111 protein-coding genes, 1 tRNA gene, 2 pseudogenes and 1 riboswitch (1 of these 115 running past the window's edge) are annotated in these 112,203 nt (G+C 60.0%); of the genes and pseudogenes, 56 read left to right on the top strand and 58 right to left on the bottom strand.

Translation table 11 applies throughout. The features are described 5' to 3' along the window. A pseudogene (locus BSG20_RS14495) lies at positions 1 to 380 on the top strand (NTP transferase domain-containing protein) (it extends 1,256 nt beyond the left edge of the window). 5 nt (positions 381 to 385) lie between these two features. After that, a complete protein-coding gene (locus tag BSG20_RS14490) occupies positions 386 to 703 on the top strand; it encodes a TfoX/Sxy family protein (protein WP_024312723.1) in 318 nt (105 codons plus the stop codon). Between the two features lie 3 nt (positions 704 to 706). Here BSG20_RS14490 and BSG20_RS14485 read toward each other — a convergent pair whose 3' ends face one another. From BSG20_RS14485 to BSG20_RS14465, 5 genes are all read right to left on the bottom strand, one after another. Then, on the bottom strand, positions 707 to 1,129 hold the full coding sequence (locus BSG20_RS14485; RefSeq protein WP_072376132.1) for an NUDIX domain-containing protein: 423 nt from the start codon (positions 1,127 to 1,129) through the stop codon (positions 707 to 709). 6 nt (positions 1,130 to 1,135) lie between these two features. Continuing rightward, the gene (locus BSG20_RS14480; protein ID WP_072376134.1) at positions 1,136 to 2,623 is read right to left on the bottom strand and encodes a DEAD/DEAH box helicase; all 1,488 of its coding nucleotides are present in this window, start codon (positions 2,621 to 2,623) and stop codon (positions 1,136 to 1,138) included. 157 nt (positions 2,624 to 2,780) lie between these two features. Then, complete coding sequence (locus tag BSG20_RS14475; protein WP_072376136.1) at positions 2,781 to 4,079, bottom strand: M23 family metallopeptidase; 1,299 nt, start codon at positions 4,077 to 4,079, stop codon at positions 2,781 to 2,783. A 97-nt stretch (positions 4,080 to 4,176) separates the two neighbouring features. Then, entirely contained in the window at positions 4,177 to 5,004 is an 828-nt protein-coding gene (locus tag BSG20_RS14470; protein ID WP_072376138.1) for a ferritin-like domain-containing protein, read from the bottom strand. Beyond that, a complete protein-coding gene (locus BSG20_RS14465; protein ID WP_072376140.1) occupies positions 5,001 to 5,474 on the bottom strand; it encodes a peroxiredoxin in 474 nt (157 codons plus the stop codon). Before BSG20_RS14465 ends, BSG20_RS14470 begins: the two co-directional genes overlap by 4 nt. Positions 5,475 to 5,593: 119 nt before the next feature. On the opposite strand from BSG20_RS14465, the gene BSG20_RS14460 reads away from it, so the two are divergent. Beyond that, the gene (locus BSG20_RS14460; RefSeq protein WP_072376142.1) at positions 5,594 to 8,986 is read left to right on the top strand and encodes a YhdP family protein; all 3,393 of its coding nucleotides are present in this window, start codon (positions 5,594 to 5,596) and stop codon (positions 8,984 to 8,986) included. A 52-nt stretch (positions 8,987 to 9,038) separates the two neighbouring features. On the opposite strand, the gene tyrS is transcribed toward BSG20_RS14460, so the two are convergent. After that, a complete protein-coding gene (tyrS, locus tag BSG20_RS14455; protein WP_072376144.1) occupies positions 9,039 to 10,295 on the bottom strand; it encodes a tyrosine--tRNA ligase in 1,257 nt (418 codons plus the stop codon). A gap of 116 nt (positions 10,296 to 10,411) precedes the next feature. Between tyrS and BSG20_RS14450 the strand changes: the two genes are divergently transcribed. Both BSG20_RS14450 and BSG20_RS14445 read left to right on the top strand, forming a co-directional pair. Further along, positions 10,412 to 11,530 (top strand): anhydro-N-acetylmuramic acid kinase, encoded by a 1,119-nt coding sequence (locus BSG20_RS14450; protein ID WP_072376146.1) that lies wholly within the window; start codon positions 10,412 to 10,414, stop codon positions 11,528 to 11,530. Further along, positions 11,530 to 12,040 (top strand): annotated as a pseudogene (locus BSG20_RS14445) (GNAT family N-acetyltransferase). Before BSG20_RS14450 ends, BSG20_RS14445 begins: the two are co-directional and overlap by 1 nt. On the opposite strand, the gene BSG20_RS14440 reads toward BSG20_RS14445, so the two are convergent. After that, positions 12,037 to 12,714, bottom strand: coding sequence for an alpha/beta hydrolase (locus tag BSG20_RS14440; protein WP_018902229.1), 678 nt, complete (start codon positions 12,712 to 12,714; stop codon positions 12,037 to 12,039). The pseudogene BSG20_RS14445 and the gene BSG20_RS14440 sit on opposite strands and share 4 nt — an antisense overlap. A gap of 203 nt (positions 12,715 to 12,917) precedes the next feature. Here BSG20_RS14440 and BSG20_RS14435 point away from each other — a divergent pair, with 203 nt between their 5' ends. The 9 genes from BSG20_RS14435 to BSG20_RS14395 all read left to right on the top strand — a co-directional run bounded on the left by BSG20_RS14435 (position 12,918) and on the right by BSG20_RS14395 (position 22,020). Beyond that, positions 12,918 to 14,084: a cysteine desulfurase family protein gene (locus tag BSG20_RS14435; RefSeq protein ID WP_072376149.1), complete on the top strand. Its 1,167-nt coding sequence runs from the start codon at positions 12,918 to 12,920 to the stop codon at positions 14,082 to 14,084. Between the two features lie 143 nt (positions 14,085 to 14,227). Next, positions 14,228 to 15,697 (top strand): Fe-S cluster assembly protein SufB, encoded by a 1,470-nt coding sequence (gene sufB / locus BSG20_RS14430; protein ID WP_072376151.1) that lies wholly within the window; start codon positions 14,228 to 14,230, stop codon positions 15,695 to 15,697. A 72-nt stretch (positions 15,698 to 15,769) separates the two neighbouring features. Continuing rightward, on the top strand, positions 15,770 to 16,525 hold the full coding sequence (gene sufC / locus BSG20_RS14425; RefSeq protein ID WP_072376397.1) for a Fe-S cluster assembly ATPase SufC: 756 nt from the start codon (positions 15,770 to 15,772) through the stop codon (positions 16,523 to 16,525). 23 nt (positions 16,526 to 16,548) lie between these two features. After that, positions 16,549 to 17,823, top strand: coding sequence for a Fe-S cluster assembly protein SufD (sufD, locus tag BSG20_RS14420; RefSeq protein WP_072376153.1), 1,275 nt, complete (start codon positions 16,549 to 16,551; stop codon positions 17,821 to 17,823). Between the two features lie 12 nt (positions 17,824 to 17,835). Next, positions 17,836 to 19,077 (top strand): cysteine desulfurase, encoded by a 1,242-nt coding sequence (locus BSG20_RS14415; RefSeq protein ID WP_072376155.1) that lies wholly within the window; start codon positions 17,836 to 17,838, stop codon positions 19,075 to 19,077. Between the two features lie 11 nt (positions 19,078 to 19,088). After that, positions 19,089 to 19,469, top strand: coding sequence for an SUF system Fe-S cluster assembly protein (locus BSG20_RS14410; protein WP_072376157.1), 381 nt, complete (start codon positions 19,089 to 19,091; stop codon positions 19,467 to 19,469). Positions 19,470 to 19,604: 135 nt separating this feature from the next. After that, positions 19,605 to 19,997, top strand: a complete 393-nt coding sequence (gene sufA, locus BSG20_RS14405; RefSeq protein ID WP_072376159.1) for a Fe-S cluster assembly scaffold SufA — start codon at positions 19,605 to 19,607, stop codon at positions 19,995 to 19,997. Between the two features lie 136 nt (positions 19,998 to 20,133). After that, on the top strand, positions 20,134 to 20,751 hold the full coding sequence (locus BSG20_RS14400; RefSeq protein ID WP_072376161.1) for a LysE family translocator: 618 nt from the start codon (positions 20,134 to 20,136) through the stop codon (positions 20,749 to 20,751). A gap of 486 nt (positions 20,752 to 21,237) precedes the next feature. Next, the gene (locus tag BSG20_RS14395) at positions 21,238 to 22,020 is read left to right on the top strand and encodes an alpha/beta fold hydrolase (RefSeq protein ID WP_072376163.1); all 783 of its coding nucleotides are present in this window, start codon (positions 21,238 to 21,240) and stop codon (positions 22,018 to 22,020) included. Between the two features lie 53 nt (positions 22,021 to 22,073). On the opposite strand, the gene BSG20_RS14390 is transcribed toward BSG20_RS14395, so the two are convergent. The 5 genes from BSG20_RS14390 to BSG20_RS14370 all read right to left on the bottom strand — a co-directional run bounded on the left by BSG20_RS14390 (position 22,074) and on the right by BSG20_RS14370 (position 27,460). After that, complete coding sequence (locus BSG20_RS14390; RefSeq protein ID WP_072376165.1) at positions 22,074 to 22,343, bottom strand: DUF982 domain-containing protein; 270 nt, start codon at positions 22,341 to 22,343, stop codon at positions 22,074 to 22,076. A gap of 99 nt (positions 22,344 to 22,442) precedes the next feature. Then, positions 22,443 to 25,307 (bottom strand): aminomethyl-transferring glycine dehydrogenase, encoded by a 2,865-nt coding sequence (gene gcvP, locus BSG20_RS14385; protein WP_072376167.1) that lies wholly within the window; start codon positions 25,305 to 25,307, stop codon positions 22,443 to 22,445. Further along, entirely contained in the window at positions 25,307 to 25,669 is a 363-nt protein-coding gene (gcvH, locus tag BSG20_RS14380; RefSeq protein WP_072376169.1) for a glycine cleavage system protein GcvH, read from the bottom strand. Before gcvH ends, gcvP begins: the two co-directional genes overlap by 1 nt. 24 nt (positions 25,670 to 25,693) lie before the next feature. Beyond that, complete coding sequence (gene gcvT / locus BSG20_RS14375) at positions 25,694 to 26,830, bottom strand: glycine cleavage system aminomethyltransferase GcvT (protein WP_072376399.1); 1,137 nt, start codon at positions 26,828 to 26,830, stop codon at positions 25,694 to 25,696. Between the two features lie 154 nt (positions 26,831 to 26,984). After that, positions 26,985 to 27,076: riboswitch (glycine riboswitch) on the bottom strand. A 114-nt stretch (positions 27,077 to 27,190) separates the two neighbouring features. Next, positions 27,191 to 27,460: a hypothetical protein gene (locus tag BSG20_RS14370; protein WP_072376171.1), complete on the bottom strand. Its 270-nt coding sequence runs from the start codon at positions 27,458 to 27,460 to the stop codon at positions 27,191 to 27,193. 119 nt (positions 27,461 to 27,579) lie between these two features. On the opposite strand from BSG20_RS14370, the gene crcB reads away from it, so the two are divergent. The 7 genes from crcB to BSG20_RS14335 all read left to right on the top strand — a co-directional run bounded on the left by crcB (position 27,580) and on the right by BSG20_RS14335 (position 33,089). Then, complete coding sequence (crcB, locus tag BSG20_RS14365; RefSeq protein ID WP_072376173.1) at positions 27,580 to 27,957, top strand: fluoride efflux transporter CrcB; 378 nt, start codon at positions 27,580 to 27,582, stop codon at positions 27,955 to 27,957. Positions 27,958 to 28,047: 90 nt separating this feature from the next. Next, a complete protein-coding gene (locus BSG20_RS14360; RefSeq protein ID WP_072376175.1) occupies positions 28,048 to 29,043 on the top strand; it encodes an RluA family pseudouridine synthase in 996 nt (331 codons plus the stop codon). Continuing rightward, a complete protein-coding gene (locus tag BSG20_RS14355; protein ID WP_072376177.1) occupies positions 29,040 to 29,693 on the top strand; it encodes an HAD-IA family hydrolase in 654 nt (217 codons plus the stop codon). Before BSG20_RS14360 ends, BSG20_RS14355 begins: the two co-directional genes overlap by 4 nt. Positions 29,694 to 29,701: 8 nt before the next feature. Continuing rightward, positions 29,702 to 30,487 carry an ATP12 family chaperone protein gene (locus tag BSG20_RS14350; RefSeq protein ID WP_072376179.1) on the top strand — a complete coding sequence of 262 codons (786 nt, stop codon included), beginning with the start codon at positions 29,702 to 29,704 and terminating at the stop codon, positions 30,485 to 30,487. 69 nt (positions 30,488 to 30,556) lie between these two features. Beyond that, on the top strand, positions 30,557 to 31,012 hold the full coding sequence (locus tag BSG20_RS14345; protein ID WP_072376181.1) for a hypothetical protein: 456 nt from the start codon (positions 30,557 to 30,559) through the stop codon (positions 31,010 to 31,012). A 32-nt stretch (positions 31,013 to 31,044) separates the two neighbouring features. Continuing rightward, positions 31,045 to 32,577, top strand: coding sequence for an acyl-CoA carboxylase subunit beta (locus tag BSG20_RS14340; RefSeq protein ID WP_072376183.1), 1,533 nt, complete (start codon positions 31,045 to 31,047; stop codon positions 32,575 to 32,577). Positions 32,578 to 32,702: 125 nt separating this feature from the next. Next, positions 32,703 to 33,089, top strand: coding sequence for a DoxX family protein (locus BSG20_RS14335; protein ID WP_072376185.1), 387 nt, complete (start codon positions 32,703 to 32,705; stop codon positions 33,087 to 33,089). A gap of 44 nt (positions 33,090 to 33,133) precedes the next feature. Here BSG20_RS14335 and sugE read toward each other — a convergent pair whose 3' ends face one another. The 11 genes from sugE to BSG20_RS14280 form a co-directional block, all read right to left on the bottom strand. Beyond that, positions 33,134 to 33,448 carry a quaternary ammonium compound efflux SMR transporter SugE gene (gene sugE / locus BSG20_RS14330; RefSeq protein WP_072376187.1) on the bottom strand — a complete coding sequence of 105 codons (315 nt, stop codon included), beginning with the start codon at positions 33,446 to 33,448 and terminating at the stop codon, positions 33,134 to 33,136. A 132-nt stretch (positions 33,449 to 33,580) separates the two neighbouring features. Continuing rightward, positions 33,581 to 34,414, bottom strand: a complete 834-nt coding sequence (fghA, locus tag BSG20_RS14325; protein WP_072376189.1) for an S-formylglutathione hydrolase — start codon at positions 34,412 to 34,414, stop codon at positions 33,581 to 33,583. Next, positions 34,411 to 34,878 (bottom strand): YaiI/YqxD family protein, encoded by a 468-nt coding sequence (locus tag BSG20_RS14320; protein ID WP_072376191.1) that lies wholly within the window; start codon positions 34,876 to 34,878, stop codon positions 34,411 to 34,413. The genes fghA and BSG20_RS14320 overlap by 4 nt, the downstream gene beginning before the upstream one ends. Positions 34,879 to 34,982: 104 nt before the next feature. Beyond that, on the bottom strand, positions 34,983 to 35,561 hold the full coding sequence (gene gfa, locus BSG20_RS14315; RefSeq protein WP_072376193.1) for an S-(hydroxymethyl)glutathione synthase: 579 nt from the start codon (positions 35,559 to 35,561) through the stop codon (positions 34,983 to 34,985). A gap of 104 nt (positions 35,562 to 35,665) precedes the next feature. Beyond that, on the bottom strand, positions 35,666 to 36,793 hold the full coding sequence (locus BSG20_RS14310; RefSeq protein WP_072376195.1) for an S-(hydroxymethyl)glutathione dehydrogenase/class III alcohol dehydrogenase: 1,128 nt from the start codon (positions 36,791 to 36,793) through the stop codon (positions 35,666 to 35,668). A 134-nt stretch (positions 36,794 to 36,927) separates the two neighbouring features. Further along, positions 36,928 to 38,196 (bottom strand): zinc metalloprotease, encoded by a 1,269-nt coding sequence (locus BSG20_RS14305; RefSeq protein ID WP_072376197.1) that lies wholly within the window; start codon positions 38,194 to 38,196, stop codon positions 36,928 to 36,930. 101 nt (positions 38,197 to 38,297) lie between these two features. Continuing rightward, complete coding sequence (locus BSG20_RS14300) at positions 38,298 to 40,307, bottom strand: acetyl-CoA carboxylase biotin carboxylase subunit (RefSeq protein WP_072376199.1); 2,010 nt, start codon at positions 40,305 to 40,307, stop codon at positions 38,298 to 38,300. A gap of 84 nt (positions 40,308 to 40,391) precedes the next feature. Next, the gene (locus BSG20_RS14295; protein WP_072376201.1) at positions 40,392 to 41,099 is read right to left on the bottom strand and encodes a hypothetical protein; all 708 of its coding nucleotides are present in this window, start codon (positions 41,097 to 41,099) and stop codon (positions 40,392 to 40,394) included. Positions 41,100 to 41,196: 97 nt separating this feature from the next. Beyond that, positions 41,197 to 42,075 (bottom strand): DMT family transporter, encoded by an 879-nt coding sequence (locus BSG20_RS14290; RefSeq protein WP_072376401.1) that lies wholly within the window; start codon positions 42,073 to 42,075, stop codon positions 41,197 to 41,199. Positions 42,076 to 42,323: 248 nt separating this feature from the next. Then, positions 42,324 to 42,542, bottom strand: coding sequence for a hypothetical protein (locus BSG20_RS14285; protein WP_093041182.1), 219 nt, complete (start codon positions 42,540 to 42,542; stop codon positions 42,324 to 42,326). A 28-nt stretch (positions 42,543 to 42,570) separates the two neighbouring features. Continuing rightward, positions 42,571 to 44,508: a helix-turn-helix domain-containing protein gene (locus BSG20_RS14280; RefSeq protein WP_143147484.1), complete on the bottom strand. Its 1,938-nt coding sequence runs from the start codon at positions 44,506 to 44,508 to the stop codon at positions 42,571 to 42,573. 116 nt (positions 44,509 to 44,624) lie between these two features. Here BSG20_RS14280 and BSG20_RS14275 point away from each other — a divergent pair, with 116 nt between their 5' ends. Beyond that, entirely contained in the window at positions 44,625 to 45,848 is a 1,224-nt protein-coding gene (locus BSG20_RS14275; RefSeq protein WP_072376205.1) for an MFS transporter, read from the top strand. A 9-nt stretch (positions 45,849 to 45,857) separates the two neighbouring features. Next, complete coding sequence (locus BSG20_RS14270) at positions 45,858 to 47,249, top strand: amidohydrolase (protein ID WP_072376207.1); 1,392 nt, start codon at positions 45,858 to 45,860, stop codon at positions 47,247 to 47,249. Positions 47,250 to 47,397: 148 nt separating this feature from the next. Here the strand turns inward: BSG20_RS14270 and BSG20_RS14265 are convergent, their stop codons facing one another. From BSG20_RS14265 to BSG20_RS14220, 10 genes are all read right to left on the bottom strand, one after another. Next, entirely contained in the window at positions 47,398 to 48,282 is an 885-nt protein-coding gene (locus BSG20_RS14265) for an MBL fold metallo-hydrolase (RefSeq protein WP_072376210.1), read from the bottom strand. A 347-nt stretch (positions 48,283 to 48,629) separates the two neighbouring features. Further along, a complete protein-coding gene (locus BSG20_RS14260) occupies positions 48,630 to 49,451 on the bottom strand; it encodes an inositol monophosphatase family protein (protein ID WP_072376212.1) in 822 nt (273 codons plus the stop codon). Then, the gene (locus BSG20_RS14255) at positions 49,451 to 50,455 is read right to left on the bottom strand and encodes a LacI family DNA-binding transcriptional regulator (RefSeq protein WP_072376214.1); all 1,005 of its coding nucleotides are present in this window, start codon (positions 50,453 to 50,455) and stop codon (positions 49,451 to 49,453) included. The genes BSG20_RS14260 and BSG20_RS14255 overlap by 1 nt, the downstream gene beginning before the upstream one ends. After that, entirely contained in the window at positions 50,439 to 51,215 is a 777-nt protein-coding gene (locus tag BSG20_RS14250; protein ID WP_072376215.1) for a glycerophosphodiester phosphodiesterase, read from the bottom strand. The genes BSG20_RS14255 and BSG20_RS14250 overlap by 17 nt, the downstream gene beginning before the upstream one ends. Beyond that, positions 51,215 to 52,270 (bottom strand): ABC transporter ATP-binding protein, encoded by a 1,056-nt coding sequence (locus BSG20_RS14245; RefSeq protein WP_072376217.1) that lies wholly within the window; start codon positions 52,268 to 52,270, stop codon positions 51,215 to 51,217. The genes BSG20_RS14250 and BSG20_RS14245 overlap by 1 nt, the downstream gene beginning before the upstream one ends. Beyond that, a complete protein-coding gene (locus BSG20_RS14240; protein ID WP_072376219.1) occupies positions 52,270 to 53,112 on the bottom strand; it encodes a carbohydrate ABC transporter permease in 843 nt (280 codons plus the stop codon). Before BSG20_RS14240 ends, BSG20_RS14245 begins: the two co-directional genes overlap by 1 nt. Positions 53,113 to 53,115: 3 nt before the next feature. Continuing rightward, entirely contained in the window at positions 53,116 to 54,417 is a 1,302-nt protein-coding gene (locus BSG20_RS14235; RefSeq protein WP_072376221.1) for a carbohydrate ABC transporter permease, read from the bottom strand. Positions 54,418 to 54,474: 57 nt separating this feature from the next. Then, on the bottom strand, positions 54,475 to 55,821 hold the full coding sequence (locus BSG20_RS14230) for an extracellular solute-binding protein (RefSeq protein ID WP_072376223.1): 1,347 nt from the start codon (positions 55,819 to 55,821) through the stop codon (positions 54,475 to 54,477). Positions 55,822 to 55,919: 98 nt separating this feature from the next. Continuing rightward, entirely contained in the window at positions 55,920 to 56,492 is a 573-nt protein-coding gene (locus tag BSG20_RS38835; protein WP_072376225.1) for a biotin/lipoyl-binding protein, read from the bottom strand. A gap of 310 nt (positions 56,493 to 56,802) precedes the next feature. Continuing rightward, a tRNA-Leu gene (locus BSG20_RS14220) sits at positions 56,803 to 56,887 on the bottom strand. Between the two features lie 172 nt (positions 56,888 to 57,059). Here BSG20_RS14220 and lipB point away from each other — a divergent pair. Next, positions 57,060 to 57,779 carry a lipoyl(octanoyl) transferase LipB gene (lipB, locus tag BSG20_RS14215; RefSeq protein WP_072376227.1) on the top strand — a complete coding sequence of 240 codons (720 nt, stop codon included), beginning with the start codon at positions 57,060 to 57,062 and terminating at the stop codon, positions 57,777 to 57,779. 54 nt (positions 57,780 to 57,833) lie between these two features. Here lipB and BSG20_RS14210 read toward each other — a convergent pair whose 3' ends face one another. Both BSG20_RS14210 and BSG20_RS14205 read right to left on the bottom strand, forming a co-directional pair. Then, positions 57,834 to 58,202 (bottom strand): hypothetical protein, encoded by a 369-nt coding sequence (locus tag BSG20_RS14210; protein ID WP_072376229.1) that lies wholly within the window; start codon positions 58,200 to 58,202, stop codon positions 57,834 to 57,836. A gap of 274 nt (positions 58,203 to 58,476) precedes the next feature. Further along, positions 58,477 to 58,971: a peptide deformylase gene (locus BSG20_RS14205; RefSeq protein WP_072376402.1), complete on the bottom strand. Its 495-nt coding sequence runs from the start codon at positions 58,969 to 58,971 to the stop codon at positions 58,477 to 58,479. 167 nt (positions 58,972 to 59,138) lie between these two features. Here BSG20_RS14205 and mgtE point away from each other — a divergent pair, with 167 nt between their 5' ends. Next, positions 59,139 to 60,551 (top strand): magnesium transporter, encoded by a 1,413-nt coding sequence (mgtE, locus tag BSG20_RS14200; protein WP_024314789.1) that lies wholly within the window; start codon positions 59,139 to 59,141, stop codon positions 60,549 to 60,551. Between the two features lie 76 nt (positions 60,552 to 60,627). Further along, positions 60,628 to 61,020: a MerR family transcriptional regulator gene (locus tag BSG20_RS14195; RefSeq protein ID WP_007793852.1), complete on the top strand. Its 393-nt coding sequence runs from the start codon at positions 60,628 to 60,630 to the stop codon at positions 61,018 to 61,020. On the opposite strand, the gene BSG20_RS14190 is transcribed toward BSG20_RS14195, so the two are convergent. Beyond that, on the bottom strand, positions 61,021 to 62,007 hold the full coding sequence (locus tag BSG20_RS14190; RefSeq protein ID WP_072376231.1) for a heparan-alpha-glucosaminide N-acetyltransferase: 987 nt from the start codon (positions 62,005 to 62,007) through the stop codon (positions 61,021 to 61,023). Beyond that, the gene (locus BSG20_RS14185) at positions 62,008 to 62,772 is read right to left on the bottom strand and encodes a DUF599 domain-containing protein (RefSeq protein WP_072376404.1); all 765 of its coding nucleotides are present in this window, start codon (positions 62,770 to 62,772) and stop codon (positions 62,008 to 62,010) included. 185 nt (positions 62,773 to 62,957) lie between these two features. Between BSG20_RS14185 and BSG20_RS14180 the strand changes: the two genes are divergently transcribed. Both BSG20_RS14180 and BSG20_RS14175 read left to right on the top strand, forming a co-directional pair. Further along, complete coding sequence (locus tag BSG20_RS14180; RefSeq protein ID WP_072376233.1) at positions 62,958 to 64,364, top strand: L-serine ammonia-lyase; 1,407 nt, start codon at positions 62,958 to 62,960, stop codon at positions 64,362 to 64,364. A gap of 59 nt (positions 64,365 to 64,423) precedes the next feature. Further along, entirely contained in the window at positions 64,424 to 64,861 is a 438-nt protein-coding gene (locus BSG20_RS14175; RefSeq protein ID WP_037122045.1) for a DUF1489 family protein, read from the top strand. On the opposite strand, the gene BSG20_RS14170 is transcribed toward BSG20_RS14175, so the two are convergent. Both BSG20_RS14170 and BSG20_RS14165 read right to left on the bottom strand, forming a co-directional pair. Next, positions 64,862 to 65,140 (bottom strand): hypothetical protein, encoded by a 279-nt coding sequence (locus BSG20_RS14170; protein ID WP_072376235.1) that lies wholly within the window; start codon positions 65,138 to 65,140, stop codon positions 64,862 to 64,864. A gap of 113 nt (positions 65,141 to 65,253) precedes the next feature. After that, positions 65,254 to 66,723 (bottom strand): D-alanyl-D-alanine carboxypeptidase, encoded by a 1,470-nt coding sequence (locus tag BSG20_RS14165; RefSeq protein ID WP_177309842.1) that lies wholly within the window; start codon positions 66,721 to 66,723, stop codon positions 65,254 to 65,256. Between BSG20_RS14165 and BSG20_RS14160 the strand changes: the two genes are divergently transcribed. Then, on the top strand, positions 66,608 to 66,844 hold the full coding sequence (locus BSG20_RS14160; protein ID WP_083539921.1) for a hypothetical protein: 237 nt from the start codon (positions 66,608 to 66,610) through the stop codon (positions 66,842 to 66,844). The two genes, BSG20_RS14165 and BSG20_RS14160, sit on opposite strands and share 116 nt — an antisense overlap. Here BSG20_RS14160 and BSG20_RS14155 read toward each other — a convergent pair. The 5 genes from BSG20_RS14155 to BSG20_RS14135 all read right to left on the bottom strand — a co-directional run bounded on the left by BSG20_RS14155 (position 66,841) and on the right by BSG20_RS14135 (position 71,175). Further along, positions 66,841 to 67,593: a hypothetical protein gene (locus tag BSG20_RS14155; protein ID WP_072376239.1), complete on the bottom strand. Its 753-nt coding sequence runs from the start codon at positions 67,591 to 67,593 to the stop codon at positions 66,841 to 66,843. The two genes, BSG20_RS14160 and BSG20_RS14155, sit on opposite strands and share 4 nt — an antisense overlap. A 233-nt stretch (positions 67,594 to 67,826) precedes the next feature. Then, positions 67,827 to 68,432: a transglutaminase-like cysteine peptidase gene (locus BSG20_RS14150; protein WP_024314797.1), complete on the bottom strand. Its 606-nt coding sequence runs from the start codon at positions 68,430 to 68,432 to the stop codon at positions 67,827 to 67,829. Between the two features lie 373 nt (positions 68,433 to 68,805). Continuing rightward, complete coding sequence (gene pip, locus BSG20_RS14145) at positions 68,806 to 69,774, bottom strand: prolyl aminopeptidase (RefSeq protein WP_072376241.1); 969 nt, start codon at positions 69,772 to 69,774, stop codon at positions 68,806 to 68,808. 57 nt (positions 69,775 to 69,831) lie between these two features. Then, positions 69,832 to 70,443, bottom strand: coding sequence for a PilZ domain-containing protein (locus BSG20_RS14140; protein ID WP_072376243.1), 612 nt, complete (start codon positions 70,441 to 70,443; stop codon positions 69,832 to 69,834). A gap of 78 nt (positions 70,444 to 70,521) precedes the next feature. Further along, positions 70,522 to 71,175, bottom strand: a complete 654-nt coding sequence (locus BSG20_RS14135) for a PAS domain-containing protein (RefSeq protein WP_072376245.1) — start codon at positions 71,173 to 71,175, stop codon at positions 70,522 to 70,524. Between the two features lie 295 nt (positions 71,176 to 71,470). On the opposite strand from BSG20_RS14135, the gene BSG20_RS14130 reads away from it, so the two are divergent. Further along, positions 71,471 to 72,238: a rhomboid family intramembrane serine protease gene (locus BSG20_RS14130; RefSeq protein WP_072376247.1), complete on the top strand. Its 768-nt coding sequence runs from the start codon at positions 71,471 to 71,473 to the stop codon at positions 72,236 to 72,238. Between the two features lie 103 nt (positions 72,239 to 72,341). Continuing rightward, positions 72,342 to 72,776: a CBS domain-containing protein gene (locus tag BSG20_RS14125; protein ID WP_072376249.1), complete on the top strand. Its 435-nt coding sequence runs from the start codon at positions 72,342 to 72,344 to the stop codon at positions 72,774 to 72,776. A gap of 15 nt (positions 72,777 to 72,791) precedes the next feature. Here the strand turns inward: BSG20_RS14125 and BSG20_RS14120 are convergent, their stop codons facing one another. The 3 genes from BSG20_RS14120 to folE all read right to left on the bottom strand — a co-directional run bounded on the left by BSG20_RS14120 (position 72,792) and on the right by folE (position 74,980). After that, complete coding sequence (locus BSG20_RS14120) at positions 72,792 to 73,763, bottom strand: patatin-like phospholipase family protein (protein ID WP_072376251.1); 972 nt, start codon at positions 73,761 to 73,763, stop codon at positions 72,792 to 72,794. Between the two features lie 111 nt (positions 73,764 to 73,874). Beyond that, entirely contained in the window at positions 73,875 to 74,333 is a 459-nt protein-coding gene (hisI, locus tag BSG20_RS14115; RefSeq protein WP_072376253.1) for a phosphoribosyl-AMP cyclohydrolase, read from the bottom strand. A gap of 26 nt (positions 74,334 to 74,359) precedes the next feature. Beyond that, positions 74,360 to 74,980 (bottom strand): GTP cyclohydrolase I FolE, encoded by a 621-nt coding sequence (gene folE, locus BSG20_RS14110; RefSeq protein WP_072376255.1) that lies wholly within the window; start codon positions 74,978 to 74,980, stop codon positions 74,360 to 74,362. A gap of 307 nt (positions 74,981 to 75,287) precedes the next feature. Between folE and BSG20_RS14105 the strand changes: the two genes are divergently transcribed. The 4 genes from BSG20_RS14105 (at position 75,288) to thrS (ending at position 78,914) form a co-directional block, all read left to right on the top strand. After that, positions 75,288 to 75,734 carry an iron-sulfur cluster assembly scaffold protein gene (locus tag BSG20_RS14105; protein WP_024314806.1) on the top strand — a complete coding sequence of 149 codons (447 nt, stop codon included), beginning with the start codon at positions 75,288 to 75,290 and terminating at the stop codon, positions 75,732 to 75,734. A gap of 12 nt (positions 75,735 to 75,746) precedes the next feature. Then, positions 75,747 to 76,151, top strand: a complete 405-nt coding sequence (gene yidD / locus BSG20_RS14100; RefSeq protein ID WP_072376257.1) for a membrane protein insertion efficiency factor YidD — start codon at positions 75,747 to 75,749, stop codon at positions 76,149 to 76,151. A 130-nt stretch (positions 76,152 to 76,281) separates the two neighbouring features. Continuing rightward, positions 76,282 to 76,806 (top strand): DUF1697 domain-containing protein, encoded by a 525-nt coding sequence (locus BSG20_RS14095; RefSeq protein WP_072376259.1) that lies wholly within the window; start codon positions 76,282 to 76,284, stop codon positions 76,804 to 76,806. A gap of 122 nt (positions 76,807 to 76,928) precedes the next feature. After that, a complete protein-coding gene (thrS, locus tag BSG20_RS14090) occupies positions 76,929 to 78,914 on the top strand; it encodes a threonine--tRNA ligase (protein WP_072376261.1) in 1,986 nt (661 codons plus the stop codon). A gap of 84 nt (positions 78,915 to 78,998) precedes the next feature. On the opposite strand, the gene BSG20_RS14085 is transcribed toward thrS, so the two are convergent. Continuing rightward, positions 78,999 to 80,090, bottom strand: a complete 1,092-nt coding sequence (locus BSG20_RS14085; protein WP_072376263.1) for a hypothetical protein — start codon at positions 80,088 to 80,090, stop codon at positions 78,999 to 79,001. 113 nt (positions 80,091 to 80,203) lie between these two features. On the opposite strand from BSG20_RS14085, the gene BSG20_RS14080 reads away from it, so the two are divergent. From BSG20_RS14080 to BSG20_RS14070, 3 genes are all read left to right on the top strand, one after another. Further along, the gene (locus BSG20_RS14080) at positions 80,204 to 80,788 is read left to right on the top strand and encodes a nitroreductase family protein (RefSeq protein ID WP_072376264.1); all 585 of its coding nucleotides are present in this window, start codon (positions 80,204 to 80,206) and stop codon (positions 80,786 to 80,788) included. Continuing rightward, complete coding sequence (locus BSG20_RS14075) at positions 80,788 to 81,390, top strand: flavin reductase family protein (RefSeq protein ID WP_072376266.1); 603 nt, start codon at positions 80,788 to 80,790, stop codon at positions 81,388 to 81,390. Before BSG20_RS14080 ends, BSG20_RS14075 begins: the two co-directional genes overlap by 1 nt. Positions 81,391 to 81,469: 79 nt before the next feature. Next, a complete protein-coding gene (locus tag BSG20_RS14070) occupies positions 81,470 to 82,642 on the top strand; it encodes a DUF2336 domain-containing protein (protein WP_177309841.1) in 1,173 nt (390 codons plus the stop codon). Here BSG20_RS14070 and BSG20_RS14065 read toward each other — a convergent pair. After that, positions 82,639 to 83,049, bottom strand: coding sequence for a hypothetical protein (locus BSG20_RS14065; RefSeq protein ID WP_072376270.1), 411 nt, complete (start codon positions 83,047 to 83,049; stop codon positions 82,639 to 82,641). The two genes, BSG20_RS14070 and BSG20_RS14065, sit on opposite strands and share 4 nt — an antisense overlap. A gap of 117 nt (positions 83,050 to 83,166) precedes the next feature. Here BSG20_RS14065 and BSG20_RS14060 point away from each other — a divergent pair, with 117 nt between their 5' ends. Next, positions 83,167 to 83,625 (top strand): GNAT family N-acetyltransferase, encoded by a 459-nt coding sequence (locus BSG20_RS14060; protein WP_072376272.1) that lies wholly within the window; start codon positions 83,167 to 83,169, stop codon positions 83,623 to 83,625. On the opposite strand, the gene BSG20_RS14055 is transcribed toward BSG20_RS14060, so the two are convergent. Beyond that, positions 83,626 to 84,804, bottom strand: coding sequence for an AI-2E family transporter (locus BSG20_RS14055; RefSeq protein ID WP_072376274.1), 1,179 nt, complete (start codon positions 84,802 to 84,804; stop codon positions 83,626 to 83,628). A 204-nt stretch (positions 84,805 to 85,008) separates the two neighbouring features. Between BSG20_RS14055 and BSG20_RS14050 the strand changes: the two genes are divergently transcribed. Both BSG20_RS14050 and BSG20_RS14045 read left to right on the top strand, forming a co-directional pair. After that, positions 85,009 to 85,626 carry a GntR family transcriptional regulator gene (locus tag BSG20_RS14050; protein ID WP_072376408.1) on the top strand — a complete coding sequence of 206 codons (618 nt, stop codon included), beginning with the start codon at positions 85,009 to 85,011 and terminating at the stop codon, positions 85,624 to 85,626. Between the two features lie 4 nt (positions 85,627 to 85,630). Further along, the gene (locus BSG20_RS14045; RefSeq protein ID WP_072376276.1) at positions 85,631 to 86,086 is read left to right on the top strand and encodes an OsmC family protein; all 456 of its coding nucleotides are present in this window, start codon (positions 85,631 to 85,633) and stop codon (positions 86,084 to 86,086) included. Positions 86,087 to 86,091: 5 nt separating this feature from the next. On the opposite strand, the gene parE is transcribed toward BSG20_RS14045, so the two are convergent. Next, positions 86,092 to 88,164, bottom strand: coding sequence for a DNA topoisomerase IV subunit B (gene parE, locus BSG20_RS14040; RefSeq protein WP_072376278.1), 2,073 nt, complete (start codon positions 88,162 to 88,164; stop codon positions 86,092 to 86,094). Between the two features lie 217 nt (positions 88,165 to 88,381). Here parE and BSG20_RS14035 point away from each other — a divergent pair, with 217 nt between their 5' ends. The 6 genes from BSG20_RS14035 to BSG20_RS14010 all read left to right on the top strand — a co-directional run bounded on the left by BSG20_RS14035 (position 88,382) and on the right by BSG20_RS14010 (position 95,211). After that, positions 88,382 to 89,266, top strand: a complete 885-nt coding sequence (locus BSG20_RS14035; RefSeq protein ID WP_072376410.1) for a dienelactone hydrolase family protein — start codon at positions 88,382 to 88,384, stop codon at positions 89,264 to 89,266. Positions 89,267 to 89,460: 194 nt separating this feature from the next. Continuing rightward, the gene (gene tpiA / locus BSG20_RS14030; protein WP_072376280.1) at positions 89,461 to 90,231 is read left to right on the top strand and encodes a triose-phosphate isomerase; all 771 of its coding nucleotides are present in this window, start codon (positions 89,461 to 89,463) and stop codon (positions 90,229 to 90,231) included. Positions 90,232 to 90,338: 107 nt separating this feature from the next. Further along, on the top strand, positions 90,339 to 90,851 hold the full coding sequence (secG, locus tag BSG20_RS14025; RefSeq protein ID WP_072376282.1) for a preprotein translocase subunit SecG: 513 nt from the start codon (positions 90,339 to 90,341) through the stop codon (positions 90,849 to 90,851). A 140-nt stretch (positions 90,852 to 90,991) separates the two neighbouring features. Beyond that, positions 90,992 to 92,620, top strand: a complete 1,629-nt coding sequence (locus BSG20_RS14020) for a CTP synthase (protein ID WP_037121996.1) — start codon at positions 90,992 to 90,994, stop codon at positions 92,618 to 92,620. A gap of 219 nt (positions 92,621 to 92,839) precedes the next feature. Further along, positions 92,840 to 93,004 (top strand): SRPBCC family protein, encoded by a 165-nt coding sequence (locus BSG20_RS38625; RefSeq protein ID WP_306372232.1) that lies wholly within the window; start codon positions 92,840 to 92,842, stop codon positions 93,002 to 93,004. A gap of 368 nt (positions 93,005 to 93,372) precedes the next feature. Then, entirely contained in the window at positions 93,373 to 95,211 is a 1,839-nt protein-coding gene (locus BSG20_RS14010; protein WP_072376284.1) for an ABC transporter ATP-binding protein, read from the top strand. A gap of 43 nt (positions 95,212 to 95,254) precedes the next feature. Here BSG20_RS14010 and BSG20_RS14005 read toward each other — a convergent pair whose 3' ends face one another. Then, positions 95,255 to 96,343 (bottom strand): citrate synthase/methylcitrate synthase, encoded by a 1,089-nt coding sequence (locus BSG20_RS14005; protein ID WP_072376286.1) that lies wholly within the window; start codon positions 96,341 to 96,343, stop codon positions 95,255 to 95,257. A gap of 85 nt (positions 96,344 to 96,428) precedes the next feature. Here BSG20_RS14005 and BSG20_RS14000 point away from each other — a divergent pair, with 85 nt between their 5' ends. From BSG20_RS14000 to BSG20_RS13975, 6 genes are all read left to right on the top strand, one after another. Further along, on the top strand, positions 96,429 to 97,574 hold the full coding sequence (locus BSG20_RS14000) for a citrate synthase family protein (RefSeq protein ID WP_072376288.1): 1,146 nt from the start codon (positions 96,429 to 96,431) through the stop codon (positions 97,572 to 97,574). Positions 97,575 to 97,681: 107 nt separating this feature from the next. Further along, complete coding sequence (locus BSG20_RS13995; RefSeq protein WP_072376412.1) at positions 97,682 to 98,215, top strand: FecR domain-containing protein; 534 nt, start codon at positions 97,682 to 97,684, stop codon at positions 98,213 to 98,215. A gap of 5 nt (positions 98,216 to 98,220) precedes the next feature. Continuing rightward, positions 98,221 to 100,080 carry a CHASE2 domain-containing protein gene (locus tag BSG20_RS13990; protein ID WP_072376290.1) on the top strand — a complete coding sequence of 620 codons (1,860 nt, stop codon included), beginning with the start codon at positions 98,221 to 98,223 and terminating at the stop codon, positions 100,078 to 100,080. 98 nt (positions 100,081 to 100,178) lie between these two features. Beyond that, positions 100,179 to 102,053, top strand: a complete 1,875-nt coding sequence (locus tag BSG20_RS13985) for a DEAD/DEAH box helicase (protein ID WP_072376292.1) — start codon at positions 100,179 to 100,181, stop codon at positions 102,051 to 102,053. A 54-nt stretch (positions 102,054 to 102,107) separates the two neighbouring features. Further along, a complete protein-coding gene (locus BSG20_RS13980) occupies positions 102,108 to 102,539 on the top strand; it encodes a GNAT family N-acetyltransferase (protein WP_072376294.1) in 432 nt (143 codons plus the stop codon). Between the two features lie 19 nt (positions 102,540 to 102,558). After that, entirely contained in the window at positions 102,559 to 103,254 is a 696-nt protein-coding gene (locus BSG20_RS13975) for a class I SAM-dependent methyltransferase (protein WP_072376296.1), read from the top strand. Between the two features lie 260 nt (positions 103,255 to 103,514). On the opposite strand, the gene BSG20_RS13965 is transcribed toward BSG20_RS13975, so the two are convergent. Genes BSG20_RS13965 through BSG20_RS13945 form a run of 5 tightly spaced genes read right to left on the bottom strand, consistent with a single transcriptional unit; the run spans position 103,515 to position 108,984 of the window. Beyond that, positions 103,515 to 104,738, bottom strand: a complete 1,224-nt coding sequence (locus tag BSG20_RS13965; RefSeq protein ID WP_072376300.1) for a molybdopterin molybdotransferase MoeA — start codon at positions 104,736 to 104,738, stop codon at positions 103,515 to 103,517. Then, the gene (gene moaC / locus BSG20_RS13960) at positions 104,735 to 105,235 is read right to left on the bottom strand and encodes a cyclic pyranopterin monophosphate synthase MoaC (RefSeq protein WP_072376302.1); all 501 of its coding nucleotides are present in this window, start codon (positions 105,233 to 105,235) and stop codon (positions 104,735 to 104,737) included. Before moaC ends, BSG20_RS13965 begins: the two co-directional genes overlap by 4 nt. A 1-nt stretch (position 105,236) precedes the next feature. Further along, positions 105,237 to 106,049 carry an indole-3-glycerol phosphate synthase TrpC gene (gene trpC, locus BSG20_RS13955; protein WP_072376304.1) on the bottom strand — a complete coding sequence of 271 codons (813 nt, stop codon included), beginning with the start codon at positions 106,047 to 106,049 and terminating at the stop codon, positions 105,237 to 105,239. Between the two features lie 9 nt (positions 106,050 to 106,058). Then, positions 106,059 to 107,075: an anthranilate phosphoribosyltransferase gene (gene trpD, locus BSG20_RS13950; protein ID WP_072376306.1), complete on the bottom strand. Its 1,017-nt coding sequence runs from the start codon at positions 107,073 to 107,075 to the stop codon at positions 106,059 to 106,061. 16 nt (positions 107,076 to 107,091) lie between these two features. Next, positions 107,092 to 108,984: a peptidylprolyl isomerase gene (locus BSG20_RS13945; protein WP_072376308.1), complete on the bottom strand. Its 1,893-nt coding sequence runs from the start codon at positions 108,982 to 108,984 to the stop codon at positions 107,092 to 107,094. 217 nt (positions 108,985 to 109,201) lie between these two features. Between BSG20_RS13945 and BSG20_RS13940 the strand changes: the two genes are divergently transcribed. Then, positions 109,202 to 109,483 carry a hypothetical protein gene (locus tag BSG20_RS13940; protein WP_072376310.1) on the top strand — a complete coding sequence of 94 codons (282 nt, stop codon included), beginning with the start codon at positions 109,202 to 109,204 and terminating at the stop codon, positions 109,481 to 109,483. A gap of 69 nt (positions 109,484 to 109,552) precedes the next feature. Here BSG20_RS13940 and BSG20_RS13935 read toward each other — a convergent pair whose 3' ends face one another. Further along, a complete protein-coding gene (locus tag BSG20_RS13935) occupies positions 109,553 to 109,804 on the bottom strand; it encodes a GlsB/YeaQ/YmgE family stress response membrane protein (protein ID WP_024314835.1) in 252 nt (83 codons plus the stop codon). 824 nt (positions 109,805 to 110,628) lie between these two features. On the opposite strand from BSG20_RS13935, the gene BSG20_RS13925 reads away from it, so the two are divergent. Beyond that, a complete protein-coding gene (locus tag BSG20_RS13925; protein ID WP_024314837.1) occupies positions 110,629 to 110,835 on the top strand; it encodes a hypothetical protein in 207 nt (68 codons plus the stop codon). Between the two features lie 479 nt (positions 110,836 to 111,314). Next, the gene (locus BSG20_RS37400) at positions 111,315 to 111,740 is read left to right on the top strand and encodes a hypothetical protein (protein WP_244541334.1); all 426 of its coding nucleotides are present in this window, start codon (positions 111,315 to 111,317) and stop codon (positions 111,738 to 111,740) included. Positions 111,741 to 112,203 lie beyond the last annotated feature (463 nt).

Here is a 112,203-nt window from a genome sequence, read left to right as displayed (position 1 = left end):
ACTACGCCTCGGGCATTGCCTCGTCGCTCTCGACAGGATTTTCCGTCGAGCAAGCGCGGGATGCGGATGGTATTCTGGTCATGTTGGCCGATATGCCGGGCGTTTCCAGCGGCGATCTCGATCGACTGATCGCAGCGTTCCGGCGATCCAACGGCCAGTCGATCATCCGTGCCGTGTCGCGCGGCAAGCGCGGCAATCCCGTGATCATGCCGAAATCGCTGTTTGATGAGGTTATGAGGCTGGAGGGTGACGTCGGGGCGCGGCATATCATCGAGACATCGGGCGTGCCTGTGGTAGACATCGATATTGGCGATTCCGCACATTTGGACGTGGATACGCCGGAGGCCGTCATCGCGGCAGGCGGCATTTTGAAGGGATAAGGGCAATGGATGCGGCGGCGATCGAAGAAATGTTTCAGGGCCTTGGTCCCGTCACCATCAAGCGCATGTTTGGTGGCAAGGGCATTTACCACATGGGCCGGATCGTGGCGGTCGAAGTGCGCGGCGAGATGTTGCTGAAGGCCGACGAGCGGAGTGCATCCGAATTCGCCGCGGCTGGGGCGACACAATGGACCTATGAAGGCAAGAAGGGAAGTCCAGTGAAGATGCCGTACTGGTCGATCCCGGACGATGCCTATGATGACCCTGATGTCATGGCACGATGGGTGCGGCTTGCCTACGAGGCCGCGCTCCGGGCGGAATGATCCTTAGAGCAGTTCGTCGGCCTTCAGCCGCTCCATCGCTGCCGCCGCAAAGGCGGAAAGCGGCTGCGGGAGTTCGCAACGGCTGAACCAGCCGAAGTCCGAGAGTTTGTCCGGCTCGGTGAGCTTCGGTTCGCCGTCAAACTCGGACGCTATATAGAGCAGGGAGATCCAGTGCTGTTCGTCCGCCTTGCTGATAAGTTCGGCAGGGCCGAGAAGACTGACGCGGCCGATCGATAGGCCGGTTTCCTCTTCCGCTTCGCGTCGCGCCGCCTGATCGGCTGGCTCCATATGATCCACCTTGCCGCCCACAATACTCCAGTGGCCGGCCTCAGGGGCGCGCATGCGCTTGTAGAGCAGGATCTTGCGGTCACGCAAAATCACCAGGCCAACGCCAAGGCCCGGAAAATCGATGCCCGGCGTACCCATGGTTCGTCAGATCTTGGCGTTGGCCGTGATCAGCATGAAGGCTGGAATCTCATCGCCAAAGCCGACAGGCGTCGGGCCGTCGTCGTGGTCCCGGTACCGGCGGCGATCGCGATTGTCATCGTTTGCCGGGTAAGGACGAGCGGCGCGCGTGTTGTGTTGCGGCTTGTGTTGTTCTGCTTTGCGCTCTTGCTTCACGCTTTCGACCTTTGCTGGTGCTGCTGTTTCCATCGTCTCGACGTCATTATCTGCGACGGCGATATCAGATTTATGACCTCCACGGCCCTTGGCGCGACCACGGTCCTTGTCTCGACCCTTGCGGCGCGAGCGATTGTCGTCGCGGCTGGGTTCGGGAGGGGGCAAGGCGGAAAGGTCGCCGCTCAACCACTCAACTTTTTCGCCGATCAGCTTTTCGATCGCGTCGGCATGTTTCTGGTCGTGGCGGGTGACGATGGTGAATGCAGCGCCGGAACGGCCTGCGCGGCCGGTGCGGCCAATGCGATGCACATAATCCTCCGAATGGATCGGAACATCGAAGTTGAATACGTGGCTGACGTCAGGAATGTCGAGACCGCGGGCGGCGACATCGGAAGCCACGAGAAGCTGGAGGTTGCCATCCTTGAAGTTCTGCAGCATGGCCATGCGCGAGCGCTGATCCATGTCACCGTGCAGAGCGCCGGCAGAAAAGCCGTGACGGTCCAGAGAACGGAAGAGCTCGGAAACGTCCTTCTTGCGGTTGCAGAAGATGATCGCGTTCTTGAGATCGGTCTGCGCTTTGACGAGGTCGCGCAAAACGGCGCGCTTCTCGTAATCCTTGCCATGCGAGGCGACGAAGCGTTGCGTTACCGTCTTTGCCGTCGATGCCGGCTTGGCGACTTCGATGCGTTCCGGATTCTGCAGGAAGCGATCGGCGAGCTTCTGAATCTCAGGCGGCATGGTTGCCGAGAAGAACAGCGTCTGGCGGGTGAACGGAATGAGCTTGGCGATACGCTCGATATCGGGAATGAAACCCATGTCGAGCATGCGGTCGGCTTCGTCGATGACGAGAATCTCAACGCCGCTCATCAAGAGCTTGCCGCGCTCGAAGTGGTCGAGCAGGCGGCCGGGCGTGCAGATCAGAACATCGGCACCGCGCTCAAGCTTGCGATCCTGATCTTCGAAGGAGACGCCGCCGATTAGCAGCGCGACATTCAACCGGTGATTTTTGCCGTACTTTTCGAAATTCTCCGCGACCTGCGCAGCCAACTCGCGGGTCGGCTCGAGGATCAGCGTGCGCGGCATGCGGGCGCGGGCACGGCCCTTTTCTAGCAGCGACAGCATCGGCAAGACGAAGGACGCCGTCTTGCCCGTTCCCGTTTGCGCAATGCCACAAATATCGCGGCGTTCCAGCGCAAAGGGAATGGCGCCAGCCTGGATAGGGGTTGGCACCGTGTAGCCCGCGTCGGTGACAGCGGAAAGCACTTTTTGGCTCAAGCCAAGATCAGCAAATGTCGTCAAAGGGAAAACTGTTTCCGTTCCGGTTCGGCCGTACTCTGATTGAGTCGGCGTGATTGCATGCCGCAATGCAGCGCGACATAAGCCGAAACTGTCCTTAAGTCAAGGAATACAGGCTTTGCGACCAGTGCAGAGGTAAAGAGGTGGTTAGTACCCGTAGTTACTTCATGTAACTGGCAAGCTTCAAGCCCGCGTTCATGAAATAAATGGGGTCAACGGCACGACCATCCTGGCGGACCTCGTAGTGTAAATGCGTACCGGTGGATCGGCCCGTGCTGCCCGCAAGGCCAATCACGTCAGTGCGGTCTACCTTGTCGCCGACCGTCACGAGAATTTCCGACATATGGCCGTAGCGCGTAGAAATACCGTTGCCATGATCCACCTCGACCATGTTGCCGTAGCCACCTGTCCAGCCTGCCGCGATCACCTTGCCGGGCGCTGTCGGGCGAACCTTCTCGCCGGGCGCAAAACGGAAATCGATGCCGGAGTGCAGTGCCAGGCGCCCGAGGAACGGATCGCGCCTGTTCCCGAACGAGCTGGTGATCTCCTTGCCAATGGCCGGGTTCTGGAACGGCAACGATTCCGCCGTGCTCCGCACCGCCTCCAGGCGGGTGAGGGCATCGTCAAGCTGCGAAAGCGAGGTATCGAAATCATCCGCGCTTTCAGGCTCGACATACGGTCCACCGACTGCGCTGTCATCCTCCTTCACGCGCTCGGCCGGCACCGAAATGCGGAAACGTGTCAGGACCTTCGATATGGCATTGGCGGTTCCGCCCGCGTCGCTTGTCAATTGCGCGATGCGATTGCGCTGCTTCTGCTCGATGTCCTTCAACGACAGCGTCACCTTGGAGAAAACACGGTCGGCGCGGTCGCCAACCGTTTCATGTGCTGGCACGTCAGCGAGGGTAGCGTCGTCGGAGGCCACGTCTTCCGGTGCGTCAGCCCCCGCGAGCTGATCTTCGATTGCCTGAACTGCACCGGAAAGCGAGGCATGCTTGTCTTTTGATTCGGGAGCGTAGGACTGCACCGGTGTCGTCTCCTTGCCGCCCAGTCCAGAATTCTCGGCGCGATCGAGAAGCGAGCCCAGCTTACCGTGGCGCGAGGTAAGCGCCAGTTGCTGCTCCATCAGCTTGTCGACCTTGTCTTCGACAACTTGCTGATCGAGCAATTGACGCGACGTAACGCGGTCCACCTGGGCGCGCAAAGCGGCGATGCGGTCTTCATAGTCATGCTGCATGCGCGCCTGTCTGGCCATCGCCGCGCCGATCAGGTCGTCACGCAGCACTAGATAGGACGTCGCTAGCAGATAGCCGATCGCAAAGACGCCGACGAAACAGAAACCGAGTGCTGCCATCCACGGCTTGACAGTCAGGTGACGGATCCGGTCGCCGCTCGCTAAGATCAGTATATGCTCTTGTTTTCGCTGACCGAATACGCGGCTATGCTGTGCATGCGTCACGGAAAATCTCCCAATTGACGGCCGATGCCCCAATTGCCACGATTACGCACCATTATGGTTAATATTTACTTAGGTCAGCATGGCTGTCGCTATCGGATCAGGCGTTGCTCGTCGATATCAGCGACCGGTAGAAGGACGGCGTCAGGCCCGCTTCGGCCCGCGCGATGTCGTTGAAGGGAGGCTTCAACGGACCGCGGAAATTGGCGCGCACCAATTCGTGGAATGTCCGTGCAGGATCCCGTTTTTCCCTGGAGCAGAGGAAGCGGAACCATTTGGCGCCGATCGCAACGTGACCTTTCTCGTCGTTGTAAATGACATCAAGGACGGCTGCGCTCTCCAGATCGCCGGATTCGCGCATTTTGGCCTGCAGCGACGGCGTGACGTCGAGCCCGCGGGCCTCAAGGATGAGCGGGACGACCGCAAGCCGCGCCGTCAGGTTATTTCTCGTCGAGTGCGCCGCCTGCCACAGGCCGTCGTGCGCGGGCAGGTCACCATAGTCTGCGTCGAGGTCTCTCAGGCGGGCGCGCACCATGCGGAAATGTTTCGCCTCCTCGAAGGCTACCTGCATCCACCCGTCGAAGAAGGAGTTCGGCACTGGCTCGGTGGCGAATCGGGCAACGATATCAAGCGCTAAGTCGACAGCGTTGAGTTCGATATGGGCGATGGCATGCAGCAGCGCGATGCGCCCCTTGACCGTATGCAAGGAACGCTTTTCGACCTGCGTCGGCGCGATCAGCTCTGGCTTATCCGGACGGCCCGGCCTCTCGGGCAGCGGCGCATCAAGCGGCGAACGCAGTGACAGCGTGCGACGGAACCAACGTTTAGCAGTCTCCTGGGCAAGCGTGGTCTTCTCATCGATATCGGTTGTGCGGATGGCGTCGATCGCTCCGCCGCGCAGGGATGTGACGCTGGACCGAGACGTCATCGCGTCAGGTTCTGCACAGCGGCAAGGACGATTTCAGCGTGGCCTGCCACTTTCACCTTCTGCCAGATCGTTCCGATCGTCCCATCCTCGCGAATGAGGAAAGTCGTGCGCTCCACACCCATGAAATTGCGTCCATACATGGTCTTCTGCTTCCACACACCATAGGCTTCCAGCGTCGTCTTCTCTTCATCAGACGCCAAGATGACCGCAAGGTCGTGCTTCTTGATGAATCGGTCATGGCACTTCACGGAATCGGGAGACATTCCGATAACGCCGGCGCCAGCTTTCTCAAATTCGCCAGCAAGCGCCGTGAAGGCGAGCGATTCCGCCGTGCACCCCGTCGTGTCATCCTTGGGATAGAAGAAAAGTACCAGCGGTTTGCCGCGGAAATGACCAAGCGAGACGCGGCCTCCGCCATCACGCGGGAGATCAAAGTCGGGCGCCGAAGTGCCGATGCTGATATCCGCCATGGAGAAACCTTTCTTTTGCCGAGTTTATGGATAACAGGTGATTTGCCAGATATATATTGGACGAACGATCGTCCAGCCAGTCTGGTCCAGACCACAAATTAAAGAGTTAGGCGAGACGCATGTCGGCGATCCGCGGCGAGAAAATTACATTCCGCAAGAAAGATATCGTCGCACTGCATGAGCTTCCCTCGGCGCAGGCCGAAGATCCCATCATCGTCAGCTGCCCACCAACGCGTTCGCGCATGCGCAGAACTGCTGGCGCCACGGGCGGCTGCGTTGCCGTTATTCTGTTCGTGCTCGCGGCGATTGTCTTCACGGTGGAAAGTGGCATATTCGACGCGCCGCTTTCGCGGCAGGCGCAGGCTGCCCTCAACTCCGCTATCGGGCCGCGCTATCGGGCCGAGGTCGGCTCGACGGTCATCCGCTTTACATCGAACCTGCGCCTTGCGCTCGAGGCGCGAGATGTCAACATGATCGACGAAAAGAGCGGCCAGCACCTGTCGACGACGCATGCTATGCGCATGGCACTCGACCCGCTGCAACTCTTCCGCGGTCGAATAGCGATTGCGCAGATCGAGGCGGAAGATATCGCGCTCGATACAGCGTTACTGCCGTCAGGAAAACCGCTCAAGCTCGATGATGTCAGGATCGACGAGATCCCGGACGCGCTGGAAGCGGCGTTTGCTCAACTCGACATGATCGACAGCTTCGTGGAGCGTAGCGGAACCCGGTCGGTCAAGCTCTCGGGCATCGACATCAAGCTGGCCGATACGGCAAACGGTCCACTCTCGATCGTAATCGACAGCCTGGCCTTCTCGAGGACACGCCAGGGCGCGCTGGCGTTGGATGGCGAGGTCGCGATCAACGGCAAACCGGCAACACTCAGCGTCGTCACTGAAATGGCCAGCGGGCATACTTCGAAGTTGACAGGGCAGCTGGCTGGCGTCGATCTGGGGCCGTTCACGCTCAAGCGAAACGTCGAAGGTCAAATCCGGCAAGGCATCGATGGCTCTGGAGACTTGGCGATCTCTGCCGTTCGTACCGGCGATCAAGCTTCGCCTGCGCTCGATGCCTCGATCGAGCTGAAGCCAGGGCACTTTTATATGGACGGCGACCAGCAGGAGTTGAGCGGCGGCAGCATCAACCTTGCCTATGATTTCTCCAAGCAAACGCTCGAGATCGCCAAGTCACGCGTTCAGTTCGGCGCGACGTCGGTACCGCTCACCGGTGCCCTTATCGATCTGGACAAGATCGATGCCTCCGCAGGAAAGGGCTTCGGTATCGATCTGCTTGTGAGTGGTGGCACGGCGGCGCCAACTGGATCCGGAGAGCAACCCCTTGCCTTCGATATCCAGGCGACCGGTCGGTACCTCGTTGCCAGCCGCGAACTGCAATTCGAGAATATGCGGGTTTCGAGCCCGGCCGGCGGCCTCTTCGGCTCCTTGCATGTCCGCTTCGGAGACGTCTCACCGGAGATCAGTTTTGCCGGTCAGTCGCCGCAGCTGCAGACAACGGCAGTCAAGCAATTATGGCCGTTCTGGATGGCGTCGAAGGGCCGAGAGTGGGTTGAACGCAACCTCTTCGGGGGCACCGTCAGCGACGCTTCAATCTCCGTCTTCATTCCGTTCGGACGCTTGGACGAGGCGGTCGGAAAGGGGCTGAAACTCGACGAGAACCAGATCCGCATTGCGTTCGACATCGCTGGTACGCGGATGAACGTGGTCGGCGACATCCCGCCGATCCGCGATACGAATGCGCATTTTGATTTGAGCGGTCCGCGCGCGACGATCTCGATCAAGAGCGGGACGGCGTTCTTCCCGTCGGGACGATCGGTAAACGTCGGCGAGGGTACGTTTCTCCTTCCGTCGACCTACGACAAGCCGCTCATGGCCGAACTCAATCTTCCCATTTCCGGCGCGGCGGACGCGGTCGGCGAGTTGTTGACTTACAAGCCCATCCAGGTATTGCAGCGTGCGGGCCTCGTGCCTGAGGATCTCACGGGCAAGGTGTCGGCGAACGTGCAGGCACGCCTGGGGCTGATCTCCTCGCAAAACCCTCCGCCGGCCGAATGGAAGGCGGTGCTGCAGCTTCAGGATCTCGATATCGCCAAGCCGATTTCGGGCCGTAAAATCACGGGCCTCGATGGCGTGCTGAACGCTGATCCGAAGCAGGTGAGCCTCGACGGAAAAGGGCTGATCGACGGCATTCCCGCCGGTATCGAGCTTGTCGAGCCAACAGATAAATCTTCGGGCGTTCGGCCGCAGCAAAACATTACCGCTACGCTCAACAACGATCAGCGGGAAAAGCTGCTACCCGGCCTCAACAACATCATCGATGGGAGCATCGACGTTGAACTCAATCGCATCGATCAGGACCGGCAAGGGGTCACGATCGACCTTGGACGGGCCCGCCTATCGCTGCCATGGATCGGATGGTCTAAGGGAAGCGGTATCGGCGCCACGGCTACGTTCGAAGCGTCCGGCCCGGCCGACAATACGCAGTTGAAGAACTTCGTCCTGAAGGGCGACGGATTCGGCGCGAACGGCTCTCTCGTCATCGGCAAGGGCAACCTGGTGAAGGCGGATCTCGACAGCGTCAAACTATCTTCTCTTGACGATTTTTCCGTTTCGGTGAAGCGCAACAAGGGAGGGCTTGATGTCTCCGTATCAGGCAATAGTGCTGATGCCCGTCCGATCATCTCCAGATTGAAGGCCGGCAGCAATGGCGAAAGCGACGACGACCAGAGCGGTAGCGTATCCATACGGGCCAAGCTTGGTCGCATCGTCGGCTTCAACGATGAGAAGGTGCGGAATGTAGACATGCTTTATGTTTCGGCGGATGGCAGGCTGCAGTCACTGAATTTCACCGGTGTCACCGACAGCGGCGAGGCGTTCGTCGCCCGGACGAAGGGCAATGGCGTCATCAATATCACGAGCGGGGATGCGGGCTCCGTCTCGCGTTTCGCCGATCTCTATCAGCACATGATGGGCGGCTTGCTCAATCTGCAGATCCGCCTCGGCGCGGGCGACAGCTGGGACGGGTCGATCGACATCAGGCGCTTCTCTCTCGTCAATGAGCAGCGCCTGCACTCGATCGTTTCGACGCCGGTCGGTCAGGAGCAACGGAGCCTGAATTCGGCGGTGAAGCGGAACATCGACACCTCTGCACAGCGCTTCCAGCGCGGCTTTGCCCGGATCGTTTCGAAGAACGGCGTGATCAGCATTGAGAACGGCGTCGTGCGTGGCGACCAGGTCGGCGCGGTGTTCCAAGGCATGGTGCGCGACCAGCGCGGAATGATGGACATGACAGGCACTTTCATGCCCGCCTATGGGCTGAACCGGCTCTTCGCCGAATTGCCTCTGATCGGCATCATCCTCGGCAATGGCACGGACCGCGGCCTGATCGGCATCACGTTCAAGCTGACAGGGAAATTGGAATCGCCCGATATGATCATCAATCCGTTGTCGATCATCGCGCCCGGCGTCTTCCGAAACATCTTCGAATTCCAATAGGCACGAAAAAGCCGGCGCGAGGCCGGCTTTCCTTTTCTGACGTTGGCCGCATTTAAGCGGCGCGTCGGATCAGGATGTGCTTCTTCTTGCCGAGCGACAGCTTGATGACGCCATCGGCGGTGATCTCGCCGCTGCCGATGATCCTGCGTTCGTCACTGACTGCCTGGTCGTTGATGCGCACTGCACCGCCCTGAACGTGGCGGCGCGCCTCACCATTCGAAGCGGCAAGGCCGGCGCGGACGATCAGCGACAGCAGGCCAATACCGTCGTCCAGTTCGGCAGCCGGGACCTCGACCGAGGGAAGGTCTGCGGCGAGGCCGCCTTCCTCGAAGGTCTTGCGGGCGGTTTCGGCAGCCTGTTCGGCGGCTGCACGACCGTGCAGGATCGCGGTGACTTCCGTCGCCAGGATCTTTTTGACCTCGTTCAGTTCTGAACCGGCGATGGCCGAGAGGCGCGCAATTTCGTCCATCGGAAGCGTCGTGAACAACTTCAGGAAGCGCGGTACGTCGGCGTCTTCGGTGTTGCGCCAGTATTGCCAGAAGTCATAGACCGGCAACAAATCGGCGTTCAACCAAACCGCGCCTGATGCCGACTTGCCCATCTTGGCGCCGGAAGAGGTAGTGAGAAGCGGCGAGGTCAGCGCGTAGAGCTGCGGCGTCCCCATGCGGTGACCGAGATCAATACCATTGACGATGTTGCCCCACTGATCCGAGCCGCCCATTTGCAAGCGGCAATCGTAGCGCTTGGCCAGTTCGACAAAGTCGTAGGCCTGCAGGATCATGTAGTTGAATTCGAGGAACGACAGCGACTGCTCGCGATCAAGACGCGTCTTGACGCTGTCAAAGGACAGCATGCGGTTGACCGAGAAGTGCCGACCGACATCGCGCAGGAATTCTAGGTAGTTCAGCGAACGCAGCCATTCAGCATTGTTGATCATCAGAGCGGCGTTGGCCGGCTTGTCGTAATCGAGGTAGTTGGAGAAGCAGCGCTTGATCGAGGCGATATTTTCTTCGATCGTCTCGATCGTCATCAGCTTGCGTGCCTCCTCCTTGAAAGAGGGGTCGCCGACCATGCCAGTACCGCCGCCCATGAGCGAGATCGGACGATGTCCGGTGGCCTGCAGCCAGTGCAACATCATGATCTGGGTCAGATGGCCGACATGCAAGCTCGATGCCGTCGGGTCATAACCGATATAAGCTGTTACCGTTTCCTTGGCGAAGAGTTCGTCGAGGCCCGATTCATCGGAGATCTGATGAATGAAGCCGCGCTCTTTCAGCGTGCGGAGGAAATCGGATTTGAACTCGGACATGACCTTTTGCTCTCGGGTGCGGATTTTCGGATTGGCTATTGTTGAAGTGACGCGGCGCGTTTAGCACTGTTTTGCCGAACAGTCACCATTTGGCAGGAATCTTCCAGCGAGGGGTCATGGAGAAGGTCAGGACCGCGATCGGCTTGATGAGCGGAACATCGATGGACGGTATCGACGTGGCGCTGCTGCGCACGGATGGCCGGGCGGTCGTCGAACGCGGGCCTTTCCTCAACGTTCCCTATGATCCGGCCTTCCGTGATCGGTTGAAGCTGGCACTGGAGCAGGCGAAGACCATTACCCAACGTGAGCAACGGCGGGGCGATCTGGCCTCTATCGAGCGCGAACTGACGTTACGGCATGTAGTTGCCGTTAGGGAATTTCTGGCTGCGAATGCGCTCGATGCGGCCTCGATCGATGTCATCGGCTTTCACGGGCAGACGGTGCTGCATCGGCCGGACGAGGCGTTGACCGTGCAGATCGGCGATGGGGCACTGCTGGCGCACGAGACGGGCATTTCGGTGGCCTACGACCTCCGTGCCAACGACATGGTGCATGGCGGCCAGGGTGCACCGTTGGTTCCGGTCTATCATGCAGCACTTGCCGCCAACCTCACGAACGCGGCTTTGCCGGTCTGCTTCGTGAATATCGGCGGGATTTCCAACCTCACCTATATCGGCGCAGACGGGGTCATCGTCGGCTACGACAGTGGACCCGGCAATACGCTGATCGACCAGTGGGTCGAGACCCATGCGGGTGTGCCGTTCGATCAGGGCGGCATGATCGCTTCGGAGGGTCGGATCATCGCCGAGCTGGCCGATCGTTATTTGAACAGCCCGTTCTTTACCGCGGAGAAGCGGCGCTCGCTCGACCGCAACGACTTTCCGCCGCCGTCGGGCGCAGATGCAGAACTTGCCGATGGTGCGCGCACACTTGCCTACGTCGCTGCCGCTTCGATCATCAAGTCCGCCGGTCACCTGCCGGTGACGCCGACGCTTTACATCGTCTGCGGCGGTGGTCGCCTCAATCGCGTGCTGATGCTGGATTTGAGAGATATCGCCCGCCGCCAGGGCGGCCAAGTGATTTCTGCGGAGGCGGCTGGTTTCAACGGGGATTCAATGGAGGCGGAAGCCTGGGCCTATCTCGCGGTGAGGTCGTTGGACGGCTTGCCGTTGACGTTTCCGGGGACAACGGGCGTGCGTGCGCCGGTGAGCGGCGGTGTTGTGGTGAAGCCGTGATGCAGCCGGTCATTCTGGAGACACCGCGCCTTGTCGCGGTCATGTGGGAATCAGACGATGCGGGCCTGATCCAGGAGCTTCCCTCGACCATCGAGACGACGCAATATCTCTCGGGTGCTGCTCCGTGGTCGCGAGAAGTTACGCAACTGGTTTGGCGAGCAAGCGCGGGACGGAATTACGAAATACAAGATCCTCGGCCGCGAGGACGATCGCTTCATTGGCCGCGCGGGGTTCTCGCTTTTCGGCGCTGAGCGGCAGGAATTCGAACTCGGCTATTCGCTTCGACGGCAGGAATGGGACAAGGGCTATGCGACGGAGATTGCGGCCTGGCTGGCGGACTGGTTCTTCGCGCGGAACTTCGCGTCGCGGTTTATCGCCTTCACGCATCCGGACAATGGCGCATCCCAGCATGTCCTAACGAAAATCGGCATGCGAAGCCGCATGCCGATGATCGTTGACGGATTGTCTTGCCCGACGTTCGAATTGACCGGCGGGATGCGGTCAGCCTAGCGAATCCGCTTGGCGGCCGGTTCGGGTACCAGTTCGCCGTTCAGGCGGCGATCGAGGTAATCCTCGCATTCGCCCATCAGGGTCTCGACTTGGCCGTTAAAGAAGTGGTTGGCGCCCGGCACCGTGCGGTGCGTGATCAAGATACCCTTCTGCGTCTTCAGCTTCTCGACGAGGCCATTGACATCCTTCTCGGGTGCCACCTTGTCGGCGTCGCCGTTGATGATGAGGCCGGAGGACGGGCACGGCGCGAGGAATGAGAAGTCGTAGGTGTTCGGCTGCGGCGCGATCGACATGAAGCCTTCGATTTCGGGCCGTCGCATCAGCAGCTGCATTCCGATCCAGGAGCCGAAGGAATAACCGGCGACCCAGCAGGTCTTCGAATCAGGGTGCAGGCTCTGCACCCAGTCGAGCGCAGATGCGGCATCCGAAAGCTCGCCGGCACCATGGTCGAACTCACCCTGGCTGCGACCGATTCCCCGGAAGTTGAAGCGCAATGTCGTGAACCCGCGCTTCTGGAACATGTAGAAGAGCTGGTAGACGATCTGGTTGTTCATCGTGCCGCCGAACTGGGGGTGCGGGTGCAGAATGAGGGCAATCGGCGCGCTCTTTTCCTTGGAGGGCTGGTAGCGGCCTTCAAGGCGGCCTGCGGGGCCGTTGAAAATGACTTCGGGCATCTGTACTCCGGCGTTTATTTCTTCGCGTTCACGCTGCGCAGACTTGACGAACGTTGTCAGCTTTTCTAAAACGCAGTTTAGAACAATTCGAAACTTGCATGGCGATCCACGCATTGTGGGATGTGTCATAAGGCAAGCCCGGCCGAAATTTCAAGGAAAATGAGCCGAGCCGCCTCGCAAGGATTTTAGCAGGACGAAAGATCATGGCGCCGCCACGCCTTTATCTCGATTGGAACGCGACTTCGCCGCTGCATCCGCAGGCGCGCGCCGCTGTTCTGCGCGCCATGGATCTGTTCGGCAACCCGAACTCGGTTCACGGCGAAGGCCGTACTGTCCGCGCGGCCATTGAACGTGCGAGGCGCCAAGTGGCAACGCTTGCGGGCGCCGATCCTGCGCATGTGATCTTCACGAGCGGCGCAACCGAAGCGGCCAATATGGTCCTGACGCCCGAGTTCAGGATGGGGCGGACGCTGCTCGCGATCGGCCAACTCTACTACTCGGCCGTCGAGCATCCCGCGGTGCGCGAAGGCGGCCGGTTCCCGAAGGAACAAACGACGGAAATTCCTGTTACCGAGGCCGGTGTCGTCGATCTCGATGCGCTTGGCACTTTGCTCGCAGCTCATGACAAATCGAGTGGCTTGCCGATGGTCGCGGTCATGCTTGTTAACAACGAGACCGGCATCGTTCAGCCGATCGCCGACGTTGCGAAGATCGTGCAGGCGCATGGTGGTCTGCTTGTCGTCGATGCTGTGCAGGCAGCAGGTCGTTTGAAGCTCGATATCAACGCATTCGGCGCCGATTTCATGATCATCTCGTCGCACAAGCTCGGCGGCCCGAAAGGCACCGGTGCGCTGATCACCCGTGGCGAAGTCCTGATGCCGCGGCCGCTGATCCATGGCGGCGGCCAGGAGAAGGGTCACCGCTCAGGGACAGAGAATTCACTTGCGGTGATCGGGTTCGGCGCCGCCGCCGAAGCCGCCGTTGCGGAATTCGATCAGCGCAATGAGGCCGTTTCGGCCCTGCGTGATCGATTGGAAACCGGAATGAAAGGGGCTGCGCCTGACGTCGTCATCTACGGCGGCGCGGGTCAACGCGTCTCGAATACGACCTTTTTCACCCTTCCGGGGCTTAAGGCCGAGACGGGCCAGATCGCCTTCGATCTCGAAGGTGTGGCGCTCTCGGCAGGTTCCGCCTGCTCCTCCGGCAAGGTCGGGGAAAGCCATGTTCTGGTTGCCATGGGGCGTGACCCCAAGCTCGGTGCTTTGCGCATTTCGTTGGGCTTTGCCACGACCGAAGAGGAGATCGACAAGGCGATTTCCGTCTTTGCGAAAATAGCCGCTCGACGCAAGCCGGCCGGGGAGGTGGCGTGACCACTTCATAAATTTGCGGAAACGCAAATTTCCGCTTGCCATTCGGGCTGAAAAGTCCCTTTTGGCCACCTACATACGAGGCAAAGGATACTGCCCGAACGACAAGCTGCCGGACCTTTTCTCCGGCGAGATTGGAGAATGACATGCCCGCCGTCCAGGAAACGGTCGATCGCGTCCGCGAGATTGACGTCGATCAGTACAAATACGGTTTCGAGACCATCATCGAAATGGACAAGGCACCCAAGGGCCTGTCCGAAGACATCATCCGGTTCATTTCCGCCAAGAAGCAGGAGCCGGAATGGATGCTCGAATGGCGTCTCGAGGCCTACAAGCGCTGGCTGACCCTGGAAGAACCGACCTGGGCGCGCGTCAATTATCCGAAGATCGATTTCAACGACATCTATTACTACGCCGCGCCGAAGAGCACGCCTGGCCCGAAGTCGCTTGATGAAGTCGATCCTGAAATCCTCAAGGTTTACGAAAAGCTCGGGATTCCGCTCAAGGAGCAGGAAATACTCGCTGGCGTCGAGAAACCGCGGATTGCCGTCGATGCGGTCTTCGACTCAGTCTCCGTCGTCACGACATTCAAAGAGGAGCTGAAGAAAGCCGGCGTGATTTTCATGTCGATCTCGGAAGCGATCCGCGAGCATCCTGATCTCGTGAAGAAGTATCTCGGCACGGTTGTTCCGACGAGCGACAATTACTATGCGACGCTGAACTCGGCTGTCTTTACCGATGGCTCCTTCGTGTTCGTTCCCAAGGGCGTTCGCTGCCCGATGGAACTGTCCACCTACTTCCGCATCAACGAGAAGAACACCGGCCAGTTCGAGCGCACGCTGATCATCGCCGAGGAAGGGGCATACGTCTCTTACCTCGAAGGCTGCACCGCGCCGCAGCGCGACGAGAACCAGTTGCATGCGGCGGTGGTCGAACTCGTTGCACTCGATGACGCCGAGATCAAGTATTCGACGGTGCAGAACTGGTATCCGGGCGACTCACAGGGCAAGGGCGGCATCTACAACTTCGTCACCAAGCGCGGCGATTGCCGTGGTCACCGGTCGAAGATCTCGTGGACGCAGGTCGAAACCGGCTCGGCGATCACCTGGAAATATCCCTCCTGCATCCTGCGCGGCGATGACAGCCGCGGCGAGTTCTACTCGATCGCCGTGTCCAACGGCCATCAGCAGATCGACAGCGGCACGAAGATGATCCATCTCGGCAAGAACACCTCGAGCCGCATCGTCTCCAAGGGCATCGCTGCCGGCGTGTCGCAGAATACCTATCGCGGCCAGGTTTCGGCCCACCGCAAGGCGTCAAACGCTCGTAACTTCACGCAGTGCGACTCGCTGCTGATCGGCGACAAGTGCGGCGCACATACTGTGCCATATATCGAAGCGAAGAACTCGACGGCGCAGTTCGAGCACGAAGCAACCACCTCGAAAATCTCCGAGGACCAGCTCTTCTATTGCCTGCAGCGCGGCATCCCGACCGAAGCGGCGATCGCCCTGATCGTCAACGGCTTCGTCAAGGAAGTCCTGCAGGAACTGCCGATGGAATTCGCCGTCGAAGCGCAGAAGCTGATCAGCATCTCGCTTGAAGGCAGCGTCGGCTGACGCAACACGACATGAATGCGCGAGGGCGCGTGGAGCGCGCCTTTCTCCGATTGCTTTTTATGGGACAAGACCATGCTTGAAATTAAGAACCTGCACGCCCGCATCGCCGAAGACGGCACCGAGATCATCCGCGGCCTGAACCTGACGGTAGAGGCTGGCGAAGTTGCCGCCATCATGGGCCCGAATGGCTCTGGCAAGTCGACGCTCTCCTACATCCTGTCAGGCCGCGAAGACTACGAAGTCACCGAAGGCGACATCCTTTACAACGGCGAGAGCATCCTGGAACTCGATGCTGCCGAGCGTGCCGCCAAGGGCATCTTCCTCGCGTTCCAGTATCCAGTCGAAATTCCCGGTGTTGCCACCATGCAGTTCCTCAAAGTCGCGATGAACGAACAGCGCAAGGCACGCGGCGAAGACGAGCTGAAGACGCCTGATTTCATGCGCCTTGTCAAGGACGCTGCCGGCAAGCTGCAGATCAACACCGAAATGCTGAAGCGTCCGCTCAACGTCGGCTTCTCCGGCGGCGAGAAGAAGCGCGCCGAAATCCTGCAGATGGCGCTGCTGCAGCCGCAGCTTTGCGTTCTCGACGAAACCGACAGTGGTCTCGACATCGATGCACTGAAGATCGTTGCCGATGGCGTCAACGCGCTGCGTTCGCCGGACCGCGCTGTCATCGTCATCACCCACTACCAGCGCCTGCTCGACTATATCGTTCCGGATACGGTTCACGTTCTCTACAAGGGGCAGGTGATCAAGTCGGGCGACAAGTCACTGGCGCATGAGCTGGAAGCCAACGGCTACGCCGACATCATCGACGCGGCAGCCTGATCTGGGCGGAAAGGACGAGTCTCATGAACATGCAGACGACGAGCCACCAGACCACCGCGGAAGCGGCGCTCATCGAGGCTTTCAACAACCAGATCGGCGAATTGCCGGGCGACGGTTCGGTCATCGCCATCCGCGACAGGCTGCTTGACGACCTGAAGAAGGCCGGCCTGCCGACGCGCCGCATCGAGGCCTGGCACTATACCGACCTCAAGACACTGTTGCGCGCCATCCCGGAACAGGCAGGCGACGCCGGCTCGGAAGCCCGCGACCCGCTGGTTGAGAAATCCTCGGTTCTTTCGGTTATTCAGGGTGTGCCGGATCTGAAGGCTTCAGTCGATGGCCTCGACATTTCGGGCTACGCGGCCCAGCTTTCGAACGGCACGGCTGCCACCGGCCTCGGCGCACTCGGCAGTGACGATGCGATCGGCCGCATCAACGGCAGCTTCGTGCGGAATGGCTACGTCATTGACGTCGCCGCCGAAACTGTGCTTGAGGAACCGCTCGAGATTCAGTTCGTTCACGCTGGCGGCCAGACGCACACACGCCTGCCGGTTAGCTTCGGCGCAAATGTAAAGGCGACGGTCATCGAACGTCACCTTGCAGTGACCTCCGATGCCGCCTTCGTGTCTCACGTCAGTGACGTCACGGTTGGCGAGGGGACGGAGCTCACCTGGATCATTGTCCAGCAGCAGGGCGCCGCGGATACGCACCTCGGCCAGATCCGTGTCGATCTCGGTGCCGATGCCAAGCTGAAGCTTTTCATCATCAATGCCGGCGGTAAGCTGGTCCGCCAGGAGTTGCACATCAAGGTAACGGGCGAGGGCGCCGACCTGACGCTTCGTGGTATCAACCTGCTTGGCGCTGAAACGCATACCGACGTTACCATGGTTCTCGGCCATAACGTTCCGCATACGGGCTCCACCGACGTGATCCGCAACGTCGTCTTCGACCGTGCCAAGGGCGTCTTCCAAGGCATGATCCGTGTCGCCCCTGATGCGCAGAAGACCGACGCCAAGATGGCGTGCAACACTTTGCTAATGTCCGACGATGCTGAATTCTCGGTGAAGCCGGAACTCGAGATTTTCGCTGACGACGTTCAGTGCGGCCACGGTGCGACGGTTGCCGACATCGACTACAACCATCTTTACTACATGATGGCGCGCGGCATTCCGGAGAACAAGGCGCGCGCAATGCTCGTCAATGCCTTCGTTGCCGAGATCGTCGAAGAACTCGAAGATGAAGCCCTGGTCGAGTCGCTGGAAAGCGTCATTTCGGCCTGGCTCGAAAAACACGCCTGATCGGATAGCGCCATGGACAAGATAGTTCCGGCAACCTCATACGACGTCGAAGCCATTCGCAAGGATTTTCCGATCCTTGCGAAGGAAGTCTACGGCAAGCCGCTGGTCTATCTGGACAACGGTGCCTCCGCGCAGAAGCCGCAGGCGGTTATAGACGCGATTTCGCACGCCTATTCGAGCGAATATGCGAATGTTCACCGTGGTCTGCATTTCCTTTCGAACGCTGCGACCGACGCGTATGAAGGCGCACGCGAAAAGGTGCGGCGCTTCCTGAACGCGCCTGATGTCAACGACATCGTGTTCACGAAGTCGTCGACGGAGGCAATCAATACAGTCGCCTATGGCTGGGGCATGCCGAAGCTCGGAGAGGGCGACGAGATCGTCATCTCGATCATGGAGCATCACTCCAACATCGTGCCCTGGCATTTCATCAGAGAGCGACAGGGCGCCAAGCTGGTTTGGGTGCCTGTTGATGACGAGGGTGCCTTCCATATCGAGGATTTCGAAAAGAGCCTGACCGAGCGCACGAAGCTCGTCGCCATCACGCATATGTCGAATGCGCTCGGCACCGTGGTGCCGGTCAAGGAAATCTGCCGCATCGCGCATGAGCGTGGCATTCCGGTTCTCGTCGACGGGTCGCAGGGAGCCGTCCATATGCCTGTCGACGTACAAGACATCGATTGCGACTGGTACGTGATGACCGGCCACAAGCTCTATGGCCCGTCCGGGATCGGCGTGCTCTACGGCAAGAAGGAGCGGCTTCGCGAGATGCGGCCCTTCCAGGGCGGTGGCGAAATGATCTTCGAGGTGACGGAAGATACCGTGACCTACAATGATCCGCCGCATCGCTTCGAAGCCGGGACGCCGCCGATCGTGCAGGCGATCGGGCTCGGTTATGCGCTCGACTACATCGACAAGGTCGGCCGCGAGGCGATCGCCCGCCATGAGGCGAATCTCGCCGCCTATGCCGCAGAGCGCCTACAGGCGGTCAATTCGCTGAGGGTCTTCGGCACGGCGCCGGGCAAGGGCGGCATCTTCTCTTTCGAGCTAGCCGGTCTGCATGCGCATGACGTGTCGATGGTGATCGACCGCCAGGGTGTTGCAGTGCGCGCAGGCACGCATTGCGCCATGCCGCTCTTGAAACGCTTCGGCGTCACCTCCACATGCCGGGCGTCCTTCGGGATGTATAATACACGCGCCGAGGTCGATGCCTTGGCCGATGCGCTGGAATACGCGCGCAAGTTCTTTGCTTAAGGAGTGTCCAAATGAGCCTGGGCGAAAGCGAACAGAAGATCGACGTGCGCGAAGGCATCGTGCATTCCAGCATTCCGGCCGATGAACTAGCGCGGCTCAGCGACGATGTGATTTCGGCGCTCAAGACCGTCTACGACCCTGAGATCCCGGCCGACATCTTCGAACTCGGATTGATCTACAAGATCGATATCGAAGACGACCGTATGGTGAAGGTCATGATGACGCTAACGGCGCCCGGATGCCCGGTAGCCGGCGAGATGCCCGGCTGGGTCGAGAATGCCGTCGGCGCGGTCGAGGGTGTATCCGGCGTCGAGGTCGAAATGACCTTCGATCCGCCGTGGACGCCGGACCGCATGTCGGAAGAGGCGCAGGTCGCAGTCGGCTGGTACTAGCATGACGGCGAAATGTTGCAGACTTTTCGGACAGGCTCATACAGCAGGCTGGTATTGATCGGTTAAGCTGCTGGCACTACATTTGAATCGTGAAACGCCGGACCTTGAATCCGCGCGCGGAAGGAGTAGAAGCCGATGGGCTTTGCAATAATGAGCATGACGGAAGCTGCAGCGAACCGCGTGAAAGCGATCGTCGAAAACGCCGGACCGGAGGCCAAGGGCATTCGCGTCGGGATCAAGAAGGGCGGCTGCGCAGGGATGGAATATACCATCGACCTCGTGACCGATCCGAATGGAAAGGACGACCTGATCGAGCGCGAAGGCGCCAAGGTCTGGGTCGAACCGTCCGCGGTGCTCTACCTGCTCGGCACAGAAATGGGCTTCGAGAGCACGACGTTGCGCTCTGGCTTCACCTTCACCAATCCGAACCAGACCTCGGCCTGCGGCTGCGGTGAATCCGTCGAACTGAAGCCGGCGGATCTTGCGGCGCTCGCCGCTCAGGGCAACGCCGTCATTCCCGCGCACTGATTGTCACAATCGTTCGAATTCTCGAGAAGGCTGCCGGTTTCGGCGGCCTTTTCATTTTACCTCGTTGCGATAGCGCCTTAAGGGCACTCTTTGAAAGTCCGCGGGATTGCCCCTGCGGAAGGGAATCGACTGAACGATGCTGCTGCTGTTTGCGAAGGGCGCTCTGCTGGGTGTCATTATCACCGCGCCACTCGGGCCGATCGGAATGCTCTGTATCAAACGCACACTGGAGCGCGGCTTTCCTGCAGGTTTTTCCTGCGGCCTTGGGACAGCGGTCGGCGATGCCAGTTATGCGCTAGCAGCGGTCACCGGCATCGCTGTCTTCGAGGAGACGATGTCGGCAGCGAGACTGCCTCTGGCGATCATCGGAGGTCTATTGCTTCTCGCGCTGGGTTATCGAGGACTGACGCATGATCCGGTCCAGGCAGCCGATGTCCGGTCGGTCGGGCTCATAGGCACAACGCTTGCGACGTTTTTGCTGACGGTCTCCAATCCGGCCACGATTCTCTCATTCGGTGCGCTATTTGCCGGTTTTGGTCTGACAGAAGAGACACGGCGCTTCAGTTCGGCCGTCATCGTTGGTGGTGTCTTTAGCGGATCGCTTGCCTGGTGGTTCTTTCTGAGCGGTGCGGTCAGCCTTGCCAGGAACAAATTGCCAAGGGATTTCACAACAAAGCTCGTGCGGGGAACAAGCTACCTGTTGATCCTCTTCGGCCTCGTAGCGCTCGCTTCCGGAGGCTATTCGCTCCTTTAAATACGCCTCTGTAGCGCCACGGCTCCGGCAGATTGAAGAGTGACATAATTCGCGATATGCGTGCAGGCCTTGGGACACAATGCGAGCCATTATGACTAAACGCATTCTTGTTACCGGCGGCGCAAGGGGGGCATGGCGGCTTACCTGTCGTTGGCGCAGGAACCGTCGGTAGCGCCCGGTTGGGCCACCAAATGCCTTGCACGGGCACTCTATTCCCTTCCCTACGCCACCTATACCTATGTGTAGCGCGTGCCCGATTGACCGAGCGGTTGGTGGCGAATAGATTCATCTCTGAAACGACCACCATGCGCAAAGCACTTGTGAAGCGCCTTGTAAACTGGTCGTTTCGTAGGGTCGTACAGCGCCAGTGACGCTACTGAGGCAGCGACAGGAAAGCCAACCACGCAGATTTTCACAATCAGCTTTGTGCGGAGCCGGAGGCTTGCGCGCGCATAGCTGATTGTTCAACGCTCAGGGAAACTGATCATGATGATGAACCGACGGACTTTCTCAGCGGCACTCGTTGCAAGCGCTGCCGCTTCCCTCATCTCAACCCGTGGCATAGCCGCGCCTGCAGCGCCGGCGAAGGCGCGAAACGTCGTCCTGGCGCACGGGCTGTTTGCCGACGGCTCCTGCTGGTCGGAGGTCATTGCGCGCTTGCAGGCCGCGGGGCTCAATGCCACGGCCGTGCAGAATCCGCTGACGACGCTGCCGGAGGCCGTCGCCTCGGTGCAGCGCGTACTCGACCGGCAGGATGGTCCGACGGTTCTGGTCGGGCATTCTTTTTCCGGCATGCTGGTTACCGAAGCGGGCGTGCATCCGAGCGTATCGGCACTTGTTTATGTTGCTGCGCGTGCACCTGATGCCGGCGAAGACTACACGGCCCTTGCCAAGACATTTCCGACACCGCCAGCTTCCGCAGGCATCGTTTTTGATGGAGACGAGGGACGACTGACTGAAGCGGCGTTCCTGCGTGACTTTGCGGGAGATCTTCCTGAGGCGAAGGCGAAAGTACTCTATGCGGTACAGGAGCCGTTCCACAAGGCGCTACTCACGGGTAAGACGACGCAGGCAGCATGGCGCTCAAAACAGAGCTGGTATGCCGTTTCCACCGAAGACCGAACCATCAATCCAGACCTCGAACGCTTCATGGCCAAGCGTATGGGCGCCAACACCATCGAGCTGAAATCCAGCCATCTATCGTTGATTTCGCACCCGGACGCCATTGCAGGGTTGATTCTGGAGGCAGCGGGGCAACAGAAGGGCTAGCGAAAATCTCCGCTGCTCCCTGCGAACGCCGACACAAGAGTGCAACCGAGCGGTCAGCTCTTGATGTCGATGCCGGCCTCGACAGCGGCGGCGATGAAGGCTTTGCGGGCATCGTCGTTGGTGCGCTTGCCCTTGATGACGTCGGCGCAGACCAGTAGGGCCTTGTCGAGTGCCGGCCCGTCTTCGGTCGGCCAGTCCTCGATCATCGCCCAGGAGGCGGCCTGAGTTGTGTCGATCGTCACGTACTGGCCGGCTTCTTCTAGCGCCAAGAGCACTGGCTTTGGCCAGAGTGCCTGGGTGATATCGCTGTCGGATTTTGCCATGGGGTGGGTGACCTGTGTTTGCATCGCGGGTTTTCGGTGGTGCGGATGCTTACGCCTTCCCAACCCCTCCCCACAAGGGGGAGGGACCGAGAGGTGTCATTATTCAGCCGCTTCCGCGTAGCTTTCGACCGGCGGGCAGGTGCAGATCAGGTTGCGGTCGCCGAAGACGTTGTCGACGCGGTTGACCGGGGACCAGTACTTGTCCACCCGGAAGGCGCCCGGCGGGAAGCAGGCCTGTTCGCGGCTATACGGACGATCCCATTCGCCGACGAGGTCTTCGACGGTGTGCGGGGCGTTCTTCAGCGGATTGTTGGCCTTGTCGGAGCGGCCTTCCTCGATATCGCGGGCTTCCTGGCGGATGGCAAGCATAGCTTCGCAGAAGCGGTCAAGTTCGGCCTTCGTTTCCGATTCCGTCGGCTCGATCATCAGCGTGCCCGCAACCGGCCAGCTCATGGTCGGCGCATGGAAGCCGCAATCGATCAGGCGCTTGGCGACGTCGTCGACGGTGACGCCGGCGCTTTCCACCAGCGGGCGGGTGTCGATGATGCACTCATGCGCCACACGTCCGGCCTCGGACTTGTAAAGCACGTCATAGGCGCCTTTGAGCCGTGCCGCGATGTAGTTGGCGTTTAGGATCGCCACCTTGGTCGCCTGCGTCAGCCCTTCGCCGCCCATCATCAGGCAGTAGCTCCAGGAGATCGGCAGGATCGAGGCCGAGCCGAAGGCCGCCGCCGAGACCGCGCCGGAACGTCCGTCCGTTTGCGGGTGGCCGGGGAGGTAGGGCGCCAGATGCGCCTTGACGCCGATCGGGCCCATGCCGGGACCGCCGCCGCCATGCGGGATGCAGAAGGTCTTGTGCAAGTTGAGGTGGGAAACGTCTGAGCCGATGTCACCAGGGCGGGACAGGCCGACCATGGCGTTCATGTTGGCGCCGTCGAGATAGACCTGGCCGCCGTGGCTGTGCACGAGGTCGCAGATTTCCTTGACGGTTTCCTCAAAGACGCCGTGCGTCGAGGGGTAGGTGATCATGCAGCAGGAGAGATTGTCCGCATACTGCTCGGCCTTGGCGCGGAAATCGCCGAGGTCAATATCGCCGTTTTCGCGAACCTTGACGACAACGACCTTCATGCCGACCATCTGGGCCGAGGCCGGGTTGGTGCCGTGGGCCGAGGTCGGGATCAGGCAGACGTCGCGGTGACCATTGCCGTTGGCGATATGGAAGTTGCGGATCGTCAAGAGGCCCGCATATTCGCCCTGCGCGCCGGAGTTCGGCTGCATGGAGAAGGCGTCATAGCCGGTGACGGCGCAGAGCTTTTCGGTGAGATCGTCGATCATCTCGCGATAGCCGAGCGCCTGGTCTGGCGGCACGAAGGGGTGAATGTCGGAAAACTCGGGCCAGGTGATCGGCAGCATTTCGGCCGTGGCATTCAGCTTCATCGTGCAGGAGCCGAGCGGGATCATCGAGCGGTCGAGTGCCAGATCTCGGTCCGACAGACGCCTGATATAGCGGGTCATCTCACTTTCGGCGCGGTTCATGTGGAAGATCGGATGCGTCAGGTATTCGCTGGTGCGGGCGAGGCCCTTCGGCAGACGATAGCCAGGCTCGAAATCGGCAACGGCGAAGTTGCCGCCGAAAGCGCGCCAGACAGCTTCCAGCGTTGCCGGGCGGGTGCGCTCGTCAAGGCTCATGCCGATCTTCGTGGCGCCGACCTTGCGCAGGTTCACACCCTCGGCGACAGCCGCGCGCAGGATGACGCCCTGCATGTGGCCGACATCGACGGTGATGGTGTCGAAGAAGGTTTTCGGCTCGATGGTGTAGCCGAGCCTTTCCAAGCCCTTGGCCATCAGCACGGCCTTCTGATGGACCTGCTGGGCGATCGCCTTGATGCCCTTCGGGCCGTGGAAGACGGCATACATGGAGGCCATGACGGCGAGGAGCACCTGCGCGGTGCAGATGTTCGACGTGGCTTTTTCGCGACGGATGTGCTGCTCGCGGGTCTGCAGCGACAGGCGGTAGGCGCGGTTGCCGCGGGCATCGACCGAGACGCCGACGAGACGGCCGGGCATGGAGCGCTTGTGGGCGTCCTTGACCGACATGTAGGCCGCATGCGGGCCGCCATAGCCGACCGGAACGCCGAAGCGCTGCGAATTGCCGATGGCGATGTCGGCGCCCATTTCGCCGGGCGATTTCAAGAGTGTCAGTGCCAGGATGTCCGCGGCAACGATGGCGATGGCGCCGGTCTGGTGCAGGCGCGAGATCAGGCCGGTGAAATCATGCACGTGGCCGTGCGTGCCCGGATACTGGAAGATGGCGCCAAATACGTCGACCGGATCGAGATCGGTGAAGGGGTTGCCGACGACGACGCTCCAGCCGAGCGGCTCGGCGCGGGTCTTGATCAGCTCGATCGTCTGCGGATGGCAGGCGGCGTCGACGAAGAAGGCCTTGGCCTTCGACTTCGAGACGCGCTCGGCCATTGCCATGCCTTCTGCGGCCGCTGTCGCTTCGTCGAGAAGCGAGGCATTGGCGACGTCGAGGCCGGTGAGGTCGCAGATCATCGTCTGGTAATTCAGCAGCGCTTCCAATCGGCCCTGGGAGATTTCCGGCTGGTAAGGCGTATAGGCCGTGTACCAGGCCGGATTTTCTAGGATGTTGCGCTGAATGACCGGTGGTGTGATCGTGCCGTAGTAACCCTGGCCGATCAGAGAGACGAGGACCTTGTTCTTGTTGGCGGTCTCGCGCAGCTTGTCGAGCGCCTCGCGTTCCGTCATCGGTGCGCCCCAGACGAGCGGCGCCTTCTGGCGGATGGAGGGCGGCACGGTGGCGTCGATCAGGTTGTCGAGGCTGTTGTAGCCGATGACCTTCAACATATCCGTCATTTCGGCAGGTGACGGGCCAATGTGACGACGGTTGGCAAAGTCATAGGGCTGGTAGTCGGTGAACTGGAATTCTGTCGGCGTCGTCATTACGCGGTGAGCTCCTTGTAGGCCGCCTCGTCGAGCAGGCCATCGGCATCGGCGGTGTTTGCAAGCTTGAGCTTGAAGAACCAGCCGGCGCCCTGCGGGTCCGAATTGACCAGCGACGGATCGGCAGCAATTGCCGGATTGACTTCGGTGATCTCGCCGTCAAGCGGACAATAGACGTCGGAGGCAGCCTTCACGGATTCGACGGTTGCGGCATTGTCGTTCTTGGAGAAGGTGGCACCGACTTCCGGCAGTTCGACGAAAACTAGATCGCCGAGCTGTTCAACGGCGTAGGTGGTGATGCCGACCGTCGCGACACCGCCCTCGATCTTCAGCCACTCGTGTTCTTCGGTAAACTTCAGCATGATTGTTCTCTCCGGAAAAATGTTTCAGCGTTTGTAGGTCGGTGTAATAAAGGGAAGGGCACTGACGGTGACGGGCAGGTACTTGCCGCGCACCTCGGCGTAAACCTGCGTTCCAACCGCCGCCTGGGCGACGTTGACATAGCCCATTGCGACGGGATGTTCGACGGAGGGACCGAAGCCGCCGGAGGTCACTTCGCCGATCTCCGACTTGCCTTCTGGATCCGCAAAAAGCTTCGAGTGGCCGCGAACCGGAGCCTTACCCTCAGGCTTCAGACCGACGCGGCGACGAGCTGCACCCTTTTCTAGCTCGGACAAGATGCGGCCTGCGCCTGAGAAACCGCCGGCACGTGCGCCGCCCGTCCTGCGGGCTTTCTGCATGCCCCATTCGAGCGCTGCTTCCACGGGCGTCGTCGTGGTGTCGATGTCGTTGCCATAAAGGCAGAGGCCAGCTTCGAGGCGCAAGCTGTCGCGGGCACCGAGGCCGATCGGCTGTACGTCCGGATGCTCGAGCAACCGCTTGGTGACATCTTCTGCCTTGTCGGTCGGGATCGAGATCTCGAAGCCGTCCTCGCCACTATAACCGGAGCGTGAAACCAGACAGGATACGTCGTGCAGCCGGCAATGGCGCACGTCCATGAATTTCATCGCGGCGACATCGGCCCAGAGTTCCGCAAGCACTTCGACGGCGCGCGGTCCTTGCAGGGCGATCAGCGCACGATCGAGCAGGATGATGTCGCAGGTGTCGCCGATATGCTTCTGGAGGTGAGCAAGATCGGCATCCTTGCAGGCGGCGTTGACGACGACAAAGAGGTGATCGTCGAGATGGGTGATCATCAGGTCATCTAGAATGCCGCCGTTGTCATCGGTGAAGAAACCGTAGCGCTGGCGACCTTCCGCAAGACCGAGGATATCGACCGGAACGAGGCTTTCCAGCGCAAGCGCGGCGTCCTCATACTTTCCCGATTTCGCCTTGATGACCACCTGGCCCATGTGGGACACGTCGAAGACGCCGGCCGACGTGCGGGTCTGGATGTGCTCCTTCATGACGCCAGCCGGATATTGGACCGGCATTTCATAGCCTGCGAAGGGAACCATGCGGGCGCCGAGCGACAGATGCAGCGCGTGAAGCGGAGTTTTCTTGAGGGCAGTAGTATCGTCCAACGACGCCTCCGGGGTTTGCGCCTGGAATTCCATGCGCGGGCTCAAATCTTCAGACGCGGTTGCGCCTTGCATTTCGAGCCCCCTCTGTCCCTGTGCCTGAGATTGTTATCCCTTCGGCGAGCGTTTCGAGAACGCTTCTCTCCAGAGTTCCGTCTGCCCCTTGCTGGTCCTTTGGCCTGAGAGTTTCCGGGGCGGTTGCTCCTTCGGCACTGATCGCAGACGACCAGCTTCTCCCAACAAGGTCGGGGGCAATTATCTGGCCATGGCTGTACTTGGCAAGGGGGAATGTCGCCGCCGAACAAATTTTTGTCGCGTGGACTTGAGGATCGACGGCTACAGGAGAGAGGAACCGGGCGACGTTCAGCTGTCGCTGTAGAGTTCCAGTGCCTGTTTCAACCCGGCCTGCGGCTGCCGTTGCCCCATCGTCATCAGGTCCAAAGCGACTTCCGTCGATTGTATGATATTGGCCGGCTCTCCCACGTCTTGGCCGCTCGCGCCCCTGGTTTGACGCTCGGCAGTCCGGCGCGCCTCTTTTGCAGCCGTGCTTGCGGACACGCGCTGCGGAATCCGGAGCGTTTCGAACGCTGCGGCGGCGGTGCTCGCGGAAATCGTGCCGACCAGGACTGTCATGAGGCCAGAATAGAACGTCGGATGTTCTTAACTGGCTAAATTAACTGCCAGCATTTTATGCATCTGAATCTTGCCTGTGGAAGATTGGAATTTTCCGTGAGGTGCTTTAGAGCAAATCCATGATTCAAGCCCTCCTTGTCGCCGTCGGCGGCGCAATCGGTTCCGTGCTCAGATATTATGTCGGCCAATGGGCCCTCAGGCTTGCTGGCCCAGCCTTTCCGTGGGGGACGCTGACAGTCAATGTCGTCGGATGCTTTGTCATCGGCGTGTTCGCGGAGATGATCGTGCGACGCTTCGATGCGTCGCCGGAGATGCGCCTGCTGTTGATCACGGGCTTTCTCGGCGGATTCACGACCTTCTCGGCATTTTCGCTCGATGCCATTTCGCTCTTCGAGCGTGGGGCGGCCGTCTCCGGCGCAGTCTATATCGTCGCCAGCGTCGGCCTGTCGATGGCCGCGGTGACCGCCGGACTGGCGCTCATGCGCGCAATCTTGTGAGATTACGGTTTCCGTTTTCGGCGAAAATGCTCTAAAGCCAGCCGCAAAGGTCGCACAGCGCGCCTAAGACCATTTTCCGAAAGATGACGTATGGCGGGTATCGAACACAAAAAAGTGGAGCCGGACGAGGCGGGCATGCGGCTCGATCGCTGGTTCAAGGTGCACTTCCCGGGGCTCGGATTCGGCCCACTCCAGAAGCTTCTACGATCGGGTCAGGTCCGCGTCGATGGCGGGCGCGTGAAAAGCGATACGCGCGTGCAGCCAGGGCAGGTGGTACGCGTGCCGCCGCTCGATGTCGACGCCAAGTCGAAAAACACGCCGATCGCCGGACATGATCTGAAACACGGCGGCGATTACGAGCTTCTGCAGCGCATGGTGCTGCATGAAGACGACAAGGTGATCGTCTTGAACAAGCCGGCCGGCCTTGCCGTGCAGGGCGGGTCCGGTGTGACGCGGAATATCGACAAGATGCTCGAAGCATGGACCAGCCCGAAGGGCGAAAAGCCGAGGCTGGTGCATCGCCTCGACCGCGATACATCCGGCGTCCTGGTCATCGCCCGCACCCGAGGCGCCGCACAGAAATTGACGGCAGCGTTTCGCGAGCGTGATACCAAAAAGACCTATTGGTCGTTGGTTAGAGGCGTTCCGCGCAAGCACGAGGACAAAATCTCGACCTGGCTGGTGAAGGAAGCGACGGCGGATGGCGACCGGATGCGTGTTGCCAAGCACGGCGAAGACGGAGCCGATCACGCGATTTCCTACTATCGCGTCCTGGAAACCGCCGCGCAGAACCTCGCTTGGCTTGAGATGGAACCCTATACCGGACGGACGCACCAGCTTCGCGTTCACGCGCTTCATATCGGCCACCCGATCATTGGCGACCCCAAGTATTTCATCGAGGATCCGAACTGGGATGTCCCGGGCGGTATCCAGAAGCGGCTGCACCTGCATGCGCGCAAGATCGACATTCCGCACCCCTCCGGCGGCCGACTGCGCGTCAGTGCTCCATTGCCGCCGCATATGGTACAGACCTGGAACCTGCTCGGCCTCGATCTCGCATCCCAGGAAAGGGAAGACGACGAATGAGGCTCGCACTCTTCGATTGCGACGGGACGCTGGTCGACAGCGCCGCGCTGATTCATGAGGTGATGGCGCGGACATTCGTGCATTTCGGCTATGATCGGCCTGATGTCTTGTTGACGAAGTCGATTATCGGACTGACGCTGGATATCGCGATTGCGCGGATGCAGGGCAAGCCTCACGTCGACGACGAAGCGATCGCGATGACGGCGCACTACAAGGCGATCTATCTCGGCGTTCGTGACGAACCTGGAATGGACGCGCCGCTCTTTAATGGCATCAAGCCGCTGATTGATGAGTTGGCGCGGAATGATGACATTCTGATCGGTGCGGTAACCGGCAAGTCGCGTCGCGGTCTCGTCCACATTCTCGAAACACACGGTTTTGCACCACATTTTATGGTTTCGCGCACCGCAGACGACTGCCCGTCGAAGCCACATCCAGCTATGGTAATGGAGTGCTGCAGCGAGACCGGCATAAGTCCCGCCGATGCGATCGTGATCGGCGATGCCGTCTACGATATGCAGATGGCGAAAGCTGCAGGCGCCAAGGCGGTAGGCGTCTCGTGGGGCTATGCCAGTGTGGACGACTTGGTGGGTGCGGGTGCCGACAGCATTGTTTGCCACCCGAGCGATGTTTTGAAGCACTTTTCCTGAGGTGAAGCATGCGTGATCTGTTGAACGACATAGCAGAGGGATTGAGCCATCCCGACCCGATCCGTCGCGCCCAGATCCAGATGAAGAAGCCATTGCCGAAGCGCTTCTATCAGACGGTCACAGTCGGGGAACTCGACGAAGGCTTTTCCATCGAGCTGGACGGCAAGGCTATCCGCACGCCGGCCCGCAAGCTGCTGGTCGTCGCGACGAAGCCGCTTGCGGAACTTTTAGTGAGAGAATGGGATGCGCAGGCCGACCTCATCGACCCTTCGACCATGCCCGTGACGCGGCTCGTCAACACCGCTATCGATGGGGTTGCACCCGACAAGCAGGCAGTCTTCGAAGACATTCTACGCTTCTCTTCGAGCGATCTCATCTGCTATCGCGCCGATGCGCCGCAAGCTCTCGTTGAGCGTCAGAAGGAGCTTTGGGATCCAGTGCTCGATTGGGCTGGCAATTCTCTCGGCGCGCGCTTTATCCTGATCGAGGGCGTCATGCATCGCGACCAGCCGCGCGAAGCTATTTCTGCGTTTTCCGCGGCATTGCGACGGCACGACAATGCGACTGTCCTGGCTGCCCTGCATACGATCACGACGTTGACCGGCTCCGCGCTGCTAGCGCTTGCCTTTGCCGAAGGCGCCCTGCCGGCAAAGAAGGTTTGGTCGCTCGCGCATCTCGACGAAGACTGGACGATCGAGCATTGGGGAAGCGACGAAGAATCCGAGGAACGGCGCGAGAAGCGCTTCGAGGACTTCAATGCAGCCGCTGACGTTTTTTTGGCCATGAAAGGCTGAAACATATTGCTTTGAGACTGGTTATCGCGAAAATCTCCGACTCTATCGGGGCGGACGCGGATTTTCTGAATGAACTGGCTCAAGTCGTGCTTTTTTCGGGTTGCGCTTATCTGCATCACCCTGGCGTCCTGCTCAATCTTCGCGAAGGAACAAGCCGGACCTATCTATGACGTCCGAAGCGCCGTCGTTGTCAGCCCACAGAAGATACCGCCGGCAATCCTTGCCGGCGTCGGTGATCGCGTAAATGCCGCCATCAACGCTACGGTGCGAACCGAAGTCTATCCGCGTGTCGTGCTGACGATCCGGATCCTTTACGTCGAAAAGGGCCAGGGCTTCGACAAGAGCCGGAATGTCGCGAAGGTCAGCATCGACGCCGCCTCCGTCGAGGATGGATCGGTCATCGCTGTCACTTCGTTCGAGGTGACCAGCTTCTCCAACAGTCCCACGGCAGCCGACGAGATCCTTGCCGAGGATATCGCCGCCCGCATTCGTTCCGCTTTCTCGCTGCGCGCCGGACGCGCTTGAACCGGCCGCGAGATCCGCGGCAAGGGGTATCCATGAAGGAAATTCTCGAAGAACTCGAACGGCGCCGCGGCATTGCAAGGCTTGGCGGAGGCAGGGCGCGTATCGATGCCCAGCATCAGCGCGGCAAGCTGACGGCGCGCGAGCGAATTGATCTTTTCCTCGACGAGGACTCCTTTGAGGAGTTCGACATGTTCGTCGAGAATCGGTCCAACGAGTTCGGGATGGACAAGACCCGAATTGCCGGCGATGGCGTAGTCACCGGCTGGGGAACGGTGAACGGACGAACCGTCTTCGTTTTTGCCAAGGATTTCACGGTATTCGGCGGCTCGCTCTCCGAGGCGCATGCCGAGAAGATCATGAAGGTGCAGGATATGGCGCTCAAAAACAGGGCCCCGATCATCGGCATCTATGATGCCGGCGGCGCTCGCATCCAGGAGGGCGTTGCTGCGCTTGGCGGCTACGCCGAGGTGTTCCAGCGCAATGTGCTGGCGTCCGGCGTCATTCCGCAGATCTCAGTCATCATGGGGCCATGCGCGGGCGGCGACGTCTATTCGCCGGCGATGACCGATTTCATCTTCATGGTCCGCGACACGTCCTACATGTTCGTGACCGGCCCGGATGTGGTGAAGACAGTGACCAACGAGACCGTCACCGCGGAAGAGCTCGGCGGCGCATCGGTGCACACGACCAAATCCTCGATTGCCGACGGCGCCTACGACAATGATGTCGAGGCGTTGTTGCAGGTCCGCCGGCTGATTGATCTTCTGCCTCAATCGAACACCGCGCCGGTGCCGGAAATCGAATGTTACCAGTCAGTGACGGACACAGATGCATCGCTGGATACGCTGGTGCCTGCGAACGCAAACAAGCCCTACGATATCAAAGAATTGATACTGAAGACGGTGGATGAGGGCGATTTCTTCGAGATCCAGGCGAGCTTCGCCAAAAACATCGTGTGCGGGTTCGGGCGGATCGAGGGATCGACAGTCGGCTTCGTGGCAAACCAGCCAATGGTACTTGCCGGCGTGCTCGACAGCGATGCGTCGCGAAAGGCGGCACGGTTCGTCCGCTTTTGCGACTGCTTCAACATTCCGATCGTGACGTTCGTGGATGTGCCAGGCTTCCTGCCGGGAACTGCGCAGGAATATGGCGGGCTGATCAAGCACGGTGCGAAGCTGTTGTTCGCATACGCGGAGGCAACGGTGCCGAAGCTGACCGTGATCACGCGCAAGGCGTTCGGCGGTGCCTATGATGTCATGGCATCCAAGCATCTGAGGGGTGACTTGAACTATGCCTGGCCGACGGCTCAAATCGCGGTGATGGGCGCGAAGGGGGCCGTCGAGATCATTTTCCGGAAGGACATCGCCGATCCCGAAAAGATCGCCGCGCACACGAAAATGTATGAGAAGCGATTCCTTTCACCTTTCGTGGCTGCCGAGCGCGGCTATGTGGACGAAGTGATCATGCCGCATTCTACGCGCAGGCGGCTGGCACGCGGCCTCAAGATGCTTCGCAATAAAGACCTGAGCAATCCCTGGAAGAAGCACGACAATATTCCGCTTTGAGGAGACTAAAGTGGGGAAACATAGGAAAATCAACAGGAAGTGATCGCCCGTCGGCGATCCGTGTCTTCATTCCTTTTTGCGAAGCAGCTAACGCTCCGCTGTCTTTACTCAAAAGGAGAGTCTCCATGGAACGACTGAGCGCATACCAGGCCTACGCGCTTGCCGCCCTGCGCGTCATTGCAGCGCTGCTGTTTATCGAACACGGAACAATGAAGCTTTTCGCGTTCCCGGCCGCACAAGTGGAGGGGCCGCTGCCGCCATTGCTGCTGGTCGCCGCTCTGATTGAAGTCGTCGGCGGCCTCCTCGTCCTGATCGGCCTGTTCACGCGGCCGGTCGCCTTCATTCTGTCGGGACAGATGGCGGTGGCCTACTTCATGGCGCACGGGTCGAAAGCCTTCTGGCCGGCACTGAACGGTGGCGACGCAGCGATTCTGTTCTGCTTCATCTTCCTGTTCATCGTCTTCGCCGGACCTGGTGCTCTCTCGGTCGACCAGCGCAAGGCCACCGCCTAACAGCGATAAACGCCGTGGCCGGCTTTACCGGCCACGGCCACGGCTCATGCCGTAGCCTTCAAGCCGGCAATCCCGGCGACAATCAGTGAAATGCAGAGCAGACGCGAGGTGGTGGCAGCATCGCCGAGCAGCCAAATGCCGAGCAACACGGTGCCAACACTACCGATACCGGTCCAAACAGCATAAGCCGTCCCGATTGGCAGCGTCTTCACGGCAATGCCCAGCAGCACGACGCTGACAACCATCGAAATGACAGTCAACGTCGTGGGTAGCGGGCGCGTGAATCCATCGGTGTATTTTAGGCCGATTGCCCAGCCGCACTCGAAGAGGCCAGCGAGAAGAAGCAGAAACCAAGCCATCGTTATCTCCATCCCGAGCGAAGACGTCCCCCATGCAGCGAGCTCCCCAGAGGGCGCCGCTGACTTGGGAAAACGGTTCAATTCAGGTAGGAAACCACATGGCGGCGCGACCACCCGTTTCTTGCGCGCCCTTCAGGCAAGGCGTTTGGCATGCCACTTCAGATGGTCGTCCATGAACGTCGAGATGAAGTAATAGGAATGGTCATAGCGCTCATGCATGCGCAAGGTGACCTTGATATCGGTGTCCTTGACGGCTTCTTCGAAGAGCCAAGGGCGCAAGCCATTCTCCAGGAAACCATCGGCCTTCCCCTGGTCGATCAGGAACTCGGGAAAACGTGCGCCGTCTGCTACCAAGGCGCAAGCATCGTATTTACGCCAGGCCGCAGGGTCTGGGCCAAGGTATTTTTCGAATGCCGGAGCCGACCAATCGGCGGTCGATGGCTCCGCGATCGGTGCGAAAGCCGAGCAGCTCTTGAAACGGTCCGGATTCTTGAGCGCAATGGTGATGGCGCCATGGCCGCCCATCGAGTGGCCGAAGATGCCTTGGCGGCTCATGTCCATGCGGAAGTGTTGGCTGACATGCGCTGGAAGCTCTTCGGTGATGTAGGTGTACATTTGGTAGTTTTCGGACCAGGGCTCTTCGGTCGCGTCGAGGTAGAAGCCGGCGCCCTTGCCCATTTGCCAATTGGTGAGCTCATCTGGGACATCGTTGCCGCGCGGGCTTGTATCCGGGCAGACGATAATCAGACCGAGTTCGGCGGCCATGCGCCGATACTCGCCCTTTTCCATAACGTTGGCATGCGTGCAGGTTAAGCCAGAGAGGTACCAGACAACCGGGCAGGGCTCCTTGATCGCCTGCGGCGGAACAAAGACTGCAAAGGTCATATCGCACTTGCAGGCGTCTGATTCGTGCATAAAAACACCCTGCATGCCGCCAAAGGCGGTCGTCTGTGAAACGATGTTCATTCTTTACCGTCCGTTTTTGGAGTAAGCGCCTTGGCCCGGCGGCACAGGCGATCGAAAGTTTCGAGGAACCGGGAGCGATCCTTCGGGTTGAAGGCGGCATTGTAACCCTTGCTTTCGCCGGTCTCTCTCAAGTGAGCGCCGAGATCGCGCATGGCACTGGCCATGCCGATATTCGTGTCGTCGAAAACCCGTCCCGTCGGACCGCTGACAAGCGCACCGGTCGCCACGCAGCGCACCGCGAGCGGGACATCGGCGGTGACGACCACGTCACCAGCGCCGGCATGCTCGGCAATCCAATTGTCGGCGGCATCAAAGGAGGCCGAGACGATGACATTGCGCACCATCGGGTCGCGCGAGGGGCGCAGACCGGAATTGGCGACGAAGGTCACTTCGATGCCGTGGCGCTCGGCGACCTTGAGGATTTCCGGTTTCACGGGGCAGGCGTCTGCATCGACATAAATCATGAATTTCAATCTGCTTTGGCTGAAACGCTACGCGGCACCTGACGGGCGCGTAGCGGCGGTTCGTTCGGGTCTCATAATCCGACGGCTGCCATTCGTTCAAGACATCAGGCTTCCTTCAGCGTGCCTGCCTTCTTCGCCACCCAGGTTGCGATGACATCCATCAGCGTCGGGTTCAGGCAGTCATAGGGCGTGAGGCCGAGTTCGTTCAGGCGGCCGCGTACGCCTGCCATCGCCGAAGGCGGCGTGCCCGACTCGATGATCGAGGAGACGAAGGCCGCAAATGTCGGCTCCGGCCAGCCGCCTTCCTGGAAGCGTTCCGGATGGACGAAGTCGAGCCCTTTGAACGCATGTTCGCGCTCCACCGGTCCGTACATGTGGACGCCGCACGCCTTGCAGGCGTGGCGCTGAATAAGCGCATCCGGATCGACGACGTGCAGCTTGTCGCCATTTTCCAGCACCGTGACGTTTTCATGCGGGGTCACCGCGACGACGGAAAAAGCCGCTCCCTTCGGCTTCCAGCATTTGGTGCAACCGCAGGCGTGATTATGGGCGATGGTGCCCTTGATCGCCACCTTCACGGCACGGTCGGTGCAAGCGCAGACCAGCGTGCCGCCATTGAAATTTGCCTGGCCTTTCTTCACGCCGCCGTCGAGGGCGGGGTGTATCGATACTTGACTTGGCATGTTCAGCTCCTCCTCCTTAGCTGCCCACGGCTCCCAAATCAGGATCAATTTGCGAAAAAGCCGCAGGCCATTTCAAAGTCGCGCCGCATTCCGTCGTCTTCTCCTCAATAAAGTACCACGCTTCGGATGCTTTCGCCGGAATGCATGAGCTCGAAGCCCTTGTTGATGTCTTCGAGCGGCATCGTGTGGGTGATCATCGGATCGATCTCGATCTTGCCCTGCATGTACCAATCGACGATCTTGGGCACGTCAGTGCGGCCGCGGGCGCCGCCGAAGGCCGTGCCCATCCAGCTGCGGCCGGTGACCAGCTGGAACGGCCGGGTGGAGATCTCCTGGCCAGCGCCGGCAACGCCGATGACGACCGACTTGCCCCAGCCGCGGTGGCTGGCTTCCAGCGCCTGGCGCATGACCTTGGTGTTGCCGGTGCAGTCGAAGGTGTAGTCGGCGCCGCCGATCTGGTCGGCACCGCGCTTTGTCATGTTGACGAGGTAGGGCACGATGTCGTCGCCGACCTCCTTCGGATTGACGAAATGCGTCATGCCGAAACGCTCGCCCCATGCCTTCTTGTCGTTGTTGAGATCGACGCCAATGATCATATCGGCACCGGCAAGGCGAAGTCCCTGGATGACGTTGAGGCCGATGCCGCCGAGGCCGAAGACGATGGCGGTCGCGCCGATCTCGACCTTGGCAGTGTTGATCACCGCGCCGATGCCGGTCGTCACTCCGCAGCCGATGTAGCAGATCTTGTCGAAGGGGGCGTCGGGATTGACCTTGGCAACGGCAATCTCCGGCAGCACCGTGTAGTTGGCGAAGGTCGAGCAGCCCATGTAGTGATGGATCTTGTCCTTGCCGATCGAGAAGCGCGAGGTGCCATCCGGCATCAGGCCCTGGCCCTGGGTGGCGCGGATCGCCGTGCACAGATTGGTCTTGCGCGACAGGCAGGACGGGCATTCGCGGCATTCCGGCGTATAGAGCGGAATGACATGGTCGCCCTTCTTCACCGAAGTGACGCCGGGACCGACGTCGACGACGATGCCGGCGCCCTCATGGCCGAGGATCGCCGGAAACAGACCTTCCGGATCGGCGCCCGACAGGGTGAAGTCGTCGGTGTGGCAGATGCCGGTCGCCTTGACCTCGACCAGCACTTCGCCGGCCCGCGGCCCCTCCAGCTGCACGGTCATCACTTCGAGCGGTTTGCCAGCCTCTACGGCAACGGCGGCGCGAACGTCCATGTCAGGTGTCTCCTGCTTGATTTGATTGCGCGGACCTTTGCACGCACGGCGCTGCCGGCTCAAGGAAAAACTGTCCGGATGCGTGAGTTTCAGCCTCGAATACGCTGATTGCGCCAGCCACTGCGCGGCTTGCGTCAGAAGAGCTTTTCGGTCGCGAAAATAATGGCATAGCCATGTATCGCAATAGCCGCATAGAGACCGAAGGCAACGAGCATGCGCTCGCCATCCGTCATCTCGTCGAGCGTCTGGCGCGGTTTGACCGAGCCGCCGCTGACGAGACTGACAAGCGTGAAGACGAGCAAGCCCATCGTCAGCATTTTCGCGGGCAAACCGATCTCGAATCCGATCCCGAGAATGCAGAGCGTTACCACGAAGCTGGCGGCTATCTGCGACCTTGGCGTGCGAAAAATCTGCCGGAGGACCTGGCCTCCATCGAAGCGATGCATCGGCAGTAAATTCAGCAGATTGAAAGCACCGAGGATCAACATGAACACGAGCAGAGGCGCCCGTGATGCCGAAGAGAGCAGGCCCACGTCCGAAAGCTGCGTGGCGACCGCAATGATCGGGACCAGAAAGGCCGACATTCCCGCGCCCATCAGCGCACAGGTTGCCACTTCGAACAACGAACGGTACGGCCTGCCGCCGACGGCAATGCCGCCAAGCAGCGGCACAAAGATCATTCTGACCGATGCATGGCCGAACATGCGGTAAGCGGCCATATGGCCCAGCTCGTGCAGCGCTATGACGAGCGTCAGGAAAGTCGAGACCATCAGGCCACTCGCATTGAGCCCGAAGAACGGCCAGAGCAGCAGAGTCGACAGAACCGCAAGACCGCCCTGGACCAGCGGTCGCTCGAAGTAACCCTGCGGCAGGGATTCGCCCGTCTTCAACCATCCGTCCAGCGCCTGCATTTCACGGCGCAGGAAAAAATAGCGAAACATGAGGAAAGCCAGTCCGCGATAGCGGTCGGTCTGCTCCACCTCCAGCAAGGCACCATCCGATGTCGGTCGAATGATGCGCCGCTCCCGGTAGTCATTCCAGAACGCGGGGTCCAGCGTGCTGTCATCAATGATGCGAGACTGGAACCCGTGGGCGTTCTTCGCGACGTATGGCAGCGGTTCAAGTGCGAGAAGTCTGCGTGACGGCGCGCCGGTCTTGTCGAGATGCCGGTAGGTTTGCTCCACAATGCCCCGGCGATTGGCGAGCGCGCGACTGCTGATGACCGAGTGGTGCCAGGATGCATCGGGACCGGCGGGATTCATCGCCTTCCAGAGTATATCGGGGGAGCATCGATAGATCCGGCTAAGGCAGATGGTACTACGCCCCAGCGGAGCGCGCATCAAAAGCCAGAGAAGGCCAAGATTTATGATGAGCAAGAGGACCGCCGATTGCAGCGCCGTCATTTGCTACCTCCATCCAGCATCCGACCGGGGAGGCGCAACGATAGGCAATCAGCGGTTAACAAAACCTAACCGGCGCGACTGCTAGCGGTCATCGGCGTTCGTCAGGCAAACTCGAGTATCACGGCATCGACAGCTAGGCTCTCACCCGGCTTGGCGTTTATTTTGCTGACCACGAGATCGCGTTCGGCGCGGAGAACATTCTCCATTTTCATGGCCTCGACCACGGCAAGCGTTTCACCGGCTTTGACTTCCTGCCCCTCGATTACGGCGATGGAAACCACGAGACCGGGCATCGGGCAGAGCAGCAGCTTCGACGTATCCGGTGGAAGCTTGACCGGCATCAGTCTCTCGAGCTCGGCATGACGCGGCGTCAGCACCTTGGCTTCCAGGGATAGTCCTTGCCAGTCCAGCCGAAGACCGTTGAGAACAGGGCGGATTTGCGCAACCACGCTCTGGCCCGCGACATTGCCGCGCCACACGGCGTCGCCAGGTCTCCAGTCGGTGACGACGTTAGAAATCTTGCCGCCGATCTCGATGTCCATGTCGAACGGGATCGTCACGAGCCCGTCCACCAAACGTGCATCCACGTAGCTGTCACCGAGTCTGACGGTCCATTTCTCCCGGCTCGCGCCGGACGGGGGGCGCAACCTGTCGGCGAAACGCTCCCTGCGGTTGGCTTCAATGAGGGACGCTGAAAGGGCGACTGCCGCGAGGGCGGCCTGTTGGTTTGCATCGGGCGCCACCGGCGCAAAGCCGTCCGGATACTCCTCGGCGATGAAACCGGTCGACAGACGTCCTTCGCGCCAGCGAGGATGCTTCATCAGTGCAGCAAGGAAGGGGACGTTGTGTTCGATTCCATCGACAACGAAGCCGTCGAGTGCCTCGCCCATCGCTTCGATCGCCTCCAGGCGCGTCGGCGCCCAGGTGCAGAGCTTTGCGATCATCGGATCGTAATACATCGAAATCTCGGCACCCTCGAAGACGCCGGTGTCGTTGCGCACAATGGCGCTTGCGGATTTGCCTTCAGCAGGCGGCCGATATCGCGTCAGGCGCCCGATAGACGGCAGGAAATTGCGGTACGGATCCTCCGCATACAAACGGCTCTCGACGGCCCAGCCGTTCAGCTTTATGTCGCTTTGCGCAAACGGAAGCCTCTCACCGGCAGCAACGCGGATCATTTGCTCGACCAGATCGATACCGGTGACCAGCTCGGTGACTGGATGCTCGACCTGCAAGCGCGTGTTCATTTCCAGAAAATAGAAATTCCGGTCACGATCGACGATGAACTCCACGGTGCCGGCGCTTTGGTATTCCACAGCGCGGGCGAGTGCGACGGATTGCTCACCCATCGCCGTGCGGGTCTTAGTATCGAGGAAGGGTGAGGGTGCCTCTTCGGCAACTTTCTGGTTGCGGCGCTGGATCGAGCACTCGCGCTCACCGAGATAGACAACATTGCCGTGTGCGTCCGCGAGTACCTGGATCTCGATGTGACGGGGCTCGACAACATATTTCTCGATGAAGACGCGGTCGTCGCCGAACGAGCTCTTCGCCTCCGAACGAGCCCGATCGAAACCGTCGCGTACTTCCGCCTCGTTCCAGGCAATGCGCATGCCCTTGCCGCCGCCGCCGGCCGACGCCTTGATCATGACGGGATAACCGATCTCGGCTGCGATCTTTTCCGCGTGCGATGCATCCTCGATCACGCCGAGGTAGCCAGGGACGGTGGAGACCTTGGCGGCGTTCGCAAACTTCTTCGACTCGATCTTGTCGCCCATCGCCATGATGGCCTTCGGCTTTGGACCGATGAAGACAATGCCTACCTTCTCGAGTGCCTCGCAAAACGATGCCCGTTCGGACAGAAAGCCGTAGCCGGGATGGACGGCTTCCGCACCCGTCTGCTTGCAGGCAGCGATGATCTTATCCGCCACGAGATAGCTTTCGGCGGCCGTCGCAGGACCGATATGAACGGCCTCATCAGCCATTTCCACGTGGAGTGCATCCCGATCCGCATCCGAATAGACCGCGACCGTCGCAATTCCCATGCGGCGCGCGGTCTTGATAACGCGGCAAGCGATCTCGCCGCGATTCGCGATCAGAATTTTCTTGAACATGGAGACTCCACCCAAAACATGCGTTCCGGAGTTTTACGCATAAACACCGGAACGCACAATCAGCCGAAAAAATATCGGCGGGTGTCAGGCGACCGCGGTTTCGTTTCCGAAGCTATCGTCCACGATCCTGAGCCAGCGGCTGCGGCGGGGGGGCTCGGCATAGTCAACGAGTTGTAGCGCCGAGAGAATGTCGGCCCAACGCGGGTGATTACCGACGGACAGCGTCTCCTCGGCGATCTGCATCAGGACGCTCCAGGTGAGGGGCGGTGCCTTGATGACGCCGGCATCGCTTACGCTGCGCAGAACCCGCATCACGTAGTCGATGTCCTGACGGGTGATGCCCTTTCGATCGATCGCACGAGATAGCTTGTAGCCGCCGATGTTTTCCACCAGGGCAAGGCGCAACTGGTCGAGCGCGAAGGCGCGCAGCTCATCCGGCACGTTGGCCGAGATCTCCATTGCGTGCAGGACCAATTCGAGCTCGATCGCCGAATTGACCACGCCGTCGGTTGCGACCATGCGCAAGAGCCAGGTCACATTGATCTCGTCGAGAGACCCTTGTGGGTAGGTGTAGTTAACGATGAAACCGGCGAGCTGCTCCACAAAGAAGGCGTTCCACTCCGGGCATTTTTCGGGGCAGGAATTGTTCAGCGCCAGCATGGCGACCACGTCGTGCGCGGTCCGGATGCCTTCCGGGAAGGTGTGCTTGCGCAGCAGACTTATGTCTTCGGCCGTCAGCCGATGCTTCCCGGCAATCACACATGCCGGAAAAGCAAGACGGAATTCGCTCATCTTTTGTCTCCAAACCTCATCATGAGGCCGAAGGCCCTTCTACCGCGAGCGAATTGATGATCCCTCAAGAAGCAGTGTTAACGGCGCGCTCAATCAGTCACGACGTTTTTAATGATCGCGCCTGCACACGCTCCCGCCAGATGATGAAGAGACCGGAGGCGACGATGATCAGGATACCAATCCACTTCGAAAAGTTCGGAAAATCGCCGAAGAGCGCGTAGCCGAGCACCGTTGCGGAAATGATTTCGAAATACTGGAAGGGTGCGAGCAGCGACAACGGTGCCAGCCGGAAAGCTCGTACGATGACCATATGAGCATAGCCCGAAATCGTCCCAAGGATCAGCAGCAAAGCAAAGGCCAATGCAGAGGAAGGCAAGGAGGGGTGGAAATCGCCGACGCCGAGCCCATTGCCCACGGTCAATGCGGCGGCCATGAAGACAGTGCCGCCGATGCCCGCCATCGTCTGCATCGTCAGCGGTGAATCGGCATCGCCGATCGCCCGATTCAAAAAGAGATAAAGCGAGTAGAGGAAGGCGCAGAAAACGGGCAAGAGCGCTTTCAGTCCAAAAATCTCGTAGCTCGGCTGGATGACGATCATTGCGCCACCGAAACCGACGGCGATCGCCATCCACCGACGCCAGCCGACCTTGTCGCCGAGGAACATCGCCGACAGCGCGGTGAGCATGAGCGGCTCGACGAAATAGATCGCGAAGACGTCCGCGAGAGGCATGTATTTCACGGCAACGAAAAAGAGGAGACTGGCTGCTCCGTGGAGGACCCCGCGCAGAAGGTTCATCCAGGGCCGCTTTGCATGAAGTGCCTTACGGCCGAAGATCAAGAACAGGAACGGCAGCGTGAAGACGAGTTGGAAAAAGAACCGGTAGAATGTCACCTGGCCGGGTGACATTGCCTCGAAGGTCGCCATGTATTTGGCGATTGCGTCCATCGCCGGCAGCACGAGCATCGCGCCCACCATCAGGGCCATTCCCTGAAGAGGATATTGGTGTTCTGGAGGATTGCGCATCGCTGAGACTCTACATTCGGTTCAGGCGGCTATACCGAAAGTCACCTGTTTGGTGAAGGGGCGGAATCAGCCGAAGGAACCGAAGACGGGTGCATAGTCCCTTTGGGATGTCGAATGGAGCCTTCCCGAAGCGACAAAAACAAGCGCCTGATCGAGCATGCGACAACCCAATCGTGAGGCTGCACCATTGCGGACGGGCTTTATACCGGCGATCCTTTCGAGGACGTCGGTCCCTGCGCGATCTCGGCCTTGACCCGGGGACTGCGACCGGGAAAGTGTTCGACACATATCAGCGGCATCGACTTGTAACGCCCGTTGCCGATCGGTCGGACCCTGCCGGTCTCGAGGATCGACAGCCTCCCTTTCTTCGGGGGATTGAAGACGGGCGACCACGTCGCCTGAGCCTGAGGGCGTTTCAAACACGTCGCCTTTTGCCGCACCTGGGCACTATGCGCTCTCGGGAGACGTCGTTTCCCCTAAATATTCGGCGTGGATTTGGCATGCGAGACTGAGTAGCGTGAAGTCTCTCACATCGGCGATGTTGCGGCCCGTGACCGCTTCGATACGCTGAAGGCGTTGATAGAGGGTGTTCGGGTGAATGCCCAAAGCCTGAGCGCTACGCGTTACCGACTTTCCCTCCTGAACGTAACGCAAAAGGGTTTCGCGAAGGACGCCATGCCTCGGGTCCTGAGCGAGGACTCCTAGGATGTTGTGGGCGAAGGCAAGGACGTCCTGCCGTGCCTGTCCTTTCAGAAGTAGCTCCAGTCCCATTTCGCGGTATCGGAGAAGTCCTGCACGGCCACGGCGTGAAAGCGCTTCGGCGGCCTGCGAGGCGAGGTCTTGCGAATTGAGATGATGCTCGTTTGCGTCATAGATCTCACTCGCTCCAATGGAAATCGACAGCCCGGTCGCCACGTTCGAGATCACGTTGAGATTGCGTTCGAGCGCTGCGGTGGTGGACGCGGAGACAAGCATGATCACCTGTTCGTTCTCGTGGAAGATCAGCGCATTCGGTGTGGTCATCGCCTGCTGCAGATCGGATTCCAGCTTGTACAAGGATAAGACGGTGTTGGTCGGATCCGTTATTCGAGGGGCTGGAGCGACGAAGATCTGGTGGAGGCGGTCAAGCCTGAACCCGAAATGAGTCCCGCGACTCTCGGACTCCAGCCCAGTCGACAGGGCCTCGAAGTGCGCTTTCTTGCGCGCGTTCAAAACGTCCATCCGCGACATGTCCCGCACGAAATCCAGCGCGACGAATGCACCCAGCGTGCCGAAAAGCGCGCGTTGAAAGCCTGAATCGCCTGACTGTCGAAAGTGGAAGTGGCCGACCGGCGCCTCCGCGACTTCCACCGACTGGCACAGCGTTTCATCCCCGTCGGTCCACTCAGGGGATCGATAGTCGACCCCCAGTACGTTCTCGAACCGGAACTTTAGATGGAACAGTTCGGACACGGCGCGGAGTTGCTCCATCAGTCCGTCGCCGGTGGAAAAGATGCGCAGCAGCGCCTCATGCAACTCGACGGCGCGATCTAATTCTGCGTTCTTTCGTGCGAGATCGCTGCGCATCTGTTCGAGTCGACGCGACGTTTCGACGGCGTTCCTATAGGCCAGCGAGCGTTGATAGGCGACTGCGATCTGCCCTGCAAGGGATTCAAGAACGGTCCGGTCGAAGGCCGAAAAGGCTCCGTCTTGTGAGAAAGATAGTGTCGTCAACGTGCCCAGGCATTTCCCTTCGACCACCACCGGCACACAGAGTAGCGCGTTCGCGATCTGGGACCGTTCCATGAAGGACTGGCTTTCGGGACGCATTACGCGATGGGCATCGATGATGTTCTGCCTGCCATTGTGAAGGGCGGGCCGACCGGTCGTGAACACTTCGCCAGAAACGGATTCGTTCGGCTGTAGGCGATAGTGTGTGTAGTCCTCGGACAGGCCTTCATGCGAGACAGGAACAAGATAGCCGCTTTCCTCGTCGAACAACCGAAAGACGCCGGCATCGCAATGCGGTAGCACATTCATCACTTCGCGAAGTACGTTGTGGACGATCTCGTTCTCATCCAGCGAATTGATCACTGCAGAATTGACCGATGCGAGCTTCTTGAAGGTCTCGGTCTGAAGCTCGATCACGGCGCTTTGAACGGCCTGTAGAATACGCACGGCGGCCCGATCTCCTTCATCGTCGCAGATTTCGAACTTCGATCGCCTTGCCGTGAAATAGGAATGATCGACTACCAGGTGAAGTACCTCGCCGACGCGTTCCATTGAGTGCCTGATCGAGGCGGGCGCATCGTCCGCGTCGGCCTCGGCCTCGACATCCTGCACGCACAACCCGCATGGCTGTGCGAGTTCAGATAATGCCGGGTGTGAAAGCAGATCAATCCTCAATGCGACCCTCCATGGAAAAGAACACACTTTATTTCTGAAAACTATGTGTGCTTCAACATAGGATATTTTGGAGATGGTGTCACAAAAGCGTAAATATCAAAAAGGGGAACTACGTCATGCTCTCAAGCATAAAACGACGCCATATCATCATAGGAATGTTGTTCGCGTGCTGGGTCGTCGGCTTCATAGACAAGACCGCGATCAACATCGCAATTATTCCGATCAGTGAAGAGTTCGGCCTGAGCTCCGACCACCAGGGCATGATCATCAGCGCGTTCTTCCTGACCTACTCGATGACCCAGTTGATCGGCGGCTATCTGGTGGACCGGTTCGGTTCTCGCCGAGTCCTTAGTTCGGCCGTCGCAATCTGGTCGTTGGGTACGATGGCGTCCGGCGCCGTCGCCAACGCTATCGGGTTGGCGGCTGCACGCGCCGCGACTGGCGCCGGCGAAGCGGTATTCCCCGCAGGCGGATCGGTTGCCATCACCGAGCACTTCGAGAAATCGCAGATGGCTCGCGCGAAGTCGGTGCTGCAATCGGGAGCCTCGGTTGGCTTCGCCGTCGGCTCGATCGTCATCACCGCTCTGATCGCGGCTCATAGCTGGCGCATGATGTTCTTCGTACTTGGCGTCGTCGGACTTGTCCTCTCCGCCGCGCTCTACATCATCATGAAGCCGATATCCGCGCCCAGGGTCGCGATGGGCGCAGGTCAGAAGATCTCGGAAAAGAAGCGCGTAGGCGCGCTGTTGAAGAATTCCCTGACCTGGAAGATCACCGCAGTCTACTTCTTCACCAACATCGTGTTCTGGGGCCTCCAGTCCTGGCTGCCGTCCTACTGGGTGAAGGTGAAGGGCATGAGCATGGTGGAAATGGGCGCCTATTCCATGATCCCGCCGGCGCTCGGGTTCGTCTCGTTCCTCACCTGTGGCTGGCTCCTGGACCGCTTCTTCCACCAGAAGGAGAAATATCTCATTTGCATCGGTTCCGTCGTGTCCGCAGTGTTCATCTATCTGATGGCAAACGCGCAATCCATTCCGCTGGCTTTCGCTTACCTTTCAATCTCGAACGTCTTCCTGAATGCAATTTCGATCAGCGTGTTCGTGAGCATCATGAAACATTTCCCGCAGAACTCCGTTGGCACGGCCACGGGCCTCATCAACTCGCTGGCTCAGCTCGGTTCGTTCATCTCGCCAATGCTCATCGGTGCGGTGTTGTCGGCGACCGGCCAGAACTACGGCATCGCGTTTTCGGTCCTTGTCGGCTGCGCAGTGATCGTCTGCGCTATTGCCACCACGTTTCCAGCCATCCACGGCAAGAAACCAGTCGAACAGACCGCCTAAAGGAAGACCATGACCTATATCGACATTATCGAGCGGGCAATCGCTGCGCACGCCGCCAATCTGACATCCGTATCGGACGCGATCTGGTCGTTCGCGGAGATCCGCTACGAGGAGACGAAATCCGCGACGCTTCTGGCCGACGAACTGGAGAAGGCCGCCTTCGTCGTTAACCGAAACGCTGGCAACATTGAAACTGCATTTGTCGCCAGCTACGGGGAGGGCCATCCTGTCGTTGCAATCCTCGGCGAATTCGACGCCCTGACGGGGCTCAGCCAGAAGGGCGGCGTCGCAAGTCACGATCCCATCGTCGAAGGTGGAAATGGGCACGGCTGTGGTCACAACCTGCTGGGCACAGGAGCGCTAGCCGCGGTGCTGGCGCTCAAAGCCTGCAAGGACGAACTGAATCTTGGAGGCACCATTCGCTACTACGGCTGCCCGGCCGAAGAAGGCGGTGGAGGCAAGGCGTTCATGGCGCGAGCGGGTTTGTTCTCGGACGTCGACGTGGCTTTCACTTGGCATCCATGGGACGAGAACCTCGCCTACAACGCGAGGATGCTGGCCACCAACCAGGTTTACTTCACCTTCAAGGGGACAAGCGCCCACGCAGGGTTCGAGCCACACTTGGGTCGTTCCGCGCTGGATGCGGTCGAGTTGACCAACGTCGGTTGCAACTATTTGCGCGAGCACATCATTCAGGATGGCCGCATCCATTATGCAATCACGGACACGGGCGGGCGCGCGCCTAATGTGGTCCAGTCAAACGCTCAGGTGCTCTACAAGGTTCGCGCGCCTCGAATGGACCAGGTTCGCGACATCACCGAAAGGATGAAGGACGTCGCACGCGGTGCCGCATTGATGACGGGAACCGAACTGACGATCACCTTTGATGCGGCCTCGGCCGACCTCATCCCGAACGTCACCCTCGCCAGGATGATGCACGAGGAATTCGAGAAGATCGGCGTCGTCAGCTTCTCGAACAGCGAGAAGGATTTCGCGGCAGGTATTCAGCAGACCTTCTCCGGAGAGGTGCAGGCTCGGATCGCCAAGCGCGGAAAGATCCTGTCCGAGGATTTGAATGCCTTTCAGGAGAAGCCGACGTTCCTGCACGGATCGACGGACGTGGGCGACGTGAGCTGGCTGGTTCCGACCGGGCAGGTCTATGTCGCGACGGAGGCATATGGCACTCCGCCGCATACGTGGCAGATCGTGGCTCAGGGGACCTCCGGCTACGCCCACAAGGGAATGCTGCAGGCTGGTAAGGTGCTGGCGGCGTCCGCGCTGCGGGCGCTCACCGATCAGGTACTGATCTCGGCCGCCAAGATCGAGCATCGCGACCAACTGGGCGCGGAGAGCTATGTCCCGCTAATTCCAGCCGACGCAACACCGCAACGTCTGCGATGATCTCGTTCAATGTCCGTACCGAACACGACCTGATCGGGGATCTTCCGGTTCCGATCGAAGCCTATTGCCGCGTCCACACCCTGCCTGCGACGGAGAGCAGATAGGACGTTGAACGCAGCAACGGCAAGCGCGCCGCGCCCGGTGCTTGTCATTGCCCCGAGGTCAGGGTCGGCTCCCATTTGAAGTGGTCGCCGTCGGACTGGATATGGCCGACGCCTGGGAACGGAAAGTGTGGGGCGAAGATGAGCTCGTTCGTTTGCGCGAGCTTCTTCAAAGTATCGATTCGGTTTCTTTCGCCGCCGGCCACGTCGTTGTCAAAGCTGACCGGCCATCCCGGTTTGGAAAGCGAAATGATCGAGCTGTGGACGGTGTCGCCGATATCGAACAGCTTTTCCTTGCCGGATACGATCTGATAGCCGACATGGCCGGGCGTATGCCCTTTCAATCCGACCGAAGTAATGCCGGAGGCGACATTGGCGCCCGGCTTGAAGGTCTTCACGTGGCCGTCGATTGTCTTGACGATATCTGCGAGCTGGTCGTTCTTCTTGGCGAACGCCCACTCGGCCGACGACATGCGGATGGTGGCCTTGGGAAAGGCAAGCTTGCCGTCCTTGACGAGGCCGCCCATGTGATCGGGATGCGAATGCGTGATCAGCACGTCCGTGACGTCCTCCGGCTTGTAGCCAGCCTGAGCGAGAGACTGTTGAAGCGCACCGCCGACGCCGGTGTCGATGAGGATCAGCCGCTTCGGCCCCTTGACCAACAGCGCGTCGACGCTGAGCGTCACAGTATCCGTGGGCGCACCAGCCGCCTTCAACACTTCTCCGACTTCTTCAGGGCTGTGGCCAACGCCGAATATCTTGCTGTCGTTCGGTCTGACAAACTGAGCGTCATGCAAGGCCACAATGTCGAATGAGCCGAGCTTGAACGCTTTTGCATCTGGCTGCTGCGGAGGCATCTGCGCGGACACAGAAGCGGCCAGCGTGATGGCGACGACGAAGCAGACGGCGGAGTGAGCTCTGGGAGTGAGCATGACCAATTCCTTTTCATCACGTGAGGGTTTTAGGCAGCCGTATTCTTACGCGCAGATTCCGACCGCAGTCACCTCGATTTCTCGTGAAGACAATGTCGTGCGCGAACGGGGTTTCAATGTTCCCACGGTGAATGAAGGATGATGCGGCAGAGATCTGACCGATAGACGGTCTGGTCCTTGAACGCCAGAATGTCGTCTCGTAGACACCTGGACCTTCACCATGGCCGAACCGGACGACGTTCACTGACGTGGGATGGCGGAACTTTCAGTTCCGATGCGCTCAGGCCTGCTCGGGTGACGACAGACGAAGCCATAGCAACCGAGCGCGCATTCACGGAACGAACCAGTCAGCCCTGAACTAATTTCAGGCCCCCGATCTCAAGAATGAAGTCGAACTCCGGGGCAAGCCCCGGAGCGTAGGCCACGACAGGTCCGCCTTCCGACAAAAGCTGTGTCAACTTCGGCATGGCCACAATCGCTCCCGCCTCTGAGGCGATCAGAGCGCCTGCCAGCATGTCCCAAGCGTTCAGATGCCGTTCGTAAAAGAGGTCTGACGCTCCCTCGGCGACGCGCACGAGGTCGATTGCGGCGGCGCCCATGCGGCGATAGTCCATGCCTCGTTCGTGCAGACGGTTTAGAAGGACGAGATGCTCGTCGAAGCTTGTCTTGCGAGAGTGCCCGAGGACACAGATCGCATTGGTTGGATCGACGGTCGCAGCGGCCTGCAATGAGACGCCTTCACGAAATGCGCCCCTGCCACGGATTGCCGATACGACCGAGTCCTTGGCGGCGTCATACACGACACCTAGCTCCACCCGGCCTTCTAAACAGAAGGCGATCGAGACGCCCCAATGACTGAATCCGCGGATATAGTTGGTGGTGCCGTCGATAGGGTCGACTATCCAGGCTCCAGCCGCGCCAGCTTTCCCGCCAGTTTCTTCTCCGACGAACGTATCGTGCGGAAACAGCGAAAGCAGTTCCTTGTAGATCGTCTGCTCGGCATTGCGATCCGCAATCGTTACAAAATCCTGGAGACCTTTGTTCTCCACATTCAATCGCGGCCCCATTTCTGCGCGAAAACGGGCAGCCTCACGACCGACGCGACGAGCGATTTGGATCGCTGCGGCACCGCGGGCTTCAAGCGTAACTGGATCGAATTTAGAGCTCATCAGGAAGTCTTTCTTTTAATCAACTCGACGGGAGTGAACTCGACACGCGCCGTCATATCGGAATTCGCCATCCGGCTGACCAGCATTTCGACAGTCTGCTCTGCCTGCAGGCCGCAGGGCTGCAGGATCGTCGTGAGTCCATAGGCATCCCATTGCGCCTGCGGAATATCATCATGGCCGACAATGCGCATAGGAGGCACATCAGGGCTGCCGCGATTTGGCGCTAGCCTGTCGATCACACCACAGGCCATGTAGTCATTCACGCAGAAAACCCCGTCCGCCGATAGGGCGCCGAGCTCGGGAGCCGACTCGAAGCCGCATCGATAGTCATTCACTCGAACTGTAATGAGCTGCGCTTCGACACCGCGTTGACGGCTGCGTGAAAGAAACGCATCGCTGCGCCGGCGGGCCGTGTAGGACACGCTCGAAGCCGCCATGACTGCCAATCTCTTACAACCGATGTCGATCAGGTGGTCAGCGGCCAGATGGCCTGCGGTGCGGTCATCGGAAATGATACGGTCGACGAAGGGAATATCGTCGCCCTTATTGATCAAGACGATTGGCACGCCCTCTGCGGCGCACTGTTCGCAGATTTCCGTCGGAGGGGCGTCCGACGTCACAATAACCCCCGATACTGGGTAGTGTAGAAGCTGGCCGATCACGGCTGAAGTGTCCGCTTCCTTTGACGTCGGCAACAGGATCGGCCGAAAGTTGCGTAAAAGGAGCGCCCGCGCCAAATGTTCGATCTGGAGACTTCGAAATGGATTGTCTAGGCCGGCAACGACGAGGCCTACGAGATCGGAACGTTGGTTCGTCAAGCTGCGCGCCACATAATTGACACGGTAGCCAAGCTCCTTGGCGGCCTGGTAGATCTTTTCGCGCGTCTTCGGCGAAACACTTGCATCAGGAGTGAAAGCGCGCGAAACCGCCGCGCGTGAAACACCTGCCACGCGCGCCACGTCGAAGGAGGTCGCTCTGCGCTGTGGCTTATCCTTGTTTGACACTGGATCTTTCCGAACTCCCCACCGTTCGCATCAAGTCCGGCAAATCTGTGCAGATACCGAGAACGGGCAGCTTCATTATATCATCCAGGACCAACCGCCTTTCCTCGTGCCAAAGGACGATTTCGCGGCCTTCGGCAAACGCACGGTCGGTCAGCGCCGGGGTGACGAGATCCTGCGGCTGATCGCTGGCGCGTTCCCAGCAGAGATGCAAGATATCCGCACGCGCCTCGTCACCCTTGGCATGCGGATCGTCGCCGACGCGGACAAGAACCGAGAGCGGATAATCGCAGCCCGCCTCGCGAAGCTCGCGGACTTGTGCTGTGTCGAACGAACCGATGCAGGCGAAACGCTGGTCGTGTTCCCTAAGGTGATGCCAGCAGCGTAGACCACTTCCCGGCGCCTTCAGCTCGATATAGAGACCTGTTCCGGTTTCACGCGCGAGAGCTGCGACAGCTTCGAAGGTCGGCACCTCCACGTCCAATGCCGCAAGTTCCGCCGCGGTTATTTCCGAGATGCGGCGGTTCACACCGAAGACGCGCTCGAGGTGGTCGTCATGAGAGACGACGACAACGCCATCTTTCGTGATCTGGGTATCGAGTTCCCACATCTCGGCTCCAAGCTCGGCCGCCAGGCGGAAGGCGGCAAGCGTGTTCTCGCGGACATGCCCGCTCGCGCCGCGGTGTCCGATGCAGAAGGGGATCTGGCCCTTGTCTGTCGGCCAGTGGTAGCGCTCGAAGAAGATCGAGAAATCGCGCCGCATCAGAGCCTCCTTCCGCTTTCATCGAAGACCAGCACGTTGCGACTATCGATAGCCCACGTCACCTCGTCGCCGACCGCGATGTCCTGGCGCACCGGCTGGACAGACCGCAACAGCGGGCCACCTGCCAGCCGCACGTCATAGAGATTTTCGCGGCCCTGGGTTTCGGCGAAGTTTATGGTTCCGGTCACATGAACGTCGCCCGCCGGACTATAGTGTTCCGGCCGCACACCGAGCATCAGCTTTGTACCTTCGCCGGCGTTTACCGAGGCCGGCAACGGAACTTCGACCTGGCTGCCGGGAACAGAGAAGGCGCCGTTCGACGCCACCCCGTGTAGGAATGTGATTGGGGGGTTGCCGAGGAAACCGGCGACGAAGGCAGTGCGCGGATCGTTGTACATCGCAGCCGGTGTTGCTATCTGGACGATCTCGCCTTCTTTCATGATAGCGATACGGTCGCACATGCTCATCGCTTCCACTTGGTCGTGTGTAACCAGGATCGCCGTGATCCCTGTCTCTCGTTGGATGCGGCGGATTTCCGAGCGCATCTCCAGCCGGAGCTTAGCGTCGAGGTTAGCGAGCGGCTCATCGAGAAGCAGGACGTCGGGCTTGCGGATGAGCGCGCGGGCGAGCGCCACGCGCTGCTGCTGGCCGCCGGAAAGCTCGGAAGGGCGGCGGCCCATCAGATTGCCGATTTGTACGAGGCCAGCGATGCTGTCCACTTCCTTACGGATGTCTGCGGAGGCCGTTCCCTTGACCTTCAACGGAAAGCCGATGTTTTCGGCCACCGTCATGTGCGGGTAGAGTGCGTAGGACTGGAAAACCACGCCGACATTGCGCGCCTGGCTCGGAAGATCGGTCACGTCGCGGTCGCCGAAAAGAATGCGGCCCCCGGTCGGGCGATGGATGCCGCACACCGCGAAAAGCGTCGTCGATTTGCCGCAACCTGAAGGGCCGAGCAGCGCCAGCATCTCGCCATGCGCCACTTCGAGATTCATGTTCTCGATCACCTTTGTGGAGCCGAAGCTTTTCGAGAAGTTGTCGAGGAGGATACGCATCAGCCTTTGCTCCCGCCGCCATAGATGTTCATGAGATATTTGTGGAAGAATCCGTAGAGCAGCAGGACCGGGATCACGTAAAACACGCCGACTGCCTTGAAAGTGCCGAAGTTGAAATTGTTGTCGTCGGCGATTAGCCCTGAAAGATAGACCGACAGCACCTGGACCTGGCTGCCTGGGGCAAGCACTTGCGGCAGGATGAACTCGCCCCAGCTCGACAGGAACGAAAAGAGCGCTAGCGCCATGATCGCCGGACGCACCTGTGGAAGCACTAGACTACGCCATACCCGGAATCGCGAAGCACCGTCGACGACGCCGGCCATTTCGATCTCCCAGGGGACAGCGTCGTAGAAGCCCTTCATCAGCCAAATGCCGAGCGGCAGATCGATGGCTGCCTTCACCAGGATGACGCCGATGAGAGAATTGTAGAGCCCGACCATCTGCAGCACGATAAAGATCGCAATGATGAGCGTCACCGACGGGAAGGCGTGCAATACCATGACACCGGCGAGGAAGAAACCGCGGGCGGGGACGTTCAGCCGCGAGAGCACGTAGCCCGCCATCGACGAGACAAGCAGCACGACGGTGGTGGTGCTTGCCGTAAAGATCAGCGTGTTCAGCGTCACCAGCCAGATGTTGGGCCTGGCGGGCGGCGTCTGCCAGAGGAACGACCAGTGGTCAAATGTGATCGAATCCGGAATCAGCGACGCAGGCTGCTTGTCGGTGATCGTGTCGATGAAGAGATAGGCATACATGAGCACCAGTGGCAGACTGACGATCGCCAGCGCCAGGATAACCGGCCAGGTGCGGTAGTTTGCAGAGGGTTGCGATTTTTCCGCCATGGATCAGTCCTCGATGAGCGGCCGCGCAACCAGCGTGGCGTAGTTGAAGACGCGCAGATAGGCGAGCGACAGAATGATGCCGATGACCACGAGGACCAGCGCCATTGCTGCGCCAAGCCCGTATTCCAGGTTGCCGGCGTAGTTGTTGAGTGCTGTGTGATAGGCGGCAAGCGACCAGACTTCGGTCGCCTTGCCCGGCCCGCCACGCGTCGAAAGCAGGATTTCGTTGAAGGAGGCGAGCAGCGACAGCGTCTGGTAGCAGGTCACGAAGAGGATGGGCCAGCGCATCTGCGGCAGGATGATGTAGCGGATTTGTTGCCAGCGGCTGGCACCATCCACCTCGCTTGCAAAGAACTGGCTCTTGGGAATCCCCCGCAGCGCGGACGAAAAGACTAGCATGCCCATGGAGGCGCCGATGAAGCCGTTGATCAGCACCACGAAGAACCAGGCGTGGTAGGCGCTATCGAGAAGATAGTTCTTCGGCGGGAAGCCGAACTTGCCCATCAACACCGAAATGAAGCCGGTGTCCCATGCCAGCCACTTCCACATCAGTACGTAGATGACGACAGGCGTGATGCGGGGCAAGAGCCAGACTGACCGGAAGATCGTCGCCGGCATGTCCGGCATGTAGTGCGTCCAGATCGCGAGCGCCATTGCGTAGGTCGTGTTGAACAACACGAGCACAAGGGCGACGTAGAGAAGCGTGTTGAGGAGTATCTGCGCCATATCCGGAGAGGAGGCGATGCGCGAGAAGTTCTCCGTCGTCCAGTTCCAGCCGGTATAGGTTGCCTTTGCCAGGTTCTCCTTCTGCCCCGCCGTCAGCTTGAAGCCGAACTTGTCGAGAGAGGCGAACAGGTCGTCCTTGCTCGCAAAACGCAGGTTGGCCGCGGAGCGGTTGAACTGTTCGGAAATCTGCTTGACGTCTCGGGTCGAGGGCCGGTCCTGGAGATCCTTGATCATGCGCTCAGCGTCGCGCCGCGATTGGAAGACCTCGCCGAGATGCTCCTCGCGCAGTTCCCGGGCTATGCCGGGATCAAGTCCGAGGCCTTCAACGCTCTTGATGCCTTCCTCGTCGATCGCGTAGCGCGGCTCGGTGAGTTGTTGCGCGACATCCGGCATTTCGCGCCTAAGCGCATCAAGCGTATTCGGCGCGATCTGAAAGGCGCCGCCCGAAATGCCCGTGGCCGTCGTCATGTTCGTGAAGGAGAAGACGGCAGTCAGGACGACCGGCATCAGGAAAAACAGCACGATCATCACCGCTGCAGGCGCAATCATCACCAGTCCGAGCGTTCTGGACGTTCTCATCGAAAGTCTCCGCAAAGTATCCGGGCGGACTGGCCCGCCCGGAAGTTGCCTGGGTGCTTAGCGGATGACGATCTTGTCGCCGAGCGTGCTCTTCAGCTCGCTCTCGACGTCGTTGACGGCGGCATCTGGGGTCTTGGCGCCCGTCCAGGATGCTTCGAGGCCCTTCCACATGATGTTCCAGTAAGTGCCAAAATCGGCGTTGTTGGGCATCGCGTTGGCGTAGGGCAGCAGACGCTCGGTGGCTTCACGCGTCCAGCGATCGGAGGAATAGAGCTCTATCTCGGTTTCGGCTTTCGAAATGCCGAGGTGCGCAGACTTGACCGCATGCAGCACATTGATCCGCGGTTCTGAAGCGATCTTGATCAACTGAGCGGCAACGTCGGTTGAATCCTTGTCGTGACCGGAGGTCAGGAGGTAGACGAGCGGATGCGTCAGCGTGTTGGCCTTGCCGCCGTCACCGGCCGGGATCAGCGTGAACACGACGTTGCCAAAGAAGTCCTTCAGGCCTTCCTGGTTCACGTAGCGAGCATAGTGCCATGTGCCGCCGTGCCAGATGCCGGCCTTGCCGGAGGCCACTTCCTTCCACCACTGGTCGCCGGGCATGCCGATATGGTTCTTCTTGGTAACGCCATCCTTCACGGCGTCGGCGAAGAACTGGTAGGTGCGCTGCATCGCCGCCTTGTCGAAGACGAGTTTGCCGTCTTCTTCCATCGTGCCGCCGAAGCTGGTGTAGAACTGCCAGTAATCAGGGCCGTTGGAGTTGCGCGGGTAGAAGCCGTAACCCGCCTGGACGAGGCCCTTGTCCTGCATCTTCTTGGCGTCTTCCAGCACGTTTTTCATCGTGTAGCCGCCGTCCTGAACCTTCTTCGGCAGCGCCTCGAGATCGGCATCGCTGTAGCCGATGGCCTTCATGTAGGGCTTCCAGAAGAACATTGGTCGGGATTCGGCGTCCTGCGGGATCCCGTAGACCGTGCCATTGAAGGAGGCGATATCCAGGAGGTTCTGATAGATATCGTTGAGCGGCCAGGAGTCGAGATCGACGTAGTCCTCGATCGGCACGATCAGGCCCGACTGCGCCCATGGGCCGATGTCCTCGTGGCCGGTAACGACGATATTCGGAGCAGTCTTGGCTTCGGCGGCAAGCGTCATCGCCTGCTTGAAGTCCTCCCAACCGCTATAGGCCTTCTTCTCCACCTTGATCTTGAGGTCTTCGCCCTTGATTGCAGCTTCACGCTGAAGCTGCTGGGCGGCGATATCGATTGCGTCGAGGCGATAGACGTCGTTGGGACCCGTGCCGCCGGCCCAGACGGTGATGGTGACATCCTTGGCAAGGCACAGGGCGGTGGTCGAGGCCAGGATGGCGGCCGCAATAGTCATGCACTTCAATGTTGGCAGAATAGTCATTTCTTCGTCTCCCTAGAAGAGCGGCGTGAGCCTCTTGGCGGGCCATCACCTGATGATGACCGCTTCGCAAGCTCCGTGAAAAGCGAACGAGCGCCGCTTTAGGGGGGCAACGTAACGGCCGAATGACAAAATTGAGCACGTGTGCAAAAATGTGTATGGCGACACAGAAAAGATTGCAACCCACTCTGTTGAATACCTTGGACCAGCTCCAGCACGGCGGCCGCGCTCTCTGTGTCCTGCTGCGTGGTGACGTTGCCGCGCTGGAGCTGGCTGTCGGCCTTCTGCGAGGCGAGCTCCTGAGCCGCCCTGGCCCTGAACGGCGCGGGATCGATCTGGTAGAGGACGTCTCCTTGCTTCACGTTTGAACCCTGCGTTACACGTGGCCGGACTTCAGCCAGCACTGTCGGCGCGATGCGGCCGGAAGCTCGCTGACGTGTCTCAGGCCTCACCTCGACGGTCGAAACCTGTGTCGGCGCCGTCTGCCGCGCGACGGACGTCGGGGCGTCGCTGCATGCGGTGAGAAAGATCGCGCCGAAAATCATCGTCCAGCGCGATATGGTTCTTGCCGTCGCGGGGACGGGCGCCGCGACGACAGCATAGCGCTGCTTGAGCACCTCGGCGACCTTGCCCTGCATGGTGACTGATAGCTTCTGGCGGTCGTCTGCCACCATCTTGCCGAACTGGGCGTCCGTGGTAGACCGCGACCGGCTCTACGATGACCTTCTTGTACTGTCTCCAGTCGGTCTGGGTTCGCTAGCTGTAGGGCCTGCGTCCCGACCTGTCCGTCGCCCATTCTGGACGTCCGGTCGTGAGTTCGGCAGCAAGGAAGCAGACGAGGCCCGCCTTGGCGAATAGCTATACAGGTGTTTTTCTAACTAACGTCCAGGATGAAATTGGGGTGCCGACCGGGACTAAAAACTGGGCACAAACAACTCGTTGCCATCAAAAGGAGCAACTGCAATCAATTCCCCTAGGAGGGGTTGGTGCGGTCGAGAAGACTCGAACTTCCACGGGTTGCCCCACAGCGACCTCAACGCTGCGCGTCTACCAATTCCGCCACGACCGCATCGTGGTAGGTGCCGATTTGTGCCGGCGGGGCAGCATGTAGCAAAAGCGTTTGGGGTACACAAGGGCGATGTGACAGATTTTTTCAAAACAAATCACAGCATTTGAATCGCCCGTGAAACGGGGCCATATAGGCCTCAGCGTTGCTGTCTCCCGAGCAGCAGCGACAAGGAATGGCCATGCTACGCACAGATCTTGAATTCTCAATGTTGCCCCGTAAAGGCTCGCGGCCGGTCCGATGGCGTATCGCCGATGACTTCGTGCCCTATGAGGAGGCTGTGGAGAACATGGAGCGTCAGGTCGCGGCGATTGCAGACGGCGGCGACGAGCTCGTCTGGCTCGTGGAACATCCGCCTCTCTATACGGCCGGAACCAGCGCCGATGCCAAGGATCTGGTGCAACCCGATCGCTTCCCAGTCTTCGCGACGGGACGCGGCGGCGAATATACCTATCACGGGCCGGGCCAGCGCGTCGCTTATGTGATGCTGGACCTGAAGCGCAGGCGCCAGGACGTGCGCGCCTTTGTCGCCGCGCTCGAAGAGGTGGTCATTCGCACGCTTGATTCGATGAACATTCGCGGCGAACGGCGTGAGGACCGTGTTGGCGTCTGGGTGCGCAGGCCGGACAAAGCGGCTTTGCCCGATGGCACGATGGCGGAAGACAAGATTGCAGCACTGGGTATCCGGCTGCGGAAATGGGTGACATTTCACGGGCTGTCGCTGAACGTCGAACCGGATCTCGATCACTTCAGCGGGATCATTCCGTGCGGGATTTCGGCTTATGGGGTGACAAGCCTGGTCGACCTCGGCCTGCCTGTCATGATGGCTGATGTCGATATTCTCCTTCGGCAGGCATTCGAATCGGTCTTCGGCGAGACCGTGCGCGACAGGTGAGGCAGAGCCCTCGCGAGGAAAAGGGCCGGATGACCGGCCCTCAGCAATCGATCGCTATTTATCGCCGACGTCGCGGCAAGCGTCCGAATGTGAAGCTCCGCTGTCCCCGCCGGCCGTATGCACCTTGGAGTTCGTCTTCATGTAGTCGCAGTCGGGCAGGGGCTTGATGCTGGCCGTGGTCGTCCTGTCGACGGGCGACGACATCCGGGCCGGCGCGAATCCATCGCTGTCATTCGTGTAGTCGGACGAGTACTGCGGTGCCTTGCGGTTGGCATAGTGAACCGGCTTTTTCGCTGCCATCTGGACCGGCGAAAACCCGTCACTGTCATTAGTGTAGTCGTTCGAGTACTGCGGTTGGGCGAAGGCCGCACTTGCAAGGCCGAGGGCGAGAATGGAAGCGGCGGCAGCAAATTTGAAGCGCATGGGGAATATCCTCAATTCTTCGTTGCAATGACAACGATACCAAACCCTCGGCAAGAGTGACTTCGCGCTCGAATTGCGGCAAGAATGTGGGCGAAAAATCACGCAAGCACTGCCGCTTTATCAAATGAAATCACAGATCCGCGACCGGATTTGACAGGTTTGTGATGGAACATTGCCTCCTGTTCGCAAGACGGGTGGCGGGAACATTTTCACAATCAAAAGACGTGTCATTGAGGGCTTAACTTGGGGTGCTCCCGTGGGCTCCAAGCCGTGATTAGTCGCGCAACTTCTCCCAGCGTTTGACCAGGCGCTCGCGCTTTACCCTGGAGAGGCGCTGTATCCAAAAGACACCGTCGAGCTGATCGATCTCGTGCTGGATGCAGACTGCAAGGAAGCCCTCCGCTTCTTTCTCGTGCTCGGCGCCATTCAGATCACTGTATCGAACCCGGATTGCCTTCGGCCTCACGACCTCGTCGGTCACGCCGGGCATGGAGACGCTTCCTTCGACATGGCGAGCCGTTTCGTCGGACGCAAACATGATCTCCGGATTGACGAAATGGCATGCGCCTTCGTCACGGCTGAGCTCGATCACGACGACGCGAAGGAAGACGCCGATGTGAGCAGCGGTGATGCCGACGCCGGGAGCGGCCCGCATCGTCTCCAGCAAATCATCCGCGAGTTCTCGTAGCCTCTGGTCAAAGACGTCGACGGGCTGGCAGACGGTTTTGAGGCCAACGTCGGGGAAGCGCAATATGGGGCGAATAGCCACTGGCAGGTTCCTGATTTCAGATGCGCGAAACCTATCGCCGCGCACGCGCATTGTCATCCACGCGAGGCGTTTGCGGCTGGACGGGCTTCGAGGTTTCAGCTAGCACGAAGCGACATGTTTCGGCGCTTAGTCGTTGAACTTCAAACGAGATGCGAGGGCGGCAAACCATGACGAACGACGCAGAAGAGCTCGTCCGCCCGCGGTCAGACAGCGGCGATGCCGACATCTATGACGAAAACGGCAACGTCCGAGGCGATTTCCTCGCGCTGGTGGGCGCAGCCATCGCCGATCGCGATACGATCTTCCTGCGCCAGCACGTCGCCCGCCTGCACGAATCCGAAATAGGCGATCTTCTCGAGTCGCTGCAGCCAGACCAACGACTCGCGCTCGTTCGCCTGCTGGGCGACGAATTCGACATGACGGCGCTGACCGAGGTCGACGAAACGATTCGCCGCGAGATCGTCGACCAGCTGCCGAACGAGCAGATTGCCGCGGCAATCGGCGAACTCGATTCGGACGACGCTGTTTACATCCTTGAGGATCTCGACAGCGAGGACCGCGAGGAGATCCTTGCGCAGCTTCCGTTTACCGAACGCGTGCGATTGCGGCGGGCGCTCGACTATCCCGAAAGCTCGGCGGGACGCCGCATGCAGACGGAATTCGTCGCGGTGCCACCGTTCTGGACGGTCGGCCAGACAATCGACTACATGCGCGACGAGGAAGACCTGCCATATTCCTTCTCGCAGATCTTCGTCATCGACCCGACATTCAAGCTGTTAGGCGCTGTCGATCTGGACAAGATCCTGCGCACAAAGCGACAGAGCAAGATCGAATCCATCATGCGGGAGACGAACCATCCGATCCCTGCAGAGATGGACCAGGAAGAGGCCGCTCAGCTTTTCGAGCAGTACGACCTTCTCTCCGCCGCCGTCGTCGACGAGAACGACAGGCTGGTGGGCGTCCTCACGATCGATGACGTGGTCGACGTTATTCACGAGGAAGCCGACGAGGACATCAAGCGCCTGGGTGGCGTCGGCGACGAAGAGCTGTCCGACAATGTCTTCTCGACCGTGCGCTCACGCTTTCTCTGGCTGGTGATCAATCTCGGAACGGCTTTGCTGTCTGCAAGCGTCATTGGACTATTCGACGAATCGATCGAGAAGATGATCGCGCTCGCGGTGCTGATGCCGATCGTGGCGTCCATGGGCGGCAACGCGGGGACACAGACGATGACGGTCACTGTCCGCGCATTGGCAACGGGCGACATCGACATCTACAACGCCGGGCGTATCATCCGCAGAGAGGCCGGCGTCGGTATTGCCAACGGTCTACTCTTCTCGGTCATCATGGGCATGATTGCCGCAACATGGTTCCACAATTATCAGCTGGGCTTCGTGATCGGCTCGGCAATGATCATCAACCTCTTTGCGGCCGCGCTTGCGGGAATTCTGCTGCCATTGCTGCTGGACAAGGTTGGCGCGGACCCCGCCATTGCGTCGTCCGTTTTCGTCACGACCGTGACAGATTGCACCGGCTTCTTTGCCTTTCTCGGCATCGCCACATGGTGGTTCGGAATTTAGACGGCTCGAATTCCCCTGCGGAAATTGACTATTACGTAAAAGTCAATATTATCGGTCCTTCAATGGTGGGGAACCCATGCCGGTCAGCAAATACTATAGCATAACCGAATTGACGCGCGAGTTTGGAGTATCGACGCGTACGCTCAGGTTCTACGAAGACGAAGGATTGATCCACCCCGAGCGGCGTGGACGCACGCGGCTGTTCCGTCCCGCGGATCGTCGTCTGATCCAGGAAATCCTGCGTGGCCGGCGGATCGGTTTCACCATCGCGGAGATCCGCGAGATCATCCAGGTGTATAAGGAACCGCCGGGCGAATTGGGCCAGTTGAAGCTCCTGATGAAGCGCGTCGATGAGAAGCGCGAGGACCTGCGCCAGAAGCGCAAGGATATCGACGACACTCTGACAGAACTCGACAACATCGAAGAGGCGTGCCTCGGTCGTCTGGCCGACATCGGTGTCGGCACCTGATTATTGCGCGGCCGCGTTGCACTCGCTTGCCAGCGCCATTATCCGCCCGTCATCCGGCTTGAGGGCGCCGGACTGGAATTCCGTGAACAGATTTTCCGTCTGGAGCTTGTCGAGCGTGCATTGGCAGAAGCTGCGGCATAGCGCTTCGCCTTCCTGCATGATGCATGAAGCATTGCATTGCTTCAGGTAGCTTTCGACGGGATCCGGTTTCGCGGGCGGGACGACGACGGACAGCCCGTAGGCAATGGCGATCAGCACCGGCTGGTGAATCAGGTAGAAGGCGAGGCTATGCCGCCCGGCTTTCGCCGGCAGGCTTGAGCCCGTCCCAAGCGCTGCAAGCCTCTCGAGCAGCCGCGTCCTCATGGCAAGCAGGGTGGCCGTCATGCCAAGCAGGAAAGGCACCGCCCAGGGGAAGATTGGAACGTAGTCGTTCGATCGTTGCGGCATTTGCGCTAGGCCGATCCAGGCGAGGTAACGCGGATTAAAGATCGGCGAGCGCAGCAAATTCGGCGCAAGCCAGGTATCCACAACCCATGCGGCGGTCACAGCGGCGGTCACAGCGATGGTCACAGGCAACGGCAGGCGGAGGAAGACAAGGCCAAGCAGGCTGACGGCCGCGATGCAATGCAGAATACCGAAGAATATCCATTCGCCAGGGAAGACGAAGCGCGTCACCACAGAGATCGCAAGGGCCGCCGCGGCGATCATTACAAACCGGTGCCAGAACGATTGCCAGCGGATCTCTGGCTTGTTGGCGAGGACCAGACTGATTCCGACGATGAACAGGAAGGTCGATGCGATCGCGCGGGCATAGAGCTTCAGCCAGCCGGTTTCAGCGGTGCCTGGGGCAAGGTAGCCCATGAACTCCATATCCCAAGTGAAATGATAGGTCGCCATCGCCAGCAGAGCGATACCGCGCGCCGTATCCAGCAAGCCGATGCGAGGCGGCTTGACGCTCACATATGTTTCCGTCGCCGTCGCCGTCATTCACAATCCCTCGGATGAGTCGTTGCCATCGGTCGACGGCTTGGCGCGGGGAATAGGAGAAAGGTGGAGATTTGATGGCGGATGGGCGTCCATGATCGCCAGCCGCGCCTCCGAGAAGAACTGCCGCCTCGTCAGGACGACGATGACGATCGTCGTCGTCAGAATGAAGACATAGGGATTGATGAACCAACCGAGGTAGCCGATCGAGAGGAAGATGGCGCGCAGCCCTTCATTGAAATGACCCGCCGCAATGATGTTCATGCGGATGACACGTTCCGCCGCCCGCTCGGCGGCAATCACATCCTGTTCGGTGTCACGCATCATCGGGATCGAGCCGAAAAGGATGGTGCAGTAGTTGAAGAGGCGATACGACCAGCCGAACTTAAAAAAGGCATATCCGAAAAGCGCTGCAAGGCCGCCGACCTTCATTTCGAAGACGGCGTGCCCGCTATGAAAGACGAAAGGCAGATCGGCAAAGACGGCGTCAACCTTCTCCGTTGCGCCCAGAAGCGCAAAGCAGCTGCCGATGGCGAAGATCGACGTCGAGGCGAAGAATGCGGTGCCGTTCTGCAAGCCGGCCATGATCTGGGTATCGATCATCTTTAAATCGCGCCGCAACGAATTGTAGATCCACTCGCGCCGGCGCTCCCGCATGGCATGAGTGAGGCTGGTCCTGCCGAAGAAACTCGAGCTTTGCAGCAGGCGCGCATAGCAAAACCAAATCGCCGCAAAGAACACCAGTGCAATGTAATCCGCTGTCGTCATCATTATATTGAATCAGGTTCCCGTCGCCGCGCCACTCTACAGATGCGCACGCATGCTGCAATGACTGGCAAGCCGCCGCGCTTCGTTTTACAGATGTCGCACGCGTGAAATGCCATGTCGGTCCATCGCAGGGATCGCGAGAGCCGGTAGCGTAGGTTTGCGCAGCAACTTTACAGGACGCAGTCATGTTCCTTTCCGTTTTCGACGTATTCAAAATCGGCGTCGGGCCTTCCAGCTCTCACACGATGGGTCCGATGACCGCGGCCAATCGCTTCCTCGATCTGATTTTGTCCAACGATTGGCCGCGCCCGACCTCTGGCGCTCAAGTCGCGTCCATGAAGGTTAGCCTGCACGGTTCGCTGGCGCATACCGGGATCGGACATGGAACGGGACGGGCCGTCATTCTCGGGCTGATGGGAGAGCAGCCCGACACCGTCGATCCGGACTTGATGGACGGCATCATCGATCAGGTGGAGCGCTCCGGCCGCATCACGCCGCCCGGCCACCCGAGTTATGCCTTTCAACCGCGGAACGACCTGATCTTCGACAAGAAGCAGCCGCTACCCGGACACGCGAACGGTATGTCCTTCTCCGCCTTCGATAAAGACGGTCGGATGCTTATCAAGCGTATCTACTATTCAGTCGGCGGCGGCTTCGTCGTGACCGACACCGAACTTGATCAGATGCGCGCAAAGAAGAAGACGCCCTCCGATTCACTCAAGGTTCCGTATCCTTTTGCCTCAGCCAAGCAGATGCTCGATATGGCTGCGCGCTCCGGCCTCTCGATCGCCCAGATGAAGCGTGCAAACGAGGAAACGCAGCGCAGCCGCGAGGAACTGGACGCCGGTCTCGATCGCATCTGGGAAGCGATGCGCTCGTGCATCGAGCGTGGCCTCAAGGTCGACGGCATAATGCCGGGCGGGCTGAATGTACGCCGCCGCGCCTGTGCGATCCACGACAAGCTCCAGGAGGAATGGCGCAGCAACCGTATCAACCCGCTGCTCGCCAACGACTGGCTCAGCGTCTACGCGATGGCCGTCAACGAAGAGAATGCTGCCGGTGGACGCGTCGTGACTGCCCCGACGAATGGCGCCGCAGGGGTTATCCCCGCAACGATCCGCTACTACGAGCATTTTCACGACGATTGGGACCAGAACGGTATCCGCGACTATCTGCTCACCGCTGGCGCCATCGGCGGGATCATCAAGCACAATGCCTCTATTTCCGGCGCAGAGGTCGGCTGTCAGGGCGAGGTGGGATCTGCGGCCGCTATGGCAGCTGCCGGCCTTGCCGCGGTCATGGGCGGCACGCCGGAGCAGATCGAAAACGCCGCGGAAATCGCGCTGGAACACCATCTGGGCATGAGCTGCGACCCCGTCGCGGGCCTCGTGCAGGTTCCCTGCATCGAACGAAATGCTCTTGGCGCAGTCAAGGCGGTGACGGCCGCTTCGCTGGCGATCAAGGGAGACGGTAAGCACTTCGTTCCCTTGGATGCCTGCATCGAGACCATGCGGCAGACCGGCAACGACATGAGCGAGAAGTACAAGGAGACATCCACCGGCGGGCTTGCCGTCAACGTCGTGGAATGCTGACTTTGTGGACATACGACTTGCCGCTTGACGCTGCCCTATAAAAGGATTTCAACGGCGGCATGGCATTACATCTCATTAAATTGTGCGTAGGCGCGGACTCGATCGACGATCTGCGCGAATGGGTCGCCGAACGCGCTCTCCGGGCGATCGCGGCCGGGCTTGAGCCCCATTCCGTGCATACGACGAGGATGGTCCCGAAGCGTGTCGAGGAATTACTGGACGGCGGTTCGCTTTATTGGGTAATCAAGGGGCAGGTTCAGGCGCGCCAGAAACTGCTCGACATCCAAACCTTTACCGATGGCGAAGGAATCTCGCGATGCCATCTTGTCCTCGGGCCAGAGGTCATCGAAACGGCCGTGCAGCCGAAGCGGCCTTTCCAGGGGTGGCGCTATTATCCGCAAGACGACGTGCCGCGCGATCTGAACAGCCTGGGCGAGGGAATTGCGGAAATGCCCGCGGACCTTCGCCGCGAGCTTTCTGAACTTGGCCTGCTCTGATCAGCGTAGACGGAGCGTGACCGGTGCGCGGCCTTCCGGGCAGGTGACATGAAGATGGATGTTGGCTTCCGCCTGCGAGCAACGCCACGCCCGCGCGCCATGGCACAGCAGCAGGTTAATCAGGTCTTTGGTTTTTGCGGATTTTGCCTTCTGCCGCTGCAATCCTAGCTCTGCCAGTCGCAAAGCCGCTTCGTGTAGCGGGTGCAAACCGGCTCGCGGATTCTTGCCGGTCACCCGGCCGTGTGGCGGAAACTCCGGAACATTCTCGTTGATCGCCATTCTCATCCCCGTACGCATTACAAACCGAGTCTCAGAACTCCGTCGGATCAAACACAAAAGATCACGACGTTTTTGGACTGCCGCCTGTGCATATCAGGCGGCAGACCCGCTGATCACTGGGCGGTGGCCCAGCACTTCACACCAGCCCGTTTCAGGGCGTTGCAGGCGTTCACAGCAGCACGCTGGTCATCAAAGCCGCCGAAGCGTGCACGATAGCTTCCGGCGTTTGCGACCGCGAGAGGCTTCGCGGAGCGCAGAGCCTTGCCAGCCTTGTTCTTGGCGTTGTCGAGCAGATCCATTGCGCCTTCCTTGCTGCCGGAAACACCAATCTGGACAGCCCAGCCAGTCTGCTGCGGCTCCTTCGTCGACGCGGTCGTCAGTTCGTCGACAGACGTGTCGCCCTGTTCCGGCGGCATGTAGGCGGGTGCAGGCGTCGGCGTGGCGACAGATGCCTTTTTGACAGCCGGCGTCTTGACCTTCGTCGGCGCCGGTATTTCCTGGTCGAGCAACGGATTGTCGGACTTCGACTTGGCAACATCGGCATAGGCGACCTGCGCGGAGGCCGGCTGATAGCGGGTGTCCGGGGTCGGCGCGGGGCGCGGCGGGCTGACTTCAGGCGCAGCTGCAGCGACGCACGTTTCGGCGACAGGTGCTGCGGGTCGCGGCACGGTCTGGGCGATCAGATCGGAGGAGCCGCCACGGCTCGACGCTTTCGGTAGATAGGCGGCAATGAGCTTGCGCATCTGATTGTCGCGGGCAGGGGTCGAGGCGCCGCCGAGAACAACACCGACGATCGACTTGCCGTCGACCTGAACGGAGCTCACCAGGTTGAAACCGGCCGCACGTGTATAGCCGGTCTTGATGCCGTCGACGCCACGCACAGAACCAACGAGACGGTTGTGGCTACGGATAACACGGTTGCCGAACTTAAAGCTCTGCGTGGAGAAATAGCCGTAATACTGCGGAAAATGCTGGCGAAGTGCGATGCCGAGGCGGGCCTGATCGCGCGCGGTCGTCATCTGGGCGGTATTCGGCAAGCCGTTGGCATTGCGATAGGTCGTGCGCGTCATGCCGAGCGCGTGCGCCTTTGCGGTCATCACCTGCGCAAAGCGATCCTCCGTGCCGGCAAGCAACTCACCAAGAGCGGTCGATGCGTCGTTGGCTGAAAGCGTCACAAGGCCGAGGACCGCCTGTTCGACGGTGATCGTGCCGCCTGGACGCACACCGAGCTTGGTCGGCGCTTGGGCGGAAGCGTGTGCGGAGAAGGGAACCGACGTATCCAGACGGATGCGGCCCTGTTCCAAGGCTTCGAAGGTCAGGTAGAGCGTCATCATCTTCGTGAGAGAGGCCGGATACTGCAGGCGATCCGCGTTCTCACTGTAGAGAACATTGCCGGTCTTCGTATCGACGACGATGCCTGCATATTTCGAGTTGGCGGCCTCTGCATCGGCATTGACCGAGTCGACCATGACGATACCGACGGCCAAAGAAAGCGCCGTGATCGCCTTTACCAAAGAACTGCGGGATAGCGTTGAAAATACGGAGGAGACTGACCTTGACACTATTCTACTCTTCGCTTGCATTTCGGACATTGGAGAGATCGCCCGCCCTCCCGGCACGATCGTTCTCTCGCCAAATTATCTGTCCGGGGTTACCAATCCGTTTATGATTAATCGTTTCTTTCGCCACATCGGATCATTCTAGCGACGTGGCCCAGAAGCGTTCACAAGTCGCGCCTCCACAAAATGGCGAATAGCGGCATCAATATGGTCCCAATCGGGCAGATGCCGGCTCGAGAACCGGTAAAGCACAGTTAAATCGCGGCCGACTTTGATGTCGCGCTGGCAATCGCCGCTAGTCGCGGCCTGCGGTGTCGACGGTAGGGCGCAACGCACGACGTAATCAGGGGAACCGGCGCGTGGCGCGGTCAACAGAACCTCGTCGGCATAGCCTGCGTCCGCGCGCAAGCGATGCAGCGTCATTCCATTGGCGAAAGGCACGCCGTCGCCCTCCATCAGATGCGAGTAGATCGGCTCGAGGCGCCCGGACATATCCCGCGACATCGTGCTCTGCGCGATCTGGAGGAAGATCAGTCCCGACGACTGGGCCACATCGTCGAAACGCTCGCGATGCGCCTTGCTGTAGCCCTGCATCTCAGGCCAGGTGAGGTAGAGGTCCGCGCGTTCCGATAGGCCGTCTCGCCGCTGACTGGGGAACCGCAGTGTGTTTTCAGCAAGACGCAGCGTATCGCGGCCGATCGTCAGGGTTATCGCTGCCGTTGAGGCGGTATTGCCAGCGAGCGATATCCGTGCCCCGAACCAGCGACCGCCAAAACTGATGACAAGCGTCAACGCCGCAAGACAGGCGAAGATGACCGTAAGGCGGATGACGAAACCTGTCGAAAGGAGAGGCGTTTCCTTAATCTCGTGGGCAGTGCGCACGGTATCGTTCATGGCGGCTTTCGGATATCAGACCGCCGCGATAGGAACAGGAGTCGCCGGTGTCGATGGTGAATGTGCCGATGATCCGGCCACCATGGTTAACGAACAATTAAGCTTCGCGCTAATGCGCCCAAAAAACGAACCGCTCCCGGGACAGCGGAAGCGGCTCTGTGGCGCCGGTCAGGGACGGGGATGCGGGGGACGACCGGAGCCGTATGGTGGTCGCCGGTCGATCCGGCGACAGCCTACTTGACGCTGCCGACCGCCACGGCGCGACCGTCCTGCAACTTGACCCAGCGGGTCGGATCGTCAGCGGACTGTCGCTTCAGGAACGTGTATTCGGTATCGGCCCAAAGCATGACTTTGTTGCGCATGTTGTCGAGAATGAAATCGCCGCGGTCGGTGCGCACGGTCAGCACCGCATGGCCTTCGCCGTTCGGCTGCAGCACGACGGTCATGAGCAGATCGGAAGGTGAAAAACCGGCATCGATCAGCGTTTTCCGCTTCAGGAGCGCATAGTCCTCGCAGTCGCCAACGGTGCGCGGATAGGCCCAGCGCTCTTCGACGCCGTAGATTTCCTTGTCGGTGAGTGGCGTAATGGTCGAGTTGACCTGGTAATTGACCTTGAGGATCGTCTTCCAGCGGTCCTCCGTCAAAAGGAGCTCGCCCTGATCGCCGGCTGCATTGGCGCAATCGGTAGGCAGTTCCTTGCAGAATTGATAGGCGCCGATCGGCGGACTCGCGTTGCCGAGAACCGTCATGTTGAGGGGGGTCGCTTGTCCCGAACCCACCATCGCGATCAACATCGCACCGGCGGCCAGACCGCCTTTGATGAAAGTTGCTACCGTCATTTATCGTCTCCCCGTTGTGAGGAGAACCTGACACAGACGTTTTTATTCAGCGCAAAATTACGCAGTCAAATTAAAGACTTAGTTGATTCAAACACGCAGAGAAATCGACTAAAAACAGAATCAAATGCACCTAAAATTCGAAGCGCTTTCGCGCTAATTTTTATTAAAATTGTCACGTCCTCGGAAAGACGTCCGGTCGATGATCGCCGCATTTTGGGACAAGTTATTAACGGGGCGGCCAGTCCCGGAATTTTGGGAAGCCTTTATTTACTATCCGAGCTGGCCGCCACGCCGGCGCTCGCTTCGATTGAAACCGAGGAATTGGCTGTGAAATTGGCAGATTGGAACGCCAGTTTCGGTTGCGGTAGCAGAATTATTTTTGAGGAATTTTGCCAAAAGTGTCTGTTGCATCGACAATTGCGCCTGCCAAACCCTCGTGCGACGCCGAATGGGCGGCATTCTCCACGATAACAAGCCTGCTTTGCGGCCAGGCTTTCGACAATTCCCATGCCGTCACGAGTGGCGCCTCGAGGTCCAGCCGGCCCTGGACAAACACGCCCGGTATGTCCGCCAGTCTTCCTACATTGCGTAGCAGGACGCCGTCGTCCAGCCAGGCGAGATTGCGGAAATAATGCGTGATGATCCGAGCCCGCGTCAACAGGTAGCGAGGATCTTGCCAGCGACGAGGAAGCCCCATCGGATCAGCGAGGAGGATAGAAGCCGCCTCCCAATCGTGCCAATTGCAAGCGGCCTCAAGACGGATGCCAAGGTCGGGCGAGTTGAGAAGACGGTGATAGCCCTCAACTACGCCGAGCTGCCTGAAATCGGCGGGAAGCGCGTTCAGCAGACGGTCCCGTTCCATCGGAAAGAGGCTAGCCATTCCATGTGTGAGCCACTCGATTTCCGACCGGCGCGTGGTGGTGACGCCGGCAAGCACGATCTCGCGAATGCACGCTGGATATGTCTGTGCGTAGGCAAGCGCCAACGTCGAACCCCACGAGGTGCCGAGCAGCAACCAATTCGTCACCTGCAGATGACGTCTCAGTTTCCCGATGTCTTCGACAAGATGCCAGGTCGTGTTGGTCCCAAGCTCGGTCCCCATGTCGGCAGCGTTCGGCAGGCTGCGACCGCAATTGCGCTGATCGAAGAGGACGATACGGTAAACAGACGGGTCAAAATAACGGCGAGCGAATGTTGAACAGCCGGAACCCGGTCCTCCATGAAGATACAGTGCCGGCAGGCCACCGGGATTGCCGCAGGTTTCCCAATAGAGTCGCTGCCCGTCGCCCACGTCGAGGAAGCCGTGCTCGTAGGGTTCTATTTCCGGATAGATAATCGGCATACGCCACCTGTTGCGGCAGCCTCATGCATTACGTGCGCGACGCGACTGTGACAGCGATCAGAGAAATTCGCGGAGCGTTTCCCGCGATTGGATCGACAGGAACTCGATCGCGACACCTTCCACGAAATGGCGCACAACGCGGCCGCGCATATTGCCGAGACGGAGAGGCGTCCCAATCGGCGGACGCACCTCGACATCGACTGCGGCGCCGGAAAGCGACAAGTCCATGATGCGGCAGCTGTAGCGGGCGCCGTCTTCCAAGGTGATCTCGGTCTTGGTCTCACGCGGCGTCAGGCGGTCGTGGCGGCGGTCTTCCGGAAGGCCGAGCTCATGCTTGTTTGCGAGCCAGGTGAGCTGCGCCGCGAGCTTCTCGCGCTTACGTTCGGTCGCGTGGATCGACATGGAGAAACCACGACCGTCGACCGTCTGCACATAGCCTTCGACGCGTCCGAGGTGGTCGATGTAGGCCACGACACGCTCATTGGCGCGAGGACGCCCCTGGCAAGTCACGTACATGTCGCCCGGCGACATGTCGATCACCAGGCACTCAAATTCCTCGTAGTTCGCCAGCATCAGCCGGCCCTGCATGTTAATGGGTACGCGTTGAAAGGCACCTTGTTCGAGGCGAGGCGCAGTCCGTTGCGTCTGAACTTGCTGGAACGCGTGCATCAAAGGGCTTCTTCATAAAATACAACCGGCCGATCATTACCCGCAATCCCTTAACAGAAGGTTGTTCAGGTTCGTCCTCTACGCACGCAATCGGTTGTGTCGGACCGGAACACCAGGACCGTCGGCTTCAACAAATAGACTAGACATGACGCGTCGCATTGTATCGGCGATCGAGGGTGGGCGCGCGTATAGCGTGTGCTGGTCGTCGAACTCCGTGTCATTAGGCTCCTCATCGCCGCCAAGCCGTTCGTGCAGCAATCGGCTGCGATCGAGAGCGAGGAACTGGAGCGGCACGACTTCGAGCCAGCTTACCGCGGCCGCGGGAGCGATGGCGCCCAGTAGCTTGTCGCATTCGCCGTCGTCGCGGCGTATTGGCAGCAGGATGATTTCGAAGCAGGCACGATGACCGGCCGCGGTGAACCCCGTGGCGTTGAGCAACGCGGGGATCGCGTGCGTCATGACGCCGGCCGCTGTGTGTTCGATATCATCATTCCCGTAGGCCCAGAGTTCGGAAAACGGGGCGCCACCGAGATCGCGACCAAAGAGATCGCAAATGCGTGTTCCGGCAAGACGGAACGCGACGCGACCCGTCTCGCTTGTTTCGAGGAGAAACACACTCGACAGAATCTGCCGCAAATCCGTTGGCTCGACCTGCGATCTCAGCGGCGCAAGGTCCTGGCCGCGGAGGCGATTCCAATATTCGAACAGGTCGATCGTGGTTTTGAGACGCATTACGGCACCGGCTGTTTCACTTTGGATCAAAACACAGCCGTCATGGCCCGTGTCGTTTGATGCCCTGCGCATTTCATGCCAGCTCGCGGCAGTTAAGGTTAATGAAGGGTTTCGATTGAGCCGCCAGCCGTGCCGTGGCAGTGTTTCCTCACAGCTTCCTGCCTTCGGGAAGTTCAGCACGGACTGTCGGGCGCGGGTCTATCCCTAGACGCTCGAAGGCCGTCCGGTCTGCCGGACGGCTTTTTTTTTGACGTTTCGTCCTGTAAGGCTGTGCCGCAATCAAGCGAGGACGAAGATGAACGAGCACTCGGTCGAGCCGCAAGCGGCGATGGAGCCTCCGGCGCCGCCGCCGTCGCCCATCTTCAATCTTCCACGCCCGGTGCTAGCAGCACTTGCGCTATTGGGGCTGATATACGCCGTTCAATCACTGTTTTTATCTGGCAACGGTCTCGACTGGCTGTTCTTCAATTTCGGCTTTATTCCGCTGCGGTACATCACGCCGTTGTCGGAGCAGGGGCCACAACTTCTCTGGACGCCGATCACCTATTCGTTCCTTCACGGCAGCATAGAGCATATCGTTTTCAACGGGCTATGGCTGATGGCCTTTGGCACGCCGGTGGCGCGCCGAATTGGCGCGTTCCGATTTGTAACCTTCTGGGTGCTATCCGCGATCGCGTCGGCCGCTCTCCATGCGGCCCTGAATTGGGGAGAGGCCACGTTGCTGATCGGCGCGTCCGGGGTGGTGTCCGGCTTGATGGGCGCCGCCTGCCGCTTTGCATTCCCACCGGAACAGCGGATTGCCCGGCCGGCGCATCTCAATGCGCGTCTTTCGATGCTCGAAGCGTTTCGCAGCCGCACGGTCGTCGCATTCATTCTCTTCTGGTTCGTGGGCAATCTGCTGATTGCTGTCGGCGTCCCGTTGATCGGCGACGGGTCACAGGCAATCGCTTGGGACGCCCACATCGGAGGATTCATTTTCGGCTTCGTTCTCTTCGGTCTTTTTGACCGGGAACCGCCCGAGGAGCCGCTAACTTCAGAGACATCGGATATATTGCAATCTTGAAGATTGGAGTGCACCATCCGAACTGATCCGTGATGGGAGGAGAGACCGCCGCGGATGCCTGTGATCAGTTGAAGTGCTTCACTTTCGACATAGGAGGTTCAAAATGTCCAATTCAGTCAAGGCCATACTCGACGCAAAGGGCAGGGATGTCGTAACCGCCGGGCCGAACACGACCGTTTCCGAAGCGGCTGTGATTCTCAGCAAGAAAAAGATCGGCGCTATCGTCATCGTCGGGATGGAGAACAAGATTTCCGGGATTTTCACGGAGCGCGATGTCGTGCACGCGATCGCCAAGGCGGGAGCCGCCTGTCTCGATCAGCCCGTTGCCTCATTGATGACTGCAAAGGTTTACCGGTGCCATGAAGATTCAACCGTGAATGACCTGATGGGGCTGATGACAAGCCGCCGCTTCCGCCACGTTCCGGTTGAAACCAACGGCAAGCTCGCCGGTATCATCTCGATTGGTGACGTCGTGAAGACGCGTATCGCGGAAGTCGAACTGGAAGCCGAGCAGATCAAAGCCTACATCGCCGGCTGAATGCTTCGCCGGTGCCTAGAGGGAGCCGGCGAATAGTTCCTGCATCCGTTTCAGCTCGGGAAGCCTCAGCTTGGCTTCATCGTAGCCGCGCTCGATCGCTTCTCCAGCGCGATGGAATTCGGACAGGCCGATATCGCCGAGGCGCGGCTGAAGCGATATATCCGGCGGATCGCCCGCAAGGCGCGCACGCGCAATCCTGTCCTGGATGATGTTGAAAGCCTGCACCATCACACCAGTCATGCCGAGCCTGGCATAGGGCACCTCTTCGCGCCGATGCACTTCAGACGGCGAGAGGGTGGCATTGTGCCGGACGACGGCTGACCGACCATAAAGGTCGTAGTTCAGGTTGACGGCGACCACGAGCGGTTGCTCATAGGCGCGGCAGACGGAAACAGGAACCGGATTGACCAGCGCGCCGTCGACGAGCGTCCGCTGATTGCTGCGAATGGGTTCGAAAATGCCGGGCAGGGCATAGGAGGCGCGAAGCGCCGTAATCAATGAGCCGTTGGCGATCCAGACCTCATGCCCGGTGTTTACCTCGGCGGCAACAGCCACGAACGGCCGGTCCAGATCTTCGACATTCAGGCCTTCCAGATGCTCCTGCATGCGTTTCGTCAACCGCATGCCGCCGAACAAGCCACTGCCGCCGATTGTGAGGTCAAGCAGGCTTGCAATGCGCCGCATCGTCAGCGAACGGGCGAAGGCCTCGAGTTCATCCAGCTTGCCGGCCAGATAGCATCCACCGACGAGGGCGCCGATTGAGGTTCCGGCGACCATGCCGATCTCGATGCCTTCTTCATCCAAGGCGCGCAGGACGCCTATATGGGCCCAGCCGCGTGCGGCGCCGCCGCCGAGCGCGAGAGCAAGCTTGGTTTTCTTGGGAGTAGGCTCGGGAGTCCTGGGGACGCTCATATCTGGCGATGCCGGAGTGCTGGTGTTGGACGTGCCTGCCTCAGAGCTTTGGCGGTACAAACCCCAATTAAGCATGGCGCGCCTCCCTCCCGGCAAATAATCAGGTGAGTATATTAGTGTCCCGTCTCCCTTTCCAATTCGTATATAGGCGTAGCTTTTGGCCCAATAAGTGGCAATTGCCCGTTCTTACGACTCTTTTCCGTAAACTTCATTTGGGTCGAACTGGAGCTCGTCATCGACGATTTCGAGCATCGGCTTGCCGCCTTCGAGTTTGACGGTTCTATAGAAGCAGGACCGGCGGCCAGTGTGACAGGTGGCATCGTGGCCAGCTACCTCGACCTTCAGCCAGATGGCATCCTGATCGCAATCCGTCCGGATTTCCCTGACCATCTGGGTGTTGCCCGATGTTTCGCCCTTGATCCAGAGCTTGCCACGCGAGCGGCTGAAGTAGTGGGCCTTTCCCGTCTGTATGGTCAGGGCGAGGGCCTGTGCATTCATATGCGCCACCATCAGCAACTCGCCATCGGCGGCATCGGTGACGATCGCAGTGATCAGGCCGCGATCGTCGAACCGCGGCGTGAAGTCGCCCGCGTCCTCGAGTTCGGATTTGTCGTCGGACGGTGCATTGAATGCAAAGGGCATCATCGCGGCTTTCTCAATCGAAGCCGTAATCAGCGGCTCCGGACCATGGTCATGAATCGGGCTTGATCAGCCGGCTCAGTTTTGAACGTTCCGGTAAATGTTGTCGTCAATGTGGTCGAGCCCTGCTTTTGCACGCCGCGCATCGCCATGCACATGTGTTCAGCCTCGATCATGACTGCAACACCGCGCGGCGCCAGCGTGTCGTCGATCGCCTTCGCAATCTGGGCGGTCATAGTTTCCTGAGTTTGCAGGCGGCGACCGTAGATCTCGACGACGCGGGCGATCTTCGATAGGCCGAGCACCTTGCCGTCGGGCATGTAGGCGACATGGGCCTTGCCGATGATCGGAACCATGTGGTGTTCGCAATGGGAGAAGAAGGGAATGTCCCTCACCAGGACCATGTCGTCATAGCCGGCGACCTCTTCGAAGGTGCGGCCAAGCACGTCTTCCGGGTCCATATCATAGCCGGCGAAAAGTTCGCGATAGGCCTTGGCCACGCGAGCCGGAGTATCCAGGAGACCTTCTCGTGACGGATCGTCGCCGGCCCAACGCAAGAGCGTGCGGACGGCGTCCTCAGCTTCTTTCTGGCTGGGCCGATCGGCTTCTAGATCGGCGGGGGTCTGCGGAAAATTCTTGATTATGGCGTCCATATGTAACAGTCTCCTGGTCCGCTTTTGCGGACCGTCTTTCGGACTAGCCACTGGCAATTCCACTCAAGGGAATTCATGCACCTTTGGCAGGCTCCGGGGCTTTCAGGGCTCGAATTGATGCCCTTCCGGCACGGTTTCCCAATCAAACGTAGCCAAGACCATTGCATTTTTCTGGCCTTCGAACGACATACATATAGGAAAACGGCATCCTTATGTAAGTCTCCCGGCACGACACGCTGTGTTTTTCTTTTGTGCTACAATGAGTTTTGAGGCGCCGATCCGCATGAAGTCTGGAGCGGAATCCACGATGGACGATATTTACAACAGCAAAATCCTCGAATTTGCGGGCAACATTCCGCTGATCGGCAGCCTGCCGGATGCCGACGCCAGCGCCCAGGCGCATTCCAAGCTCTGCGGCTCCAAGGTCAAGATCTGGCTAAAGATGGATGGCGATACGGTGACCGGATTTGCGCATGACGTCAAAGCCTGCGCGCTTGGACAGGCATCCTCTTCGATCATGGCGCGCCATGTCGTCGGCGCGAACGCGACGGAATTGCGCAAGGCGCGCGAGGACATGCTTGTAATGCTGAAGGCGGACGGCGAGGGCCCGGAAGGCCGGTTCGAGGACATGCGCTATCTCCGCCCCGTGAAAGATTACAAGGCACGACATGCTTCCACGATGCTGACCTTCGACGCCGTCGTCGATGCAATCGGCCAGATCGAAGCCAGACGCGCCGAAACCGTCGAGGCCTAAGCGGCAATACCGATGTGCGACTTCTGCTCCATAAGCCGAGATGATGGCGAAGACGAAGGTGGCGCCGCCGCGCCGCGCCAGCGAACAGCCCTCTACTCCCGTAACTATTCCGGCCCGTTTCGCAAGACACCCGGCCGATTGCTCGGTATGGGTTTTATCCGCCTTTATCAGTTGACACTCTCCGGCTTTGTCGGCAATTCCTGCCGGCACATCCCGACCTGCTCGGAATATGGCTACGAGGCGGTCGCGCGGCATGGGCTGTGGAGCGGCGGATGGATGACATTGTTTCGCGTCGCACGCTGCGGGCCGGGAGGCACGAGCGGGCTCGACCCGGTCCCCGGCCAGCTCGGTGAGCGCTTGCACTGGTGGACGCCCTGGCGCTATTTCGCGCTTGGGCGCAAGCGGGCTGAGAGATGACGGCGGGCGCATTTCATGTATTTCGCCGTTGTCATGAAGTCGCCGATGCCTTGGCCAGGCGTGTCGATGCGACTGCATTCGAACGCGTCCTTGCAAACCTTCCCGACAAAGCAGCGGAGTTCTGGAAGGCATGATCTACGTTGCGCTGCTGCACAGTATCGTGCTTGCCCCCGGCCGCCGGGTCGTGATGTCTGACCTTCGAGACATGGCAACCGACGTCGGTTACAGAAATCCAAGAACGCTGGTCTCAACCGGCAACATGGTTTTTGAGGCAGACGTAACACAACTCTGCGATATCGAGGCAAGGCTGGAAGCAGCGTTCAATGCACGCTACGGCAAGCCGGTCGATATCATTGTGCGCAGCGGTGTCGACTGGTTGAAGCTTGCGGGCTCGAATCCGTTTCCGGACGGCGAGGGCAGCCAACTCATCGTACGGGTGATGCGAAGACCACTCGCCCCTACGGCCATCGAGACGCTTCGACCTTATGCCAATCCGAAGCAGCGCCTCGCGATCACAGATGGCGACCTCTGGATCGATTTTGCCGGCAAACCAAGCGAATGGAAGTTGCTTTCAGCACTGACGACCAAGCGTATGGGCGTCGGTACGCTGCGAAACTGGAACACGGTTCGCGGCCTTGCCGAAATGATCGGCTGAGCTGCCTTCTTCTTTACTCAAGCAGCAAATCTCGGTATCAGGCGGCGGCGCATTCGTGCGGACGAAGCGCTTCATTGCAACCACCCGCATTCGTTGGCGGGACTGGACAAGGAGAATTCTAGATGTCCCAATCCATTTCCCTGACATTTCCCGATGGTTCCGTGCGTAACTACGATGTTGGCGCAACCGGTAAGGATGTCGCAGAATCCATTTCCAAGTCGCTTGCCAAGAAGGCAGTCGCGATCGCGATCGACGGTCAGGTGCATGACCTTGACGATCCGGTGACGGCAGGCACGATCGAAATCATCACCCGCGCCGATGGCCGCGCGCTGGAGCTGATCCGGCATGACGCAGCCCATGTCATGGCAGAAGCGGTGCAGGAGCTTTGGCCCGGCACGCAGGTAACGATCGGCCCGGTCATCGAGAACGGTTTCTACTACGACTTCGCAAAGAACGAGCCCTTCACACCGGACGATCTGCCAAAGATCGAAAAGAAGATGAAGGAAATTATCGCTCGCAACGCGCCGTTCACCAAGGAAGTCTGGTCGCGAGAAAAGGCCAAGGAAGTCTTTGCCGCGAAGGGCGAAAGCTACAAGGTCGAGCTCGTCGATGCGATTCCCAAAGGCCAGGATCTGAAGATCTATTATCAGGGCGACTGGTTCGACCTGTGCCGCGGGCCGCACATGACGTCTACCGGCCAGATCGGCACGGCGTTCAAGCTGATGAAAGTGGCCGGCGCGTACTGGCGTGGTGACAGCAACAATCCAATGCTGACCCGCATCTACGGCACGGCATTCGCCGAGCAGGCAGATCTCGACAATTACCTCCACGTGCTTGCCGAGGCCGAGAAGCGCGACCATCGTCGGCTCGGCCGCGAGATGGATCTCTTCCACTTCCAGGAGGAAGGTCCAGGCGTCGTCTTCTGGCACGGCAAGGGATGGCGGATGTTCCAGACGCTTGTCGCCTATATGCGCCGCCGCCTCGCTGAAGACTACCAGGAGGTCAACGCGCCGCAAGTGCTTGATAAGTCGCTTTGGGAAACGTCCGGCCACTGGGGCTGGTACCGCGACAACATGTTCAAGGTGACCGTTGCCGGCGACGATACGGATGACGACCGCGTCTTCGCGCTGAAGCCGATGAACTGCCCCGGTCACGTGCAGATCTTCAAGCACGGTCTGAAGTCTTATCGTGAACTACCAATTCGCCTTGCGGAATTTGGCACCGTCCACCGCTACGAGCCGTCAGGCGCACTGCATGGCCTGATGCGCGTGCGCGGCTTCACGCAGGACGATGCGCACATCTTCTGCACGGACGAGCAGATGGCAGCCGAGTGCCTGAAGATCAACGATCTGATCCTTTCGGTCTACAAAGACTTCGGCTTCGATGAGATCACGATCAAGCTTTCAACGCGCCCGGAAAAGCGCGTCGGCTCGGACGACCTGTGGGATCGCGCCGAAAGCGTGATGACCGAGGTGCTGGAGACAATCCAGCAGCAGTCGAACAACATCAAGACCGGCATTCTGCCGGGCGAGGGCGCGTTCTACGGTCCGAAGTTCGAATATACGCTGAAGGACGCCATCGGCCGCGAATGGCAGTGCGGCACGACGCAGGTCGACTTCAACTTGCCGGAACGCTTCGGTGCCTTCTACATCGACAGCAACTCGGAAAAGACGCAACCGGTGATGATCCATCGCGCCATCTGCGGCTCGATGGAGCGCTTCCTCGGCATCCTGATCGAGAACTTCGCAGGACACCTGCCGCTGTGGGTATCGCCGCAGCAAGTCGTGGTTGCGACGATCACCTCCGAGGCCGATGGTTATGGCGCCGAAGTTGCGGCAGCACTGCGCGACGCCGGCCTGACGGTCGAGACAGACTTCCGTAACGAGAAGATCAATTACAAGATCCGCGAACATTCCGTTACGAAAGTTCCCGTCATCATCGTATGCGGCAAAAAGGAAGCGGAAGAGCGCACGGTCAATATCCGCCGTCTCGGGAGCCAGGAGCAGACCGCGATGTCGCTTGACGAGGCGATCGCAAGCCTCGGGCTCGAAGCCACGCCGCCGGATATCCGTCGCAAGGCGGAAGCCAAGAAGGCAAAGGCGGCCTGAGCCACCAACCAGACCACAATACAAAACCGCCCGGTCTCTGGACAGACCGGGCGGCTTTCTTTGTCCGCAACACGTTGAAGCAGATTAGTCCGCGTCGTCGCCGGTGCCGCTCTGCAGTTGATCATAAGAGGGCAATGGCGCCTGCGTCGGGGACGAAGTGTCACCCGCCGGCGGTTGTTGATCCGGCTGAACCTGCACCGTTTTTGCCGCCTCAGTCGGCGCTTCGGGCTGTACGTCCTTCATCAGGACTTCGACATCGGTGTTCTTGCCGGCCTCCACCTTGAAATCACGCTGGTAGATTTTGTCCTTGTTTCGGGCAACCGCTGAATATTCGCCTTCGGCAAGCACCATGGTCGGGAAGGCGCTGACACTCTCGCCGACACTGTCGCCAGCGGCCGTCAGGATCGACCAGGCGGTATCGGCAATCGCTTCTCCACCGGCGTCGGACACGAGTTTGAAGGTGATCTGCGCGGCTTTGTGCTGGATCGTTGCTTCTGTGAGCTTGCCCGCTTCCACCTGGATGTCGGCGCGGATCGAAGCGTTTGTGTCGCCGTATTCGGAGACAATGTGGTACGTCCCCGCATTCAGACGAACCACGGTATTGGGGGGCACATCAGCCATGACAAGACCGCGCTCCCCGTCTTCGCGCACCTCGGCGGAGTAGATCGAGAAGCTAAGCTGATCCGGCCGGATGCGGACGTCCGAGCCCGATACGGCGTTCAACAGCAATCCGCCGGCCTCCAGCACCATCGTCTGCTTGTCAACCTTACCCTCTTCGGGAACCGTCAGTTTGCGGGTAACACCGGCGCGACCGAAGGAAACGTTGACGAAATAGTCTCCGGGCGCAAGCTGGAAGTCCGCAGAGCCGCCCTGCGACGATGCAATCAGCGGGAGCTTGCCATCGGAGCCCGTCATGGGGCTGAACACATACCAGGAAAGGCCGTCCTGGACCGCATCGCCATTGGCCGTCAGCTTTGCCTCAAGGGCGACCTCGTGCAGCTTCGAGCCCTGCGGCGCCGTACCCGGCGCAATGAAGGCGTTCAGCTTCGGCATCTTCGCCGTCGTGTCCATCTGCCTGAAGGTCTGGAAGGCCTCCTGCGCCTGACTGCCCAAAGGCAGCAGGGCAGTGAAAGCGAAGGCCAGGCTTATGCGTGCATATGGCGAAATGCCAACCATGTGTCGTACGAACCAATTGACATCTGAAATCACAGAGGCCACTTCAAGACCAACGCGATGGCAAATTCAAGACCCATCCCAAATGCTGTCATGAAAATGGAAGTCTCTCCCGCATGAAATCCGATATCAAGCTGATCGACTATCTCGGCGTGCGCCGTTCTATTCCTGCGTTCCAGATGTCAGAGCCGGGGCCCGATAAGGCCGAGATCGAAGAGATTTTGCGCCTGGCCTCGCGCGTGCCTGATCACGGCAAGCTCGCGCCATGGCGCTTCATCGTCTATCGCGGCGGCGAGCGTGCCCGGATCAGCGAGGAGCTTCTGAAGCTCGCAGTCGAGGCCAAGCCAGACCTTTCCGACGAAATGATACAGGTGGAGCGGACGCGTTTGACCCGCGCTCCTGTCGTCGTTGCCGTGGTCAGCAAGTCCGGCCCGCATATGAAGATTCCCGAGTGGGAGCAGTTGATGTCTGCCGGCGCAGTCTGCCTCAACATCATCTTTGCCGCCAACGCCCACGGATGGGTCGCCAACTGGCTGACGGAATGGTTCGCCTACGACGAGCGGGCCTACGAGCTGCTCGGCGTCAAGCCGGGCGAAAGGATCGCCGGCTTCATTCACATGGGGTCGACGACGTTTCCTGCCGTCGAGCGCCCGCGTCCGGAGTTGACCGAGACGGTTACCTGGTTTGGCGGAGAGGACTGATGTTCTATACCACCGATACGAACCGGCACGGTCTGGCGCATGATCCCTTCAAGGCGATCGTCGCGCCGCGCCCGATCGGCTGGATCGGCAGCAAGGGAAGGGACGGCTCGATCAATCTCGCGCCGTACTCCTTCTTCAATGCGATTTCCGACCGCCCGAAACTCGTGATGTTTTCTTCCGCCGGCCGCAAGCACAGTCAGAGGAATGCAGTCGAGACGGGCGAGTTCACCTGCAACTTCGTGAGCCGGAACCTGGTCGAGAAGATGAATACCTCATCGGCTGCCGTCGACTACGGTGTCGACGAGTTTGCGCTTGCCGGCCTGACTGCGAGGAAAGGCGAGCTTGTCGATGCGCCCTATGTCGCCGAAGCCTTTGCCGTGCTCGAATGCAAGGTAACGGAAACCCTTGTGCCGATGTCACTCAGCGGCGAGGATTGCGAGAACATCATGGTCTTCGGCCAGGTCATCGGCATCCGCATCGACGAAACGATCATTCGCGATGGACGCCTCGATATGGCGATCGCCAGGCCGGTCGCGCGCATGGGTTACATGGACTACAGCGAAGACAGCAACGTGTTCGAAATGTTCCGACCGCAGGTTTGAGGCTCCCGGGCCAAGCCTTTAATAAACATGGTGAACCAATCATAAACTTTTTGCGCATACCGTAGTCCCACTGATTGGAATGCGAGAGAATCGCATTCGGGCATGGGGCACACGGGTGATCGTAGAAGCATTTCTTCGTTGGGCGGAAACCGCCAAGGCCGGAGACAGGGCCCGCGCGGCCAATGCCCTGGGCAGAGCCTATCTGCAGTCCGAGATGGCTGCAGCAGAACGCGCAGCCGCCGAGATGGCCCTGACTTTCCTGCTCGACGACCCATCCCCCAAAGTAAGGCTGGCGCTTGCCGAAGCAATCTCGTGGTCGCCGAAGGCGCCGCGAGCCATTATTCTCTCGCTCGCAGCGGACCAGCCGGAGATTGCGTGCCACGCCGTCACATGCTCGCCCTTGCTGTCGGATGCCGACCTGGTGGATCTGGCGACCAGCGGCAGCGACGTTACGCGAATACTGATTGCAGCGCGTGGCACGATCTCACGGTCGGTTTCTGCCGCGCTTGCAGAAATCGGCGAAGACGAGACCGTCCTGTGCCTTCTCGAAAACGACGGGGCGGTGATCGCACCTTATTCGCTCAAGAGAATTGCCGAGCGTCTCGGCCACCATTGCGAAATCCGCAATCTATTGCTGGCTCGTTGGGACCTGCCGGCACACGCACGCCAGTTGTTGACGCAGCATGTCAGGGTCGCTCTCGTCAATCTGCCATTGGCGCAGGCGACGATCGATCCGAACCGATTGCATCGGATCAGCCGGGAAGCCAACGAAGCCGCCGTCGTCTCGATTGCAGGCGACCTCACGCCGCACGAGATTTCAGACCTTGTCGAACATTTGCGGGTAAGCGGCCACCTGACGCCGTCCTTCCTGATGCATGCCCTCTGTTCGGGCAAGGTGGACTTCTTTGCGGCTGCAATTGTCAACCTTACGGGTTGTGATGAGCGACGCGTTCGCTCCATCCTCGCGACTGGGCGCATGCACGCAGTGCGCGCCCTCTACGAATCGGCCGGCCTTGCCCGCGACATCAGCGTGATCTTCGTCGAAGCAACGCTGCTGTGGCGGGAGGCATCGAAAAACCTTGCCGCCACCATGCTCGGCGACGTCTGCGACAAGCTGCTTGCGAAGTTCCGTCGGCATGGAACGCGCGGTGCTGCCCAAGAACTCCTCGAGACGGTCGAAAGGCTGCACATTGCGGAGCAGCGGCAGCATGCGCGCGCGTACGCGCAGGTAACGTCTCTCGCCGCAGCCTAGGGGCCAAGCCGCTTCGCGACCCAGGAATAGCTTCCCGAGACGAAATGGACGGGCGAAACCAGCACTGTTTTCATATCGCTGCCGGATGGTAAATGGGCACGTACCTGGCCCGCCACCCGGTCAGCGAGAACTGACAAACGCCCTTGCGTTTCAGCTGGTGCGGGCAGTTTTGGCGTGTTTTCTACGACGGCCTTTGGTGCGTCCGGGGGCGTAGCAGGCTTCGGTGGCTCACAAACGGCAATGACTGTCGGGTAGCTTACATTCGTAAAGTGCTTCAGTTGCCTTTCCGAGTCGGCGTCGCACATTGCAACGCTCTGCCACTGTTTCTCGACCGTGGCGATGTAGTTGCATTGTGTAACCGAGTCGTTGCACCCTAAGATGGTCATTGCAACCAATACCGCTTGCATAATATCGCCTTGTGAATATTGAAACTCTGCCTCTTAGAGACTGTAATTCCAACAGAATGAAGGCGCTCCAGCGTTAGCTTTTCGTCGTGGGGAGCGCGCCCAAGACAGGAAAATCCCGTGTCCATTACGATTGCTCTAGAACCACCGCGCCAAGAAGGCGTGCTCCGATTGCTCGACATGTCCGATACCTACGCGCAGTCGCTCTATCCGCCGGAGAGCAACCACCTCGTCGAGGTCTCGACGTTGGAAAAGCCGACCGTCAACTTCTTTGTCGCGCGCAACGACAGTGCGATCGTCGGCTGCTGCGCGCTGGTCGAGGTTGGCGACGGAACGGCGGAGATCAAACGCATGTTCGTTGACCCGGCCGCGCGCGGCTTGAAGGTGGCAAGCAAGCTGATGAACGCGCTCGAAGCGGCCGCCGCTGAAAAGAAGCTGCGGGCCGTTCGGCTCGAAACCGGCATCTACCAGCCGGAGGCAATCGCTCTCTACCGCAAATACGGCTACGTCGAAATAGAACCGTTCGGTGGCTACCTGCCGGACCCGCTCAGTCTGTTCATGGAAAAGCGGCTCTCCTGATCACTCAGCCGCGCGAGATCCCGGAGGGGTCTGTTCGTCGATCATGACTTGTGGTCCTGTTTCCGCATCGCGAACCTCGTGCATCCACTCGCGCCAGATCGCGACGATGAGGGCCATCAGGACCGGCCCGATGAAGAGGCCGAGGAAGCCCATGGTCTTCACGCCGCCCACGAGGCCGAAGAACGTGGGCAGGAATGGCAGTTTAATCGGACCGCCGACGAGCTTCGGCCGCAACGTCTTGTCGACAATGAACAGCTCGACCGTTCCCCAAACAAAAAGACCGACGCCGGCAATGTGCGAGCCACTAGCCAGCAAATAGACGGACACCAGCGTAAAGGAGAGCGGCGCGCCGCCCGGTATCAAGGCCATGATGCCGGTGAGAACGCCGAGCGTCACGGGCGAGGGGACACCGGCGATCCAATAGGCGACGCCGAGCACGATGCCTTCGCCGATCGCGATCAACGTCATGCCCATGACAGTCGAGCTGATGGTTGCCGGTACGACCCGCGAAATCCGCTCCCAGCGGTTCGGGAGAATACGCTCGCCGAGCATGTCGATCTGCCGCGAGAAAGCGGAACCATCGCGGTAAACGAAGAACAGCGCAATCAGCATGAAGAGCAGCGTCAGCAATAGGTGGAAGGCGCCGCCGCCTGCTGCCAGAATCGCCCGATAGATATTGCCGATGTTGGCGCCGCTGACAGCCTGGATCACCTCACCCATGGAGCCGGGGCTGCCAATATATTTGGTCCACAACTCGTCGAGATAGGGGCCGGCAAAGGGCAGGGCGATGATCCACTGCGGTGTCGGCGCACCCGACCTGTTTGCATGGACTGCCCAGGCCACCCACTCTCGCACTTCGCCTGTCGTATAGGTGACAGCGAAGACGATCGGCAAGACCAGGAACGTGACGATCAGCACAATGGCGACGGTGGCAGCGATCGTGGTGTTTCCACCGACCCGCTCGAGCAGGCGGCGATAAAGCGGCCAGCTTGCAAAACCGATGACAAGCGCCGCAAGCACCGGGACGGCAAAGCCATAGAAGAAGTAGACGCCAGCCGCGACAACAAGGACCAGCAGCCAGCGCGCCGCAGAGATCGAGGGAATTAATGGCGTGCGGGCAGGACCCGAAGGGCCGAGCCATCGCGACTCTCGCTGGATATTGCTGTTCGGAAGGCTCACGTCGCTCTTTTCCCCCTATTTTGACTATGGATATGGGCCATGTATCTCTCGGGCGCAAGCACAATGACCGGTTAATGCTGCCAACAGGTGCATCCGAAATCCGCAGCGATTACACTACGCTCCTTAACCCCATTCTCCGCAATCAATATGACAGAATCCTGCAACAATGTAGCCAAAATCCGCTCGATCGGTTACTTTGGATCCATGGATTCAAATGTGATCACGGCGGCGCTTCGGCGCGAAATTGAAGGCGGCAACCTGCTGCCGGGCACAGTACTGAAGCAGGAGCTTCTGGCGGAGCGATTTGGTGTGAGCCGCCAGCCGGTGCGCCAAGCCCTTGATCGGCTGCTGGCCTCGGGCCTGCTCGACCGGCGGCCAGACCGAAGCCTTGCTGTGGCCGGTTTGACGGAAGAGCAGGCACGTGAGCTCGCCGAGATCCGCGCAGCGTTGGAGAAGATGGCGCTGCGAGGATCGCTGCCGATCCTCGGCGATAGCGACCTGCGTAAGGCGCACCGTCTCAACGAAGATCTGGTTGAAGAGGAGAACCCTGCTATCCTGGAAGAGCTGGATGTCGCTTTTCATCGAACGCTCTATGGGCGATGCGGCAATGCCCGCCTTCTTTTCATGATCGATGAACTGCGCCGTGAATCGCGCCGCGCCTATCTGAAACAACCGAAGGGCTCCGATGAGCGCGTCAGCCTCCACGCCGAGCATCGCGCCATTATCGAAGCCTGCGCACGTCGCGACGAAGCCGCTGCGCTGCAGGCCTTGTCCGCCCATTTGCAGATGACAACAGCGCGCCTGACGCGCGAAGGAGAATGACAGGATGACGACGTTTTCCGCAGAGGTCGCGTGGGAGCGGGGCGCGGCAAGTTTTATCGACGGACGCTACAGCCGCGGACATAGATGGAACTTCGATGGCGGTGCTTCCGTTGCTGCCTCCGCTTCGCCGCATAATGTGCCGTTGCCCTACGCGCTTGCTGAAAATGTGGATCCGGAAGAGGCGTACGTTGCGGCGCTGTCCAGCTGCCACATGCTGTTCTACCTCTGGCTTGCTTCAAAAAAACGCATCATGATCGACAGCTATGTCGATGCAGCGACCGGCCTGATGGAAACCGTGGATGGCAAGACAATGGTTGGCCGCGTAGAACTTCGTCCGCGGGTCATCTATGCCGGCGACAGGCCGAACCGCGAGATCGAACAGAGACTACATCACGAGGCGCATGAACTGTGCTTCCTCGCCAACTCCGTGAAGACGGAAATTACAGTGCACCTCGACTAACCGTTTCAGATATCGAGGTTTTCCGCAAAGGCAGCACGATCCTGAATGAACCGGAAGCGAGCTTCCGGCTTCGTTCCCATCAGGTCGTCGACCGCCGTGCGCGTGCCCTCGAAATCCACCTCGTCAATGACCACGCGCAACAGCGTGCGCTTGCTTGGGTCCATGGTGGTTTCCTTGAGCTGCGCCGGCAGCATTTCGCCGAGACCTTTGAATCGGCTGATTTCGACTTTGGCCTTGCCCTTGAACTCGGTCTCCATCAGCTCGGCCCGGTGCGCGTCATCGCGGGCGTAGGCCGACTTCGCGCCCTGGGTGATCTTGTAAAGCGGCGGCACGGCAAGGAAGAGGTGACCGCCACGGACCAGCTCGGGCATCTCCTGATAAAAGAACGTGATCAGCAACGACGCAATGTGAGCGCCGTCGACGTCGGCGTCGGTCATCACGATGATGCGTTCGTAGCGAAGGTCTTCCTCGCGATACTTCGAGCGTGTGCCGCAGCCGAGCGCCTGGACGAGATCAGCGAGCTGCTGGTTGGCGCCAAGCTTCTCGCGACCGGCGCTTGCGACGTTGAGGATCTTGCCGCGCAGTGGGAGGATGGCCTGGTTGGCGCGGTTACGCGCCTGCTTGGCGGAGCCGCCGGCCGAGTCACCTTCGACGATGAAGAGTTCGGCACCCTGGGCGGTGTTCTGTGCGCAATCGGCGAGCTTGCCGGGCAGACGCAGCTTGCGCACGGCCGTCTTGCGGTTGACTTCCTTTTCCTTGCGACGGCGCAGGCGCTCTTCCGCGCGCTCTATGACCCAGTCGAGCAGCTTGGCTGCTTCGTTCGGATTGTCGGCAAGATAGTGGTCGAACGGGTCGCGAAGTGCGTTTTCAACGATGCGCTGGGCTTCGACGGTCGCAAGCTTGTCCTTCGTCTGGCCGACGAATTCAGGCTCGCGAATGAAGACCGACAGCATGCCGACTGCGGAGATCATCACGTCATCGGTGGTGATCTGGGCGGCGCGCTTGTTCTGCGTCAGATCAGCGTAATTCTTCAGGCCCTTAGTCAGCGCGATGCGCAGGCCTGCCTCGTGTGTACCGCCTTCGGGTGTCGGGATGGTATTGCAGTAGGAATGAACCTGAGGATCGCCGCCATACCAGGTGATTGCCCACTCCAGCGAACCGTGACCACTGGTCTTCTCCGTCTTGCCTGCGAAGATCTCGCGGGTGACGGTGAATTCCTTGCCCATCGTCGCCTGCAGGTAATCCTTCAGACCGCCGGGGAAGTGGAAGACCGCCTTGTCAGGTATCTCGGAGCCTTGCGGCAGCACACCTTCCTCGCAGCTCCAGCGGATTTCCACGCCGCCAAAGAGGTAAGCCTTGGAGCGCGCCATACGGAACACGCGCCCCGCATCGAACTTTGCGTGCTCGCCAAAAATCTGCGGATCGGGGTGAAAGCGGACACGTGTGCCACGACGATTATGGACGTCGCCGAGTTCCTCCAGTTCGCCTTGCGGCAAACCTCGGGAGAAGCGCTGGCGATACAGCTTCCGATTACGCGCAACCTCGACTTCCAGCACGTCGGAAAGCGCGTTGACGACAGAAACGCCAACGCCGTGGAGGCCACCGGATGTCTCGTATGCCTTGCCGTCGAACTTGCCGCCGGCGTGTAGCTTGGTCATGATGACTTCGAGCGTCGACTTGCCTGGAACCTGCGGATGGTTTTCGACGGGTATCCCGCGTCCGTTGTCGCTGACCGTCAGATAGCCCTCGCGGTCGAGATAGACCTCGATGAAGTTGGCGTGGCCGGCGACCGCTTCGTCCATCGAGTTGTCGATGACCTCGGCGAACAGGTGGTGCAGCGCCTTTTCGTCGGTGCCGCCGATATACATGCCCGGACGCATGCGAACGGGCTCGAGTCCCTCGAGAACGCGGATCGAGGACGCGCCGTAGTCGTCCGATGTCGAGCTCACGGGCGCCTGACGCGAGACCGGAGCAGCGGCCTCGGCGGGCGCAGCCTTTGGCGGCTCGGCAGGCTTTGGAGCCTCCTCCTGCTTCGGTGTCAGGGGCAGTCCAGAAAAGAGGTCGTTGCTATCGTCCATGGGGCCGTTCAGATCTTCATCCTGTCGGGGGCAGGCGGCCTACGCCAAGCCTGACCCAAAATCACCGCATTTGATGTCACGTTTGCGAATCAGGCAGATTCTGCCAGAAAGCGCCTTGTTACGCGACGCCGCCCGATCTGGCGGACTTTCTCAGGAAATGGTTTGCGTTGATGGGCATGGAATGGCAAGCGGTCACAAGGCTCAGGGAACCATGCGCATGCAAATGTCCACAAGTCATTGCACCACTATCGCCGCAATTGCGGCCTTTTTCCTAGCGGCGTCAACAAGCGGCCATGCCGCTGAGCGGCTGCCGCCCTACAAAGACGATCTCTTTTCCACACAAAATGTGCTGCAGACAAGCGATAAAGGCGCGCTGGACGTCATCGAATACGACGAGATGCGCGACATCAACGGCCGCGATCAGATACCGCAGAAACGCGCTCAACAAAAATATGTGTCTCTCGGAATCAGAAAGCAGCAGTCGGACGAGACGTTGCAGCTTGGCGCCCAAAGGCTCGATGTCACCCGGGTGGGACAAAGCTCGGGAGCCGCATTTGCGGTCATCTTCATTCACGGACGCAACGGCGACCGGCGTCTCGGCGCCAACGACTATAGCTTCGGCGGAAACTTCAATCGCCTTAAGAACCTGGTGGCCGGCAACGGCGGCGTCTACTACTCGCCGTCGGTCAAAGGCTTCGACAGCGATGGAGTGGCTGCGATTGAAGGTCTGATCCGTTACGTTTCCAAACAATCGCCCGGCAAGCCGATCATCCTGACCTGTGCGTCGATGGGCAGCCAGCTCTGTTGGGGCGTGAGCCGCGATCCGGACAGCGTGAAGCGCCTCAAGGGGATGGTGATCCTGAGCGGCGTTGCCGATCCGGATTTTGCCAAGAGCTCCTTCTTCAAGGCCAAGCTGCCGCTTTGGTTCGCCCATGGCAGCCGCGATCCGGTCTATGCGGCGAGCGACCAGCAGACGCTGTTCGAAAAGCTGCTGACGACGGGCTACCCTACGCATTTCACGCTCTACCAGACAGGCAACCATGGGACGCCAATCCGGATGATCGATTGGCGCCGTACGCTGAACTGGCTATTGGGTTCCTGACGATCGCGAGGAAGACAGAAGGCCGGATGGCGTGCATGGCGCTCCCGTCTATGATTTTCAGCAACATCGGCCCCAAATTCTGAGCATTTGCGCGACAAAAAGCCGTTATTTCCCTTACGCAAGGGGACGAAACCTTTTCATTGATGCCTGCTTTTGCTAAGGCCGCTCGATATGTGGAAGATTGGAAGGCTGGCATGACACCTGACGTGCGCCCGCTCGTGGCGGGAAACTGGAAAATGAACGGCACGCGTGCCTCCCTCGACCAGATCAAGGCGATCGCAGAAGGTGTTCAGACGCCACTTTCCGCCAAGGTGGAGGCGCTGATCTGCCCTCCGGCGACGCTACTTTATGTGGCTACGGCGCTCTGCACGGACAGCCCGCTTGCGATCGGCGCGCAGGATTGCCACCAGAATCCATCGGGCGCCCACACCGGTGATATCTCGGCCGAGATGATTGCCGATTGCTTCGGCACTTACGTCATCGTCGGCCATTCGGAACGTCGCACCGACCATGCCGAGACCGACCATCTTGTGCGCGCCAAGGCAGAGGCTGCCTTCGCAGCGGAACTGACGGCGATCGTCTGCATCGGTGAAACGGCTGACGAGCGCAAGGCTGGTCAGGCCCTCGACATCATCAAGCGTCAGCTTTCCGCCTCGGTGCCGGACAGCGCGACGCCCGAGAACGCGGTCATAGCCTACGAGCCCGTCTGGGCGATCGGCACCGGTGTCACGCCGACCGTGGAAGACGTCGAGAAGGCCCACGCCTTCATGCGTTCCGAGCTCGTTGCGCGCTTTGGCGATGCCGGCAAGAAGATCCGCATCCTCTATGGCGGCTCGGTCAAGCCAAGCAATGCGAAGGAACTGATGGGCGTCGCGAACGTCGATGGCGCACTGATCGGCGGCGCAAGCTTGAAAGCAACCGATTTCCTCGCCATCTACGGCGCATACGACGCGTTGCTTGCTTAGTGCCGTGTATATTCCGAGCCGAAGGGCTTGGAATAGCGGATCACCTCATGTAAAGAGCGCCAGAATTTTACTTTATGCCCGCCGTGCGTGTGGGCAGGACTGGACCCATGCAGACCGTTTTGATTGTCATTCATCTCATGATCGTGCTGGCGCTTGTCGGCGTCGTGCTCATCCAGCGCTCGGAAGGCGGCGGCCTCGGCATCGGCGGCGGTTCGGGCTTCATGTCCGCCCGCGGTACGGCCAATGCGCTGACGCGCACGACCGCGATCCTGGCGACGCTGTTCTTCATTACTTCGCTCGGTCTCGGTATCCTCAACCGCTATGAGAGCCGTCCGACGGATATTCTGAACCGTATTCCGGCGACGAGCGGACAGGGCAACGGTATTCTTGATTCGCTCGGCGGCCAGAATGGTAACGCCGCTCCGGCTGCACCGGCCCCGCAGAGCAATAACGGCGTTCCGACCGGCGGCGAGTCCGCTCCAGCAGCAACGGCGCCCGCCGTTACCGCTCCGGCGGCAACGGTACCCGCGGCCCCGGCTGCATCGGCACCAGCGTCTTCTCAAACTGCTCCGGTAGCACCACAGGCTCCGGCGCCCGCAACCGTCCCAAGCGGACAGTAAGCGGCACACAGAATAAACTGCCGGCAGGCCCTCGGGTCTGCCGGTTTTCTTTTGTTCAGATTTCGCGCTGGCACCAAAAGTTCAGGAAATGAATTTTTGGGCTGGTGGAATCGTTTTTGAAAAGGTATCCGGTGACTCCCATGGCGCGATACGTATTCATCACTGGCGGCGTGGTTTCCTCTCTCGGTAAAGGAATTGCGGCCGCCGCTCTCGGAGCGTTGCTGCAGGCCCGTGGTTATCGGGTGCGGCTTCGCAAACTCGACCCCTATCTCAACGTGGACCCGGGCACCATGAGCCCGACCCAGCATGGCGAAGTCTTCGTCACCGACGACGGTGCCGAAACCGACCTCGATCTTGGCCACTACGAGCGCTTTACCGGGCGTTCGGCGACCAAGACCGACAACATCACCACTGGCCGCATATACAAGAACATCATCGACAAGGAACGCCGCGGCGACTATCTCGGCGCGACAGTACAGGTCATCCCGCACGTCACCAACGAGATCAAGGATTTCGTGACGGAAGGCAATGACGACTACGACTTCGTCATCTGCGAGATCGGCGGGACGGTCGGCGATATCGAGGCAATGCCCTTCATGGAGGCGATCCGCCAGCTCGGCAACGACCTGCCACGCGGCACTGCGATCTACGTCCACCTGACGCTAATGCCCTATATTCCGGCAGCCGGCGAGTTGAAGACCAAGCCGACTCAGCACTCCGTCAAGGAACTGCAGGCGCTCGGCATTCATCCCGACATCCTGCTCGTTCGCGCCGACCGCGAAATCCCGGAGGCCGAACGCCGCAAGCTCTCGCTCTTCTGCAACGTCCGTCCGTCCGCTGTCATCCAGGCGCTCGACGTCGCCAACATCTACGACGTGCCGATCGCCTACCATAAGGAAGGCCTCGACAACGAAGTGCTGGCAGCGTTCGGCATCGAGCCGGCGCCGAAGCCGCGCCTCGATCCCTGGGAAGAGGTCTGCAACCGTATCCGCACGCCGGAAGGCGAAGTCACGATCGCGATCGTTGGCAAGTACACCGGCCTCAAGGATGCGTATAAGTCGCTGATCGAAGCGCTGCATCACGGCGGCATTGCCAATCGCGTCAAGGTCAAGCTCGAATGGATCGAATCCGAGGTCTTTGAAAAGGAAGATCCGGCGCCATACCTTGAGAAGGTCCACGGCATCCTCGTTCCCGGCGGCTTCGGCGAGCGCGGCTCGGAAGGCAAGATCCACGCGGCTCGTTTCGCTCGCGAGCGCAAGGTGCCGTATTTCGGCATCTGCTTTGGCATGCAGATGGCCGTCATCGAGGCAGCCCGTAATCTTGCCGGCGTGGAAAGCGCCTCGTCGACCGAGTTCGGCCCGACGAAGAATCCGGTCGTCGGCCTGATGACGGAGTGGGTGAAAGGCAACGAGTTGCAGAAGCGCACGGCATCGGGCGATCTCGGCGGCACGATGCGCCTTGGCGCCTACAAGGCTGCGCTGAAGAAGGACACCAAGATCTCCGAGATCTACGGCTCGACCGATATTTCCGAGCGCCATCGCCACCGCTACGAAGTCAACGTCGATTATAAGGATCGTTTGGAAAACTGCGGTCTCGTCTTTTCGGGAATGTCGCCGGATGGTGTATTGCCGGAGACGATCGAATATCCGGATCATCCGTGGTTCATCGGCGTCCAGTACCATCCGGAACTGAAGAGCCGCCCCCTCGACCCACATCCGCTGTTCGCAAGCTTCATCGAAGCGGCGACCGAGCAGAGCCGCCTAGTCTGATCAACAAGAGGCCGCCTCGCCATATCGGCGCGGCGGTCTTTTCAATCGGTACGCGGCCGCTGTCTTTCGTCGGATGAGCCAAAACCGCAGCACGACTGTCTCCCACATCATTCACGCACCGCCAGGCGCCGTCTATGCCGCCTTCCTCGGCCATTGCCACATGGCTGCCGCCAGGCGACATGCGCGCCATCATGCATGAGTTCGAGGGCAGGGAAGGCGGTGCCTTCAGCACCGCTCGTCTATCCTGACATTGAGACCAACATGGTGGGCAAGACCTCTGAGAAGACCGACCGGTTCCTCGGGAAAATTGCCCAGCTCATCCCGAACTCCCTCGTGGTCTGGACGGTACTCGATCCGCCGATCCCGCTTTTGCCAGCGACATGACGATCCCGCACACATTTGCGGCCGACCCCGGAGCGCACAGAGATGACCATGGTTACCAAGCATATTCCTGCCGGGATACGCCTTTAAGACAACGAAATGGGTTGCCGACAGACGCTTGAGCAATTCCGTGTATTTGTGGCTGCGTAGACGCAAAACTCGCCCCTAGGGCTTCGAGGGGTTCACATACGCAGCCCAAAATGGTACTAAATCGGCCATTCGCCGGATTGAGCCGGCGCAAAGCGACCCATGGGGAGATCGTTTGATGAGAACCAACGGCACCGGAAACCACCGCTGAACAGCAGTGCCGTTAGGGGCTGTCTGTTCGGTCCATCATCAAATGACATTATCCCGCCCCATGGAGGGCCTCCATGTTTCGTCGCTTCGAAAAGCTGATCGATCCATTCCAATCCTATACTTGCAACACGCCGCCCGTTGGGGTCTGGCCATTTATCCTTAATGCGCTGAGGCCGCTGCGTTGGGTCGTTGCGGCGAGTCTCTTGCTGACCGCCGTCGGCGCGATCCTCGAAGTCTGGCTGATCGGCTACTCAGGCCGGCTCGTCGATACGCTTGCGGCCACTCGCCCGGGCGAGCTTTGGGCGGGCCATGGCGCCGAGCTTCTTGTTGCCGCGCTCCTGCTATTGGTCGTCCGACCATTGGTTGCTGCGGCGCGCGAGTCGCTCGATGACATCGCCTTTCGGCCGAATGCAGTCGCGATGATCCGCTGGCGCGCACTGCGCCATGTACAGCGCCAGTCGGTCGGCTGGTTTCAGAACGACTTTTCCGGACGTATCGCCTACCGCGTGCAGGAACTCGGCAACACAGCGACGGGAGCTGCGTACTCGGTCATTCACACCATCTCCTATGTGGCAATCTATGTCGCCGGGTCCATCTGGCTCATGGCCTCGGCAGACCTGCGCCTGGTTATTCCGATGGCCATTTGGGTCGGGTTGTATTTCGTGCTGATGGGCTTCGTGATTCCGCGCGTGAGGAACGCCTCGCAGCGAGTTCAGGAGGCCGACTCGGCGCTCTCCGGAATGTTGGTCGACACCTTCTCGAATATGGACACGATCAAGCTCTTTTCCCGCCAGCAGGACGAGGACCGGGACAGCCGCGATCATCTCGACACTGCTCGCCGGGCCTTTATCTCGGTGCAAAAACTCGAAGTCACGGTCAACAGCAGTATGGTTTTCCTCAGCAGCCTTCTGATGGTCAGCCTCATCGGCTACTCGATCATCCTGTGGCAATCGGAAGCAGCACCGCTCGGAATGGTCGCCGCCGCTCTTGCGCTTGGCTTCCGGATCACCGCGATGGCCGAATGGCTGCTCGATGCGGTCGCCGCGCTGTTCAACTATGTCGGGGCGGCACGTGACCAGCTCAGCACTATCGCCCAGCCGGTCGATATTCCGGACCGTCGCGATGCCACCGAACTGAAACTCAATGGCGGCGCGCTGTCATTCGAGAAAGTCCGTCACCACTACGGCAAGGGCAGCGGTGGGCTTGATGGCGTCAGCTTGCGCGTTGAAGCCGGTGAGAAGGTGGGAGTGGTCGGTCGTTCGGGCGCGGGAAAGTCGACTCTCGTCAATCTCGCCCTGCGCTTCTTCGAAGCCGAAGGAGGGCGGATCCTGGTAGACGGTCAGGACCTCCGCTCGGTGACACAGGAAAGCCTTCGCCGCCGCTTCAGCATGGTTGCGCAGAATGCCGCCCTGCTGCATCGCTCGGTGCGAGACAACATCGCCTATGGCCGAGTTGATCTGCCGCAGTCGATGATCGAGGCCGCCGCCGCCAAGGCCCACGCGGACGGCTTCATTCCAGGCCTGCGCGACCAGCAGGGGCGGATCGGCTATGAGGCACATGTGGGCGAACGCGGCGTGAAGCTTTCGGGCGGCCAGCGCCAGCGCATCGCGCTTGCCCGCGCCATCTTGAAAGACGCACCGATCCTGATCCTGGACGAGGCGACGTCCGCCCTCGATTCCGAGGTCGAAGCTGCCATCCAAGACACGCTCTACGACCTCATGGATGGCAAGACCGTCATCGCCATCGCCCACCGCCTCTCAACCATCGCACGGATGGATCGGGTCGTCGTACTCGACAGGGGCCGGATTGCGGAGGAGGGGCGCCATGACGACCTGCTACGGGAAGACGGCATCTATGCGCGGCTGTGGGCTCGCCAATCCGGCGGCTTTCTCGGTGTCGAGGCCGGGGATTGAACGATAGCCCGGCGGCCCTCGCCGCCGGGCTATCTGCCGATTGTCACGCCGCTTTTGGCGACGGCCCGACATAGACCGAGCGTGGCCGGATTAGCCGGCCCTCCAGCGCCTGCTCGCGGGCATGTGCGATCCAGCCCACGGTCCGGCCGATGGCGAACACCCCGGTGAAGGAACGTCGCGGAAAGCCCAGCGCATCGAGCAGCAAGGCGGTGTAGAACTCGACGTTGACATCGAGTGGACGGTCCGGCTTGCGCTCCTTGAGGATGGCGAGCGCCGCGCGCTCGACTGCCTCGGCAAGTTCGATCCGCTGGCGATCGACCTGACCGGCTGAAACCAGCGGTCGCAGGGCTTGCTTGAGGGCGTCGGCGCGCGGATCACGCACCCGGTAGATGCGATGGCCGAAGCCCATCAGGCGTTCGCCGCGGTCCAGCGCCTGGCCGAGCCAGCCGCGTGCATTCCCTTCGGTTCCGATCGCGTCGAACATATCGAGCACAGGGCCAGGGGCGCCGCCATGCAGCGGTCCCTTAAGGGCGCTTATCGCCGCGAGCACCGATGAGGTTAGCCCGGCTCGCGTCGAGGCGATGACGCGCGATGCGAAGGTCGACGCGTTCAGTCCGTGGTCGCAGATAGTGACAAGATAGGCGTCGAGTGCAGCTGTCTGCTCCGCACTCGGCAACTCGCCGGTCAGCATGTGCAGGATGTCGGTCGCCTGAGAAAGGGAGCCGTCCGGCGCTACCGGGTCGTTCCCAGCCTGCAGACGGAGAATCGCCGGTAGGAAGACGGCAGGCGCAGCCAGCAATCGAAGGGCGGCCTCGAAATCCTCGCCATCCGGCAGGCGAGCAATGAGAGCCCGCATGACATCGACAGGCGGCAGCGCTAGCAGCTGCGAATCGAGTGCCGTCACGTGTGCGAACAGGCGTTCCCGCATTTCGCCCAACCACGGGCGGAGTTCTGCGGGAGCAACGTGCCGCTCCGTCAATCCGTCCAGCAATAGAGCGGCAACACTTTCATAGGTTGCCGTCGAAACGAGCTGATCGAGCGACACGCCGCGGATGATCAGGCGGCCCGCTTCGCCGTCCACATCGGAGAGCTGCGTTTCAGCTGCGATGACATCTTCCAAACCGTTCTTCATGGTGTTTCTCCTTTACGCAGTGCAGGATTGAGCCTAGGTTGATTGACGTCAATCTTGACGTAATTGATCAATGTAAGAGGACAGGATGCCCTGGCTGACCGCCGAGCAGGCGCTTGAAAAACTTGGTACGAAGCCGCAAACGCTTTACGCCAATGTGAGCCGAGGCCGCATCCGGGCAAAACCCGATGCCACCGACCCGCGGCGACGTCTTTACAGCGCAGCAGACGTGATGCGGTTGGCCGAGCGACACGCGGGTCGCCGAAAGACTGAGACGGTTGCGGCCGACACCATGCAATGGGGCGATCCGGTACTGCCGTCTGCCATTTCCGCCATCTTGGATGGTCGGCTCTACTATCGTGGCCAGGATGCTGCCACCTGGGCTGAACATGCGACGCTGGAGGAGACCGCAGCGCTTCTGTGGAACTCCGGACAGGTTGCGGCGGCACCGGGTGAGGCTCTGGAAGCCGCACCCTCGCTAGAGCGGACATTTGTCCTGCTAGCGCACCGCGTTACCCACGACCTGCCGACCCTCGGACGGTCGCCGAAGGTGCTGAAGGCCGAAGCGCAAAGTATCCTGTCGACCGTGGCTGCTGCCTTAGCACCAGATACCACCGCTTCGCCATTGCATCTGCGCCTCGCCATGAGTTGGTGCAGGCCTGAAGCTGCCAACTGTATCAGACGCGCGCTTGTGCTCCTCGCAGATCACGAGCTCAACGCATCGACCTTCGCCACACGGGTGGCGGCCTCTTCAGGCGCAACGCTGTCGGCCGCAGTACTGTCGGGCCTCTCGACCTTGACCGGACCACTCCACGGCGGCGCGTGGCAAGGCGTCGCCTCATTGATCGAAGACGTCGACGCCCTCGGGGCCGGCGCGACCATACGACAGGCGTTGACGCAGGGAAGGTCGCTCCCCGCGTTCGGCCACCCCCTCTATCCGGACGGAGACATCAGAGCAAAAGCGCTGATGTCGCAGTTCGCCTTACCGCCGAGCTACGCCAAACTGGCGGCAGTGGGGCAGGAAATCATCGGAGAAAGCGTCAACATCGATTTTGCTCTAACGGCGATGACTGCTGTTTTTCATCTTCCTGACAACGCCCCACTTGTGATCTTCGCGCTCGCTCGAACCGTCGGGTGGCTCGCTCATGCCATGGAGCAGGTCGAGAGCGGCCATCTCATTCGTCCAAGAGCGCGCTATACTGGCCCAGCAATCGAAACGCCGGTCAAAGCATAGACTATGTCGGATGGCCGTTGACGTTTCGGCATGCGTGCTGCAGCAATCAGCGTATGATGGCCGCCGCACACCGGGGTCGTCCGATCGTGCATTCAGAGGGGACAGACATGTTTGCAAACTCCAGAATGCTTTTGGCGCTGGTCGTGTGGGTTGGCGCTGCCTGGCTGTTCGCCTCGGATGCAGCGCTTGCACAAGCCAGCGGATGCTCCATGGAGCGCGTGGCGGGGACCTCGCGGCAGGTCATGCGATGCGTGGATGGTGTGACGATCATTGCCGAGGGTGGGGCCCGCTTCAATGTCATCGACCGTAACCGCGACGGGCGAGTGGACGCGGTGTCATTGCGCAACAAGGCCGTGCTCGTGGATGTCGACCGCGCCCAGCGACCAGACGGATTCGAAGTGGTCACGCCACAGGCCATCGCGGCCGTGCGCGGCACGCGCTGGGCTGTCGATGTCAAGAGCGGCACGACGTCCGTCTTTGTCGTACGCGGCCGCGTCGCGGTCGGTCGTCCCTCGGCGGGACGGCGGGTCACGTTGAATGTAGGCGAGGGTGTTGACGTCACGCCAGGCAGCGGCCCGCTGACCGTGCGCCGCTGGCCACCGGCCCGCGCCGCCGCCCTGCTTGCCCGCCTTGGCCAATAGCGCCGATGCAGGGCAGACGGCTCCTGATCACGATCGCGCTGCTGCTCTCCGCACTCTGGGGCGGGCTTCTCGGCTATATGCATCTTTCGGGCAGTATGAGTTTCCTCGACCGCCTCGAGGCTTCGCTCACCGATCTGCGAAGCACTGTGATCGGCGCGCGAGTGCCTCCACCGATCACCAGCATCGTCGCAATCGACGATCAGACTGCCGCCGACAACGGCTATCCGCTCAATCGGGCGACGCTCGCCCGCGTAGTGACTGCCGTCAGCGCCTTGAAGCCGAAAGTCATCGCACTCGATCTCTTGCTGGTTGATCCCGGATCGGACGAGGGCGATGCGGCGCTGGCTTTGGCCCTGCAGCAGACGCAAAGTGTCATCGCCGCCGCCGGCGTTTTCCCAAAAGACGTACAAGTGGTCGCTCACGACGCCAACGATCCGCTGGCGGCAATACCGACGGCCAGCCAGATGCTTTTGCCCCTTAGCCGCTTTTCCGACATTGCGGCCGTTGGCGTCGTCAACGTCGCCACAGATGAGTCCGGCACACCGCGCTTCATTCCGCTGATCTCTCGCTGGATCGAGCGTGTCGATGCGTCGTTTCCGCTGCGGGTCGCGTCGCTGGCACTCGGTATCAATCCTGCCTTCTCGCCGGGCGGGCTGGCACTCGGTGATCGGCATTTGCCGACCGATAACGGGCAGAGACTGCCCATTACCTTTTACGGCCCACGCGGCACGATTCCGACCTTCAGCGCCGCGGATGCACTGGCCGGCAAACTTCCCGCCAAGGCGATCGAGGATAGGATCGTCGTGATCGGCTCCACGGTGACCGCCGGCGGCGATGTCTTCCCGACGCCATTCGATCCGGTATTACCGGGCGTAGAAGTGATGGCGACTGCAGCGACACATCTGATTGCCGGCGACAGCATCATCAGAGACCGCAATGTGCGTTTGCTCGATTCGCTCATAGCCGTGGTTCTGCCACTGCTTCTGATCAGCCTGCTTGCGTGGCGGCGCAGTGCCATTGGCTATGCCATCATTGCCTCCGCGGCGGTCGCATGGGCTGCCCTGAACATTGCCGCCTTCGCGCATGGCTACTGGTTTAGCGCAGCACTGCCCATCGCAGCGGCCCTGCCGCCGGTGCTTCTCTTCGGCGCCGCGGAGATCTGGATGGATCGTCGTCAGGCCGCGCACTTCGCGGCGCAAAGCGATCTCCTGCAGCGCATCGAGGCACCGGGCCTGGGCGAGTGGCTCGCACGCGATCCGAACTTTCTCGCAAAACCGATCCGACAGGACGCTGCGGTCATCTTCATCGACCTCTCCGGCTTCACGGGCTTGAGCGAGGCAATCGGCGCGACGAATGTCCGCGAAGTTCTCAGCGATTTCTTCGAGCTGGTCGACGAGGAGGCGCGCTCGCATGGCGGGGCGATCACCAGCTTCATGGGCGATGGTGCGATGATTCTCTTCGGTTTGCCGCAACCGGCCGACGACGACGCTACGCGGGCCGCCGCGTGCGCAGTCAGCCTGTGCGAGCGGATGCGGCCCTGGCTCGTCGCCAATCCGGCCCTTCGCGGCCGAAAGACCGGTTTCAAGGTCGGGGCTCATTGCGGTCCGGTCGTCGCCTCGCGGCTCGGGAGCGGCAATCGCCAGCAAATTACCGCGACCGGTGACACCGTGAACGTCGCGAGCCGCCTGATGGAGGTGGCAGCAGCACGTGGCGTTGAACTGGCCTTGAGCGCGGCATTGATCAAAGCGGCTGGGCCGGATAGCGTGCCGCTTCGCTCTGGCCGGCTCGAAGGCCCCGCACAAGCGCGCATTCGAGGCCGACGTGAAGGCATCGATGTATGGCTCTGGCAGGGACATCCGCTTTGACATTTGCCGTCTGACGAAGTAGGAACGCCCCAACTTCTCTGCCGGCAACTGCCGGCCAGAGCGCAACATGCGCGTGAGACTTCCGAAAGATAGACAACATGACAAATTTTAACGGCGTCGTTCCGGCGATCGCCAAGGCGTTGGTGAAGCGCGGCTATACCGAGCTGACGCCAGTCCAAAAGGCCATGCTAGACCCGGCGCTTGCCGCGTCGGACGCCCTCGTTTCGGCCCAGACGGGCTCCGGCAAGACCGTCGCCTTCGGCCTCGCGCTGGCGCCCACGTTGCTTGAAAACGATGACCGTTTTGGGCCTGCAGCCGAACCGCTCGCCCTCGTGATCGCACCGACGCGAGAGCTCGCGCTTCAGGTCAAGCGCGAACTTGAATGGCTTTACGAAGCAACAGGCGCGCTGATTGTCAGTTGCGTCGGCGGCATGGACATCCGCAGCGAGCGCCGTGCGCTGGAGCGTGGCTCCCATATCGTTGTCGGCACACCTGGTCGCCTCTGTGACCATATCCGCCGCCGCGCGCTCGATATTTCCGCGCTTAAGGCTGTCGTGCTTGATGAAGCCGACGAAATGCTCGATCTCGGATTCCGCGAAGATCTCGAGTTCATTTTGGATTCCTCGCCCGATGATCGTCGCACGCTGATGTTCTCAGCGACGGTTCCGGCGGCCATCGCGAAACTTGCGAAGAGCTATCAGAAGAACGCGGTCCGGATTGCGACGGCAGCCGAAGAAAAGCAGCACGGGGACATCGAATATCGGGCTCTTGTCGTGTCACCGAGCGATCGCGAAAACGCCATCATCAATGTCCTGCGCTACTATGAAGCGACCAACGCCATCGTGTTCTGTTCAACGCGCGCCGCGGTCAATCATCTGACTGCTCGCTTTCACAACCGCAACTTCAACGTCGTCGCGCTGTCTGGCGAGCTGACGCAGAACGAACGCAGCCATGCGCTGCAGGCGATGCGTGATGGACGCGCCCGCGTTTGCATCGCCACGGACGTTGCAGCCCGCGGGATCGACCTGCCGGGCCTCGACCTCGTCATCCACGCCGACCTGCCGACCAATCCGGAGACCCTGCTTCATCGCAGCGGCCGAACGGGCCGGGCCGGCCGCAAGGGTGTCAGCGCACTGATCGTACCAATGAACGTTCGCCGCAAGGCCGAACGTCTTCTGGACAATGCCGGTATCTCCGCCGCCTGGGCACGTCCGCCGTCGGCGGAAGAGGTCACAGCACGCGACGAAGCGCGTCTGCTTGCAGACCCCATCTTCGAGGAAGCACCGAGCGAGGAAGCTCAGGACGTGGTCAAGCGGCTTCTCGATGCACACGGGGCTGAAAAGCTCGCCGCCGCCTTCGTCAACCTCTACCGTTCCAACCAGTCTGCGCCGGAGGATCTAATCGAGGTCTCGGTCCAGGACAGCCGCGGCGGCAAGCGCCGCGAACATGCCGACGGGCCACGCGAACCGTATCAGAAAGGGCCGCGCGATGATTTCGGGCCTAGCGTCTGGTTTTCGATTTCCGTCGGCCGGAAGCAGAACGCAGAGCCACGGTGGTTGATCCCGATGCTTTGCCGAAACGGCAATCTGACGAAGCGGGAGATCGGCGCAATCAAGATGCAGACCGACGAAACCTACGTCGAGATTTCAGCGGACAGCGCCGACACCTTCCTGCACGCGATCGGTCAGAACAAGACGATGGAGCGCGGCATCCGCGTCACCCCTTTGAACGGCACGCCCGATTTCAACAAGCCCGCCGCCTCGAAGCCCTATGCCGGCAAGAAAGCCTTTGGCGAGCGCCGTGAATTCAGCGACGATCGCCAGAAAGATAAGTTCCGTAAGGATGCCCGCAGCGAGGGCGAACGGGACGAGCGACGCGATGCAAAGCCCTGGGGCAAGAAACCCGGAAAGCCGACGTTCGAGGGCAAGGGCAGCGGTGACCCGAAGCCCAAGTTCTCGAAGAAGAAGGGATGACATCTCGCCGGTGCTACAGCTTTTGTATCGCCGGCGGAGATCGCGGAGAGGACAATGGCAGATACGGTCGTATTGACGGTTCCCGCTTTCAGCACTCTTTGCAACGAAGCGTTCAAGCTGCGGCGCGCGGTCTTCATCGTCGAGCAGAAGGTCCCTAGCGATGAAGAGTTCGATGCTTTCGACCTCACCGCGCACCACGTCGTTGCCATAGCGGACGGCGAGGTCTGCGGAACGCTGCGGATCATTCATGCCGAGGAGCATGTGAAGATCGGCCGCGTCGCCGTCGGCAACACGTGGCGCGGTCATGGCGTCGCAAGCGCCATGATGACCTATGCGATGAACGAACACCGATCAGTCCGTGAGAACCGATTTTATCTGACTGCGCAAAGCGACAAGATAGCTCTCTACGAGCGCTTTGGATTCGTTGCCTTCGGCGATGAATTTCCCGATGGCGGGATGCCGCATCTGGCGATGAAGAACTATTGATTGGGCGGCCGGGAAGCGAATGAGCGGAGAGCACCGTCGTGAAGATAGCCCAGGGTCCCGCGCTCTTTCCGGAGCGGATGTTCGCACCTTTATCGTCGAAAACCTGCAGCTGAAGCCGGCATCAGGCTTGCCTGAGATACTGCTCTATACGGCTCATCCCGGCAGCGGGCTGTCGCGCCTCAGAGCCAACGACACGGAGGATTCACCGCCGTACTGGGCCTATGCCTGGGCCGGCGGAACCCTGATTGCCAGACACATTCTTGAGCATCCAGATATCGTTCGCGATCGCCGCGCCCTCGATCTCGGCGCAGGTTCCGGCGTCGTCGGGATCGTGGCTCGAAAATGCGGAGCATCCCGGGTGATCGCAGCGGAGATCGACAGGAACGCCACCTCGGCAATCGGCCTCAACGCGGAAGCGAACGGTGTGACAGTCGAAGTAACGAGCACCGATGTTCTCTCCCGCGCCCCACCCGAGGTGGATGTCATTCTTGCGGGGGACGTCTTCTATAGTGCACCGCTTGCAGCGAGAGTTTTGCCGTTCCTTACTGCCTGTCGCAAAGCAGGCATCGAGGTCCTCATAGGGGATCCACGGAGACGGTCGCTGCCGCTCGCGGCTCTAATGCTTATCGCTGAATATGCTGTCCCCGATTTCGGCGTTGGTTCGACCGACCAGGCGGCGATTGGCGGCGTCTTCACCCTGGCGGCGGACGGGTGATCGAGAAAGACGCTCAGTTGGACGACGCTTCCAGGGGGATTTCTTCGTGCTCGCGAAACCACGGCAGCGTATCGGATCCGCAAGCCGAGCGACATCCTCGACGGGCACACAGAATACGAACTCGCCATTCATGAGGGTAGGCGTCATGCCGGACAGCCTGGCATGCGTGTCCCAGACGGACTCCTTCGTCATCTCAATCCTGCTTTCAGTTGGTTGAGCAAATACCCAGCACCACAAATGAAACGGCAGACTAGACGGTGTCAGCCAAGAAGGTCGGGTCTTAGCATCATCACAGGGCAGGGACTTCCTGCGGGCAGTTCGGGCGCATGGGGTGGCCGAATGATCAAGCAGTCGGCCCGAGCGAATATCTTCATCATCGACGAGTCCTGCTTGCCGAACGGCTCCGCCGACAGGGCACCTGACGGCAGTCGCGACAGCGTGGCGCGCACATAGTCCTGTCGCTGGTCATTGGCACGGAGCGTTACCGCCGTCTCCACCGTTGCGTCGCGTCTGACCGGCGCAAGTGAGGCAAGCTTGCGAATCAACGGCTCCAGGAACAGCAGCCCGCAGACCAGACTCGATACCGGGTTGCCGGGCAAACCAATAACATGCGTCTCCCCGAGGCTGCCCACCATCAACGGTTTGCCCGGGCGCATGGCAATCCGCCAGAAGTCAAGATTCATGCCCGCGGCGAGCAGTGTAGCCTGCACCAGATCGTGGTCGCCCACTGACGCCCCACCGAGCGTCACGATGACATCGACCTCGGCCTGCCGGGCGCGCTCGACCGCCGCGGAAATCGCGGCTTTGTCGTCGGGCACGATCCCGAGATCGAGAACCTCGGCTCCAGCCTTGCGGGCCAGCGCGGCAATACCGAAGGTGCTCGACGCAATGATCTGCGCGGGCGCAGGCAAGCTTCCGGGCGGCAGCAATTCGTCACCGGTGGCGAGCAACGCGACGACTGGCTTGCGCCAGACCTCGAGCGCTGCATGGTTCATGCCGGCGGCCACGGTCAGGCGGGAAAAGTCAAGCGCAGTGCCGGCCTTGAGCACGGCTTCGCCTTCAATAAAATCCTGGCCGCGGGGCCGAATGTGCTGGCCAAGCCGAACGGCAAATGTCGCGCGGATGCCGCCTTCGATTTTCTCAGCATCCTCTTGGAGCAACACGCTGTCGGCGCCTGATGGAACCGGGGCGCCCGTAAAGATGCGGACCGTCTCTCCCGTGCCGACAACACCGTCGAACCCGCGACCGGCTGACGATGTGCCGATGAGCTTCAGTTCGGCGCCGGGCTCTGGAACATCCTCACGGCGCAGCGCATATCCATCCATCGCGGACGCGTCGAAAGGCGGCTGGGTCAGCTTGGCCTCAACGTCAGCTGCTAGCACACGGCCCTCGGCCTCCGGCAGAGAAACGGTTTCTCTCGTCTGAACCGGCTTTGCGCGCGACAGCAGACGATCTTGCGCCTCGGCAACGGGGAGCATGCTCATTTGCCGTACTCCGGATGACGAAAGTCTCCAGACTTGCCGCCAGATTTTTCGAGCAGCCTAATTCCCCCGATTTCCATGGCCTTATCGGCAGCCTTGGCCATGTCGTATATCGTCAGGCAGGCAACGGAAACGGCGGTCAACGCTTCCATTTCGACCCCGGTTTTGCCCGTCAGCTTCGCGGTCGCACTGACGCGCAGGCCGGGTAGATCGGCATCCTCCGTGATGTCGACCGAAACCTTCGTAAGCATGAGGGGATGGCAGAGCGGGATCAGATTGCTCGTCTGCTTGGCCGCCATGATGCCGGCAAGGCGGGCTGTGCCGATAACATCGCCTTTCTTCGCATTGCCTGCGCGAATAAGATCGAGTGTCGCCGCTGCCATGCGCACGTAGCCTTCGGCTGTAGCAGCCCTTGTGGTCTCGACCTTGTCGCCGACATCGACCATGTGCGCCTCGCCGGAGGCATCAATGTGGGTCAATCCGGGATGGCCCCCGCTCATGTCACTCAGCCGCCAGCACGGCTTCGCCGAAGAGCAGCGCACGCGTGGCGGCCGCAACGTCTTCCTGGCGCATGAGGCTCTCACCAACCAGAAAGGTGTCGATGCCAACCGCCTGGAGACGCTTGCAATCGGCATTCGTGAAGATGCCGCTTTCGCCTACCAACAGGCGATCCTCGGGAACCATTGGCGCGAGTTTCTCGCTGACGTCAAGGCTGACTTCGAATGTCCGGAGGTTGCGATTGTTGATGCCAACGAGCGGGGACGTGAGTTTCAGCGCGCGCTCCATCTCCTCGGCATCGTGGACTTCCACCAGCACATCCATGCCAAGCTCGAAGGCCTCATCCTCAAGGCGCTTTGCATCGTCATCCGAAAGTGAGGCCATGATCAGCAGGATGCAATCGGCACCCCAGGCACGCGCTTCCTGCACCTGGTAGGTTTCGAACATGAAATCCTTGCGCAGTGCCGGCAGCGAACACGCCGCACGTGCCGTCATCAAAAATTCTGGCGCACCCTGAAAGCTTGGCGTGTCGGTCAACACCGAAAGGCAGGCCGCACCTCCGAGTTCATAGGCCTTGGCCAGAGATGGCGGATCGAAATCGGGCCTGATCAGACCCTTTGACGGACTGGCCTTCTTGATCTCAGCGATCAGGCCGTGCTGGCCAGCCTGTGACTTCGCAACCAACGAACGGTGAAAGCCGCGCGGCGCCGATTGATCCGCTTGCATCGCCTTCAGATCGGCCAACGACACATTCGCCTTTGCGGCGTCGATTTCTTCCCGCTTGTAGAGTTCGATCTTCTTCAGGATGTCGGTCATGGCTCTATCCTAGTCGATGTCGTTCGACACGGCGATGAGTTTATCGAGGGCCGCGGCCGTCGCACCGCTGTCCAGGGACTGCGCAGCAAGCCGCATGCCGTCCTGAAGCATCTCAGTCTTGCCTGATATCACCAACGACGCAGCTGCGTTGGCAAGCGCGATATCGCGATACGCGTTCTTTGCGCCGCTCAAAACGTCGCGCAGAGCGGCGGCGTTCACCACACCGTCTCCGCCTTTGATGGCCTCCAGCCGGCAGGGCTCGACGCCGAAATCAGTGGGAGACAGTTCGAACGTGCGGATCTTGCCGTCCTCGAGTGCTGCAACACTCGTCTTTCCGGTGGTCGTGATCTCGTCGAGGCCGTTGCCATGGACGACCCATACGCTTTCGGAACCGAGATCGCGCATGACCTCCGCAATCGGCACGACCCACTGCGGCGCATACACGCCAAGCAACTGGCGGCGCACACCCGCCGGGTTGGACAGCGGGCCAAGCAGATTGAAGATCGTCCGCGTGCCGAGTTCGACGCGCGTCGGACCCACATGACGCATCGCAGAGTGATGCTGTTGGGCGAACATGAAGCCCACACCAGCCTCGCGAATGCAGCGGGAGATCACCTCAGGGCTTACATCCAGCCTGACGCCAAGAGCGGCGAGGCTATCTGCTGCACCCGATTTCGAGCTCAGGGCCCGGTTGCCATGCTTGGCCACAGGTACACCGGCACCGGCGACGATGAGGGCGGCCAGTGTTGAGATATTGTAGGTCCCGCTCGCGTCGCCACCGGTTCCGACGATGTCGATTGCGTCAGCAGGCGCATCAACGGTCAGCATCTTGGCGCGCATCGTCGTCACGGCGCCGACAATCTCGTCGACCGTTTCGCCGCGGACGCGCAACGCCATCAGGAAGCCGCCGATCTGCGAAGGAGTCGCCTGTCCGGACATCAGAATGTCGAAGGCCTCGCGGGCCTCCTCACGTGTCAGCGGCTCGCGGCTCGCAGCCTTCGCCAAAAGCGGCTTCAGATCTGTCATGCGCTTATGTTCCCCCTTAACGGACTGCCGCCTGATCGGCGAGAGACTGATTGATCGATGCGCCGTACTGCGACTGCAGCAGGTTGACCATCTGATCGAGAATATCATCGCCGGCAGCGTTTGCCGTTGCTGTGATCTGCTGGTCCTGATTGTTGAGCACGTCACTCGTCGGTTCCGTATTCACTTCAGTCACCTTGAGAAGAATTTGCGTCGTCGGGTCGCCGCCGACGGCATTGGCAACCGTGTCCATCGGGCCGGAGAAAGCAGCGGTAACACCGCCACGACCGAGAACCGCATCATCGGTCCCGCGGGCAATGCCGGTCTTGCTTTCGACAATTATGCCAAGCGGCGCAGCGATATCAGCCAGCGATGTTCCCTTCTGGGCTTGCTGCTTCAGTTCTTCGGCTTTCTTGGCAAGTTCAAGCTTCTGCTGCTCAGCAGTCCAGTCAGCGACCGCCTTGTCCTGGACCTCGCTGAGGGGGCGGTCGCGCTCCGGCGTAACGTCGCGGACGTCAAACCAGAGATAACCGTCAGTACCGATCGATAGGGAGGGAGCGTCGGCGCCGGCATCCGTCCTGAAAGCCGCGCCAAGAACCTGCTGCTTGGCCGGAATATCCTTGACCTCGTTGCCATTCTTGTCGAGACCGGTGGCATCGACGGCGTCGACCACAACAGCCTTGAGCTTGAGCTGCTCTGCAATCTGTTCCAGCGTCGAACCGGAGCCGCGCAGATCCTCGATCTGATCATGTACGTTAATGAGTTCCTGCGAAGCGTTGGAAACGGCGAGCTGCTTGCGGATCTCGTCCTTGACATCATCAAGGCTTTTGACACTCTCGGGCTTGATGTTGCTGACGCGGAGGACAACCGGGCCGAAGGTGCCATCGACAACAGGCGTCGTTCCACCGTCTTTTGAGACTGCAAAGGCCGCATCCGCAACAGCTTGATCTGGAACCTTGTCCTTGGAGAACTCGCCCAAGAATACGTCGGCTGACGTCTTGCCCTGGTCGGTCACCAGCTGATCGAAAGTCGTGCCGGTTTTCAGCGCGGCCTCGGCGGCATTGGCGAGATCCTTGTTCTGGAAGGTCAGTTGCTCGATCGTGCGGGTCTCTGGTGTGCGGAAGCTGTCCTTCCGCTTGTCGAAGTCCTCGCGGATCTGATCATCCGTGACGGAGGCGGCATCGGCGATATCCTCCGGCTGCAGCTTGAGGAAAGCGACCTTGCGGTATTCCGGTGCGCGATAGCGCGTCTTGGCACCTTCAAACCACTTGGCAAGCACATCCTCGGCGGGCGCCTTGATCGGCTCGATATTGGCATTGGTCAGCAACAGGTAATCGATGCCGCGGCTTTCCTGGCGATAGAGCTTGAGCGCATCGACGAGTGTCTTCGGCGCCGTGAAGCCGTTCGAGACAGCATCGACAATCTGGCTGCGAACGGCGACCTTGCTGCGCTCCTTGATGTAGTCATCCTCGCGGATGCCGGCATTGCGAAGTCGCGACGTAAAGAGGGTGCGATCGAACTGACCGTTGACGGCCTTGAAAGCCGGATCGTCGCCGATCAGTTGCGCAAGCCGATCCTGCGATAGGCCGAGGTTCATGTCATCGGCCAACTGATCTAGCGACGCGCCGGCAACCAGCTGCGCCAATACCTGCTGTTCGATGCCAAAGGCGCGAGCCTGATCGGGCGTCAGCCGCATACCGAACTGCTGGCTGAGATTTGCGACCTGCCGCTGGTAGGCCAAACGGAATTCGTTGACCTCGACGTGCTGGTCTCCGACGCTGACGACCGTCGTGCTATTGCCGCCTGATATGAGCGAGCGTGACACACCCCAGATGCCGAAAGAGGCGACCAGAAGCAGCATGAGGAGCTTAGCAACCCAGGTGTGAGCAGCTCTTCTCAGAAGATCGAACATCGAAACGCAAACCTCGCATTATATTCGCCCGTTCGCGGGCAAAGCATTCGACGTTCCTTAGAACAAAGCCGGCAGGAAATGAAGGGTTATCGCGCGAAAACATCTGCGCTATATCTCCAACCACACAGAAGCGCTCGGCGCAGCAAAAGACACCGGATATCGGAACCTTTCCCAGGGCTAATTCGTTGAACAGCATCCGGAAAAAGAGGAGCAGACCATGGCCGATATGAAAACCGCCTCCGCCCAGTCCGCAACCGCGCGTGTGAAGGCGGAGATCGCGGCAGACGATCTTTCCGCACAGGTCGCAGCATTGCACGAAGACCTTGCACGCCTGTCCGATAGCGTTGTGGCGCTTGGACACGGTGCCAAGACCGCCGTCGCCGATGAGGCTTCGGTCATGACGGAACGCCTGCGCGATAAGGTAAGGGAGGAGCCTATCTTCGCGCTCGCCGTGACAGCCGGCGTCGCTTATCTTTTCGGATTGATGAGCCGTCGATAAAATCGATCGGCATTTGACGAACCGAGGGCCGGGCGTGCTGACGCCCGGCTTTTGATTTTGCGTTACCGCCTAGCGGCGAATGATCCGGCCAACAGCGATGAGCAGGCAGGCGCCGACAAAGCCGGCGATCAGATAGCCGAGCCAGCCAGCCAGCGCGATGCCCAATCCTGAGAGTACGGCATTTGCGACGATCGCGCCCACGATGCCGAGTATGATATTCATCAACAGCCCCATGTTGCTGTTCATGAACTTTTCCGCGAGCCACCCGGCAATACCCCCGATAATGATAGCGGCTACCCAACCTACGCCTGCGTCTTCCATATGATTTTCCTTCCAGAGAAACTACGAAGTCAGCGCTCGAGGCAAAAATTGAGGTCCTGCTTTGATGGCCCGGCGGTGCGCGGCACGACAGACATGTGATTTGGCAATGTAGGATAGGTTCGCAGCGCAAATGGTGGCGTAAATGTCTATGCCGGCACTCAGACTCAATTCGCCTGCAAGAAAGATAGGCGATCCATTTGGTTACGCAACGCAAATGTGTTCGCCCGAAAACAAGCGCGACGGCAGAGAAACCCATCCGGCCTTCCTCAAGTCCACCTCAAACCCGCTCACCCAATGATGCTGGACGAGGACGCTCCGTCCACGATGTCGAAAAACACAACTACTGGACGTTTTTCTTAAAACACTCGACGCTGTGTCGAGTATGCCATGAGGGGTCCTGAGGAGTTCAAGTGGGACGGATGCAATGCCTCCCTAGGCGCGCATTTTGTGAGGCATACATCTTCAACTGCATTTGCGAGATGAACATTGAGACGAGAGGGTCATCATATCTTAACGATCGCGTCGAAATGCATACCAATTGTCATAGTTTGCGCCTTATCAGCCCTGTAATAACAATACCAATATGCGATCAGTTTGTTCGTGGAGACGGGTGCCCGTGCCGTCGTCGGCACGCGGCTCGCAAGATCGACGATGCTCTGGTGATGGATTTGTTGGTTGATTATGCCGTGAATCGTTTTGCCGACGCCGCTTATGTAATCGAAAAAGCTCATTCTCAACGAAATTGCGGCTTTCCTTAAGCATTTGCTTGCTCAACCTGCAATCTATGTCATGGTAGCTTCCTTCACATGAGAGGGGTTCCAGCTATGATCAATCTACAGTCGGTTCGTGATGACGCCACCCATGATCAACGTCTGCTCGATTGCCGTGCCGATGTTGAACCGGCACTCCATCAGATCATCCGCGATGCGCAGCAAAAGGGGTGGGCGCCTGCGGAAGTGGCGATGGCAATAGCGGATGCGGCGGATGACTACATTCTGTTGCTGGCCAGCCGGAAGGCGACGTCACATTGATAATGCGTCACATTAACAATGGGGCAAGGAAACGAACAATCTGCGGACAGGTAGCCATAGGGAAACCAGCACGTGCCCGCAGAGAAGACTGCCATACCTGCTGCCGCCACGGCCGGTGCAATAAATAGCGTTCAAACACGCCAGAACGAGCTTGATTTTCTTGGAGCGTCGGGTTCGAACGGCGACCTACCGATTAAGATCAGGTGAGATTCGTTTTATCGCATTTCACATCTTTGAAGTGCGGATTTATCCATAGACCCACAATTTGCCTACGTCTGACGTGCGCCGCCGGTGAAGTCGATGCCGCCCTGCCTGATCGCCCAGCAAAAAGGCGCCACGTGGCAAAGGCGCTACAGGGACACATAATATTTGCGGCGCTCCTTTGACAAAGCAAAATTGGATTGCGGGCATCACGCGGTCACGGTAGGCGGGCCAGTTACAGGTGCCTTCCCTCCGAGTTTAATGGATTTCCGCACAAAATGAGCTCAAAGTTACTTTATCGATTCTTCGATTTCTTTAGCGCATCCAAATCCAAGTATCGAAATCACGTCGTACCGTTCCCGACAGATTCGCAAATCATCATATCGCCGAACGCCCACGGGAAAATTGTCGGCTTTTTTACTTCCGATACGTTCTATGAGCATGAAGCCGCACGGATGGTAGCATCCGCCAAGCGCCTTGGGCTGCTCGTTCACACCACTGTGGTGGACAGTACCGGCAGTTGGGTGCGCAACGCAGCGCTCAAGCCCACGTTTCTCCTAGAGGCGCGAAGGGAGCATCGCGGCCCATTGCTTTATGTGGATGTGGATGCTGTTTTTCACCGAGATCCTTGGCCGGTTATGAGGACATTCAGCGGTTTATCGGGAGGAGGACCGGCTGATTTCAGCAACTATCCTACTGCATGACACGCCGGCGACGCTGCGCCTATTGGAAGCATGGAAAGAACGGTGCGACCAGGATCCTGAAATATGGGATCAAATTATCCTCCAAGAAATTCTTGATGAGGATCGCGCAAGCGAGAGCCCGCAATATCAGGTTGGCGAACTACCCCCTTCGTTTTGTTGGATCTTCGATCGGCTTTCAAACGCAAAGACCGATGCAGTCTACATCGAGCAACTGCAGGCAAGCCGGCAGGCCAAGGCCCACGAGAAGCCCGGTCGCAATAAAAGGCTCGAGCGACGCAAGGAGCGCATCGAAACGATCGAGAAGATCCTCGCACCTTTCCTGAATGCAAATATCGACGAACGGCCGAAGCCATGAAGCGATCCCCCGGGCGTTGCCGAGAATAACCGAGCAATGGCGAAAGGGTCCCGGCGCTGGGAGCGTTCGAGCCTTCTTGTGCTGGTGCCTAGGGGCTTGAAGCCAGCG

Origin of the sequence: Rhizobium tibeticum (genome assembly GCF_900110205.1) — a bacterium.
GTDB lineage: Bacteria > Pseudomonadota > Alphaproteobacteria > Rhizobiales > Rhizobiaceae > Rhizobium > Rhizobium tibeticum.
The sequence above is the reverse complement of the archived record's forward strand: the minus strand, read 5'-3'. Positions and strand labels throughout refer to the sequence as shown.

Bases quoted from the DNA above. Each gene is read 5' to 3' on its own strand.
- BSG20_RS14490 (WP_024312723.1), top strand. From the start codon at position 386: ATGGATGCGGCGGCGATCGAAGAAATGTTTCAGGGCCTTGGTCCCGTC.
- BSG20_RS14485 (WP_072376132.1), bottom strand. From the start codon at position 1,129: ATGGGTACGCCGGGCATCGATTTTCCGGGCCTTGGCGTTGGCCTGGTG.
- BSG20_RS14470 (WP_072376138.1), bottom strand. From the start codon at position 5,004: ATGACGTCTCGGTCCAGCGTCACATCCCTGCGCGGCGGAGCGATCGAC.
- BSG20_RS14465 (WP_072376140.1), bottom strand. From the start codon at position 5,474: ATGGCGGATATCAGCATCGGCACTTCGGCGCCCGACTTTGATCTCCCG.
- BSG20_RS14460 (WP_072376142.1), top strand. From the start codon at position 5,594: ATGTCGGCGATCCGCGGCGAGAAAATTACATTCCGCAAGAAAGATATC.
- tyrS (WP_072376144.1), bottom strand. From the start codon at position 10,295: ATGTCCGAGTTCAAATCCGATTTCCTCCGCACGCTGAAAGAGCGCGGC.
- BSG20_RS14450 (WP_072376146.1), top strand. From the start codon at position 10,412: ATGGAGAAGGTCAGGACCGCGATCGGCTTGATGAGCGGAACATCGATG.
- BSG20_RS14440 (WP_018902229.1), bottom strand. From the start codon at position 12,714: ATGCCCGAAGTCATTTTCAACGGCCCCGCAGGCCGCCTTGAAGGCCGC.
- BSG20_RS14435 (WP_072376149.1), top strand. From the start codon at position 12,918: ATGGCGCCGCCACGCCTTTATCTCGATTGGAACGCGACTTCGCCGCTG.
- sufB (WP_072376151.1), top strand. From the start codon at position 14,228: ATGCCCGCCGTCCAGGAAACGGTCGATCGCGTCCGCGAGATTGACGTC.
- sufC (WP_072376397.1), top strand. From the start codon at position 15,770: ATGCTTGAAATTAAGAACCTGCACGCCCGCATCGCCGAAGACGGCACC.
- sufD (WP_072376153.1), top strand. From the start codon at position 16,549: ATGAACATGCAGACGACGAGCCACCAGACCACCGCGGAAGCGGCGCTC.
- BSG20_RS14415 (WP_072376155.1), top strand. From the start codon at position 17,836: ATGGACAAGATAGTTCCGGCAACCTCATACGACGTCGAAGCCATTCGC.
- BSG20_RS14410 (WP_072376157.1), top strand. From the start codon at position 19,089: ATGAGCCTGGGCGAAAGCGAACAGAAGATCGACGTGCGCGAAGGCATC.
- sufA (WP_072376159.1), top strand. From the start codon at position 19,605: ATGGGCTTTGCAATAATGAGCATGACGGAAGCTGCAGCGAACCGCGTG.
- BSG20_RS14400 (WP_072376161.1), top strand. From the start codon at position 20,134: ATGCTGCTGCTGTTTGCGAAGGGCGCTCTGCTGGGTGTCATTATCACC.
- BSG20_RS14395 (WP_072376163.1), top strand. From the start codon at position 21,238: ATGATGATGAACCGACGGACTTTCTCAGCGGCACTCGTTGCAAGCGCT.
- BSG20_RS14390 (WP_072376165.1), bottom strand. From the start codon at position 22,343: ATGGCAAAATCCGACAGCGATATCACCCAGGCACTCTGGCCAAAGCCA.
- gcvP (WP_072376167.1), bottom strand. From the start codon at position 25,307: ATGACGACGCCGACAGAATTCCAGTTCACCGACTACCAGCCCTATGAC.
- gcvH (WP_072376169.1), bottom strand. From the start codon at position 25,669: ATGCTGAAGTTTACCGAAGAACACGAGTGGCTGAAGATCGAGGGCGGT.
- BSG20_RS14370 (WP_072376171.1), bottom strand. From the start codon at position 27,460: ATGACAGTCCTGGTCGGCACGATTTCCGCGAGCACCGCCGCCGCAGCG.
- crcB (WP_072376173.1), top strand. From the start codon at position 27,580: ATGATTCAAGCCCTCCTTGTCGCCGTCGGCGGCGCAATCGGTTCCGTG.
- BSG20_RS14360 (WP_072376175.1), top strand. From the start codon at position 28,048: ATGGCGGGTATCGAACACAAAAAAGTGGAGCCGGACGAGGCGGGCATG.
- BSG20_RS14355 (WP_072376177.1), top strand. From the start codon at position 29,040: ATGAGGCTCGCACTCTTCGATTGCGACGGGACGCTGGTCGACAGCGCC.
- BSG20_RS14350 (WP_072376179.1), top strand. From the start codon at position 29,702: ATGCGTGATCTGTTGAACGACATAGCAGAGGGATTGAGCCATCCCGAC.
- BSG20_RS14345 (WP_072376181.1), top strand. From the start codon at position 30,557: ATGAACTGGCTCAAGTCGTGCTTTTTTCGGGTTGCGCTTATCTGCATC.
- BSG20_RS14340 (WP_072376183.1), top strand. From the start codon at position 31,045: ATGAAGGAAATTCTCGAAGAACTCGAACGGCGCCGCGGCATTGCAAGG.
- BSG20_RS14335 (WP_072376185.1), top strand. From the start codon at position 32,703: ATGGAACGACTGAGCGCATACCAGGCCTACGCGCTTGCCGCCCTGCGC.
- sugE (WP_072376187.1), bottom strand. From the start codon at position 33,448: ATGGCTTGGTTTCTGCTTCTTCTCGCTGGCCTCTTCGAGTGCGGCTGG.
- fghA (WP_072376189.1), bottom strand. From the start codon at position 34,414: ATGAACATCGTTTCACAGACGACCGCCTTTGGCGGCATGCAGGGTGTT.
- BSG20_RS14320 (WP_072376191.1), bottom strand. From the start codon at position 34,878: ATGATTTATGTCGATGCAGACGCCTGCCCCGTGAAACCGGAAATCCTC.
- gfa (WP_072376193.1), bottom strand. From the start codon at position 35,561: ATGCCAAGTCAAGTATCGATACACCCCGCCCTCGACGGCGGCGTGAAG.
- BSG20_RS14310 (WP_072376195.1), bottom strand. From the start codon at position 36,793: ATGGACGTTCGCGCCGCCGTTGCCGTAGAGGCTGGCAAACCGCTCGAA.
- BSG20_RS14305 (WP_072376197.1), bottom strand. From the start codon at position 38,196: ATGACGGCGCTGCAATCGGCGGTCCTCTTGCTCATCATAAATCTTGGC.
- BSG20_RS14300 (WP_072376199.1), bottom strand. From the start codon at position 40,307: ATGTTCAAGAAAATTCTGATCGCGAATCGCGGCGAGATCGCTTGCCGC.
- BSG20_RS14295 (WP_072376201.1), bottom strand. From the start codon at position 41,099: ATGAGCGAATTCCGTCTTGCTTTTCCGGCATGTGTGATTGCCGGGAAG.
- BSG20_RS14290 (WP_072376401.1), bottom strand. From the start codon at position 42,075: ATGGTGGGCGCGATGCTCGTGCTGCCGGCGATGGACGCAATCGCCAAA.
- BSG20_RS14275 (WP_072376205.1), top strand. From the start codon at position 44,625: ATGCTCTCAAGCATAAAACGACGCCATATCATCATAGGAATGTTGTTC.
- BSG20_RS14270 (WP_072376207.1), top strand. From the start codon at position 45,858: ATGACCTATATCGACATTATCGAGCGGGCAATCGCTGCGCACGCCGCC.
- BSG20_RS14265 (WP_072376210.1), bottom strand. From the start codon at position 48,282: ATGCTCACTCCCAGAGCTCACTCCGCCGTCTGCTTCGTCGTCGCCATC.
- BSG20_RS14260 (WP_072376212.1), bottom strand. From the start codon at position 49,451: ATGAGCTCTAAATTCGATCCAGTTACGCTTGAAGCCCGCGGTGCCGCA.
- BSG20_RS14250 (WP_072376215.1), bottom strand. From the start codon at position 51,215: ATGCGGCGCGATTTCTCGATCTTCTTCGAGCGCTACCACTGGCCGACA.
- BSG20_RS14245 (WP_072376217.1), bottom strand. From the start codon at position 52,270: ATGCGTATCCTCCTCGACAACTTCTCGAAAAGCTTCGGCTCCACAAAG.
- BSG20_RS14240 (WP_072376219.1), bottom strand. From the start codon at position 53,112: ATGGCGGAAAAATCGCAACCCTCTGCAAACTACCGCACCTGGCCGGTT.
- BSG20_RS14235 (WP_072376221.1), bottom strand. From the start codon at position 54,417: ATGAGAACGTCCAGAACGCTCGGACTGGTGATGATTGCGCCTGCAGCG.
- BSG20_RS14230 (WP_072376223.1), bottom strand. From the start codon at position 55,821: ATGACTATTCTGCCAACATTGAAGTGCATGACTATTGCGGCCGCCATC.
- BSG20_RS38835 (WP_072376225.1), bottom strand. From the start codon at position 56,492: ATGGTGGCAGACGACCGCCAGAAGCTATCAGTCACCATGCAGGGCAAG.
- lipB (WP_072376227.1), top strand. From the start codon at position 57,060: ATGGCCATGCTACGCACAGATCTTGAATTCTCAATGTTGCCCCGTAAA.
- BSG20_RS14210 (WP_072376229.1), bottom strand. From the start codon at position 58,202: ATGCGCTTCAAATTTGCTGCCGCCGCTTCCATTCTCGCCCTCGGCCTT.
- mgtE (WP_024314789.1), top strand. From the start codon at position 59,139: ATGACGAACGACGCAGAAGAGCTCGTCCGCCCGCGGTCAGACAGCGGC.
- BSG20_RS14195 (WP_007793852.1), top strand. From the start codon at position 60,628: ATGCCGGTCAGCAAATACTATAGCATAACCGAATTGACGCGCGAGTTT.
- BSG20_RS14190 (WP_072376231.1), bottom strand. From the start codon at position 62,007: ATGACGGCGACGGCGACGGAAACATATGTGAGCGTCAAGCCGCCTCGC.
- BSG20_RS14185 (WP_072376404.1), bottom strand. From the start codon at position 62,772: ATGACGACAGCGGATTACATTGCACTGGTGTTCTTTGCGGCGATTTGG.
- BSG20_RS14180 (WP_072376233.1), top strand. From the start codon at position 62,958: ATGTTCCTTTCCGTTTTCGACGTATTCAAAATCGGCGTCGGGCCTTCC.
- BSG20_RS14175 (WP_037122045.1), top strand. From the start codon at position 64,424: ATGGCATTACATCTCATTAAATTGTGCGTAGGCGCGGACTCGATCGAC.
- BSG20_RS14170 (WP_072376235.1), bottom strand. From the start codon at position 65,140: ATGGCGATCAACGAGAATGTTCCGGAGTTTCCGCCACACGGCCGGGTG.
- BSG20_RS14160 (WP_083539921.1), top strand. From the start codon at position 66,608: ATGACGATACCGACGGCCAAAGAAAGCGCCGTGATCGCCTTTACCAAA.
- BSG20_RS14165 (WP_177309842.1), bottom strand. From the start codon at position 66,723: ATGCAAGCGAAGAGTAGAATAGTGTCAAGGTCAGTCTCCTCCGTATTT.
- BSG20_RS14155 (WP_072376239.1), bottom strand. From the start codon at position 67,593: ATGAACGATACCGTGCGCACTGCCCACGAGATTAAGGAAACGCCTCTC.
- BSG20_RS14150 (WP_024314797.1), bottom strand. From the start codon at position 68,432: ATGACGGTAGCAACTTTCATCAAAGGCGGTCTGGCCGCCGGTGCGATG.
- pip (WP_072376241.1), bottom strand. From the start codon at position 69,774: ATGCCGATTATCTATCCGGAAATAGAACCCTACGAGCACGGCTTCCTC.
- BSG20_RS14140 (WP_072376243.1), bottom strand. From the start codon at position 70,443: ATGCACGCGTTCCAGCAAGTTCAGACGCAACGGACTGCGCCTCGCCTC.
- BSG20_RS14135 (WP_072376245.1), bottom strand. From the start codon at position 71,175: ATGCGTCTCAAAACCACGATCGACCTGTTCGAATATTGGAATCGCCTC.
- BSG20_RS14130 (WP_072376247.1), top strand. From the start codon at position 71,471: ATGAACGAGCACTCGGTCGAGCCGCAAGCGGCGATGGAGCCTCCGGCG.
- BSG20_RS14125 (WP_072376249.1), top strand. From the start codon at position 72,342: ATGTCCAATTCAGTCAAGGCCATACTCGACGCAAAGGGCAGGGATGTC.
- BSG20_RS14120 (WP_072376251.1), bottom strand. From the start codon at position 73,763: ATGCTTAATTGGGGTTTGTACCGCCAAAGCTCTGAGGCAGGCACGTCC.
- hisI (WP_072376253.1), bottom strand. From the start codon at position 74,333: ATGATGCCCTTTGCATTCAATGCACCGTCCGACGACAAATCCGAACTC.
- folE (WP_072376255.1), bottom strand. From the start codon at position 74,980: ATGGACGCCATAATCAAGAATTTTCCGCAGACCCCCGCCGATCTAGAA.
- BSG20_RS14105 (WP_024314806.1), top strand. From the start codon at position 75,288: ATGGACGATATTTACAACAGCAAAATCCTCGAATTTGCGGGCAACATT.
- yidD (WP_072376257.1), top strand. From the start codon at position 75,747: ATGTGCGACTTCTGCTCCATAAGCCGAGATGATGGCGAAGACGAAGGT.
- BSG20_RS14095 (WP_072376259.1), top strand. From the start codon at position 76,282: ATGATCTACGTTGCGCTGCTGCACAGTATCGTGCTTGCCCCCGGCCGC.
- thrS (WP_072376261.1), top strand. From the start codon at position 76,929: ATGTCCCAATCCATTTCCCTGACATTTCCCGATGGTTCCGTGCGTAAC.
- BSG20_RS14085 (WP_072376263.1), bottom strand. From the start codon at position 80,090: ATGGTTGGCATTTCGCCATATGCACGCATAAGCCTGGCCTTCGCTTTC.
- BSG20_RS14080 (WP_072376264.1), top strand. From the start codon at position 80,204: ATGAAATCCGATATCAAGCTGATCGACTATCTCGGCGTGCGCCGTTCT.
- BSG20_RS14075 (WP_072376266.1), top strand. From the start codon at position 80,788: ATGTTCTATACCACCGATACGAACCGGCACGGTCTGGCGCATGATCCC.
- BSG20_RS14070 (WP_177309841.1), top strand. From the start codon at position 81,470: ATGCGAGAGAATCGCATTCGGGCATGGGGCACACGGGTGATCGTAGAA.
- BSG20_RS14065 (WP_072376270.1), bottom strand. From the start codon at position 83,049: ATGCAAGCGGTATTGGTTGCAATGACCATCTTAGGGTGCAACGACTCG.
- BSG20_RS14050 (WP_072376408.1), top strand. From the start codon at position 85,009: ATGGATTCAAATGTGATCACGGCGGCGCTTCGGCGCGAAATTGAAGGC.
- BSG20_RS14045 (WP_072376276.1), top strand. From the start codon at position 85,631: ATGACGACGTTTTCCGCAGAGGTCGCGTGGGAGCGGGGCGCGGCAAGT.
- parE (WP_072376278.1), bottom strand. From the start codon at position 88,164: ATGGACGATAGCAACGACCTCTTTTCTGGACTGCCCCTGACACCGAAG.
- BSG20_RS14035 (WP_072376410.1), top strand. From the start codon at position 88,382: ATGCAAATGTCCACAAGTCATTGCACCACTATCGCCGCAATTGCGGCC.
- tpiA (WP_072376280.1), top strand. From the start codon at position 89,461: ATGACACCTGACGTGCGCCCGCTCGTGGCGGGAAACTGGAAAATGAAC.
- secG (WP_072376282.1), top strand. From the start codon at position 90,339: ATGCAGACCGTTTTGATTGTCATTCATCTCATGATCGTGCTGGCGCTT.
- BSG20_RS14020 (WP_037121996.1), top strand. From the start codon at position 90,992: ATGGCGCGATACGTATTCATCACTGGCGGCGTGGTTTCCTCTCTCGGT.
- BSG20_RS14010 (WP_072376284.1), top strand. From the start codon at position 93,373: ATGTTTCGTCGCTTCGAAAAGCTGATCGATCCATTCCAATCCTATACT.
- BSG20_RS14005 (WP_072376286.1), bottom strand. From the start codon at position 96,343: ATGAAGAACGGTTTGGAAGATGTCATCGCAGCTGAAACGCAGCTCTCC.
- BSG20_RS14000 (WP_072376288.1), top strand. From the start codon at position 96,429: ATGCCCTGGCTGACCGCCGAGCAGGCGCTTGAAAAACTTGGTACGAAG.
- BSG20_RS13995 (WP_072376412.1), top strand. From the start codon at position 97,682: ATGTTTGCAAACTCCAGAATGCTTTTGGCGCTGGTCGTGTGGGTTGGC.
- BSG20_RS13990 (WP_072376290.1), top strand. From the start codon at position 98,221: ATGCAGGGCAGACGGCTCCTGATCACGATCGCGCTGCTGCTCTCCGCA.
- BSG20_RS13985 (WP_072376292.1), top strand. From the start codon at position 100,179: ATGACAAATTTTAACGGCGTCGTTCCGGCGATCGCCAAGGCGTTGGTG.
- BSG20_RS13980 (WP_072376294.1), top strand. From the start codon at position 102,108: ATGGCAGATACGGTCGTATTGACGGTTCCCGCTTTCAGCACTCTTTGC.
- BSG20_RS13975 (WP_072376296.1), top strand. From the start codon at position 102,559: ATGAGCGGAGAGCACCGTCGTGAAGATAGCCCAGGGTCCCGCGCTCTT.
- BSG20_RS13965 (WP_072376300.1), bottom strand. From the start codon at position 104,738: ATGAGCATGCTCCCCGTTGCCGAGGCGCAAGATCGTCTGCTGTCGCGC.
- moaC (WP_072376302.1), bottom strand. From the start codon at position 105,235: ATGAGCGGGGGCCATCCCGGATTGACCCACATTGATGCCTCCGGCGAG.
- trpC (WP_072376304.1), bottom strand. From the start codon at position 106,049: ATGACCGACATCCTGAAGAAGATCGAACTCTACAAGCGGGAAGAAATC.
- trpD (WP_072376306.1), bottom strand. From the start codon at position 107,075: ATGACAGATCTGAAGCCGCTTTTGGCGAAGGCTGCGAGCCGCGAGCCG.
- BSG20_RS13945 (WP_072376308.1), bottom strand. From the start codon at position 108,984: ATGTTCGATCTTCTGAGAAGAGCTGCTCACACCTGGGTTGCTAAGCTC.
- BSG20_RS13940 (WP_072376310.1), top strand. From the start codon at position 109,202: ATGGCCGATATGAAAACCGCCTCCGCCCAGTCCGCAACCGCGCGTGTG.
- BSG20_RS13935 (WP_024314835.1), bottom strand. From the start codon at position 109,804: ATGGAAGACGCAGGCGTAGGTTGGGTAGCCGCTATCATTATCGGGGGT.
- BSG20_RS13925 (WP_024314837.1), top strand. From the start codon at position 110,629: ATGATCAATCTACAGTCGGTTCGTGATGACGCCACCCATGATCAACGT.
- BSG20_RS37400 (WP_244541334.1), top strand. From the start codon at position 111,315: ATGAGCTCAAAGTTACTTTATCGATTCTTCGATTTCTTTAGCGCATCC.